Origin of the sequence: Alteribacter natronophilus (genome assembly GCF_006007885.1) — a bacterium.
GTDB lineage: Bacteria > Bacillota > Bacilli > Bacillales > Salisediminibacteriaceae > Alteribacter > Alteribacter natronophilus.
This window is the reverse complement of the sequence record NZ_VCRO01000001.1, coordinates 1,084,941-1,199,141: the sequence shown is the minus strand read 5'-3', so window position 1 is coordinate 1,199,141 and position 114,201 is coordinate 1,084,941. Positions and strand designations below refer to the sequence as shown.

Genomic DNA, 114,201 nt, shown 5'->3' with positions numbered 1-114,201 from the left:
GGAGCAGGGTAAAATGGAATACGTGAACGAGGTCAGAATCGAAAGCATCTACCCGGCATCGATTGAAAAGAGGGTCATTCGTGAAATGACCAAAGCCCATCCCTACGAGGAAGTGGCCTACGATGTATACGATATGGCTGTTCCAGGAGAAAAACTCGGTCTGGGAAGAATCGGTTATCTTAACCGTGAAATGACCCTCAAGGACTTTGCAGAGCAAGTAAAAGAGGCGTTCGGTGTATCCGGCGCAAGAGTGGTTGGCGACCTTGAGCGCCCGGTACGGAAAGTGGCGGTGCTTGGGGGCGACGGCAACAAATATGTAGGTACTGCCATGTTCAAAGGTGCCGATGTCTTCGTAACAGGCGACCTTTATTACCACGTTGCCCATGACGCTGCTCTTGAAGGACTCATGATGGTTGACCCCGGCCATAACGTCGAAAAAATCATGAAAGACGGCGTTGCGAAGTTTCTTGCTGCATTCTTTGAGGAGAAAAAATACAGTACGTCTGTGACCGCCTCAAAAGTAAATACCGACCCGTTTACGTTTGTGTAAATCAAACCATTCAGGGTGACTATATAACAGGTTACAAAAAAGCAGCTGAAGTTTATTCAGCTGCTTTTACCTGTTTCTTTTTCTTTACTTTCGGCAGGATTCTGGTGAGCTTAACCTGACTGATCGTGCTCCATGTTTCAGGATCCTCTTCATCAAACTGCTCAATAAACTTAATGACTTCTTTCGTAATGGGTGTAGGTGTGCTGGCTCCGGCTGTGACAGCTACTTTTTTAATGCCTTTAAGCCAGTTCAGATCGATTTCATTTACATTTGCGATCCGGTATGCCGGAGTACCTGCAATTTCCTTGGATACCTGGGCAAGGCGGTTGGAGTTGTTACTTTTCGGATCCCCCACCACAAGAAGGAGGTCCGCTTCACCGGCCTGTTTGGCGACGGCTTCCTGACGTACCTGGGTGGCCATGCAGATTTCGTTATGAACCTCTGCATGAGGGTATTTAGCAATGGATTTGTTAATGATGTTTGATACATCCCACTGGCTCATCGTGGTCTGGTTTGTAATGATGATTTTATCGGACTGTACATCGAGCGCCTCAACGTCCGCTTCAGATTCAACGAGATGAACGATATCCGGTGCCACACCCATGGCCCCTTCAGGCTCCGGATGCCCTTTTTTGCCTACATAGATCACGTGGTAGCCTTCTTCCCGCTTCTCACGGATCAGGTCGTGTGTACGGGTAACATCAGGACAGGTGGCATCCACGGTAGTGAGTCCTTTTTCCTTTGCCAGTTTCCGGACTTCCGGTGATACACCGTGGGCGGTGAAAATAACAGTTCCCTTATTCACCTGTTTAAGAATGTCGAGACGGTTCGGACCGTCAAGTGTTATGATGCCTTCTTCATCGAAAGCATCCGTAACATGTTTATTGTGTACAATCATGCCGAGGATATAGATCGGCCTTGGAAGATCGAGATTGTCCGCCGCCTGACGGGCAAGGACCATCGCATCCACCACGCCGTAACAGTAGCCCCGGGGAGAGATTTTAAGTACGTCCATTATCAGTTCCTCCTTCACACAGAGCTGTGTGTATAAGTACCAGCCTTCATTATAAAACACATAACTGAAAAGCGAAACCATCAGGGGCTGGCTGATTTTTTCATTCCGTGCCGTGAAGCTCCGATTTTTTTCATGGCGGCAGCGTGGCGCGGCAGGCGCGGGGGGTGTGATACGAAAAGAGCGAAATCGAATTAAAACCCGCAGAAGCCGCGGGGATTATAATACGAAAAGAGGGAAATCGAATTAAAACCCGCAGTAGCCGCAGTAGTTGTAATACAAAAAGAGGGAAATCGAATTAAAACTCGCAGCAGCCGCGGGGGTTATAATACGAAAAGAGGGAAATCGAATTAAAACCCGCAGCAGCCGAAGTAGTTGTAATACGAAAAGAGCGAAATCGAATTAAAACCCGCAGCAGCCGAAGTAGTTGTAATACGAAAAGAGGGAAATCGAATTAAAACCCGCAGCAGCCGCAGTAGTTGTAATAACAAAAGAGGGAAATCGAATTAAAATCCGCGGCAGCCGCGGGGGTTATAAGCAGACGGAAAGCACGATCTGCCCCGCGTTTTCTGTTTACAGCTTAAAAGAGCAGAACAGCAAAAATGTCCTCCGGAAAAGGAGGACATTGATTTCAAGGGGGCATCAGGCTCCCTGGGAATTTTTTGAAATAAAGTCGTAGGCTTCTTCTTCGGAAATGTTGTTTACAAGCATCAGCTCGCTTGCAATAAACTGCTTGGCGCGGTCCATATTTTTGCGGTCTTCCATATGTAGACCGTTTGTCCGCTCTCCTTCCTTGGAAGTAAGGTTGGCAATAACACTCGCGGCGTCCATAATGCATCCTGTTTTAAGAAGGGTTTCATTTTCCTTCGAATATGGACGGGCGGCTTCCTTTTTAGTAGCCGGTGCTTCGGCGGTTTTAAGGGCAGTTGCCAGCTCATCTACTTTAGTGGTTTCAATCACTTTTCTGAGTCCGGACTCCTCAACGCGGTTTTCCGGCAGCATAAGTGTAACGTGGTTAAGCGGGAAGAACACAATGAAGTAATTTATTTTTTCTCCCAGAATATCTTTTTCTTCGATATCCTGGATCGTTCCGGCACCATGATACGGGTAAACAACGTGATCGCCGACTTTGAACATATACATTCCTCCATTACTGTTATACCGGTATTTTACCACAAAAAAATGGAAAATAAAAATTTTACTACGGGACGGAAGTTTCGTCAATAACAATAAGTAAAGAAAGAAAAATCAGTCTTTAGTACAAAACTGATTTTTCATGAAACATAGGGTTTTCCAGGTTTACAGGTAAAGTTTTGGACCCGGTGTCCCGGCTGTTTTTTTCCCGGAGCTGCTGCTCCTGGTCTGTGAGCGCAGTACCGGAGCTTTGCGTTTTTTCTTTCCCGTGGATTCGGAGGAACTGCTCTGTTTTTTTACAGCCTTGTGATTCTCCTTTGCCACAGCAGACTGGTTTATTTCAACTTTATGATCCTCGTCTTCTTCACTGAGATCTTCCTCATCTTCGCTTCCGGTGTCATCGTCACTTGATTTCATGATCGACATGAGCTGGGGAAGAGAGCGGACAAGAGGGCCGTACTGCTGGACCATGGGACCGACAGACTGGGCGACCTGAACCGCTTTCTGTGCGTTCTGTACAAAACCGAGCATCGAGTTAATGCCGCCTCCGCCACTGCTGAAGGCATTTGTCAGGGAAGCAAGTGGACCTCCTCCTGCCCCTGATCCGGCAGAAGCTGCAGTACCGCCGAGGTTGCCCATCGTGCTTCCTGCCCCGGAGCCGCCGCCAAACAGGCGTGATAAAAGGCCGCCTCCGGATCTCACGCCGGCCTGCTGCATGCCCTGGCCGAACATGGAGCCGCCGCCACCGAACGGGGAGCCGCCCGCCCCGGCCATTGGCCCGCCGCTGCCGGGTCCGAACATGGAGCCTCCGCCCATAGGGGCCCTCATACCCTGGGCAGGGTTAAAGCCACCTCCGGGCATGGCGCGCCCGGGGAACATGGCAAATGGATTCTGATTAGAAGGAGGTAAAGGGCGTGGACCGAACATGCCACTCATCCTTTCGCATACAAAGTCTTCTCCTGTTAGTTATATGCACAGGGGAAGGAAGTGACTGGGCGCAAAGGTGCTTATAGCGCAACGGGCCTTGTCCATGTTAAAATGTATAATTAGTGTATGAAGCTCTAACTCTGTTAAGAACAGGTTATTATCCTCTGATCAGAGGAATCTGCTGATATACCTTTGCCGGGCGGCTCTTTATTTCTGCAGGGCAATTTTTATAAAAGAACGCTGTGCAGCTGATTTGCGGTACCCAGGCAAAAACAGGACAGCGCAAAAGAAAGAAGGAACACGACTATGAAACATAATTTTGAACGATTCAACCTCCAGCCGTTTCTTATTGAAGCACTTAAACAGCAGCAGATCGAACTGCCGATGGAAATTCAGGAACGTCTGATCCCGGCGATTCGCAACGGATCGGATGTTATCGGCCAGTCCCAGACCGGGACAGGCAAAACACTCGCTTTTCTGCTTCCTCTTGCGGATCGTATTGATCCAGAGAAAAACCACGTACAGGCCGTCATTACAGCTCCGACCCGTGAACTTGCAGGTCAGCTGTTTGAAGAGCTCGGGAAGCTTCTTCACCATACAGATGGAGAAATTACTGCAAAGCTTGTTACTGGTGGAACCGACCGCAGCAGGATGGTGGATAAACTGAAAAATCCACCGCACATCGCAGTGGGAACACCCGGACGTATTCACGACATGGTAAAAGAGCAGGCCCTGGATGTCCATCAGGCTTCCATGTACGTAGTGGACGAGGCAGACCAGATGCTCGATATGGGCTTCCTTGAAGATGTGGACCAGGTTGGTGCCAGAATGACGGAAGATCTACAAATGATGGTGTTCTCTGCTACCATCCCTGAAAAACTGCAGCCGTTTCTCCGTAAATATATGAAGCACCCGAAACATGTGAAAGTGGAGCCGAAGCAGGCTTCCCCGAGAAAAATCGAGCACTGGCTCATTCCCGACAGAGATCGTGACGTTAATCAGCTGGCACTGGAAGTGGCGACTGCATTTAATCCGTTTCTGGCCGTTATTTTTGCCAACTCGAAGGAAGAAGCGGACGAGCTGTTCGCCGTATTCGCTGCCGAGGGCCTTAACGCCGAAAAACTGCACGGCGGGATTTCCCCCCGTGAACGGAAAAAAGTAATGAAAAAGCTCCGTGACGCAGAGGTTCAGTACCTGATTGCTTCGGATCTTGTTGCAAGGGGCATCGATGTAAAAGGGATCAGCCACATCATTAACGTGGGGCTGCCGCGAGAGCTTGAATATTACGTCCATCGTGTCGGACGTACGGCACGTGCCGGATGGGACGGAATTGCCGCAACGATTGCAGGACGGCATGACCAGGCAGCCGTTGAGAAGCTTGAAAGCCAGGGAATCAAATTCCTCCATAAGGACCTGAAAAAAGGAGAATGGGTGGAACTTGAACAGAAAATGCGCCGCCGGAAAAAGCAGGGGAAAGCGGAATCCACTGAGGTTACCCTGAAAACCGGAAAGCCGAAAAAAGTAAAGCCCGGATATAAAAAGAAGTTCCAGCAGCAGAAAGAACAGGAACAGAAGCGCCAGCGGAGACTGGAGCAGAAGCGGAACAACCGGGCTAAAAGAAAGTAGAGAAGCACAAAGGGAGAGTGACGATTATGCTACTCGGATCACACGTATCCATGAGCGGGAAGAAAATGCTGCTTGCCTCAAGTGAGGAAGCGGCGTCCTACGGGGCTACCACTTTTATGATTTATACAGGTGCGCCGCAGAATACACGGCGTAAGCCGATTGAGGACCTTAACATCGAAGCCGGAACGGCACATATGAAAGAAAACGGTATCGACAATATCGTCGTTCACGCACCTTATATCATTAACATCGGCAACTCACAGAAACCCGAGACGTTTGAACTGGGCGTAAATTTCCTGAAAAGCGAAATCGACCGGACCGAAGCGATCGGTGCGAGACAGATTGTCCTGCATCCGGGTGCCCATGTTGGGGCGGGAGCTGACAAAGGGATCGAGAAGATCATAGAAGGACTCAACGAAGTCCTGGATCCCCAGCAGGATGTTCAGATTGCCCTTGAAACAATGGCAGGTAAAGGTTCCGAGTGCGGCCGGAGTTTTGATGAGCTGGCAAAAATCATTGACGGCGTAAACCATAATGAAAAACTGAGCGTCTGCTTTGATACGTGTCACGTTCACGACGCAGGGTACGACATTGTGGAAAACCTTGACGGCGTCATCGATGAATTTGACCGGATTGTCGGGCTTGACCGTCTGAAGGTTCTTCACGTGAACGACAGTAAAAATGAGCGCGGCGCCCGTAAGGACCGTCACGAAAACATTGGTTTCGGACATATCGGCTTTGACGCCCTAACCCGTATCATTAACCATGATGCATTCGTCCGGATTCCGAAAATCCTTGAAACCCCGTATGTTGGTACGGATAAAAAGAACAAAAAAGCACCGTACAGATTCGAAATTGAGATGATTAAAAACGGCAGCTTTGAAGAGGATCTTAAAGAAAGAATCATGAGTGTTTAATGAATACAGAGGCTGGGACAAAACCAGGCCGATAAGAAAGGCCCTCACTATCGGTGAGAGCCTTTTCTTGTTAAAGGTTGATTGTTCAAAAATACACTCGCTTGCCGCGGGCAAGGCTTCAGCTAGCCGGGATAGAGCGCCCCGGCGGATCTTCAGCCCTTGCTTTTCCCGCAGGCGTCTCGTGATTTTTGAACAATCAACGGATATTTAAACAAATAGGATCCCTTCTGGATAAGGAATGTTCGTACAGAGTGCTGCTATTAACGACATTAATTAGAAAGCGTCCGCCTGCAGCGGAATAAAACAACAATCTTTCCGAAAACAGCTTATGCGTTCAGAGAACCGGTTCCCGGAAAAGTCAGGGCCAGTCAATATAATCCTTATAGGGTTCGAGGATCTTCTCGGCTTTCTTGTAGAGAGAAGGATCGATTTTTTTCAGGTCGTTCTGCAGCCGCTGCAGCTGTTTTTTGTTTCCTACATCGATAGGCTCCTTTTTCAGAACTGTCATGATCTGCTTTGCCTGTTTTACTGTGAGGGGAATCTGATACTGTTTGCTGAGACGGATCAATTCCTTTATGTCCAGGGAATTGATTTTCTGATTAATCATCTGCCTGATTACGGGGTTCATCTCCGTTCAACTCCTTTGTTTCTGCTCTGTTATCCTATGCGGGGGGCACAAATGAGTTTCTGTGTACGCGTGGTCTTTTTACCCGGGCCGAAAGGATGCGTGTAAAAGTTTTTCGAAAAAAGGAAGAAAACATTCCCAATTTATAGTATACTTTTTACAAAGGAACGGATCGGTAATGGAAATAGAACCGGTATTCAGAGCCGAAATGGGGGAACGTTATGGACAGTCATACGCTTGCGGATAATGAAGAAATTATGGAAACGATCGCAGAAATCTCCTCTGAATGGCTGCTTGTTTTTGATCAGGATGAAACACTCGTATCTGTAACGCTGCCATCGGTTTACCGCAGCAGGGTGGATGCTGAGACGTTTTATCATCTTTTTGAGCCTGAAGAAGCGGACCGGTTTCAGACCTATCTTTATGAACTATCCAGAGGAAGAGAGAATCGTACAGAAAGTTTCCGGGTTTTTTACCAGGGCGAATTGAGACACATTCGCTGTGAGGGACTGCCTCTTTCGGACGGCATTATGGTCAAAGCACGGGAACTCCAGGAAGAGCCTGCTTTAAATCAGACCCTGCGTCAGCTTCCAATCCCCTATTTTGTTGTAGACCGCGATAAACGAATCAGGACATATAACACTCTTTTTGCCGACCTTCTTAAAAGAATTGAGGAGCCGCTGGAAAGTTCAGATGGAGAGCTCAGTGAAGGTTTTCCCTTTCATGAGACGGTTTCAAAACTTCATGATATCGTGGATCAGAACAACCGGAATGCCACGGTTGTCTTTGAGAAAGATGAGATTCGCCTTACTGTGCACGGCAGCCTCATGAATCCGGGGGAAATGTGCGTATTCATAAAAGATGAGACTGTGGAGCACCGGTTTGAGCAGCTGCTTACATATAAACAGCAGATGGAAAGTGTGTCCCAGATCGCCGCTGGGGTGGCCCATGAACTGAGGAATCCTCTTTCTGTTATTAAAGGTTTTATACAGCTTTCAAAGCTGTCAAACAGTCTTAATAAGTACTATTCAACTATTTCCTCAGAGATTGACAGAATGAATGTCATAATTGAGGATTTTCTCAGTATGTCACGTAAAAAGATCGATAAGAAAAAAGTGAATCCATCCGAGCTGATGGAATCAATGCTGATGATTTTCCGCTCGGAATCTCTTCTGCACGATATCGATTTTTCATTTGCCATTAAAGATTCACGCAGGTATCTGTTTGTAAACGACCAGATGATCCGCCAGGTTATGCTCAATGTTCTCCGTAATTCCATTGAGGCATATGAGGGGTGGGATGGTGAAAAACAGTTTACGATGATGACGGCAGCTGAAGAAACCCGGTATATTATCACACTGGAAGACTATGGGCCGGGGATGCCTCCTGAAGTGCTGGAAGAAATCGAAAAGCCCTTTTTTACTACCAAGGATAAAGGAACAGGGATCGGTATTCCGCTCTGCAAACGGATTATTGAGGAACATAAAGGTACTTTTACTGTGGAAAGTAAAGAAGGGGAAGGCACGAAGATTACAATATCACTTCCGCTTTACAGCAGAAATGAGCCAATGGTTTAGGTCAGATTGAATCGAATTGAAAGCTGTCTCACCGGGGAAGGGATTTCCCGGAGGAGGCGGCTTTTTTGCTGTGAAAAAAGACAGACCGCTGACTATGGGCCCGAAACCGGAACTGCAGAGAGGGAAAAAATAAACTTACCCGGTCCGGAAGGTTGTCTGACGATTGCCAAATATCCGTGCAGGGCTTATAATTGTAGTCGAAGCTAAAAAGTTTACTTCGTGCAACTTTTTGATGGGTGTACAACTTTTAGAGTGATATGGGAACCATTGCTGTTACAGGCACATATATTACGGATGATATAATTTGCATCCGAGTGAAATAAAGATTAAAAAAGGGGGATTCTCAATGGCACGACAGGATACCATTGATGTTCGTGAGCTGTCAGTGCATTATCACGGCCACCTTGCGTTAAAAAATATTAACTTCTCTGTAGATAAAGGACAGCTGATCGGGGTCATCGGTCCAAACGGTGCAGGGAAATCGACCCTGATAAAAGCGATTCTCGGCCTTGAGCGTTCCAAAGGGGAAGTGAGTCTGTTCGGCAGCAGCGTAAAGGCCTTCCGGAAGCAGATCTCCTATGTTCCCCAGAGGAATATGATCGACTGGGACTTCCCGGTTCGTGTAAAAGATGCCGTGCTGATGGGGCGTTATGCACACATCCCGTGGTACCGGCTCAGAAGCTCGAAAAAAGACCGCAGAAAAGCGGAAGAGGCCCTGGATAAAGTGGGTATGATCGAGTTTGCCGACCGGCAGATCGGGGAGCTTTCGGGCGGTCAGCAGCAGCGCGTTTTTATTGCCCGGGCCCTTGCCCAGGACGCAGACGTGTTTTTCCTTGACGAGCCGTTTGTAGGCATTGACATTAAATCAGAGGAAATCATCGTCCGTCTGCTTCATCAGCTCCGGGACAGCGGGAAAACGATTTTCGTTGTCCATCACGATCTGAGCAAGGTGGAGAAGTACTTTGATCACCTCATTCTTCTCAATCAGGAACTGATCGGGGCCGGGGCGGTAAAAGAGATCTATACACCGGAATTTCTGAAAAAAGCCTACCAGGGGAGTGCTGCTGTACTGGACGATAAAGACGGTATGGTGGTGGTCAGTCAATGATAGAACAGATTATCAGTTTCGCTGACCAGGTAGCCAGGTACCCTTATCTACAGAACGCGCTCATGGCTGCGATCGCCGTTGGTGTGATCTGCGGAGTGATCGGGTGTTACATCATTTTGAGGGGTATGGCTCTTATGGGGGATGCGATCTCCCATGCTGTACTGCCCGGCGTCGTTATTGCGTATATGCTCGGAATGAACTTTTTTATCGGTGCCGTAATTACGGGAGTGCTAACTGCTCTTGCCATCGGCTACATTTCACAGAACAGCCGGATAAAAGAGGATTCGGCCATAGGGATTGCCTTTACAGCCATGTTTGCTCTCGGTGTGGTGCTGATTACCACGATGAGAGGATCCAGCGTGGACCTCTGGCATATCCTGTTCGGTAATGTACTGGCTGTAGGGAGAACCGATTTTTACATTACTGCAGGAATCGGACTTTTCGTCCTGCTTGCAGTGTTTGTATTTTACCGTCCACTGCTCCTGAGCACGTTTGATGAAACGATGGCAAAAGCTACAGGGCTGCCGGTAAAATTCATTCACTACATGCTCATGCTGCTTCTTTCTCTTGTAACGGTGGCCTCGCTTCAGACGGTGGGGATTATCCTGGTTGTTGCCATGCTGATCACGCCGGGAGCAACGGCGTACCTGCTGACGGACCGTTTTCCGGTCATGCTTGGTCTGAGCGCTCTCTTCGGAGTGATTTCAGCGGTGGCTGGACTGTTTTTCTCCGTCGTGTATGATGTATCTTCTGGAGCGTCCATAGTCCTTGTCGCTTCGGCACTGTTTGCACTGGCATTTTTCTTCTCGCCAAAACAGGGACTCGTGTTTCGATTTTTCCGTTCAAGAACAGCTGACCAGTCAGTATAACAGTATTAAAGTAGACCACTGTGCCGTTTTAAGGTGCAGTGGTTTTTTTCAATTGAATAAGTGGACGGGAATGGTTACTGGAAACAATCTCCCAGCCAAAAAGCCTTGATAATAATCTGGTTATCGCGTAATATATGTTGCTGTGCCACTGGTGCGTACTGTTTTCACAGGAGGGAACAGACTATGAAGCGAAATCAACTTAAATATATTACAGGTGCTGCCCTGCTCACGTTAGCTGTTGTTTCAGTTACACTGACACTGCAGAATATGAAGTTAAAAGAGCAGACAGCCGAGCTGGAACAGGCAAAAAAAGAACAGAAACAGGAACAGCTTCTTGAAGAAAAATCCGAAAGTATGAAAGAATACATCGATCATCTCCCTGAAGGTTATGAAGTTGCGGGTTATGATGCATGGCAGGAGGCTGAAAAGGCTGCTGAGCACATGTATGAGGACAGTGACGGCCGTTTTGAAGAGGAATGGGCCATGTTTCTTGCCCTTGAGGCACAGAAAAAAGACATCGATCCGTTTCTTGTCTACGAGCTGATCCGTGTGGAAACCGGCGATACGTTCGACCCTGAAACAGTCGGTCCGGAAACGCAGTACGGACATGCTTACGGACTGGCCCAGTTTATGAAAAACACAGGGCCGTGGATTGCGGATATGGCCGATCTTTCCTATGAAGATGAACTGCTGTTTGATCCGTACTATTCCATTCAGCTGAGCGTCGTTTACCTTGATTTTCTCTACAGCCGCTACGGGGACTGGGATCAGGCGTTAACTGCCTATCACCGGGGAATCTACGGTATGGAAAACTATGTTGAGGAAAACGGGGATGCCCGCAGCTGGTATGCGGTTGAGATCCAGGAAAATGCAGAAAATACTGGTAATATGACTGCCTACAGATAAAAGACGGTACTGGAAGAGCTCCCGATCAGGGGGCTCTTTTGGTTTATTCGGATCTGGTAAACATAGCGAAAAAGACGTTGAACATAGCGAACACCCGGGTCAACACAGCGAAACAGCGAAAACAGTCCGGAAATATAAAAATGCCTCCCCATTTTCGGGGAGGCATTTTCTGCGTGCCGGTTCAGTCATCACCGCAGTCAGCAATCTCTGAAGACAGTTCGTGGAAGACAAGCTGGCTCTGGACCGGGGGCTCTTCAGTGTCCCGTCGGGGGACTGTATATTCTCCGGTCGCCAGCTGGATCCGTGCTTTACGGTTATCCTCAAGCGTGATCTCTAGTACTTCGCGAATACGTCTTTTAATGCTGCCCCTTTCAATCGGGAAGAGGATCTCGATCCGCTTTTCCATGTTGCGGGTCATCCAGTCAGCAGAAGAAAGGTAGGTGGCATCCTTGCCGTTCTGATGAAAATAAAAGATCCGGCTGTGTTCAAGAAAGCGGTCCACAATGGAACGGACTGTGATATTGTCACTCACCTCGGGAATTCCGGGCTTCAGGCAGCAGATTCCCCTGACGATCAGATCGATTTTTACTCCAGCACGGCTTGCTTCATACAGTTTCAGGATGATCGGTTTGTCTGTCAGAGAATTCATTTTTGCAATAATCCGGCCGTTCCCGTGCTTTTTCTGATAACGGATCTCACTGTCGATCAGGCGGATGAACTCGTCACGGATGCCGAACGGGGCGGTATGGATCTTTTTCCACTTTGGCTTCTTACTGAAGCCGCTCAGGTGATTGAAGAAATTCGTTGCATCGTACCCGAAAGCTTCATCCGATGTGATCATTCCCATATCCGTGTACAGTTTTGCAGTGGAGTCGTTATAGTTACCGGTGCCAAGATGCACAAAACGTTCGATTTTACCATGGTTGTGTCGGACGATCAGCGTGATTTTGCTGTGTGTCTTCAGGCCGGTGATCCCGTAAATGACGTGAACGCCGGACTTTTCAAGCTTTCTGGCCCACTGAATGTTGTTTTCTTCATCAAAGCGGGCCTTCAGCTCCACCAGAACCGTTACCTGCTTGCCCTGTTCCGCAGCTTCAGCCAGGGCATTGATAATGGGCGAATCCCCGCTGACCCGGTAGAGCGTCTGCTTGATGGCGAGGACTGCAGGATCTCTGGCCGCACGGGTGATCCAGTCCACGATCGGCTGGAATGACTCATATGGATGGTGGAAGAACAGATCCTGTTTCAGTGCCGCTTCAAAAATGTCCTCCTCTTCAACGAGGTCTGCAGGAGGATTAGGGATGAGGGTTTCGTTGACAAGGTGCTCGTGTTCAGGTGCGAGAAGGTTATAGAGTGAAAACAGGAACGATAAGTCGAGAGGACTGTCTGTCTCGTATACATCCCCATGGTGAATCTCAAGAACGTTGGTTAAAAAGGAGAGTACTTTGCTGTCCATTTTTCCTTTCTGCATTTCAAGTCGGACTGCAGCGCCCCATTTCCGCTTTTTAAGTTCTTTTTCGATCACACGAAGCAGATCCCTCGCTCCTTCTTCGTGTATAGTGAGGTCTGCGTTCCGCGTGATTCTGAATGGGGAGACCGATTTCACCTTGTAGCCTGCGAACAGCCGGCCGATAAAATGGCTTATAACGTCTTCGAGCAGGACAAATTCCGTCTTTTTCCCGTCTGACGGCGGTACCTGGATATAGCGTGTCAGTACAGCAGGGACCTGGACAATAGCCAGTTTCTCCCGCTCGCCGCGCAGAACGACAGCCAGGTTCAGACTTTTATTGAGAAGCATGGGGAAGGGGCGGTAGGCATCAATTGCCATTGGCGTGAGAACGGGCAGGATATACTGGTCAAATCGCTTTTCGATATAAGTCAGCTGCTCATCATTAAGATCATCTATGCCGGGAAAATGGATATTTTCGCTGTTCAGCTGCGGAATCAGTGTGCCCGTAAAAAGCTGATCCTGGCGGCTTGTGAGAAGGTGATTTTTTTCGCTGATTCTGGCAAGCTGCTGTTTCGGAGTGAGGCCGGCTTTGTTTTCCGGTTTATTAAAGCCTGCCTTAACCTGATCTTTGAGACCGGCAACCCTCACCATAAAAAATTCATCGAGGTTACTGCTGAAAATAGCTGCAAATTTCAGCCGTTCGAGGAGAGGGTTCCCGTCATCCTCGGCTTCCTCGAGAACACGCTGGTTAAAACCGAGCCAGCTCAGTTCCCTGTTGTTATAGAAAGAAGGGTTGTGAAGGTCCACGTTCACGTTCACCTCTTCCACTGCATTTTTTGTCATGGTTATCACCATCCTGAACGAATACTGTGTTCAGTGTAGCAGGTGAATATAAAGCTGATGTTAATTTCATGTCCTGAATGGAAATATTAGTGACGATTGCTCGAAATATCAATTTTTCTGCCGAAAGCGCGTTCTACATGTTTTTTGTATTTCTGTGCATGAAACTCTTCAAAGTAGGCTTCCTTATCTGTGTCCATCTGCAGTGTCAGCCTGCCTGGGTCTCCCGGGATGAGGCTGACATTAGATACAGCACGCAGCCTGGAACGGTCAAGGCCATAGGCAAGGCGAAGGACGGCTCCGAGCTGTTCATATCGGGAAAGCTCGCTTTTGGAGACCCAGTTTCTGTAGGGGGCGGCGTACTGTTTAAAAAGAGAACGGTTTCGAAAAGAAGCAATCAGGGCAACAGCAAGCCTCCGTGAATGGGATAGGCCGTCAATGGACTGGTTGGTGAGAAGATAGAAAGTATGCTGGGACCTGGCTTCAGGATGGACAGCCTCGCCGATATAAAACACTCTTGCTGCAAGGTGGAGGAGATGCAGATCCTCCCTGCACACCTCCTCCCGCGATGCTTTCATCATGCCGCGGTAAAGAGAGGCTGCGAGTATGGAAATGTGCCGGTGATGCCCTTCGTCCAGGCTGTAATCCTGGCTCAGCTGATAGAAGCTTTCCTCCGTTACATCCGGAAAAAGATCTGTTTCCATTTCCTTTAACAGGGACTCGAAAAAGACCCCTTCACGAAGACCTTTGCTGCTGACAATGTAACTCTCTGTTTCCGTATAGGAAAGAAGAGAGGAAATAACGTAAATGGCAGGAAGAATAATATCTGCACGGTCTTTTGACAATCCGTCGACCTGCTGCCGTTTTTTCAATGGGAGCTTTTTCAGTCTTGAAAAAACCCCGTCCACCTCTCCAGGGCTCATCTTAAACTGGTGAAGTCCGGCCAGGGGATAATTAATCTCGTTCTGATGCACAAGGGCAATGTTTCTGGCACTCCCCCCGATCCCGACAAGGGGGAGGGAAGCCTTCTTCAGCCACGGGAAAGAGCGGAAAGAGGAGGTTAGATATCGGTTCAGTTCCTTCAGTTCGCCTGAAGTTGGGCGATCTTCTTTTATAAAGCGCTTTTTCAGTGTCAGGGCACCGAAGGGAAAGCTGTGGAAATGTTTCATTTTCCGGTCTTGAAACACGGTGATTTCCGTGCTGCCCCCGCCGATATCGATCGTTATTCCGTCGTTGATATCAGTGGAGTTTGCGATGGCAAGGTAGCCGTAGAATGCCTCTTCCCGGTCGGAGAGGACCCTGAAGTCCATACCTTCCTGTTTTTCGAGCAGTTTTTCAATTTCTGAACGGTTTGCGGCGTTACGGACGGCAGCTGTGGCTACCCCGCGGACTTCTGTAACTTTATACTGCCTGAGTACTGCCCGGAAACGGTCGAGGGTTTTCTTTATAATGCCGATCCCTTCAGGAGAAAGGGCACCTTCACTGTCGATGTGAGAGCTGAGGCGGGCAACGACTTTAAGGTTCTGGATTTCACGGTAGCAGCCGTTTCTGCTGATCTCGAAGATGACAAGGCGGATTGAGTTGGATCCCAGGTCAATAATGGCTGTCTGCTGATTCATACCTATTCACATCCCTGCCGGGCAAGTTTTTCCGGCGTAGTCTTTACCCGTATTATACTCTCTTTGGGGGATGGAGAGAAATACCGTGTTCGGCACTGCTCAGTTTACAAACAAAGGGGCCTCATGTATACTCGGATAAGGTATAAATCGGAATGATTCCTGCCGCAGAAAACAGCAGGGAAACCCCGGTTAATGGGTGCCGGGAAACGCAGCTCAACAGGCGTTTCCACGGAGATCTTTTAAAGAAAGCAGCCGCCCGGGTAGTGTGAAACCCGCGGTTGTCAGAGGAACGTGATCTGTATGAATAAAAAGCCGGCAATTGAGATTAAAGATCTCAGTTTTGCCTATAATGGACAGAATGTGCTTGAGGATATTAACCTCACGATAAAGGAAGGCTCCTTTCTGGGGCTGGTCGGGCCCAATGGGTCGGGAAAGTCAACCCTGATCAAATGTCTTCTTTCACTCCTGAAACCGGATCAAGGAGAGATCCGGCTGTTCGGGGAAAAGCTGGCCAGGTTCGACAGCTGGAGCGATATCGGCTTTGTAAGCCAGAAAGCGAACAGCTTTAACAGCGGTTTTCCTGCAACGGTTTTCGAGGTTGTCTCCATGGGCCTGTACGGGAAGGTCGGGCTGTTCCGTTTTCTAAAGAAAAAACATAAGGAAGAAGTCCGTAACGCCATCAGGCAGGTGGAAATGGAAGACTATATGAACGCGAATATCGGTCAGCTCTCAGGCGGACAGCAGCAGCGGGTCTTTATTGCCCGTGCCCTCGTGAGTAAGCCGAAACTGCTCATTCTTGATGAACCAACGGTGGGTGTGGACGCCAAGAGTGTAAATCGTTTTTACGATATGCTCAAGGATCTGAATGTAAATCAGGGAATTACCCTCATCCTCGTAACCCATGATGTAGGGGCAATGACAGAGTATGTGACAGACGTGGCCTGTCTGAACAGGCATCTTCACTTCCACGGAGATACGAAGGAGTACGAGGAGCAGGAAGAAGACATGATGTCACGTATGTACGGACACGATGTTCAGGTGCTTACTCACAATCACGATCATCCTCACGATCACAGCCATGACCATGATCACGGAGGTAAGCATCGTGATTAGTGTTTTTTTTCAGTATGATTTTTTAACGTATGCACTATATACCGGCATCATGGTAGGGTTTCTTGCGCCTGTTCTCGGTGTTTTTCTTGTCGTGAGACGCCTGTCGCTCATAGCGGATGCACTGTCGCACATTACGTTATCGGGGATTGCCTTCAGTCTTCTTCTTGGTCGTCATTACACCATGTTTGCCGGACTCAACCCGGTATACATGGGGTCCGTTTTTGCGGTGGGCGGCGCGCTGATGATCGAGCGTCTCAGAACGGTGTACACGTATTATAAGGAACTCGCGATTCCGATCATCCTGTCTGCGGGTATCGGTATCGGAGTCGTCTTTATCAGTCTTGCCGACGGGTTTAATACGGACTTATTCAATTATCTTTTCGGCAGCGTCGTTGCGGTTCGAGAGTCTGATTTTCATCTGATAGGCGGAATCACTATTGTGGTAACGATCCTGCTGGTGCTGTTTTACAAGGAGCTGTTCTACCTCAGTTTTGATGAAGAGCAGGCAGTTGTAAGCGGCATACCGAGACGGTTTCTGCATTTTCTTTTTATTGTCATGGTGGCTCTCGTCATCGCCGCATCGATGCGGATCGTCGGGATTCTTCTCGTATCCTCGCTTATGACCCTGCCCGTTGCCGCTGCCATGAGGCTGGCAAAGGGATTTAAACAGATGTTTATCTACTCGGTTATTTTCGGTCAGTTTTCCGTGATCACCGGTCTGGTGAGTGCCTTTCACCTTAATTTGGCACCAGGCGGAACCATTGTCATGATCAATGTATTTATTTTACTTGCAGTCGTGCTGCTTACCCGAAAACGGGGCTGAATGAAGGTGTGAACATAAATGGAACTTTTACAGCAGCTGACCTTTCTGGAACGGGGCATCATCGCCGGGCTGATTATCGGCTTCATCTGCCCGCTGCTCGGGGCGTTCCTTCTGGTCAGGCGAATAACAATCATTTCCGAGGCGCTGTCCCATATCACTCTCACAGGTATTGCCGCGGGGGTGTTTCTCAGTCAGACCACCATTCTGATGGGTATGATCAATCCACTTTACACAGGACTGATCTTTTCCCTTGCCGGTTCGCTTCTGGTGGAGAAGCTTCGTCAGATTTACAAGCATTTTCAGGAGCTTGCAATTCCGATCATCCTGTCTTCAGGAGTGGGGCTCGGGGCCATTCTGATCAGTATGTCAGGCGGATCCTACAATGAATGGTATAATTATCTTTTCGGAAGTATTGTAACGGTAACCCTCGGTGATCTCGGTTTTATTGCTGGCACGGGAATTGTCGCTCTGATCATTCTTCTCGCTTTTTACAAAGAGCTGCTCTCGATTTCATTTGACCAGGAGTTTGCCAAAACGTCCGGCATGAAAGTTACCCGGATTAATTTTTTCTTTTCCCTTCTCATTGCCCTCGTGATCTCCATGAGCATGAAGGTTGTGGGGATCCTGCTTGTCGGCGCTATGGTGACGCTCCCTGTGGCAGCGAGTATCCAGCTGGCCAAAAGTTTCCGGCAGGTTGTTGTGCTCGGTATTCTGTTCGGTCAGATGGCGATGATCGGCGGCATTTATTTTTCCTATCATCTGAACGTGGCTACAGGCGGGATGATTGTCGTTACGGGAGTTGTTATTCTGATTCTGAGTGCCGGACTGAAACGTTTTAGAAAAGGACTGGCTTAACCTGATTGGAGGAATGTACGTATGAACCTGGAACAGGCATTACATGTAATGAAGGAGAAAGGGTACAAACATACTGACAAACGTGAGGATATGCTCAGTCTTTTCTCAAGGGAAAAGCGCTACATTGCAGCGAAGGATGTTCTTCAGGCGCTTCAGGGAACCTATTCAGGCCTCAGCTACGACACGATTTACCGTAACCTGAGTCTGTTTGCCGACCTCGGCATCCTTGAAGAAACCGAGCTTGAAGGGGAAAAGAAGTACCGGTTTGCATGCTCAACCGATCATCATCACCATCACCTGATCTGTGTGGACTGCGGGAAAACAAAGCACATCGATACGTGCCCGATGGATACGATCGGAGAAGAGGATGACTCGTTTACGATTACGGGCCATAAATTTGAAGTTTACGGATACTGCGGCGAGTGCGGCGGAAAGCGCAGCGGTGCTGAAGCGTAGCCGGATGTATTTTATAGGAGGACCGTTCTTCCCTTGGGGGAGGGCGGTTTTTTGTGTTTGGTGGGAATTATCAGGGTTGCGACTGAGCGTTCAGTCGTATTATAACGCTGAAAAAAGGAGGCGAAGTGATGTGATTGGGCGTTTATCGTATCAGAACGTGGAAAAGAGGAGGAAAAGTAATGCGATTGAGCGTTCAGTCGTATTATACCGCTTGAAAAAAGGAGGCGAAGTGATACGATTATGCGTTTATCGTATTAAAACGCGGAAAAGAGGAGGGGAAGTGATACGATTATGCGTTTATCGTATTATAACGCGGAAAGGAGAAGGGAATGTAATGCGATTGAGCGTTCAGTCATATTATACCGCTGAAAAAAGGGGGCGAGGTGATGTGATTGGGCGTTAATCGTATTACAACGTGGAAAAGAGGAGGAGAAGTGATACGATTATGCGTTTATCGTATTAGAACGCGGAAAAGAGAAGGGAAAGTGATGCGACTGAGCGTTCAGTCGCATTATTGCATTGAAAAAGAGCCGAAGTGATGCAACAGGCCTGCATACACCTCGGGGCCAGCGAAGAAAAAAACGCCGCAATCGCGGCGTTTCCAATGATTATCCAAAAAGGCGCCGTACAGTGTCGCGGGCCTGCTGCCAGCTGTCAACGCGGTGGACCAAATCAGGCACAGCGTCCTGGTTGTAAGGAGTGTTCATGAGAACAACGGGAATTTTGCATTCTTCAGCGATCCCGACGGCGTTATCGTGTTTGTCCTCAAAAAAGGCATCGACGTCGTGATTTTTCACTGCGTCGATTTTATTGTGCTGGCCGAGAAGCTCGATGTGGTGGTAAGGCAGGGCGTTCTGGTTGAACCAGTCCCTGGTCAAATCGGTAAAGCGGGTATGCCGTGCACTGATGTAAAACAGTTCGTGCTTGCGTTCCCATTCCATGAGTGTTCTCTTCGCTTCGGATGCAAGCTCGGCATTGGCGTAGAGATTGCCTTCGTGTTCCTGCATCCATTTCCAGAAGTCCTCCCCGCTGATGCCGAGCACCCGGCTGAGGTCGTACTGGGTTATATCGTCAAGAGTAAGGGTTTTGTTAAAGTGCTCATTGATTGCCGGAATAAACGTGGCCGGGTCGGTCACTGTTCCGTCGATATCGATGCCGAATCTGTACGTATTTTTCTTAGTCATACATACTTCACCTTCCGTTCTCTCCATTATTTACACACCTTTAAACCGGGTCAGACCCCAGCTGGTGTCGCATACTAAACCTACGTCCGATGAAAAAGAGGGGGATGATCATGGACGAACGCAAACCACGTAACGAGCGTACGGATTTGCGGCTTGTGGAAGAGGAGCGGGACCACGGTTACTACGACCGTGAAACCGACCAGGCCCATGAATACAAGGAAGAAACCTCTGCAGAGTACGTTCCGAATCCGGGCCTTGCCGACAGCTCTTTTAACAGAGAAGCTGACGATGGGGAAGCGGATTTCGAGGATACGGCTTCGCAGGATGACGGGAAAGGGATGGGTGCTATTGGTGTGGCACTTGCCCTTGTCAGTCTTTTCTTCCTGCCGGTAATCCTTGGTGCTGCGGCCATTGTGCTCGGCTTTATCACGCGGGCTAAAGGACATGCAGCGCTCGGGTATACGGCGATTGGTATCGGTGCCTTCTCCATTATTATCAGTCTGTTTATGTCACCGTTTTTCTAACCGCCTGAACTGAAGTTTCAGCGGCAGCCTCACATGGCTCCACAGGATAGCACCAAAAAAGAGTGCCCCCGAGGCTTCTGGCCTTGCGGGGGCACCCTTTACATAAAAAATCTGCTTCACGGACAGCCGAATAGGGAGGCTGCTCTTTACTTAAAGTTTCGCCTTTTCCGCTGCTGCTTCTGCTTCTTTTTTGCGCTGTTCCTCGTAGTGTGCCTCTGCCAGCTTGTCGATTTCCTTTTTCAGCTCGTCGACCATGATTTCCTCCGGTACTTTCCGGATAATTTCACCGTGACGGAAGAGAAGGCCTTCTCCGCGCGCACCGGCAATGCCGATGTCTGCTTCTTTTGCCTCTCCCGGCCCGTTAACGGCGCAGCCGAGAACACTTACTTTGATCGGTGCATGAATCTGCTGAATGTATTCCTCTACCTCATTGGCGATACTGATGAGATCAATCTCAATCCGTCCACATGTCGGGCATGAAATAAGTGTAGCTGCATTTGCTGCAAGACCGAAAGTCTTAAGGAGTTCCTTGGCTACTTTTACCTCTTCAACAGGGTCGGCACTGAGGCTGATTCGCATGGTATTTCCGATCCCTTTGTTCAGGATTACCCCGAGGCCGGCGGAACTTTTAACCGTTCCGGCAAAAAGTGTACCCGATTCGGTAATACCAAGATGAAGAGGGTAGTCGAACGCCTGAGCCGCTTTTTCGTAGGCTTCCACTGCAAGGTTCACGTCGGATGCCTTCATGCTGACAATAATGTCGTGGAAGTCCAGGTCCTCAAGGATTTTAATATGGTGAAGGGCACTTTCCACCATACCGTCAGCCGTCGGATAGCCGTACTTTTCGAGGATCCGTTTCTCGAGTGAGCCGGCGTTGACACCGATCCGGATCGGGATCTTCTTTTCCTTGGCTGCGTTGACGACAGCTTCCACCTTTTCACGGCGTCCGATGTTACCCGGGTTGATCCGGATCTTGTCGGCACCGCCTTCGATGGCCTTGAGCGCCAGCTTGTAGTCAAAATGAATGTCCACAACGAGTGGAATGCTGATCTGCTTTTTAATTTCCGGGATCGCTTCTGCAGCACGCATATCCGGACAGGCGACGCGGACAACCTGGCATCCTGCTTCCTCGAGCCGTTTGATTTCCGCTACGGTTGCTTCAACATCGTGGGTTTTGGACATGGTCATACTCTGGATAATGACTTCGTCGTTTCCGCCGATGGTAAGTGGTCCAACCTGTACCGGGCGCGTATTCTTGCGATGGGTAATCTGGGTCACTGAATCATCGCCCCTTTTATGATTATGGATAGAATTCGAAAAATAGTGTCCTCACACATTGTATCAACGCTTCAGGATACTGGCAAGGACTTCAATTCGAATCAGGGGGCCTGTCCCGATGCGTTGGATGCATCCGGGTAAAGAGGAAACCGGTACGTCTGTCCGGTCTGAATCGCGTGGGCATCGGTTTCAGGGTTCAACCGTTCAAAATCAGTGACGATTCTCTCGAAATTCGCTTCTATAACCTGACCCTGGTGAAGGGCCTGGACGATGGTATAAACGGTGTGACCGGACTGGACGATCACTTCCTGATAAGGTGGTTCTTCAGGTTCCTGAGGAGCTGGAACGGCCTCACCTGCAGGCTCGTCCTGCTGTTCGGCAGCAGGCGGGGCGCTTTGGTCGGGTAATGTCCCCTCTGTGAGATCATAATAAACACTGAAAGCCAGGACCACCACCAGGCTGAATAGGAAAAACTGCTTCATGCCATCCACCTCCTGAAATTCGGAATATATATCCAGGCTATGCTTGTCCACCCCGATCTAGAACCGGACGTTTCCGGAGAGGGGAGGGTGTGATCTTACCTGAACAAATACATAGTGCTGATGAAAGAAAAAAACGACTAACAGGAGAAAGGAGACCATCCCATGAACAGACGTGAAAAAATCATCGTATTTATGCTGGGGCTGCTTCCTTTTCTCATGGTGATCGGCAACTCCATGTTTATTCCCCTCCTGCCGACGATGGAAGTGGACTTAAATATCACAACAGTGCAGTCCGGGCTGATTCTGACAGTTTTTTCGGTGCCGGCTGCACTGGCGATTCCGTTCATGGGAATTATTTCGGACAGAGTAGGCAGGAAAAAGACCGTCCTCTGGTCGCTTGCCATCATCGCCTTCGGAAGTGCCGTATGCGCTATTGCAGTCCTTTTTTACGGCCCGGCTGCTTATGCGTGGCTGCTGGCGGGGCGGTTTATACAGGGAATCGGGGCAGGAGGGACCGCCTCTCTTGCCATGGCGTTTATCGGTGATCAGTTTACCGGCCAAAAAAGGAGTACGGCACTGGGGGCAATGGAGGTGTTTAACGGGCTTGGGAAAGCGCTCAGTCCCCTTCTCGGGGCAGCAGCGGCGCTCATACTGTGGACAGGCACCTTCTGGATTTACTTGGTTCTCGCCCTTCTTGCTCTTCTTGGAATCGGACGTTACATACCCGGCAGTGTTCTGCAGAAACCCCAGATGAGCATCCCTGTTTATCTCCGTACAGTCGGGGAGGCAGTCAGGCGTGAGGGAAGGTGGCTCATCCCCGTTATGGTGGCAGGAGGGACGGCACTTTTTGTGCTGTTCGGACTACTCGTTTACCTGAGCTACGAGATAGAGCGGGTTTACGGGTTCGGAGGGGCGGTGAAAGGAGTGATCATCGCGATTCCTCTCACTGTTTTTACGATTGCTTCCTATTACGCAGGGAAGAAGACCGGAAGCGACGCAGGGAGGATCCGGACTTTTCTGACCCTGGGGTTCCTCCTCATTCTCGCCCCACTTTCAGCAGCCCTCGTCTGGCATACGTTTTACCTGACTCTCATTTACATGATTACGCTGGCTGCGGGAATCGGCTTTCTGCTTCCCTGCTGTAACCTGCTCGTTACATTTGCCGTCTCATCTAGTGAAAGGGGGATGGTGGTCTCTTTTTATCATACAGTCCGCTTCCTTGGTGTGGCGTTTGGACCGGTTGTCTACAGCGCCTGGATGTTTGATGAGTGGGGAATGTATGCACGCTCGCTCGTTCTGGTGGCGGGGGCTGCGGTCTGGCTCCGTTTCACGATAACCGGAACAGATCCTGTTACAGAGGAAGCGTAGAAGGTTTTTTAAACAACAAGAAGTGAAAGGCGCTGTGAATGGAAAGCGTCGGCCTGCAGCAAAATTCTTTAAAGCAACTTAAAATCGCAGGCTGTAAAAAACCAAATTATATATAGTAAACTAAACACATAGAGAGAGGCCGTTCTTTTGGCCCGGAAGGAGAAATGGGAAAGATGAAATCATTTGTTGTTAAAAGCATGATGGTGATGTTCGCAGGCTGGTTTGCTTTTGCCGGAACCGGGTTTGCCGATGCCGCACCGGGGGATGTGATCGTCACACTCGGGGAAGACCTGAACAGTGACCAGCGCGCACAGCTGCTTGACGAAATGGATGTCAATGAAGATGACGTGCTGATGGTGGAAGTAACGAACGAAGAAGAGCACCATTACTTAGGTGAATACATCTCAGCGAGCCGGATCGGAAGCAACGCCCTTTCATCCACAAAAATCACCCTCCTTGAAGAAGGCGAAGGGGTAAACGTGGAAACGAACCGGATCGACTGGGTAACAGAAGCGATGTACGCGAATGCCCTCGTGACAGCAGGGGTGGAGGATGCGGATATTTACGTTACAGCCCCGTTTAACGTAAGCGGAACTGCGGCGCTTACGGGTCTGATCAAAGCGTACGAACTATCCACCGATGAAGTGATTCCAGAAGAGCAGAAGCAGGTAGCCAACGAAGAGATGGTTAAAACTGCGGAGCTCGGGGAAAATGTCGGCGTGGATAAAGCGGCCGAACTGATGACACGGATCAAGGAGGAAATTGCTGAAGGAAACGTGGAAACGGAGGAGGACCTCCGGGACCTTATTGACCGGGTTGCCCATGAACTCGGTATTGAGCTCACGGAAGAGGAAATGAACGGTCTCGTTTCCCTGTTCCAGCGGATGCAGAACCTTGATATCGACTGGAACCAGGTTCAGGACCAGATTGGAAAGATCCGTGATAACCTGAGCGAGTTTCTTGCCAGTGAAGAAGGGCAGGGTCTGATTGACTCGATCCTGAATTTCTTCAATTCACTCATCGATGCGATCCGCAGCTGGGCTACGAATATGGTGATGGCGTTCAGGCAGTAGTATAGTTTTAGAAGGAAAAATGGCTCCGCTGACGCGGGGCTTTTTTGATTGATTTATTTTGAGCAGAAGCTCCGCTGCACGCTGTCCGCTCGCTTTCCGCGGCGGTGGCGATGAGCCTCCTCGTGCCGGCGCACTGCGGGGTCTCATCTTGCCCCCCACTGCCGCAGGAGTCTCGCTGCCAGCGTTTCGCTCCGCATATAACCAAAAAATTCCTGCAGTGGAACTACACTGTGCGTTCTTACTAAGATCATTTAACCTCAAAGAATAAATTGGGAGTTACTTTTGTATTTTAATTATATGTGTGAAACCTTTCGCGGCAGTGCACCGTATATAAACTGTACTCAGTAATCTGTTATGATGGAAGTAATGAATATTTCAACTGCAGGGAGGAAAAACCGATGGATATACTCGAATCTGCAACGATAGGTTTTCTGGTTGTGTTCCTTGGAACGCTTTTTGTGTTCGGTGAAATTATGGTCCGGGCAAAAGGGCTTTTCGGAATTCTCGGAATTGCGATCATGAGCCTTTATTTCTCCTACCACCTGTCACCTGATCTCGGTATGTGGGTCGTACTGCTGTACGTGATCGGTTTGACGCTGATTATCTTTGATGGCAAAGTGACGACCGATGGCACGATCGCTGTCGTTGGTGTCCTGCTCATGATTTTAGGTCTGTCTCTGCCGACACCGGGAATCGTGTACGGAACACTGGTGGCCTTTGCCCTTATACTCGCTGTACCGACATCGTTTCTGTTCACTAAAGTGTTTCCATCCCGCAATTTGTGGGATAAGATGACACTTAAAGACAAGCTCGGAGATGAGGAAGGCTACAATTCCATGAACGAATCCTATAAGGACCTTGTCGGAAAAACCGGCGTAACGAAGACGCCTTTCCGTCCAACCGGTACGATTGAAGTCGAAGGAAAACTCTATAGTGCAACTTCCGACAACCAGTGGATCAAAGCTGACGAGAAAATCAAAGTCATCAGCGTGGACGGTACCCGGATCGTTGTTGTCCAGGAGAGCTGATTTTGAGGAAAAATAAGAAATACTCAGGGAGACGGCCATAGGGCTGTCTCTTTTCCACTTGTTAACGAGCTTTTACCAATTAAGTGAGTATGTTCGAATGGTTCTTTAGGCCTATTTTGATAATTGTGACAATTTTCTGCATAATTTTACTATTACTTTTGTATATAATCGGGGTATATCGAAACGTTCTGTAAGGTGTATCTATTTTACAAGTATCGCTAAAACATTATTACAGAATCTTTGTAATGGGGGATGAATGGGTGTGAAAGATTTGTTTGGTGTAAGATCCTCCCTCTAGTTAAAGGCAAACCATCCGAAAGGGCGGGACGCAAAGCTACGGGTCTAAGGCAGATGCTGCTAAGGCCGCCGGGTTGTCTAGTGGGGAATAACTTGAGGAGGGGATTGGCTTGAACGCTGGAGCTGAGCGGACGGAAAAGTGGGACGAAGAATGGGAACAGTTGATAAGACAGGCAAAGGAACTGGGTTTAAGTGCTGAAGAAGTAAGGGATTTCTTAAAGAAAAGTTTACATAGCGAGTACTGCCCTTAATTAGAGGCGCACTTCTGTTGTAGCAGAAGTGTTTTTTTTTGGAACAAATAAATTAAATAAAAGGACCCCAAAGAAATATGAAGTCCAAGGATTGAATGTATGTTTATTTTTTCATCTTCCACTTATTAAACTCCAGGAAATCACGGAACTCTTCTTTTGAAACCCCGGATTCCATCGCTTCGTGTACTAGTTTGCGCCACTCGTCGTCCATGGCGGCATCAGCCTCACTGGTACTGCCTTCGTTTGGGTTATCCTTCAGGAGGTGGTCCACAGATATATCGAGAACGGAGGAGACCTTTTCGAGAAACTGGATCGACGGGTTTGACTGAATGTCCCGCTCGATGGAGCTTAAATAGGATTTGGCTACACCGGCGCGCTGGGCGAGCTCGGTAAGTGAAATGCCTTTTTCTTTCCGGTATTTTTTTACGCGTTCTCCGATCATTGGACAAAACCCCTTTTAAAAAATTGGAGCGTTTCATTTCTATATATTTTCGTACGCTTAGTGTTCGCTATGTCGGTGAAAGTGTTCACTGCTGTTCGCTCTAAAATAAATATAGCACAACTTTTTACCTGTGACACATTTTGTCACAATTTTTTGTACGAATTTGTGTAAAATAGTTCTTTTCCATGCAGGAAAGAAAAAAACCGGAGCCACAGCCAGCTCCGGTTTTTACACTCTACTGTTCGGTTGTATCTCCATAGGAAGGTTCTTCCTTCTTCGGTTTCGGAATGTTTTTAAGCACCTGGAACAGAAGGACGATGGCAATTGTCCAGTAGATGGCAAACTGGAACGGAATGACCATCGGAAGTGCGTTAAGGAATGCGGTAATCATTGTCGGCAGTGTCACTGTAAAGGCTGACAGCACCCACAGGTGTTTGTATGTCAGGTTCGGCAGGCCGGCTGTTTTACGGAAAATGAGTCCAAGCAGCGCAAGGAAGGTGACTCCGATAAATTTACTTGCTGTGTAGAACAGGTACATAAGGACAACGATGAGGCTAATAATAAGCCATATCATCCCGGATACGGCTTCGACAAGGTCCTGGGCTTCATCTTTTGTCAGGTTCAGTCCGAAGTCTGCGTAATTAACTGTCTCGGGATCGCCCCCGGTAACGAGCACTGCATCTTCCTGTAGAAGGGCTAGAGCGTCACCGTACTGAAGAACATCGTCTACCGAAAGGTCACCGGTAGGATCAATGATGATGGTCTGGCCATCCTGCTCCTCTATGTATTCCTCATCCAGGTCGGGAGATGACAGGGTTCCATCCTGTATCTCGAAATAAGGAAGCTCATCACTCAGCTGTTCATCGAGGCCGGTTACAAGTGAATGCACCGTCATACTGAAAGAGACCGCAATCGGTGTAATGGCAATCAGCATGAGAAGAAAAATGTATCCGATCGCCCGGCCGATTTTCTGCTGGCGGAACTTTGCGATCGTTGATGGAGAATAAAGGCTGACCATAAACTGCTTGAAAATATTCATCTGCATACTCCTTTTGGTCTATAGATATGTATTCTCTTCCATTTTAATCGATCTCCCAGGTGAGTACAATCATTCCTTACATAAATAACTGTCTGGCGTCAGTGCAGGGGGCTGTGCCCTTATTTTACCGCCTGTTATTAATCTTAATAAAATCTTTACAATTCATTAATAGAACATTAATACTCCGGGAGTACAGTGGAGAGCGTTGGGAAAAGAAATCATTTTAACTTCATGAAATAGTAGACGACAAGGGGATGAGACATTTGTCAACGCAGGAAATCGTGTTTATGTTTATCGGCGGACTCGCCATCTTCCTTTTTGGAATCAAGTTTTTAGGTGACGGACTCCAGAAAGTGGCGGGGGACAAGCTCCGCGACATCCTGGAGAAGTTCACAAGCAATCCAATTATGGGTGTACTTACAGGGATCGTTGTTACCGTGCTCCTTCAGACGAGTACCGGTGCAACAGTACTTACAATCGGGCTTGTAAACGCCGGATTTCTCACGTTCCGCCAGGCGATCGGTGTTATTATGGGTGCCAACATCGGAACCACGGCTACGGCATTTATTATCGGACTTAACATTTCAGAATACGCACTTCCGGTACTCGCACTCGGAACGTTTCTCATCTTCTTTATTAAAAATAAAAAAGCAAACAACTTCGGCCAGGTATTTTTCGGATTCGGGGCTCTCTTTTACGGTCTGAGCCTCATGGGTGACGGCCTGCGTCCGCTTCGTGATCTGGAGATTTTCCGTGAGCTTACGATCAGCATGAGTGAGACGCCGATTCTCGGTGTACTGATCGGGATCATCTTTACGGTGAGTGTCCAGAGTTCCACGGCCTCAATCGGTCTCCTGCAGCAGCTTTATACGCAGGGCGCAATGGACCTGTCAGCAGCACTGCCGGTTCTTTTCGGGGATAACATCGGAACGACGATTACCGCAGTTCTCGCCGCGCTCGGTGCTTCACTTGCGGCAAAAAGAGCGGCAGCAGCCCACGTCATATTTAACTTGGTAGGAACAATTATCATATTAACCATAATCAGGCCTTATACTGCGTTTATCGCCAGCATGGGTGAAAGGTTCAACCTGAATCCTGCAATGGAAATCGCCTTTGCCCACGGGATCTTTAACGGTGCAAACGTGCTGCTTCAGCTTCCGTTCATCGGAGTGATTGCGTGGATCATTCTTAAGGTTATTCCGGGTAAAGAAACAGAAATTGAGTTTAAGGCCCAGCACCTGGATCCGGCCATTGTCGGACAGTCATCGTCCATCGCTCTTGGCCAGGCCAAAAAAGAAACGCTCCGCATGGCAGAGCTTGCCCAGCAGGGGCTCAGTGAAGCAGGTGCCTTTGTTGACACGAAAAAGACACGTCACGCAGAACTGACCTATCAGTTTGAAGATGCGATCAACAATCTGGACCGTAAGATTACCGATTATCTCGTCCAGGTGTCTACGAACTCACTCTCGGATGACGAGTCAAGAGTTCATTCCACACTTATGAACACCGTCCGTGACCTTGAACGGGTCGGGGATCATATGGAGAACATTGTGGAGCTTACGGAGTACCAGATTACAAACAAAGTCAAAATTTCCGAGCTTGCCATGCAGGATCTTAAGGAAATGCTTGAGCTTACGAACGAAACGCTTCAGCAGGCTGTTGAATCGCTTGAAAACGACGACCTGATGGCAGCCCGTTCAGTAGTGCTTAAAGAGGAAAAAATCGATAAAATGGAACGCCAGCTCCGGAAAAAGCACATTATCCGTCTCAACGAAGGCAAGTGCAGCGGTGCGGCAGGCATCATCTTTGTCGATATGATCAGCAACCTTGAGCGGATCGGTGACCACGCGGTGAACATCGCCGAAACGGTCATTGGAGAGGAAGACTAAAAGAAATTTTTTCCGGGAGGGGCCTTGGCGCTCCTCCTTTTTTTGTGTATAGTAAAAGAGCTGAACATATTCTTTTAGAGTTTTGATGATTCTGCAAAAAAACAATTGACTTCTTTTTGTAATACATGCTAAGATATTCAATGTCTTTGAAAGAAATACTTTTTGCGGCGGTGTAGCTCAGCTGGCTAGAGCGTACGGTTCATACCCGTGAGGTCGGGGGTTCGATTCCCTCCGCCGCTACCATCTAAAGGACCCTTAGCTCAGTTGGTTAGAGCAGACGGCTCATAACCGTCCGGTCGTAGGTTCGAGTCCTACAGGGTCCACCAAAATATCCGTTACATACATGCCTCGTTTTAACGGCGGCGCTTACGGAGGAATACCCAAGTCCGGCTGAAGGGATCGGTCTTGAAAACCGACAGGGGCTTCACGGCCCGCGGGGGTTCGAATCCCTCTTCCTCCGCCATACTTACAATCAACGATTTACGTGTTCTTTTAAAAGAGCATGTAGATCGTTTTTTATTGGTTTTTTTCGTATAGATTGCTTTTACCAAGTAATGTTATGAAGCGCAAGGCGGCCACTCCGAGGGGAAAGGGCGATCTTCCCGAGGAGGCTGAGGCCCTGCCCGCGGAAAGTGTCCGCCTGTGCAGCCTCACAGCAATCTTTCCGAAAAGAAAGTTCTTATTTTCATAAAACCTCCCTCGCACCAGGCGTTTAGCGTGAGTCGATCCGGGGGAGGGGGTATACTATACAGGAAACGAGGATGGTGACATCAATGAATTTACAGGTGAAAAAAGAAGCGCGGCAGGTCATTCTTGATAGTCTTGCCGTTACAGGTGAAGCAATTGTGGAAATAGAACACGATACAGACGGCTGCGGCTGTGTCGTAAGCGGCGTGGCACGGCTCGTACAGCTGGTGGAAAAGCCGGAAAAATATGAAACGCTCACGTCGGATCTTGAAGGCGTGACCTTCGTTATGGATCCGCAGGTAAGCGTCTTTTTTGATACGGATATCATCATCGATCACCAGAACGGCAGGCTCCAGCTGAAAAGTCCGAACGAGATGCTCAACCCGCGTCTGAAACTCGTGCCCCTCAGCGCATAAATGAATTAGTCACAGCGGTCGGCTCATTGCCGTAAAGCACCCAGACTGTGATCCCGAGAGTGATGCAGTAAACAGCAAACCAGGAAAGCCTGGTGCGCTGAACCATGCCGATGAGCCAGCGGATCCCTACAAGGGCAAACGCGAAAGCACTGATAAAAGCGACTGCCAGACTCAGTGGGCTGGTGGAAGCGAGCGTTTCCATGGAGGTCACTTTCAAGAGCGTCAGACCACTTATAATCGGAATCGAGAGTAGGAAGGAGTACCTGAGTGCTTCTTCCTTTTTCAGACCGAGCATCATTGCTCCGACGAGGGTGCTGCCGGCCCGGGAGATCCCCGGAATTACAGCGATTGCCTGAGCAACGCCGATCCAGCACGCATCCCTTATCGTAATATCCCCTTTCGCCTTTCGTTCCTTAAACCCTCCGTGTTCAATGAAAATAAGAAAGATTCCAGTAATGATGAGGGCGGCTGCGATCAGGGAAAAGTTCGTAATACCGCTTCCGAGCGAATTTTCCAGCATTTTTCCAATACCGAAAGTAACAGCAGTGGAGATGAGAAGGAGCATGACGAACCGGAAGTCGTTCTTATACGCCTGCTCTCTTTTAAAGAGGTAAATGCCTGTCTTTTTCATAAGGGAGAGAAGGTCTGACCGGAAATAAACGAGTACGGCGAGAAGCGAGGCGAAGTGAAGAAGGATTTCAAAAGTCAGGGTTGGATCGTAATAGGAAATGCCCAGCACCTTTTCGGCGATGAGAAGGTGGGCGGAGCTTGAAATAGGGAGGAATTCACTGATTCCCTGGACAAATCCGATGATCAGCGCTTCGTACCAAGTCATGGGACTAACCCCTTTCTATCATAACAGTCTCGTCCTATATATATGGCCTGTCCGGGGGGATATACCGGAAACGTAGTTCAGATTACTTTGTTCACTTGTATCTGGAGCGAAAGGCGGCGACTCCTGCTGGAAAAGCATCGACTGAAGACACCGGAGGGTGCTCTTCCCGAGGAGGCTGAAGTGATGCCCGCGGAAAGCGTCCGCCTGCAGCAAAATGTGACTTATACTTTGGACAAGATAAAATTAAGCATCACCATTGAAGAAACCTTGTTTTCATCGGGAGATAACTGACTATACTGCAAAGTGTTTAACGTTTGAATACCACGGGTATATCTGGTAATGTAAAACCGTAGAGCACAGTAAGGGCTCTGCGCTTTCAGGCTGTCTTCAGTCACGGTGAAAATGAGGTGGTCCCACCTCATTCACATAAAAGCTACATATTATAATAAGGAGGAGATTTACGATGGCATTTACACTTCCAGAACTACCTTACACACACGACGCTCTTACACCGCACATTGATGAAGAAACGATGAAGATTCACCACGGGAAGCACCATAACACGTACGTTACGAAGCTGAACAGTGCACTTGAAGGGCATTCCGACCTTCAGAACAAAAGCATTGAAGAACTTCTGAGCGACCTTGATGCACTTCCTGAAGACGTTCGCGGACCGGTCCGCAACAACGGCGGCGGTCATTACAACCACACGCTCTTCTGGCAGATCATGAGCCCGAATGGCGGCGGCGCACCGACTGGTGAACTTGCTGATGCAATCAACAGTGCCTTCGGAAGCTTCGACAAATTCAAGGAAGAATTCAAAAACGCTGCACTTGCACGTTTTGGTTCCGGCTGGTCCTGGCTCGTTGTTAATAACGGTCAGCTTGAAGTTACAAGCACGCTTAACCAGGACACTCCTCTTTCAGAAGGTAAAACACCAATCCTTGGTGTAGACGTATGGGAGCATGCGTACTACCTGAAGTATCAGAACAAGCGTCCTGACTATGTGGATGCATTCTTCAACGTAATCAACTGGGAAGAAGTCCAGAATCGTTACGCTGACGCTAAGTAATCATTTTACAGAGCCGTTTCGGGTACAACCCGGAGCGGCTTTTTACATAGGTGTAACGGGAGCGGCCGGTTTGACGACTGAAAAAGCAGGAACATTCTGAAAAAAAGGGGCGCGGGGGAATGCTTAAAACAGTCGTCTTCTTATGCACTCTGTTTCTGTTTACTGCCGGATGCGGGCAGGAAGCAGGGAATATAGACGGTGCCGTGGAAGAAGAATATGATCAGTCCGGGGAATATAATGGGGAAGACGGGCAAGTTGGCAGTGAAGACAAAGCAGAACCAGAAACACCGGAAGCGGACGAGGAGTACGGTGAAGAGGATGGGAATGCCGACCGCAGCGGAGCGGACGGTGAGAATGAACAAAACGAAAAAAACGAGGAGGCGGACATGACGGATTACACGGTATTGGATCACAAAAGCGCAGCAGCATACCCTGAAGTAAAAAGCTATCTATCCAGACTCGTACAGAATACGGATCTGAAAGGCTACAGAACGTTTGAAGTCTCAGACGGATGGGTGCTCGTCGTATCAACCGGCATGCGGCCGACAGGAGGCTTTTCGCTTCACGTTGACGACGTGGAACATACTGAATCAGGAGTAACCGTCCTGGTCCGTGAAAAAAAGCCGGAGCCCGGTGCGATGGTCACGCAGGCACTGACAAACCCGGCAGTGGCTCTGCACTTTCATAACCAGGAAGTGCCTGAATCCATAACAGTCAGGGAAACGATGAGCGGGGAAGCCTTTCCGCACTGGCAGGAGAGCGCTGGAACTGAAGAGATGTAGTCGTATGAAGGGCCCGACTGGGGCTCTTTTTTGTGTATACAGGAGGAGCCGTTATTACTCGTGCAGTATTATTGGTGTGAATTGTTTTTCAGCCGGTAATGCCCAAGCCTCCTGCTGCAGTTCACAAAATGAATTCCGCCTGCAGCGAAATAAAATAACCATTCAATATCCCCGAACTACGCATTACTCAAAACGGTCTTCACGGCGATTAATGTATTGTCGTTTGTATATTGAATTTTACTTCCTTCTCCGGAACCGGCACACGTCACCGAAAATAATCTTTCCTCCATTCTGACTGGTGAAAAAGCCGATTGAATCAGTATTTACAGGCCCCCAATCCTGTGTGAATACCGCTTTGAGCCGGAATAACCCAAACTTCTTTTGGCACACTAAGGGACGTGACGAGAGAAGGAGAGTTCGGCCATGAAACGATTTCTGCAGGTACTAGTCGGCGACATCGAACTGAATAGGGACCTGAGTCTGCTGCTTCTGATCGGCGGACTGTATTCTCTTGGTATTGCCCTTTCCAACACTTTTGTGAACGTGTATTTGTGGAAGCAGTCCGGTGAATACGTGGATATCGCCCTTTATAACCTGGCTGTTGTCGTGCTCCAGCCGCTTACGTTTATTCTTGCAGGCAGGTGGGCAAAAAAGATCGACCGGGTAGTTGTATTGAGGCTGGGTGTAATCTCACTCAGTGTTTTCTTTACAACTGTGCTTATAATGGGAGAAAATGCAGGGAAATACCTGCTTATCCTCGGGGGACTTCTCGGAATCGGTTACGGGTTTTACTGGCTGAGCTTTAACGTGCTTACCTTTGAAATTACCGAACCGGAAACCCGCGACTTTTTCAACGGATTTCTCGGGATCCTTACCTCTTTTGCCGGGATGATCGGGCCTATTGGTGCCGGTTTTATTATTACCCACATGGATAAGCTGACGGGGTACCGTGTCATCTTTGCCATATCGCTTGGTCTTTTTTTATTGGCTGTTGTGCTCAGCTTTTTCCTGAACAGGCGCTCGGCGGAAGGCGGGTACCACCTGAAGGATATCTGGCATCTCAGAAAGAAAGACAGGAACTGGAAGTCGATTCTTCACGCTCACTTTTTCCAGGGCTTGAGGGAAGGAACGTTTATCTTCCTGATTGTGGTTTGGATCTATGTAGCAACCGGAAGTGAACTGGCTCTCGGTACATACGGGCTTGTTGCCTCAGCGGTAGCGTTCGTGTGCTATTATCTTACCGGGCGTTTTATAAAACCCGGTCTAAGAAAACGTGCTATCCTTATTGGTGGACTGATCCTCTATGCTGCGATTTTCCTGATTATCTTCGAGTTGAACTTTACCCTGCTTCTCACCTACGGAGTAGTGGTGTCGATCGCCTATCCGCTTCTGCTCGTTCCCTACGTGTCACTCACATACGATGTGATCGGAAACGGCTGGAAAGCGGCGGAAATGAGAGTCGAATACATCGTTGTAAGAGAGCTGTTTACGAATTTCGGGCGGATTGTGTCAATCCTGATGTTTATCGGTGCTGTTCTTCTTCTCGGGGAAAAAACGGGCATTCCGATTGTGCTCCTCATTCTCGGGGCAGGGCACACGATTATCTACTGGATTGTAAAAGGGATCGATCTTCCAGGAGCGGCGAATAAGGAAACATTCACAGTATTAAAAAAGAGATAATCGGGACGTTGGAACGTGTTGAAAAAGAACACGAATATGCTATAATAAAGATGAAATTTAAGAGCGCCTGCGGTGTTGGTGAACTTCGAGCTAATTCGAACCGAACACCAATTCACATTGGGAGTTCCACATTGAAATGTCTACAGCATGCCTCGTAAGCTGAGGAAGCTGGAAACATTTCTGCGAACACCCACCTGCCTAGCGCGGGTTCGTGATGTCTTTGAAGATAACCGCATTCGCGGGCATACTTTTAAAAGGGCACCTTTTACAGGGTGTCTTCCATTTTTTATATATCAGGTTCCCGTGAGGAACTGTACATAAGTAGATCAGACCGGACCAGCGGGGGAGTTCCGCTCACGTAAACTTGGCGGTAAGCCAGGTTTTCTTTTGTGTATGCTGTTTTTAAAAAATTGTTTAAAGAGCGAAACGAAGGCGGTGCCCTCGGGAGAAGCAGGTGCAGAAGACCCCGGAGGGTGGTTTTCACGAGGAGGCTGAAGCCCTGCCTGCAGAAAGCGTCCGCCTGTAGTGGAGGAACAGCAGTACTCATTGTGTTTGTGAAAGGAAGTTTTGCAGGAGGGGTCTGCGCGCAGGATGCAAAATGTATGAACGAAAGGATACGAATATGGGGAAAACAAAAAGCAATCTAAAGGCTCACGTGCCGGTCAGGCTTAACGTTCTGTTTTTTGTCGTGTTTATTCTTTTTTCCGCACTGATTCTGAGACTTGGATTTGTCCAGATCGTGCAGGGGGAGCAGTATCAGGAACAGCTTGAACGTACCATTAACATCAGTTCGCCGGTTGAGGCACCGAGGGGGCTCATGTACGACCGCCACGGGAATGTTGTGGTGGACAATGAACTTCAGCTGACAGTGACCTACACAAACAGGCGTACCTCATCAAGGGAGATTCTTGAAACAGCGAGAAAGCTGAATGAATATATAACGGTGGAGCAGGATCGGATCAATCCGAGGGATGTTCAGGATTTCTTCCTTCTCCTCAATGATCTGAGCGATGAGGATAATGATGAATTTCTTGAGCTGCTGACCATTGACGAACCGTATGAAGTGCTTTCTTTTCAGGAACAGCGGGAACTCGGCATGAACGACCAGGAAGCTTATGAAGAGCGCCTTAACCGCGTCGGCGATGAAGAGATGGACATGATTACGGACGAAGGGTGGGAGGTTTTCGGAATCTGGCGTGAATTCATTGCCGGGTACAACTACCTGCCACATAAGGTACTGAGAGGGATTGAGTACGAAGAAGCGGCAAAAATCATGGAAAACATGGAAGACCTGCCGGGTGTGGATATTGCACGGGACAGTGCACGGGCCTATCCGTTCGGTGACAGCCTGAGAGGGGTATTCGGGAATCTCGGCCCGATCGAGCGGGACCGTGTGGAGGAATACCTGGCGAACGGGTACAACCGGAATGACGAAGTGGGCAGAAGCTATCTTGAAAATCAGTACGAACCCGTCCTGAAAGGCCGCAGCGGCAGCCTGAACAACCATATGGACCGTACCGGAGAGTTTCTGAGAAACCCGGAAGAAGTGGAAGGTAAAAGAGGAAACGATCTCGTTTTAAGTATTGATATGGAACTGCAGCAGCAGGTGGAGGAGATCGTGGAAAACGAACTGTCTTCTTCGGCCCGCCATTTCATTGAAGATGAACAGGCCTTTGTAGTAATGATGGACCCTCATACCGGAGATGTATTGTCAATGGTTGGAGAGGGTGGAGAGTTTGTGGATGACACCTCCGCCATCAACTACGCTACCGAAGCAGGTTCAACCATTAAGGGAGCAACGGTGCTGATCGGCTATGAAACCGGCGTGTTTCAGCATGGGGAGCAGATTATTGACCGTACAATCGATAATTTACCGGACTCTCCTTCGATCAGTTCACACCGTCCACTCGGAAGAATCAATGATATTCAGGCACTGGAGCGCTCATCAAACATCTACATGGCTGAAGTCGGTATGCGTCTCATTAATTACATCCCCGGTTATTCAGGAAGAAACTGGGGAGATTTCCGAGGAGCTTTTCACACATTGCGTTATTACTATTCCCAGTTCGGGCTTGGTGTTTCAACGGGAGTTGATCTTCCAAGTGAGGCAACCGGTGTATCGGGTGCAACGAATAATCCTGGTACAATGCTGTTCCTGACTTTTGGCCAGTTTGACACGTATACACCGATGCAGCTGGCACAGTATACATCCGTTATTGCAAACGGAGGCTACAGAATTGCACCAAGACTCGTAACTGAAATCCGTGAACCTGGAGAAAGTAAAAGCGAGCTCGGGGCCCTGAACAGGCAGATGGAACCAAAAGTGCTCAACCGGATCGATATGAGTGATCAGGATCTTGCCCGCGTTCAGCAGGGATTCTATCAGGTAGTGCATGGAAGCCAGGGAACTGCCAGAACATATTTCCGGGATGTCGATGTGGATGTGGCCGGTAAAACAGGAACCGCCCAGGTCCGGGTGAACGGCGAGGATGCGAATAATCAGTCGTTTGTCGGTTACGCTCCGTACAATGATCCGGAAGTGGCATTCGCAGTTGTTGTGCCTGGGGTATCCCGGGAGCAGGGTGCGGGTGGTATCGCCAACCGCATCAGTGAGGAAATTATGGAAGCCTACTTTGATCTGCAGGAAAACCGTTCTGCCTCCGATCTCGATCTGGAGGATGAAGAACTGGAAAATGAAGAGTAGGGAGCAGACAAAAGCCCACCGCCGGCAATGGCGGTGGGCTTTTGAATATGTACGGGGAAGGAGAGCTGGCACCAAACATCACTAATTGACGAGGTTTGTGTCAATCTTTTCCTGATTGTTCAAAAATCACGAGACGCCTGCGGGAAAAGCAAGGGCGGAAGATCCACCGGGGTGATCTTCCCCGGTTAGCTGACTCCTTGCCCGCGGCAAGCGAGTGCATACTTGAACAATCATCTATTAGAATACTAAATACAAAAAAAATGGCTCCTACCGACGGTAAGGGCCATTCTCATAAGCCGGGTTTGCCCAGCCTCTTATAAAATACGATCAGGATGTGAGTTCATCCACAATCTCAGCAATACTCATGCTGCTGTCAAACACAAACTCTCCCTGACGGAGACTCATTTCAAGACCGTTATCGCTCACGTAATCGTTAAACGCACCGCGGTCATCAATGACCTGGGCCCGCTCAAGAATACCTGCGATCGAGCCGAAAGTCATACCCGAGCCCACAACGAGGGTGGTCTGGTAGATGACTTCGGAATCTCCGTTCTCCTGTGCAAGTTCCTCTAATTCTGAAGTAAGCGAGTCTACTTCCGATCGTAGCGAATCGATTTCCGCTTCTTTTTCTGCGAGAGCTTCGGAATCTGTTTCCGCTGCTTCTTCATCTTCGGCATGGAGGATGCGGTAGTCTTCATTACCCTCCAGGACAGAAAGGGCTTCTTCGATCGTGACACTCCGATCAGCTGCACCTTCACCTTCACCTGCGCTTTCAGCCGTGCTGCCGGTATAGTGAAGAACTGCAAATACGGAGGTTGTCATGAAAATTCCTGCAGCCCCTGCCCGCAGACCTGTCTTTGTAACCATAATCTGTGATCCCCCTTACCTTTTAGCCAAAAGGTCGTCTATCTCCTGTTCTGTTCTGTATGTCTCTTCGGAGATTGCTTTTACGCTGTAACCCTCTTCGTATAAAGCCAGAACGTCGTCGCGTGTCAGCTGCCTGGAAGGCTGCTCACCGCTATGAGTCTGAGAAGACGCTGATTGTTTTTCCTCAAAACTGTAGTCTTCAAGAGAAGCTGCAGCCGCTTCCCGGGTACCGTTGGCAATCATGTGTTCCTCTTCAAGAACATTTACCTTTTTTTTCAGCTGATACATTTCCTTCATCAGACTGATGGAGAAGTTTTCGAGCTGTTTTTCCATTTCCTTTGAAGGATCTTTCCGGGCAAACGAAAGTAAAAACAGCAGCGCACTTACTCCGAACATCAGTGCAATTGTCCATCCCATGTTCAATGAAATCCTCCCTGTTCTCGTATGTACGGTTATGTTATATCACACTTATTTTGTGTCTGCCAGAGGCTGGAGGAACAAATATCCGCTTTTTGTCGAAGTGGCAGACATAACGTTTACAACATTCGCCAAGTATTTCGTTTTTCTAGGGGGAAAAAGGTAAATGTGCTGTATTTTTCCGGTGGACGGTATGTGCTGAAAAAAATGAACGGGTTTATTTACCCGCAGTAAAGGGGTCTGACAAACTGTGACAATTTAGCCTTCTTGTTGGGCGTAAGCGGTTTAAGTAAGATTAAGGTAGTACAGGCCGGAAGGAACATGAACCGGACAGGAGGGATAAGGGATGCGTGTGAATCATTTAACCGAACGAGTGTCGTCCTGGAAAAAACACAGTACATTTATTGCAGGCCGGAAACACCAGACAGCCATTTATAATCAGAGCGAATCCCCGCTCCGCTATAAAGAGGGACTCACAGGGGATATCCGATGGAAATGGATTCACCTGCCGATGAAAAGCCAGAACCGGACGATCAATAAACTTGTCGTTGCAAATGAAGGAAAAGAAGAGATCATTGTCCGTCTCAATATTCGCTATGAGATGGTGGCCAGGGGAGCGGAAGTCGTCTACTACTCTCCGAGCCAGGAATCACTGATTGTCCACGACAACAACCGTTACGCCTTATTTGGAGGAGTGACGAGTCAGGATACGCTGTGCAGATATTCCACTACGCTGGTGGACGAAGCGGGGCGTCACGAAACCGAGCACGCAGCGAGGCAGCCGATCGTTCAGTTCAGTCACGGCTGGGGCCTTGAGTACTATCTGAACCTGAAACCTGATGAAAGCGGCTATTTTTATGAGTGGGAAATGAAACATGAGGATCTGCTCTGGCTCGAGGATGCCCATGCGCAGTATCTGGGCCTTCTCAGTGGGGAATCCAATTCAATCCGATCGATCGTAAACGAGTAAAATAAGTGCGTGGCTCTTGATTGTCTCCTCTGTTTTTGCTATATTTTAAAAGTATGAGTAAAGATTAGAGTTTGGAGGGAGATATCATGCGCGTACAAGTAACTCTTGCCTGCACAGAGACTGGCGATCGTAACTATATTACGAAAAAAAATAAACGTAATAACCCGGACCGTATTGAACTTAAGAAATACAGCCCACGCCTTAAGCGTCACACGGTTCACAAAGAAACGAAGTAATGGGCAAAAAAGCGACTTTTTTATAAGGTCGCTTTTTTTAGTATACATGGAAGAATTACGATAGCAGGTAAAACAGGCTAAGAGCAGATAGTTCTCTGAAAGAGCTGAAACTTAAATGCTTCTTCTGGAAAGATTGTTGTTTTATTCCGCTGCAGGCGGACGCTTTCCGCGGGCATCGCTTCAGCCTCCTCGGGAAAAACGCCCTGCGGGGTCTTCACCTGATGCTATTCCCGCTGGAGTCGCCGCCCTCCGCTTTATAATTAATATTGCAAAAGAAATAGTATATCCGAAAAAACAGCTAACTTTAAAGATTGATAAATAGAATCAGGAGCTTTTGGAGCAGACAGCACGGGCAGCGGTTACGAGGAGTTTACTCTATTCTGCATATAAAAAGGGAGTGGCTGGCTTGGATGAAAAGAAATCGCTCAGGGCATCAGTCCTCAGCAGTCTGGAAAATAGTAACCATGATGATCTTAAAATTAAGGACAGACAGATCCGGAATAACCTTTTTTCACTGTCGGAATGGAAAAAGGCCGGGACGGTCGGTGTGACAATTTCCCGGGGTACGGAAGTGGATACGAAAGCAGTCATTGAAGAAGGCTGGCGCATGGGAAAGACAATGGCCGCTCCGAAATGTGAGCCCGGAACCCGCAGTCTTCATTTCTATGTAATAGAATCGTACGACGACCTTGAGGACAGTTACTACGGATTGAAGGAGCCCGATCCCGGCAGGTGCAGAAAACTGGAGCCCGGGGAGAGTGATCTCTGTATTGTACCGGGTGTGGTCTTCTCAAGGGAAGGGTACCGGGTTGGCTACGGCGGTGGTTACTACGACCGCTACCTTGCTGCGAATCCCGGTCTTTTCACGTGTTCCCTTCTCTATTCGGATCAGCTGAAAGAGAATATTCCTGTGGAAGAGCACGATCAGCCGGTGAAAATCATGATCACGGAAAACGGCGTTGTATGAGCATCATCACAGCTGCAGGCGTGATAATGCTCGCCGCTGCAGCTTACATAAAAGGTTCACTGAACAAAAGCGGTGCAGTAACGGCAGTACTGGTCGCCATGATGATCGGGGCTGCCTTTGATCTTTTCGGCCTGCTCGTTCTTGCTCTCTTCTTTATCACCTCGTCGGTACTGGGCAAATGGCTGGACAAAAAGTTACCTGCAGACGAGACTGGAGAAAAAGGAAACTGCCGTGACTGGGCACAGGTAATGGCGAATGGAGGGTGGCCTGCAGTGGCGGCCATCCTGTTCCTGCTTACCAGTGATCCCGCCTGGGTGATTGCTTTTTCAGCAGGGTTTGCGGCGGCTGCCAGCGATACGTGGGCATCGGAGTTCGGCAGGCTCAGCAGGCAAAAGCCGGTTGATCTGCTCCGCCTGAAGCGGGTTGAAAAGGGCCGCTCCGGGGCAGTCAGTCTTCCCGGAACAGCCGGTGCCGCAGGAGGTGCCGCAGCAGTGGCTGCAGGTGCCGTGCTTTTTTCCGGTTTCACTGGTAATCTGCTCACCTGGGAACAGGCAGTCCTGATCGGAGCTGCCGGATTCACCGGTCAGCTCATTGATACAATCGCCGGCGGGACCGTGCAGACGCTGTATCAGTGCCAAAGATGCGGGATAAAGACAGAGCGGAAGTCACACTGCGGTCTGGCCGTAAAAAAAATCAGAGGCGTCAGCTGGATCAGTAATGACGCAGTAAATCATCTCTGCACCCTGTCTGCTGTCCTGATCGGCTACAGTGCATCCAGGCTGTTCATGTAACGCATGAACCCCAATACTCGCCGTCACGCCGGCAGCAATGTAAAATGGAGACAAAACCCTGGAGGAGGCGCACATCATGAATGAAACATGGAATCGATATTCAAGGCAGATGCTGTTTGAACCGGTTGGGGAAAGTGGACAGCAGAGCCTTGCGGATAAAAAGGTGCTGATTGTCGGCATGGGTGCCCTTGGAACGGTAGTGGCCAATCATCTGGCACGGGCAGGAACGGGGCACCTTGTGTTTGCTGACCGGGATTATGTGGAGGAAAGCAACCTTCAGCGGCAGATGCTGTTCCTTGAATCAGATGCTGCTGAAATGAAGCCAAAGGCCGAAGCGGCTTTGGAGAGGCTTAAGCAGATCAACTCAGCAGTTAAGTACACTGCTCATGTAACTGACGTGACCCGGGAAAATATCCTTGAATTAATGGAAGGGTGCGATCTCGTCCTGGACGGAACTGATAATTTTGAAACTCGTTTCCTCATTAATGACGCGGCGTTTAAACTCGGGGTTCCGTATATTTACGGCGGTGCAGTAAGTGCAAGGGGAATGCAGGCATCATTTATTCCCGGTAAAACCCCTTGCCTGCGGTGCATGGTGGAACCGGGTGCTTCGGGAGGACAGACGTGCGATACTGCCGGTGTTCTCTCCATGGCAGTCGACCAGGCTGCAAGCTTTCAGGCAACCGAAGCACTCAAGCTGCTTACAGGGAACGAAGAGGCGGTAAGAAGCACACTGCTAACGTTCGATGTCTGGGGCAGCTCCCGTTTTGAAATGAAGCTGAAAAAACGCGACGGTTGTCCGACCTGCGTGGAAAAAGAGTTTCCGTTTTTAAACAGTTCTGAAGGAGACAACCGTGCTGTTACTCTGTGCGGACGGGAAACGGTACAGATTCAGGGCAGCGGGAAAAGGGATCTTAGCGAATGGAATGACCGGCTGGCTAAAGTCGGAACTGTGAAAAAAACACCATTTCTCCTGAGAGCCGATGTGGAAGAGGGGATCCGTCTTGTACTTTTTCCAGATGGCAGGACCCTTGTGCAGGGGACGGAGGACGTTACCCGGGCCAGGAGTGTTTATGCCAAGTACGTAGGCAGCTGATTGCAGACAGAAAGCAGGGACTTTTTAAGACCGACATGGAATTGTCAAAAAAGTCTCTGCTTTTTCACTCTGAGACTTTGTGAAATAGTGTACAATGTTATCAGGAACATGTTTTTCACTGCAAAAAAAGAGGTACACTAAAACGAAAGAGGCGAGGGAAAGGTGATGAAGGTGAGCGAAGAGTATGGAAACAAAATTACCCGTGTTGCCGTAATAGGAACAGGTTTTGTCGGTTCCAGCTATGCTTTTGCCATGATCAATCAGAATGTGGCAGATGAGATGGTGCTTATTGATCTGAACGAATCAAAAGCACAGGGGGACGCAATGGACTTAAACCACGGTCTTCCGTTCGGCTCTCCCATGAAAGTGTGGGCCGGTGATTATTCAGACTGTGCCGAGGCGGATATCGTGGTCATTACGGCCGGTGCAAATCAGAAACCCGGTGAAACACGCCTCGACCTTATTGAAAAAAACGCAAAGATCTTTAAATCCATCGTCAAAGACGTCATGAACAGCGGATTTAACGGTATTTTTATTGTCGCAACAAACCCGGTGGATATCCTGTCCTACGCCACGTGGAAGTTTTCCGGACTGCCGATGGAACGGGTCATCGGGTCGGGAACGATCCTTGACAGTGCCCGTTTCAGGTTTCTGCTCAGCGACTACCTGAACCTCGATGTACGTAATATCCATGCCTATATACTCGGGGAGCACGGGGATACGGAGCTGCCTGTTTGGAGTCAGGCCCGGGTCGGGCTTGAACCGCTCAGTCGTTACATCGAGAAATACATGCCGGACGCCACCCGGGAGGACCTGGACCGGATATTTGTAAACGTTCGTGATGCCGCTTATGACATTATAGAGAAGAAAGGCGCTACCCATTACGCCATTGCACTTGGGATGATCAGGCTGACAAAAGCGATCCTGCGTAATGAGAATTCCATTCTCACAGTATCCACGCTGCTCAGAGGCGAATACGGAGAAGAGGATCTCTATATCGGCGTGCCTGCTGTCGTAAACAAGTCAGGAGTGGAACGGGTAGTGGAAATTGATCTGAACGAGGAGGAAGCGGCTGCATTCAGGCATTCTGCAAAGACTCTGAAAACGGCTATGGAACCGGTCCGGCGCTTATCTGATTAATGGCGAATAATGGATAACACTGTAACTGGATAAGTTTGTACGCCTGTGCTCACCCTAAAGGTATAAAAGGAGGGATGGGCGTGGGAACCAGGATTCTGTGGATGGCAGCTTCAATTTGCGGAGCGTTTTTTCTTTACCGGACGCGATACCGGATCATCAATGCCTTTTTAAAACGTCCCTGGCTGCGGCGGCTTGCTGTCAGTTCAGTGATGCGCATTCCTGCTGTAAGGACTCGGATGCTCTCCCAGGTCATCAGGTAAATACAGCAGCAGAAGGCCCTGACACCAGTTCAGGGCCTTTTGATTTTACAGCCCGCTGTGAAGCTTATTGGACGGAAGTCCTCTCCGTCGCAGTGGACAGGCAGGTTTTGCTATACTTGCAAAAAGGGGGAAACGCCGTGCAGTGGAATAGTATCTGTTTTGATCTCGATAATACATTATTCAGTCACGAAGCCGCGTTCAAGCGGGCAATGGAAGACTGTTTTCATACATTGATCAAACCGGCTCCCGGCTGTGACCACGTCACTTTTAAAGATTTTTTTCCTGTTTTTAAAAGGAACAGTGACCGTTTCTGGGACCTGTTTGAAAAGAAAAAAGTAAGCGGTACGGAATACAGAAGAATGCGTTTTACGAAAACGATGGATGAACTCTCACTCCGGCTCGGGAATCGCGAGGCGGATCGGTTCCATGAACGCTACTATCGCATTGTGGACGAATTCACAGAGCCATTTCCTGGGATTGAAAGCCTTTTTGATATGCTTGGAAGAAAGGGAGTCCGGCTTGGAATCATAACAAACGGGACGACAGACACCCAGTATAGAAAGCTGGAAAAACTGAATATATCCCGATGGGTTACCCCTGAACAGATGATTGTAAGCGAGGAGGCGGGAGTTGCCAAGCCGCATCCGGAGATTTTCCGGCTCGCAGAGGAGACATTCTCTCTTAAGGAGCCCGTCCTGTTTGTAGGGGATTCCTGGAAGCACGACGTGGCGGGACCGATCGATGCAGGATGGGACAGTCTATTTCTGAATACAAGAAGAGAAGACCGTAAAACGGACCATAAACCGGCTGCCGAATGTTTCACGATCCAGGAAGTCCACGACTTTCTGCAGAGCCGGCTGTCAGGAGGAGGCTCATGAACCGGGTGACCCAGGAGCTCCGGTTCTGGGAGCTGTTATACCATTTGGTGAACAAAGAAGGAATGCGTCTCGTTCATCTTTCAAAAAACCGGGACGAAGCTTGGATTGAGGATGACAGGCAGGAGCCGTACCAGATTATCAGAGTCGTGCTCCGCGACCTTGACTGGGCCAGGGAGTTCAGGGAAGAGGTGGAAAAGGCAGAAAAGCGGGCAAAGGAAGTGCGCAGGCATCTCGGTCTCCGGCAGGCGAATGTAGTGAACCTCATCGTAAGCCTGTACGAACCGGTCGATTCATGGGAGTCCGAGGCAGACCGGCCGCTTCCTTTCACAGCAGGAGGAAAAAAACAGCTGCGAACGATCCTGATGACTGAAGGGAATAAAGAAGAGATCATGTTTCCGATGGCTACAGAGTGGGCGCTGAACGAGACGCCGTCTTTTGTGCCGCTTCATACAGCGGAGGAAAGTGAAGGCCTCCTCCGGACGCTCCGGAATGAAGTCCGGCGTGCTGCCGATAAAAGAACGGAGGATGAGCGGAATCTGTTTCTTTACGGAAAACCTGTTCTCACCTTTATACTTCTCTTTTCCATTGTGGGCATGTATATGCTTGTGGAGCAGGAGGGTTCGACGACGGATATACGCACCCTCATCGATTTTGGTGCCAAGTTTAATCCGTTAATTCTGGAGGGGGAATGGTGGCGGTTTTTCAGCGCCATGTTCCTTCATATCGGCTTTCTGCATCTGATTATGAACAGTCTCGCCCTTTTTTATCTGGGCGGGGCGGTGGAGCGGATCTATGGAACCGTTCGTTTCTTTCTGATTTACTTTATTGCAGGCCTGAGCGGTTCGGTGGCGAGTTTTGCATTTAACGAACAGGTTTCGGCCGGGGCGAGCGGGGCTATTTTCGGATGTTTCGGGGCTCTTCTCTATTTCGGTGTCCAGCACCGGAGGCTGTTTTTCCGCACAATGGGGATGAGTGTCCTCGTGATTCTCGGGATTAACCTGACGCTGGGGTTTGTTGTTCCGATGATCGACAACGGGGCTCATATCGGAGGACTGGTCGGCGGCTTTCTCGCTTCAGCGGCTGTCAATCTGCCGCGCACCCCGTTCCGGCCGGCAAGAAGACTGTTTGCTTTTGCGGTGACGGCAGCAGGAATTGCAGGGCTGCTCTTTTACGGCTATTCAAAGCCGCAGGACGGGACCGGGTATCTCGCCTACGCTCAGATCGGGCAGGAGTACTATCAGGAGGAAGATTATCAGGAAGCGAGGCGGTATCTGACCCTGGCAGCGGAAGGCGGTGCTGAAACTCCTGAAGTCTGGTTCCTTCTTGGGAATACGTATGCCATGGAAGGAGAGTATGAGGAAGCGGGGGATTACTACTATGCAGCTCTCGATCTGGATGAAGGGTTTGGACCTGCTCACTACAACCTTGCCCTCGTATATCTGGAAAAAGGAGATCTGGATACCGCCCGTGATTCAGCCGAACGTGCGATTGAGCTGGAACCGGACAATGACCAGTTCCGCGAGCTGACTGAGGAAATCGAAAGAAGAATGGATTGAAATCCGGCCCGTAAGGTGATGCTGCCTTACGGGTTTTTTTTATTAAAAATAATGTCTTCCTAAAGATTGTTGTAATCGACCAAATTATTTATGGAGCGAAAGGCTGCGATGCCCGCGGAAAACGTCCACCCGGAGCGTCATAAAACAGCAATCACTCCGAAAACAGTTAAAAGAATAATAATTCCTGTCTCATGCGAACTTTACGCCGATGCGGGAGTGGGAAGCCAGCTGGGAGTCCTCTGACGAAGTAGAGGAGGCTCCCCGGACCGGCGCGGAAAGGGAGCGGATGTCGTAAAGCGAAGCTCTTCCAAAATAGCCGCGTCAGTAATTTTTGTCTGTTCGCCGCCCTCCAGATTGCCGTCACGCCAAAAAAGCCTGTATCCACTGATGCATTAATTTCCCCCTCCCGGCAGAAAATGAGAGGAGTGGAGGTGGACCAGTGTGAAACAGAACCCCAAAAAACAGCCGGTTTCCCCAAGCCTGAAGAAGAATATAGATTACCTGAAGAAGGAACTTGCCGTAGATAAAAGCTTTGACCTCGTTTTTCTGGAGCTGAACTACGGCGGGATCGACATGGCGCTGTTCACCCTCGATGCCTTTGCCAAGGATGAAGCTCTCACTCAGATCCAGCGTGAGCTGAATCACATTGACGAAGCTGATAAGGACGATATTCTCGATCACCTCATGAAATCCCGCATTCCATATGTGGAGCTGGAGAAGGTTGATGATCTCGAGGATGCTGTAACCGAAATTCTCTCCGGTCCCGCTGTACTGCTGATCGACGGAGTTTCCGAGGGCATTGTGATCGATACACGGGAATATGAAATCCGGGGGCCGGAGGAACCGGAATCCGAACAGGTCATCCGCGGTTCCCGGGATGGATTCGTGGAAACGCTTGTGTTTAATGCGGGACTCGTCCGCAGGCGAGTGAGGGACCGTAACCTGCGCAATGAGTTTGTCCGGGTCGGCCGCCGCTCCCTTTCGGACTGCTGTGTCACCTATATTGCGGATATAGCAGACCCCAAACTTGTGGAACATATCAAAAAAGGGCTCGAGGAAATGGATACAGACGGCCTGCCGATGGGAGATAAAACGGTTGAGGAATTTCTTTTTGGTGATTATACAAACCCCTACCCGGTAATCAGGTACACGGAACGTCCGGATGTAGCCTCATCCCACCTCCTGGAAGGGCACGTGCTGATTATGGTTGACGGTTCCCCGAGTGTCATCATCACACCGGCAAGCTTCTGGCATCACCTTCAGCATGCGGAGGAGTACCGCCACAAACCGATTGTAGGAAGTACACTGCGGCTTGTGAGGTTTGCAGCAGTATGGACAAGTATTTTTCTTCTGCCTCTCTGGTTCGTGTTTGCTGAAAACCCGGGGCTTCTTCCGGATCAGCTTGCCTACATCGGAGTGGACGAGCCGGGGGAAGTACCGCTGATCGGGCAGTTTATAGCAGCTGAAATCGGCATAGAAATGCTGAGGATGGCTGCAATTCATACACCGACGGCACTTGGTACTGCTCTTGGACTTGTGGCAGCCATTCTGATCGGGGAAGTCGCAATTGAAGTGGGCCTGTTTACGCACGAGGTAGTGCTGTACCTTTCAATTGCAGCGATCGGATCGTTTGCAACACCGAGCTATGAAATGAGTCTGGCCAACCGGATGATGAGGATTGCGCTCCTCATTTTATGTGCATTTTTCCATGTGCCCGGCTACATGATCGGGGCCACGCTTCTTATACTGCTGCTCGCTTCCATGAAGGCCTTTCATGTGCCGTATCTGTGGCCGTTTCTGCCGTTCAACCGCCGCGGTGCCCGGGACGTCCTCTTCCGTGCACCGATGCCGCTGAAAAACCGCAGGCCGAGGGCACTGCATCCGATTGATCCGGACAGGTAACAGCCGGCATCGGTAAAACCCGCTTTTAAAAATACTCTTTTTGGAATTGTTGTTTATTACGCTATAGGCGGACGCTTTCCGCGGGCAACGCCTCAGCCTCCTCGGAAAAACCACCCTCCGGGGTCTTCGGCTGTTGCTTTTCCCGCAGGAGTCGCCGCCTTCCGCTCTATAATTTATCTTGTAATAGCAGCAAGCTATACGGGAACAGCCAAATGAAAAGGCCTGCCCTTAAGGGAAGAGTGTGTCCCTTACAGGCAGGCCTTTCTGCTGTCAGCTCATATCCCGGCTGTACAGTTCATCTTCAATAAATATTTCATCTTTTTCCACTGCAGTATCGGAAGCGAGCACCAGACCCACAGGAGAATCCTTGCCGTCATTAACGACAGTAAATGGAACTCCGCTCTTACCCGCTGCCTGCACATAATTCGAGTAAGCAGGATAGTTGAGAGCGCCGTTTATATACATTTTTAAACCACTTTTCTTCATCAGCTGTTCGGCTTCCCGGTACATGCCCTTTTCCCGGACCTGCTGTACGGTCAGAGCGAGGTGGACACGTTCTCTGAGTGTGGAAAGGAAAAGGCGACGTTCTTCGGGGCGGATTTCCGGTGTACCGTACATGCCTTGTTTAAGTACTTCTTTCAGTTTTTCTTCAGACATTACTGATTCCCCATTTCATTTTGGAGTGAGTATGCTCAGTATTTCTCAAACTTTCTGTAATCCCATTATACCAGTATCCGACGCAATTCTACAATACAAATTCTTGTCCTTATCCGACGGTTTCATTCATAGAAATGAACGAGGAGGGATGAGGGTTGCTTGATCTGTTTACCTTTGTATTTTTTATGTTTCTGACAGGACTTGCCGTCGGTTCACTGCTTACAGCAAAAATGATTTTTTCATGGCATGTTGTACTCACCGTAACCGGACTTGTTTATTTTTTCTTCGTCTGGACCGGAATGCTGGCAGGAAGCTGGCTCTGGTTTCCCGAACCGCTGCTGAAAGGGTTAATTTCACTTACTGCAGTGATTATGGCTGTGTTTTTTTTCCGGACATATCACCCCTCGACAGGATATATTCCTGTAAGAGGGCTTTATCACTGGGCCGCGTTTGCTGCGTTTTTCTTTGTTCTGGGATTTGAATCGGGTATTGCCAGTCTGTCAATGTGGTTTGTTATTCTGTTTACCCTCATTTTCGGTGCTGGCATCCTTGCTGCAGCATGGTTAATGTCGGTGATTAAAAGCAACACCGAGTTCCGTTTTCTTACTCAGTATGTACCGATTCTTCTCTTTGTCTTTATTGCGGTGCTGAAACTGGTATAATAGACAGGAACGTTACAGTAGCGGGGGAAGAGAGATGAACAGCTTTTACGATGTACAGCAGCTCCTCAGGCAGTTCGGAACAGTGATCTACACCGGAAAACGGTCCCAGGACGTGGAACTCATGGAGGCAGAAGTGAGCGAACTTCACGCTATGGGGATGATAGAAAGAGAAAACTTTCTCAAAGCCCGCACGATTCTGCTTGAGGAAAAGAGAAAGGCCCGCTCGTAACCGGTCGGGTCTTATACTATGGCTGTGTTCGTATAGATTGTTGCTATTGACAACTTTAATTATAGAGCGAAAGGCGGCGACTCCAGCGGGAATAGCATCAGGGGCGAGCGTTTACATCCTGTGATTGCTTCGAGCTGCTTCGACGTATACAGCTTCGAAGATTAACTTGCAGAGGAAGAAGCAGAAGTACTTCCCCGGCCTGCGGAAAGCGTCCGCCTGCAGCGTCATACAACAACAATCTTTCCGAAAACAGCATATACAATATAGTGAAAAGGGAGATACATATGAACAGACAGACGTGGCTCGCAGGCGTTGACGTTGGAGGTACGACGATCAAGCTTGCCATTCTAACAGAAGAAGGATCATTCATTGAAAAGTGGGAGATTCCCACTAATACCGCTGAAAACGGTCATTACATCCCAGGCGATATTGCTGCGGCTTTAAAGGACAGGCTTGCCTCGCATCAGGAGGAATTTTCTGTACTGAAAGGGATCGGTGTCGGAGCACCGGGCTTTATTGAAGCGGATACGGGATTTGTTTATCAGGCAGTAAATATCGGGTGGCAAAACTACCCGCTGTCAGAACGACTTGGCAGGGAGACAGGCGTTCCGGTCTATGCCAACAACGACGCCAACCTTGCAGCAGCAGGGGAAATGTGGAAAGGTGCCGGGAAGGGAGCGCCAAATATGCTTGCCGTTACACTCGGGACCGGTGTTGGCGGCGGATTGATCGCTGAAGGGCGCATTCTTCAGGGAGCGTACGGAATGGCAGGAGAAATCGGCCATATAACATCCATTCCCTCAGGCGGCTCTCCGTGTAACTGCGGAAAAACCGGCTGTCTTGAAACGGTCAGTTCAGCGACCGGAATTGTCCGCCTTGCCATGGAAAAAGTCCACCATGGCGAGAGCGAGGGACTCAAAGCGCTTTTTGACGACACGGGAACACTTTCTGCCAAGGATGTGTTCGATGAAGCTGAAAAGGGAGATGCAGGGGCGGAAGCTGTCGTGGAGGAAGCGATGTACCATCTCGGACTGGCCGTTGGTAACCTGGCTAACAGTCTTAATCCGAACGTCATCGTAATCGGCGGAGGTGTATCCCGCGCCGGTGAAAAACTGCTGCGTGTTCTTCGCCGTCATTTTGACCGGTTTGCACTTCCGAAAATTGCCGCAGAGACCACTTTTGAAATAGCCGAGCTCGGCAACGACGCAGGTGTGCTGGGAGCAGCCTGGCTCGCGAGGGAGAAAACCGGCAGGTATAGTTCATAAAAAGGAGAGGGGAGTCCCCCTCTCTTTTATTTGGCTCACTTTTGGCGAAACAGGTATACTAAAAAAGAATTGCAGTAAAAAGAAGGTGATAACGTGGGTGAACAGCCGATAATCGAAGTGAATTCTGTTTCTACAGACATACTCAAGGATATCAGCCTTGAAATACATAAAGGCGAAATTGTGACTCTGATCGGCTCGTCCGGTGCAGGGAAAAGCAGTCTCCTGATGCTTTTAAACCGACTTAATGATCCTCATACCGGAACGATAACGTACCGGGGAAGTAACATTCAGGACTACGATGTGACCACCCTGCGGAAATCCGTCGGGATGGTATTTCAGTCTTCCTCACTTTTTGATGGAACCGTACTTGATAATCTGAAATATGGTCCGAAGCTCTTTAATGAATGGGAGGAAGGTATGGGGAGCAGGCTGCTGGAAAATGTCCAGCTGCCCGATTCCTATCTCGACAGGGACGTGGAGGATCTCTCTGGAGGAGAAAAACAGCGGGTGGCGTTTGCCAGAACACTTGCCAACCGTCCCGACGTTCTGCTTCTGGACGAGGTCACCAGTGCGCTGGATCTTAAAAACGTGGAGCTGATTGAAGCTTTTATTCAGGAGCTTGTACCGGCAAAAGTTCACGCTGTTATAATGGTCACACATGATGTGGCCCAGGCAAAACGGCTTGGAAACCGGACGCTGTTTATGGACGAAGGGAGAATTGTCGAGCAGGGACCGACAGAAGAACTTTTTGAAAACCCCCGGACGGAAAAACTTCAGTACTTTTTAAAGGAGTAGGTTATGGCACCGGAAATTTCGAATCTCTCAATGTTTCTGCTGATCTTTTTTGTCCTTATTCCTGTTTCACTTTCATACATATATGCCCTTGGGCTGAGTAAATCGATTGCCTGGTCTTCATTTCGCGGTGTCGTGCAGCTTTTTTTAATCGGGTACATTCTTACTTACCTGTTCTCACTTCCACCGCTGGTCGGGATCTCGTTTATGCTGACAGTGATGGTGACTGTGGCGACGTTTCACGCAAGTAAAAAGGGGACGGGCATTCCATATGTGCGTCCTGTCGTTTTCCTTGTGATCGTCGGTGTTCAGCTTCTGATTCTGGCGATGTGGCTGGGTTTCAATATCATCGGCTTTGAGCCTGAACAGGTCATTCCAATGAGCGGAATGGTCATCGGAAACAGCATGGTCGCAATCGGTCTTGCCCTTGAACGTATGAAAAACGAATTCAGGGAAGCTAAAGGGAAAATTGTGGCGGCCCTTGCTCTGGGCGCCAAACCCGAGCATGCATCGACAATTCTTGTCCGGCGAATCGTGAAAGCGGCTATGATTCCAAACGTGGACGGTCTGAAAACAGTCGGACTGGTCCAGCTCCCGGGAATGATGACAGGGCTGATTCTGGGGGGCGTTGCCCCCATTGAAGCCATACGCTATCAGATTGTAATATCTCTGAGTATTTTTGCTTCCGTTTCAATGGCGGCCATGCTTGTGACGATTATTTTCTACAGATTTTTCTTTAATAAAAACTATCAGATGCTTACGATTGAAGAGTAACACACGCTGAAAACAGTTACAGTTGGAATTTAACACTCTCTATAAGACGGGGCAGGTGAGACTGTGAAGGGGAAACGGCTATCACTGCAGGCGGTGCTGATTATACTGGTCGTCGGCGTCGTCGGTGTCTCGCTGCTGATGACCGATGTGCTGATTAACCATGCAGTAGGAAGCAATATTTTACAGGAACAGGAAGAGAAAGGACAGACTTTTGCCAGGCTTGTTGCTGAAGCTGAGGAAATTCAGGAAGGACTGGAGGCAAATGATCCCGCAGCTGTACAGGAGTATGCTGAAAGAGTACGGGAAACATCCGGACTACTGTTTGTTGTCGTAATGGATATGGAGGCGATCCGCTATTCCCATCCTGATGAGGAGCTGATCGGGGAGCGCTTTGTTGGGGAGGATGAAGGGCCGGCTCTGAACGGTGAAACATACAGTTCCATGGCGGAAGGAACGCTTTCTCCTTCTCTGCGATCGTTTGCACCGGTCTTTAATTCAGGCGGGGAACAGATCGGAGCAGTAGCGGTAGGCGACTCAATAGAATCAATCGATCAGCTGATGGCGGAAAACCACGGTATCATCCTCACCAGTTCCCTCGTTGGCATAGCAGTAGGCATAACCGGCGCCGTTCTGATTGCTGCCTATGTGAGGAGAATCCTGCACGGACAGGAACCTCGGGATATTGCAAGAACGTTTGAGGAGCGGAATCGTATGCTTCAGTCTGTACGGGAGGGAGTTATGGCGGTGGATCAGGCAGGAGTGGTGACGCTTGTCAATGAGTCCGGGAGAAAGCTTTTTGAGGAGGCAGGACTTCCCGATAATCCGATCGGTATGAAAGTGATTGATTTCATGCCTGAAACAGGATTACACCGGGTGCTGAAAACCGGAGAAGCCGAACTCGATGAAGAACTGCGACTTAAAAGGATGACACTGCTGATTAACCGGGTTCCACTGACAGTCGGTGATGAAGTCGTCGGTGCCATATCAACCTTTCGGGACAAAACAGAAATCAATGCACTCGCTGAACAGCTGACCGGAGTAAAAATATACACGGAAACGCTCCGGGCGCAGTCTCATGAAATGAAAAATAACCTCCATGTGATCATGGGAATGCTCCATACAGAATCATATAAGGAGCTGCACGAATATATCCGTGAGCTCACCGAAATGAATGGCCAGGCTGCCCATGCCGCCTTAAAGCAGTTTGCTGATCCTGTCCTTGGTGGATTCATGCACGGAAAACTCAGCTATACACGAGAAAAGCAGGTGCAGATGGATATCGTCTGTCCTTCTGTCATTCCTGCCCCCGCTGATCCGAAGATGAATCATCACTTGATTACTATTGCCGGTAATCTCATTGACAATGCCGTGGAAGCCGTACAGGAGCAGGAAGTAAGGAAGATCAGGGTCAGTTTTCAATTTGAGGAAAAAGAACTGTTGATCGAGGTTCGGGATAACGGTCCGGGACTGACCGAGGAAGTCCAGAAGAAGATGTTTACGAAAGGATATTCCACAAAGGGCGATGACCGGGGATATGGTCTTTACCTTGTCTGGACGACGGTTCAGGACTGCTCGGGAACGGTTTTCATAGATACCCAAAGAGGGCGGGGGACGACTGTGACTGTTACTCTTCCATATGAAAGTCAGGAGGGAAATGATGATCCACGTACTTATTCTGGATGATGATCCGATGGTTGCAAAGCTGAACCACTCCTATGTTGGTAAGCTGGAAGGTTTTCATGCTGCCGGCACTGCCCATACGTTTACGGAAGCGAAAAAGCAGCTTAATGAAAAAAGGATAGACCTGCTTCTGCTTGATATCTACATAGGGGCTGACAACGGTCTGGAACTGCTTCAGGAGATTCGTTCCGAAGGCTCGTGGGAAGGGGACGTTATTCTCATAACCGCAGCGTCGGATACAGGATCTGTCAATAAAGCAATGCGCTACGGTGCCGTGGATTACATCATGAAGCCTTTTGATTTTGAACGTTTTCAGGGAGCGATGATGAAATACCGAAAAAGGTGGAAGCTTTTTGAGGAACATGCCGTTCTGGATCAGCAGAAGCTGGACGAGCAGTGGTTCCAGGAGACGGAAACAGCGGCGGAGGAACTTCCTAAGGGGCTTTCCGAAAAGACCATTCGTGCAGTGATTGAGGGGATTATAAAAATCGGGAAGCCCTCATTTTCCACAGAGGATGTTGCCGGTGAAACAGGCATTTCGCTTGTAACAGTCAGAAAATATCTGAAGTATATGGCGGAAACCGGGATGCTTGGTGAACGGTTGACCTACGGTACGGTTGGTCGGCCCCAGCATTTGTTTCTGCTTGATGATGAACAGCAGAAGAAGCTGCGGGCACGTATTTGAAAGGCTCTGTTAAAGGTCTGCTGCTGATTTTCGCTCACTGCGCTCCCTTTCCGCGGGCACCACTGCAGCCTCCTCGGGAAAACCACCCTGCTGGGTCTTCCGTCGGTGCTTTTCCCGCAGGAGTGCCGCACGTTAATCAACCTTATATAATCAACACTATTATTTAAAAGAAGCAATTGAATAATAAAACGGCTGGCCGATGAAACGGTCAGCTTTTTTTATTTACAAAATGCATTTTTAATTTACGTAAACTGTGATCCTCTCAGGAAATAGCTTAAGGTGAAACCACAACCATTTTGGAAGCGTTTTCTTTGGAGGGGTCTACAATGACAGTAAATATAAGCGAAGCAGTAAAGTTACATGAACGATTAAACGGAAAAATTGAAATGACGAACAGAGCGTCTGCACAGAGCATGGAAGACTTAAGCCTCGTCTATACACCGGGCGTAGCGGATGTTTGTCTTGAAATTGAAAATGAGCCGGAGAAGGTGAATACGCTGACTGCGCGGGGAAGTATGATCGGTGTAGTGACAGATGGTTCTGCTGTTCTCGGACTGGGGGATATTGGCCCGAAAGCTGCGATGCCGGTAATGGAAGGCAAGTGCATGCTTTTTAAGGAATTTGCAGGGTTGAATGCGTTTCCAATCTGTCTGGATGAAAAGGACCCCGAGAAGCTGATCGAGATCATCAAATCGCTGGCACCTACTTTTGCAGGTATTAACCTGGAGGACATTTCAGCGCCCCGCTGCTTTGAAATTGAAGAGCGGCTGAAAGAGGAACTCGACATCCCGGTTTTTCATGATGATCAGCATGGCACGGCAATTGTGGTGCTTGCAGGTCTGATTAATGCCCTGAAGTATACAGGAAGATCAAGAAAAGAGACGAAAATCGTCATAAACGGTGCCGGAGCTGCGGGTATCTCAATCGCAAAACTGCTCCTGAGTGCTGGTTTTGTAAACATCACTCTCGTAAGCCTTGAAGGGATTGTGGCAAGTGGAGAGCCATGGCTGAACAGCGGTCAGGAAGAAATATCCCACTGGACCAATCTTAAAAATAAGCGTGGCACGCTCGATAACGTTATTGAAGATACAGATGTATTTATAGGAGTTTCGGCCGCAGGTGCCCTTCGCCCGTTACAAGTGAAGCGTATGGCAGAGCGTGCAATTATCTTTGCCCTGGCAAATCCCGAGCCGGAAATTTACCCGAAAGATGCGTATGAGTCGGGAGCAGAGATTGTGGCGACTGGGAGATCGGACTTTCCAAATCAGGTTAACAACCTGCTTGCATTTCCGGGTATCTTCCGTGGGGCTTTAAACGCAGGGGTGTCGGATATTACGGAGAATATGAAACTGGCGGCAGCAGAAGCGATTGCAGGAATGATACCGGATGAGGAGCTGAAACCATCCTGTATTATTCCGGGACCGCTGAATAAAGGTGTGGCAGAGGTAGTGGCTGATGCAGTTGGACACGCAGCGGAAAAGGGGGCTGAGCAGAATGGAGGCACTTAAGCGAACTGAGAAAAACGAAAACCAGCCCCTTCATACAGTACCGGAGGATCCAAAGAAAAATAAGAATGTTTCTGTTTTTAATATTCCTTTACCTGTATTTGCAGTCGTACTCGCACTGACGATTGCTGCAGTCTTCACGGAGGCACTGCCTGCAGGGATGATTGGAAGTCTGCTTGTAATGATGGTAATCGGGGAAGCCCTGGGCTGGATTGGTGACCGTACCCCTATCGTGAAAGGATACCTTGGGGGCGGTGCAATCGTGGCGATCTTCGGTTCGGCCTACCTTGTATACAGCGGCATTCTGCCGGAAACCATTGTGACACAGGTTGATGGGTTTATGACAACAGGCGGGTTTCTGGACTTCTATATTGCTGCACTCATCACAGGAAGTATTCTCGGCATGAATTCGCAGATGCTCGTTAAGATCGGCGTTCGCTACTTTGCACCTATCTTCGGTGCAATAATCGGGGCAGCCCTGCTCGCAGCTCTTATAGGGCAGCTCGTCGGGTTTACAATTCAGGATGCCGTTCTTGTTATTACGCTGCCAATTATGGGAGGCGGTATGGGTGCCGGAGCTGTACCGATGGCTCAGGTTTACTCAGAATTTCTTGGACAGCCGGCAAGCTACTATATTTCAATTCTCGTCCCTGCACTGGCTCTCGGTAACGTATTTGCCATTGTGCTGGCAAGCATGCTCCATAAACTTGGCCAGCGTGTACCGTCTCTTACCGGCAACGGAAAGCTGATGGACGGTTTTGAAGAAACAAAAACCACTTCCACATTCGATCTGAAAAAGCTCGGTGTCGGTGTGCTGGCTGCACTGATGTTTTTTACAGCAGGTCACCTCCTTGGGGCTGTTCTGCCGGTTCACCCGTATGCAATTATGATCCTGCTGGTAGCCGCAGTGAAAATTCTGAACCTGCTTCCTTCTTCTATTGTTGAAGGGGCAAGCCAGTGGTATCAGTTTGTAGCCCAGACATTCACACTTGCCCTTCTTTTCGGAATTGGGGTTGCGTACACAGATCTTGAAGCTGTACTGAATGCCCTGACCCTCCAGTATGTGCTGATTGTCTTTGGGGTTGTTGGCGGAGCGATGCTTGGAGCAGGTATTATTGGGCGGCTTGTTGGCTTTTACCCGATTGAATCGAGTATTACTGCAGGACTCTGTATGGCCAATATGGGTGGAACAGGTGATGTTGCTGTACTTTCTGCAGCGAAGCGTATGCAGCTGATGCCGTTTGCACAGATTGCCTCCCGTCTTGGCGGGGCTGTCATTCTGCTCATGGCAGGATTGTTAATAACCCTCTTTTAATAAAATGAGTATACCTTTTAGTCAGTAAATCGATCTTTTGCGTAGCTGACGCCAGTAGCGAGACTCCTGTGGCAGTGGCGAGCATCCGCATCATGCTTTAACTTCGAGGTGCTTCGACGTATTCTGCTTCAGAGCTGCACCTGCAGTGGAAGAAGCAGGGAGTCTTTTCGCCAGGCGAGACCCCGCAGGGCGAAGCTCGCGGAGGCTCGCCGGCACCGCCGCGGAAAGCGAGCGGTTGGCGTTCAGCGGAGCTAATAAAAACTGATGGAAGGGAATACACATTATTAATAATCTGTTTCAGGATAGCCGTCCGACATCCGGTCAATTGACCTTCGGACTAGGCCGGCTTAACAGTTTGTACAGAAGAATGATAAAACAGGAAGGCAGAAGCGGCGGCGTTTCTGTCTTCTTTTTAATGTGAGGAAAAAATCAGATCTGTCAGTCTGAAAAAGGGAGCGGAAAAAAGGATGGCACTGCAGATCGCATCAAACAGGTGGAAAAGCAGTATAAAAAGACGTATGATAATGAAAGGCATCAGCTGAAAAAACACGGTCCTGATAACCTGAAATACTTCCTTTTCAGGCCGGATAACTTACTATGCGGGAGCCAGGGAGTACTGTCTGTGCCAAAAACAAATCCATTACTGAAGAAATAAAAAAGGAGTTTTACACGTGCGCAACAAAATGGTGATCTTTTTACCGTTGTCTGTAATGATCGGCCTGTTTGTGTTCGGCTGGCTGACGGTTATGCAGACAGAGGAAGTTACAAACGAACAGCTTGAAAGTCATACGGAACTGAGTATTGAGTACGACATGCCTGAAAACCAGGTTCACGGCTCATGGAACTGGGAGGCGATGCCTTCTGACGGTATAGCCGGCGATGATTACATAGAGGTTGTTCTGCTGGACGAAGAGGGGAATGTTCTGCCTGGGGCTGCACTCGATGGTGTTGTGGAACTTGGTCAGAGTGATGAAATTCTTCATACCGCTGAGGCTGTCGGGAGCACTGATGACGGCCTGCTGTTTGAGTTTCCGAACCGCTCGGAGGATAATCTCACCTACGGGAATCGTGGAACGGTCACAGTCGATGTTGACGAACAGGCTGATATCCATGAAGCAGAAATCCGCTATGCCCACACATGGGTGGAGCATGAAGGGTTTGACGGGGATGCCCTGACGGGTGATCGTGTCAGTTTTACACCGGACATCCCGCACTGGATTATCAGACGGACGACTCTTTCAGCTGAAGGGGAATAGAGGTGATCCGGGGGCTTTCTTTTAACAGGGGTGTGATCTTCATCGGCCGCCGTTATGCAGCCTGTGGTGTACGCGAAAACGGACGCATTCGATCGTGGGTAAAACCGCTGTCACTTCCCGTCATGCTGCGCATTTCCTGGATGGTATACCGGGCGATGCCGCTCTGGTATCACCTGACTCTCTGGCTCCTCATTGCACTGGCTGCTTTACCTTATCTGATGGCGCCTTTTGCACCTGTTCCCGTCCTGCTTCCTGCAGGCACACTGATTTTATTTGCTGCCGGGACTCACTTTTATTTTCCCGGCGAACTGAAAAAGTTTCACGGGGGCCGAACACAAGGTTTTCAGCTACAGGGGAAAGGTCAGCCTGGCAAAGCGGAAGGAAATTGCAGAGGCGGACATTACGAACAGGCACTGTTCAACGAATGCAATTGTGATGTTTTTTGCGGTCTTTTTCATCGTAATGACCGGACTTATTCTTTACGGTTTTTCCTTTACCTCCGCAGTCGATTACAGCGCTGCAGCAGCCCTTTTATGCATGCCTTTTGCTGCTCTGTGGATTAATAGAACCGGTAATACTTTTCTTCACCGTTTTTTCCTTGGAATCTCGCGTTTTCTCCAGCTGAAAGTGACAACTTCCGAGCCTGATGAGCAGCATCTCAGAACGGCAATCCGTTCATACAGAAGACTGGCGTTTAAAGAGTCTCCACACAAGGTAAAGGAAAAGAGAAATACCATTACCAGAAGAAAGGAGCGATCACACATGGTCACAGCAGATGTGTCGATCATTCCCGTAGGGAAAAACACGACGAGCGAGTCAGATCAGATTGCGGAAATTGAAAAAGTATTGAAAGAGTATGAAGGTAAACTGACCTACAAGGTGCATGCCATGAGTACAGTCATTGATGCTGAGCTTCCGGTTCTGTTTGAAGTACTTGAGAAAGTTCACGAACTGCCGTTTAAGCAGGGAGTTGACCGTGTCTCGACAAGTATCCGGATTGATGACAGAAGAGACCGCCAGCAGTCAATGGAGGATAAGGAAGAAAGCGTAAAAGAGAAGGTTAACCGGTAGGCGGTTAATACAGGGATGTTCCTGCGGGAGCATCCCTGTTTTATGTGGATCGGAAAATGCTGCATCCTCCGTGCAGAAAACAGCGGAGCAGGATCGTAAAAATGCAGATAAAAAAGATGCCTCAATGAGTTAACATTGAGACATCTTCTGTAGACTTACATAATAGCTGCGCCACCACCGCGGGTAATATAAGCAAATAGTGACATTACCGAGAACCAGCCGAATACAGCAACTGTTACGGCTGCGAATCCAACCGCGAAGAAATTCTTCTTTTTGAATTCACGAAAAAGTCCCCAGAGGGAAAAGATCGTGATGAGCAGGCAGATCGTCGCGAAAGTCATGTTGGTAATATGGGTAACCAGATTCTCCATCATTTTGCCTCCTTACATATGTAAATCTTTAAATACCTTATCTGATTATAGCATAACCTGAGTGCATTTATATTTTACTCGTTTTTTTTCTTTTTGTCGAGAAGTACCTGCAATCTTTGGAAAAGACAGTCTGTCCGTTGTACAATGATGAAAAGACTGATGAAGGAGGTAGTAATATGAAGGTTACAAGAATTCCTCTGGGACCGCTCCAGACCAATGGATTTCTTATACATAATGAAGAAAAGGAAGCTGTTTTCTTTGATCCGGGCAGTGACGGGGAAAAAGTGGTTTCACTGCTGAAAGAAGAGGAACTTACACTCAGGGCCGTGGTGCTCACTCACGCACATTTCGATCACATCGGAGGCGTTGAGGCTATTCAGAAGGAGCTTGGTGTACCGGTATATGTTCATGAGAAGGAAGCTGAATGGCTGAAGGACCCGGGCCGCAACGGATCGGCTCTGTTTCCCGGCATTCCCGAAATTTCAGTGAGCGGGGAGGTCAGTACGTTAAGCGGGGAAGGAAAGGTTACGTTTGGTCCGTTTGAATTCGACATGCTGGAGACCCCCGGCCACTCACCGGGAAGCCTGAGTTTTTATTCACCGGAAAACCGGGTTATTTTTTCGGGCGATGTGCTGTTCCAGGGTGGAATCGGCAGGACGGACCTCCCCGGCGGTGATCATGACACGCTCCTGAACTCCATTCACACTAAACTCCTTGATCTTCCTGACGAAACGGTGGTTGCTAACGGGCATGGGCCCGAAACGACGATTGGAACAGAAAAAGAGACGAACCCCTTTCTGAATGGATTTTAGGGATAATAGAGATGAAATAGCGGCGCTGCCTGCTCGTGCAGCGTCTTTTTTTTTATGTCTGAATAATTTACTGCAAAGGTAATCCCCTATGCCGCAGCGAATAAATATCCAGGGGGTGCTGAAGTTGGAGGCGATCCGTTCTCTTATCAGAAACAGCAGTGACAATGCAATCAGTTTTGCCAGGTTCATGGAAAAAGCTCTTTACGATGAAACGGGCGGATATTATACAAAACCCAGAGTGAAAGTCGGGAGCCGGGGGGATTTCTACACGAGTCCTCACGTACATCCGGTTTTCGCGTGGACGTTTGGCCGCTTTTTTGCAGGAGTGATTCGTACAGAATCTCTTCGCCCGGCTGTCTGCGAATGGGGTGCGGGCGATGGGGCATTTGCATCGGGTGTTCTGGATTACATGAAAAAGCATGAACCGGATCTCTATCGGGAAATGTCGTATACAGTTATTGAGCAGAGCCCTCACCATAGAGAGCTTCTGAACCGGAATTTATCAGGTCACATAAACAAAGTATATATTTTCAGTGATCCGGAGGAGTGCAGAAAGCAGTTTCCGGGTCTTGAAGGAATCGTATTCTCAAATGAGCTGCTCGATGCTTTCCCGGTTCATGTGGTGGAAAACATCGGCGGAGTGATTCACGAATCTTTTGTAACGGAAGGGTCTGAGGGGCAGTTTGAGGAAGTGAAAAAGCCGTGCGTAAACGGGGAGATTCTGGACTGGCTGAAAACATACGGACCCGAGCTGCCTGAAGGACACAGAACAGAAATTGCCCCTGAAGTCAAAGACTGGATTAGCAGCGTGTGTGACTGGCTTGCAAGAGGTGTAACTGTTACTGTCGATTACGGCTATACAGGAGAGGAACTCGTCTCCCCGGAGCTCCGGCACGGCTCGTTAAGGGGCTACAGGGAACACAGAATGGTAACCGATCCCCTTGCTTTTCCGGGGGGAATGGATCTTACCTCCCACGTGCACTGGGATACAGTCTGCCGTCTGTTTAAAGATAATGATATGAACCTCGAAATAAATGAAAAGCAGGGAAGATTTCTGACAAAGGCGGGCATTCTTTCCTTTGTGGAGCAGACGGACGGGGCTGGTAATCCTTTTTCAGGTGCAATCAGGCAGAACCGTGCTGTAGCGTCTCTCACGGCTCCTGCCGGTACGGCCCGGGCCTTTTCAGTGAATGTTCATTCGAAGAACCTCACGGGGCAGAAAAGCTGGCCGTATTTTAAAGAGGATCCATACTCCTTAAAAAAGGATAAAAGCATGACAGAATAACGAAAAAGACCCCGGCAGGAAAGCCGGGGTCCTTTTTGCATCGTAACCGCTGATCCTTAGTGCTCGCCAAGACCGGGCACCATGATGAACGTTGTGTAGTAGGTAAATCCGATGAAAAACACAGTTAAGTATGCTCCAAAGATATAGATGTACGTACGTTCCGACAGGTTCAGATAGCTGAGTGCAATAAATACACCCGTCTGTGCAAAGAACAGCATCGCCATTTCGTACATAGAACCTACGAAAAACAAAACGGCAAAGATTCCTGTCCAGAAACCGAGTACACGATACATGCGTTCCACGATGCATCCCTCCTTTTATGTAGCTGGCAGCTGCTGATGTTAGTATGCATAATTGAATACACTTTATTATAGACCGAATAGAAAGCTTTGTAAATTAAAACTGCAGGAATTGTTTCTATATGGCGGTAATTCTCGGGCAGGGACTGCAGGACTTGTGCCAATAGAGCAGCAGGAAAAGAAACCGGCATTGCCGGGACCCGGTTTTATTCAGCCTTTTCAGTATAGCCGGAGGCCGATTTTTAGTGGACCGTTCTATTATGACAATTTTGTGACATAAACCGGCACAGGATGCGTTCGGGCACTGAGTGCGATGTCAAAGAACCGTCAACTGTGCCGAAACAGGAGGAAAAACTTTTTGGACTATGCCGTATATCAGGAAGGAAATATGTTTAACAGGGTAGAATTTAAGGTAAAGGAATCTTAAATGACTTTTTTAAATGTGAATGTAACTACAAAGAAATGGGAGGATGTTAGTTATGAGCAAAATGGATACCAAGGATTTCATTATCGGAGCAGTAGTAGGAAGCATTATCGGGGCGTCGGCAGCAATGCTGTCAGCACCGAAATCAGGCAGGGAACTTCGTGCCGACATTAACAAGCAGGCGACCAATGCGAAAGACAGGACAATCGAATTTACCAATACGGCGAAGGAAAAAGGAAATGAGTACTCGCAGCTTGCAAAGGAGAAATCCGGTGAGTGGACTGAAGCTGCCCGTGAGCAGTGGGGCCGTGTTGCAGACAGAGCAAACCGTCTTGGTGATAAGGCATCCGACCTCGGGGACGAGCTTTCCACTGATGTGAAGGATCTCGTTGAGGAAGAAAAAGGTGAAGGGGAAAAGCTGGCCAAGCAGGTGATCCAGGAAATCGAGGAAACTCGGGATAAACTGAAGGAAGAAGCTTCTGAAGCGAAAAGCAAATAATACTTAACGCACCGGCCTTTCATGGGCCGGTGTTTTAAATTGCTGTTTTCGAATACAGGGAGCAAACCGATTTCCGCAGAGAGCGTCTGCCTGCAGCGCATAATAAATGAGAGCTTTGATTAAGGGGATAATATGTACAGCGAAGCACATACTTATTTTCCGGGCAATTCTGTAATCTTTATTTATGGCTTTGTTCGTATAGATTGTTGCTATTGACCAAATTAATTATGGAGCGAAGGGCGGCGACTCCAGCGACGAGCGTTTACTCCGTGATTAATCTTCGAGTTGCTTCGACGTACCCGACTGCGAAGCTTAACTGGCAGAGGAAGAAGCAGGAATTTCTCCCGGCTGAAGCGATGCCCGCGGAAAGCGTCGGCCTGCAGCATCATAAATAAACAATTTTTTCGAAAACAGCTTTATTTATACAGCAGCAAAAAAAGCCGATGATCGAATCATCGGCTTTTTATGTATGGCTGAGGAGGCAGGGATCGAACCTGCGATCACGGAGTCAAAGTCCGTTGCCTTACCACTTGGCTACACCCCATTGCGGCTACAGAAAATAGGATGTGCGAACCGGAAAAAAATATGCAGAAAAAAGAAGGGTTTTTCGGGTTTTTGTCGAATGTATAACTGGTGTAAAGAAGAATGAAAACAAATGGCCGTAAGAACTAATCCAGAAAGGACGGTGAAAGCCTTGGAAGTTGAACGGCTGACCCGCTCGGTCCTTCACAGCGCTGCCGGGCTCAGGGCATCGGATATTCACATACTGCCCAGACGCGACGGCGGAATCATCCGCTGCAGAATCAGCGGCGAGCTTGAAGACATGCAGCACATCTCCTCGGAATTTCTCCAGAAAATGATTGCCCACCTGAAATTTCTCTCCGGTATGGATATTGGCGAGCGAAGGCGCCCCCAGAACAGCTCTTTTGAAATATACCTGAAAGATACTCTTTATGCCTTAAGGCTTTCCACATTCCCCATGACATTTTCAGAAACGATGGTCGTCAGAATGCATCGCCAGGCGACGCCTGAACCGCTGAAATCACTTACCCTTTTTCCTTCACAGGCAGTCAGGCTGAAAGGATTCACAACACTGCCCCACGGACTGATCCTCCTGTGTGGTCCCACAGGATCAGGAAAAACCACCACCCTTTATTCCTTAATGCACGAAATGACGAACGGTGAAAAACGAAACATTATCACTCTTGAAGATCCCGTTGAACAGCAGCACGATCAGTTTCTGCAGATGGAGGTCAACGAGAAAGCCGGAGTCACATATGCCCATGGCCTGAAAAATGTTTTGAGGCACGACCCGGACGTCATCATGCTGGGTGAAATACGGGACGATGAGTCAGCCCGGATGGCGGTCAGGGCAGCCATGACAGGGCATCTGGTTCTGAGTACTCTCCACGCTTCGTCTCCATCTGCTGCTGTCCGTCGCCTGGAAGAGTTCGGGATCAGTCAGTCTGATATCTCCGAAACGCTTACAGCCGTCTGTGTACAGACCCTTGTCAGGCTCGCCTGTCCCTACTGCAGCAGTACATGTGACGCTTACTGCCGAAAAGGAAGGAAGCGCGCTGCACTGTTTGATATATTAAGCGGGGATGAACTCCAGCGAACAATTGCCGGATGCGGTCCCGTGCCTCCAAAAATCGGCCTTCTGATGAAAAAGGCGTATGCACTCGGATACTTAAGCGGATCTGAAATTGAAAAGTGGGTGAAGCGGATCGATGTTATTGGGAAAAAGACGACCATTTAAAGACGACCGGGAAAGGGGAGAATGGCTTCAGCAGACAGCTTCCCTGGTGGGAGAAGGGTATCCGCTGAAAGAAGCCCTTGAAATTGTCGGCGGTTATTACAGCGGCCCGGCAGGTGATGCTATAAAAACGATGGTCCAGGCACTCAGGCAGGGGGAACCTTTTTCTCTCTCGCTGGACGATTTCGGTTATCCGAAGGAAGTCAGCAACTACCTTCTGATGATGGAAAGACACGGTGATTTTCAGGAAGGGCTGAAAACGGCAGCAGAGCTCTGCCTGATCCGCCACGATCTGAAAGAAGAAGCGCGAAAAGTGCTTCAGTATCCGCTCTTCATGTTTTTTGGATTAATCATTCTCGTTACGTTTGTCCTTCGCACAGTTATTCCTCAGTTTGAGCAGTTCTTCAGTCAGACAGGAGCGGAACTGCCCTTCATCTCCGGCTTCCTGTTTTCCTTCCTTCGCATGATAGACCTTCCTTTAATCATCGTGTTCCTTTTACTTTTAGCTGCAGCCGGGAAAGTTGTCGGCTTGACTCCCGTCAAAGTTAAAATCCGGCTGCTCAGTTCGCTTCCGTTTGTAAGGAACTACATCAGACTCCTTTTTACCTACCTGTTTGTTTCCCAGATTTCTCCCGTCCTGAACAACGGGCTTTCCCTGAATGAATGTCTTCTGCTGATCAGAAAGGACAGTCTTTTTCCTGTGTTCAGGCACGAAGCCGGTCTTATACATGCCGGGCTTCAGAACGGCACCTCCTTTTCGGATCTTCTTCGCTCCAGGGCTCTGTTTGAACCGCAGCTTGCTTCTGTTGCTGCACTTGGCGAAAAGAGAGGCAGAACCGGGGATGAGCTTGAAAGGTACAGCCGATTTCTTAAAGTAAGGCTTACTTACAGCTTCAGCCGTCTCTTTCAAAAACTTCAGCCCCTGCTGTACGGCGTGATCGGACTTGTCATGCTATTGATGTTTGTATCGCTTATGATGCCGGTTTTTCAGCTTACTGAACTCTGGTGAAGAGAGTCGGAAAGGAGGTGAACATATGAAAACACCGCAAAAGCACAGCAGAAGCCGGGAAGCCGGTTTTACACTCATCGAGATGGTAATCGTTCTGATGATTATCAGTGTGCTTCTTCTTATCGCTGTACCGTCCCTGTCAAAAAATACACAAGTTGCCCAGGACAGAGGTTGTGATGCCACGGTCGAGCTGCTTCAGGGGCAGGTAGGGGCGTATAAAGTCAATGAGGAGAAGGAACTGAACAATCTTAATGAACTGGTTAGTGAGAATTACGTGGAAACCATCTCCTGTCCTGATGGAACGGAATTAAGCCTGGTAAATGGAAAGGTGGTAAGACCGTCAGGTGCGGAATGATGAAAAAGGCTACACACTGACTGAAATGCTGATCGTGCTTGCCGTCCTGTCTGTGCTTGTGCTGATAGCTGCCCCGGCCTATAAACTGCCGGAAAAAAGCGAAGAAGCCGCGTTTATCTCTGTTTTTGAAAGTGATTTGTATGAAGCACAGATTCGTGCCTTAGCGGACGGGAAACCGGTGCATTTTCTTTTTGACAACAGCAGCAGCCGGTACACGATCCGTCAGGATCTGGAGGTAGTAAACGTAAGGTCCTTTCCGGAGGGACTCGTTTTTCAGGAGCGTACACTCGGCCCGCGGGATCTCAGGTATACTGCGAACGGTGACATTTACAAAGCGGGTTCCTTTATTTTCAGGTCGGAGGACGGCAGCGGTTACCGCTTTGTTTTTCCGTTTCTGAGAGGGAGGTTTTACCATGAGAGACTGTAACGGATTTACACTGACCGAGGTTCTTGCCGCTCTCGTACTTTTTGCGGTGATCGGGGGAACGCTGGTGCCGGTCTACTGGCATTTTCAGCTGGAGCAGGAACGTCTGCGACAGGAACGGTTTATCGCCGGTAAACTGTACGATTTTGCACAGATTTACAGGCACGAAGGGACAAAAAGCAGTTCATTTACGGCAGGTGGATTTTACTATCCTGTCAGCTGGGTCAGAGAGGGGAGCGAATGGAGAATGTGTGTGGAGTGGGAATATGAGGGATTTGAGGTGTGCCTTCATGTTCCGGTTCAGGAATGAAGGCGGCTTTACTTTAACTGAAGTCATTCTCGGTCTGTTGATTACCAGTGTGATGGTTACCGTGCTTATGGGCACATTTGCTGCTTTATTGAAAGGGGAAGAGCTGGGGCAAAGAGACTACAGCCGTGCTGCAGAGCTGTTTTTCATGCAGTTTAAACCCTACCTGCTCCAGAGCAGCGGGTATTCTGTCAGTCCCGACCAGCGATCACTTGAACTGGTGACGATCCGAAGCGGCAGTCCCGAACAGTCGTCTTTTATTCACCATAACCAGAGAATTGTAAGGCAGGTAAACGGCCAGGGTTACGATATTTTCCTGGAGCAGGTAATTTCGGCGTATTTTGAAGAGGTGCAGGGCGGCATCAGGCTGACAGTGGAGCTTTCTGATGGCCGTGATTACTCGAGGCAGTTCAGAAGGCCGGAACACGGAGGGATCGGCAGTGAACCGGAATGATAGAGGGTTTATCCTGTTTCTTACTGCGGGCATGCTCGTTCTCCTCAGTGCAGGGATTCTCCAGCTGGCAGCTTCAGCAGCGGCAGAAAGGGAGTTTAATTATTATCACCGTGAGATGATCATAGCCGATCACCTGCTGATGACTGGAGCCTGGCATGTAACCGGATTGCTTCTTTCCGGAGAAGGTGATACGTTAGCCTCAGGTAAGGTGAAGACCGGAGACGGATCAGTCAGTTACACGATCGAGCGTATCAGTGACACCATACACTGCATACGCCTGGAAGGTACCACTCATAAAGGGTCTACCCGATCGGCTGTCTTTAAGTGGGATCCGGTTACGGGAGCAGTGGAAGACTGGAGAGAAGGAAGTGCAGTGCGATGACACAGAGCGGAAATATCTACTTAACGGGATTTATGGGTGCCGGAAAAACGACAGCGGGGAAGCTGCTGGCTAAAAAAACCGGACTCGGGTTTGTGGACCTCGATGAGTTTATCGTCAGACAGACAGGGCAGGCAATTCCGGAGATTTTTAAACAAACAGGCGAAAAAGGTTTCCGGGAGCTGGAGACGGAGACTCTTAAAAGTCTTAAAGGAAAGCAGGCGGTTGTTTCAACAGGCGGAGGTGCGGTGGAAACACCGGATAATCTGATTTTTATGAAAGAAAGCGGATATACGGTTTTTCTTGATGCTCCGTTTGAGGTGCTTTACGAAAGAATCAGACTGGATCCGAACCGGCCGCTTGTCAGTCTGGATCAGGCTGAGCTGGAAAAAAGGTATGAAAAACGCCGGGAGGCTTATGAAACTGCGGATCTGACGATACAGACGAAGGGCCTGTCCCCGAGGGAAATAGTCAGGATTGCTGCGGATGGGTATTACAGCAGGTAAAGAGAGCTGGCTTCTCCTTAAGAAAAGAATATTCCCGATCTGAATAATTCCGTTCGAATCGGGTTAAACTGAAGAGGAAATTTTCAGGCAGGTGAGGTTCATGAAAACCAACGATTATGTAAAATTTGTAACACAGCAGTTTGTAACATATGCCGAGCAGCCAAAGAGCGAACGTGTGAAACGGCGGCAGGAAAAAAAAGAAGCGAGACCGCCCCTTCTTCATCACTGGTTCGGTCTGCTGCCGTTTGCCCTGTTTCTGTTTTACTCCAAAAACAAACAGCGTCTCGCCAGGCGTTCATAAAATGAAATTTTGACCTGAAAGGCGGCGGACCGTCTCTCAGGTCTTTTTTCAGTGTCTGCTGCTGTGCAGGGAAAGCTGTTCCCCGCTTTATTACCAGTGCTGTCTGAACCTTTTAACATTCAGTGGATGCTGATGAAGGTAAAAGAGGCCACCGTTTATAACGGAGATCGTTACCACGGGGCTGTACTGGCGTTCGATGGCTTCCTTTTCGCTGTGGTAACTGTCCGGCAGTTCCTCTGAATCACTGTAAAATCCTCTCAGAAGTTCAATATCCTCACGCATTTTTGCAAAAGCTTCCTCCGCCCACGTATGGTTCTCCTGCCTGATAAGCCGTTCGGTCTGCTCCCGGATTCTTTCCACTCCGGAAACGGGGCGGATCAGGGGACTCACTGTAAAACAGTAGTCCGGAATTTCAGGTTCAAGAGGGTAAAACTTCAGGTGATTGTAAAACCCTTCTATCATTTCCCCGTTTGTCAGACAGAGGCCCACCGAAAACAGACGGTCCCGTTTTTTTTCCGCTTCGTAGGAGATTTTCATATTCATATTGAGCCACGGCTGAAGCGGGAGTGACTGGACGGAGAGATTGTTCCGTGCCACTTTTTCATACATCCGCACGTGGGATCCGAGCTCTTTTGTAAGATTAAACACCTGATGAAGGCGGGGAGAGCCGAAGTGAATCGCCTCGGCTTTTCTCTCGTAACGTTTGTTTATGTCTTCGGGTGCTGCATTTTCGTCGGTGACGACTGTCATTTTCCACGGGTTGGGGACACCGCCGATTTTTTCGAGATACTGCCAGTAAAACGGCCGGTTCATGAGTGCTTTGTCCATATCCACACTGAGCTGTATGTGGAGGTGACCGGGGCTTTCCTCGAGCACCGGGCTGTCGTTTTCGTCAAAGAATGTTTTCAGGTATTTATGCACGTCCTCCTGCAGCACGGCTTTCCACCTCCTCGTTTCCTGACTCGATACAGGCAGTCAGGTTCTCAAGCTTGATGCGGACCTCTCCATCTGACTCCGAATGGTTCAGGATATTTGAAATATGTGTCTCAAGCTCTTCCTCACGCATTTTTTCAAGTATATCGTCCAGTTTTCCGATGACTTCCTCAAACAGGCCGATCTTCTGGTACAGCGTTCGCAGAATGTGATCCTCAACTGTGTTCTGAACGGAAAAGTTGTAAATATTAACGTCCTGTTCCTGTCCGAGCCTGTGAATCCGTCCGATCCGCTGCTCAATCCGCATCGGGTTCCATGGAAGGTCATAATTGATCATGTGATGGCAGAACTGGAGGTTGATCCCTTCACCCCCGGCCTCTGTGGCAATCAGTACCTGGGCACGGTCTTTGAACAGCTGCTTCATCCAGTCTTTTTTGCTCCGCTTAAATCCGCCGCGGAACGGGACAGCTTTAATGCCGTGCTGGGCAAAGTACCATTGCAGGTAGAGCTGGGTGGCACGGTACTCGGTAAATATAATGACTTTATCATCAATTTTCTGCACCATCTCGAGGGCCTTTTCCGCTTTGGCATGGCGTGTGACATTCTGCACCATTTCCATTATGCCTTCGAGCTCTGTTTTTAAAGCAGGTGCCATTTCCTCCTGTTCAAGGAGACCTTTCAGCGTCATATAGACAGCTTCACGGCTGGAACAGCACTCGCGCTGAAGGGTCAGGACGGTAAAAGGGAAGATGCTCCATTCGTGTGTTTTGTTCCACCTTCTCTTTAAAGCGGTTACCGCATTGTACAGTTCCATCTCTTCGTCCGAAAATTCAATTTCAACGGTTTTAACGATACGCTTCGGCCAGTCCATTGCAGAATCAGACCGGCGGTTGCGGATCATCACCTTCTGCACGAGCTGCCTGAGTTCCTCATGCTGATCCGCGTCTTTGAATTCTTTAGTAAAACCTTCCTCGTTTCCGAGGTGACCGGGTTTTAGAATACTGATGAGGTGGAAAACCTCACTCAGTTTATTCTGTACCGGTGTGGCTGTCAGAAGAAGACAGAATTTCTTTTTAAGTCCGCGTACAAACTGATAGTTTTTAGTGTTCTTATTCTTCAGCTTGTGAGCCTCGTCGATGATGATCATATCGTAATCCTGTTCGTAGATCACCGAACGGTGGGGCTCCCGTTTGGCTGTATCAATGGAACTTACGATCACATCGCAGCTTTCCCAGACGTACGATTTCCGCTGTTCCACAGCAGGGATGAAGAATTTACTGTTCAGCTCACTGCACCACTGGGTAACAAGAGACGCCGGAACGAGGATGAGCACTTTTTTTACGAGGCCGCGAATCATATATTCTTTGAGAATCAGACCTGCCTCGATTGTTTTTCCAAGCCCCACTTCATCCGCAAGAATCGCTTTTCCGTTCATTTCCGTCAGCACACGCTCCGCAGCTTCCAACTGGTGCGGGAAGATGGAAAGGTGGGGAAGATGCTTGGGTGCTTCAAGTCCATCAAAATCATTGATTACAAGATGCTGTTCAGCCTGAAGAGCAAGCCTGAACAGATTCCAGTTCGACCAGGGGCCGTTCTGGGAAAGACGGGACGAAAAACTGTCGCTCCATGTCCGGTCAAAAGACAACTCAGGCATATTCACGGCGTTAACCCCTTTCTGCTTTTGTACTCTGCAAATGAAATGGTGTTTCAATTTAAAATTGTCCCGCGATTATATTGCCAACTAAAAATAAAAAATGATACGATAGAGGCGCAGGATCAGTCAGTATGGATCTTTAGACTATCTTTTCCTGAAAGCCCGTTTTCTATGACGTGGAATTACATATGTGCGAATGAAAGCAAGGGGAGAGATCGGCCGCAGCAGCGGCCGGCGCCGAAGGAGCAAGCAGAGGGGATCTGTGAATCTCTCAGGCAAAAAGACTCTTGCCAGACGCAACTCTGGAAAGCTTCCTTCCCTTTGGGGAAGGACACCCATGGGGACAGTTTCGGACCCTCTTTAAATGGTCCGGAAGAAAACTCTCAGGTACGAAAGACAGAGCCCTCACCTTTAAGGGGGTTCTGTCTTTTTTTGTGCAGAATTAAACCCACTGTGAAAGCGGATTCACGTTCAGGCGGAGAGCGGTACCATATTGGGTGGCTCTCGTAAAATTACGGAGGTGCATACCATTGGGGAACAGAACACCACTTTATGACGTGTACAAGGATCAGGCAAAAACGATCGATTTCGGGGGCTGGGATCTTCCTGTCCAGTTTTCGGGTATTAAGGACGAGCACGAAGCAGTGCGTACGAAAGCCGGCCTGTTTGATGTTTCACATATGGGTGAGGTGGAAGTCAAAGGGAGCGGCGCTGTCCCGTTTCTTCAGTATGTTCTCACAAACGATGTCGAGAAGCTGAAAACAAACGGTGCACAGTATACGGCAATGTGCTACCACGAAGGCGGTACCGTCGATGACCTCGTCTACTATAAGCGCGGTGAAAACGACTATCTTCTTGTGGTGAATGCATCGAATGTGGAAAAGGACTTCGACTGGCTGCGCTCCCATGCGGAGAACTTTGAGGATGTGGAAGTTGTAAATGTAAGCGATCAGTTTGCCCAGGTGGCGATCCAGGGACCGGCTGCAGAAAAAGTTCTTCAGACAGTAACTGATACTGACCTGGCGGAGATTACGTTCTTTAAATTCCGCGACAACGTTGATCTTGGAGGCATGCCCGCACTCGTTTCCCGGACAGGCTACACCGGTGAGGACGGCTTTGAAATCTACTGCCGTCCGGAAGATGCGGCGGCGCTCTGGAATCTTCTTCTTGAAAAAGGGGAAGCAGATGGTCTTCAGCCGTGCGGCCTTGGTGCCCGCGATACTCTTCGTTTTGAGGCGAAACTTGCCCTTTACGGCCAGGAGCTCACTAAGGACATTACTCCGGTGGAAGCCGGAATCGGTTTTGCCGTTAAAGCAGACAAGGAACCTGACTTTATCGGTAAGAGCGTACTAAGGGACCAGAAAGAGAACGGTGCTTCCCGCAAGCTCGTCGGTCTGGAAATGATCGATAAAGGCATTCCGCGTACAGGGTATGAGGTATTTGCAGAAGGTGAGGAAATCGGGTTTGTTACGACCGGTACCCAGTCACCTACACTGAAGAAGAATGTAGGACTGGCAATTCTCGGAAAAGAGCATACGTCACTTGGAACAGAAGTGGAAGTGCAGGTGCGAAAACGCCGCCTGAAAGCGAAAGTAGTGGCGACACCTTTTTATAAACGCTCGAACTAGCAGGCATTTTTAAAACAGCCAGCATGAATGAAAGCCGGAAGGGGAGAAACGAGATGACACACCGCTATTTGCCAATGACGGAAAAAGACCTTCAGGAGATGATGGAGGTAATCGGAATTGATTCGGTGGAGGAACTGTTCAGCGATATTCCGAAAAACGTACGTTTCCAGGGAGATATGAACGTGGAAAAAGCGCTTGACGAAACAGCGCTTGTAAAAGAAATGCAGCGTCTTGCAGGGCGCAATAAAAATACAAAAGATTATCCGAGCTTTCTCGGTGCAGGGGTTTATGAACACTATATTCCCTCCATCGTGAACCACGTGATCGGCCGTTCCGAATTTTACACAGCCTACACGCCTTATCAGCCTGAAATTTCACAGGGTGAGCTCCAGGCCATCTTCGAATTTCAGACGATGATCGCCGAGCTTACAGGTATGGATCTCGCCAACTCTTCAATGTATGACGGCCCGACGGCACTTGCCGAAGCAGGGATGATGAGTGCAGGACATACGAAAAAGAAAAAGATTCTTGTTTCGGAAACGGTGCACCCGGAATCCCGGGAAGTTCTCGTTTCAAATGCAAAAGGACAGAATCTTGAAGTTGTTGAAGTCCGTGAGAAGGACGGCGTAACGGATCTTGATCACCTGGAGGAGCTGTACAGTAAAGACGTCGCCTCTGTTATTGTGCAGTACCCGAACTTCCTTGGTAATGTGGAAGATCTGGCAGCGATTGAAAAGATTGCGCATCAGGAGAAAGCGCTGCTTGTTGTGTCATCCAACCCGGTAAGCCTCGGAGTGCTTCAGCCGCCGGGGGCGTTTGGTGCCGATGTCGTTGTCGGGGATGCCCAGCCGTTCGGAATTCCGACACAGCTTGGCGGACCGCACTGCGGTTACTTTGCCACAACGAAAAAACTTATGCGTAAAGTACCGGGGCGCCTCGTCGGTCAGACAACCGATGACAAAGGGGAGCGCGGATTCGTTCTTACTCTCCAGGCCCGTGAACAGCATATCCGCCGTGATAAAGCGACAAGCAACATCTGTTCCAACCAGGCACTGAATGCTCTTGCTGCTTCGGTTGCCATGAGTGCCATCGGAAAAGAAGGTCTTAAGAACATGGCAGCGCAGAACCTGCAGAAAGCCCACTATGCAAAGGATAAACTGAAGGAAGCCGGTGTCGAGGTAATTAACGGCACCCCGTTCTTTAATGAATTTGCAGTGCGGCTGCCTAAATCTGTCAGGGAAGTGAACAAGGAACTTCTCGAGGCAGGCATGATCGGCGGGTACGACCTTTCCATCCACTATCCGCAAAAGGAAAATCAGATGCTCCTGGCCTTTACGGAGCTCCGCACAAAAGAGGAAATCGATCATCTGGCGAACGTATTGGGGGGAGTAAAATGAGTACAGAAAACCAGGCATTAATTTTTGAACTCAGTCAGGAAGGCAGAGCCGGACACAGTCTCCCGGAGCTTGACATTCCGGAACAGGACATCAGTGACCTGCTGCCGGAGTCGTTCCAGCGCACTGAAGACGCCGAACTGCCTGAAGTTTCCGAGCTTCAGATCATGCGTCACTATACAGCACTTTCAAAGCGTAATCACGGTGTGGATTCCGGGTTTTATCCTCTCGGTTCCTGTACGATGAAATACAACCCTAAAATTAACGAGGATGTGGCCAAGTATCCGGGATTTGCCCACATCCACCCGTATCAGGATGAAAGCACAATCCAGGGTGCTCTTGAGCTTATGTACCGGCTTCAGACAAACCTTGAGGAAATTACAGGGATGGATCAGGTCACGCTGCAGCCTGCTGCAGGTGCCCACGGAGAGTGGACCGGCCTGATGCTGATCCGCGCATTTCATGAGGCAAACGGTGATATGAATCGTACGAAGGTGATTGTACCTGACTCCGCTCACGGTACAAATCCTGCTTCTGCTACAGTGGCCGGCTTTGAAGCTGTAACCGTACGTTCAAACGAGCGTGGACTGGTTGATCTCGACCACCTCCGTGAAGTGGTTGGAGAAGACACCGCTGCACTCATGCTTACAAATCCGAACACACTTGGCCTGTTTGAAGAGGAAATCGAAGAGATGGCCACCATCGTTCACGAAGCCGGCGGAAAACTTTATTATGACGGTGCCAATTCCAACGCCATCCTCGGTATTACACGTCCGGGAGATATGGGCTTTGATGTTGTGCACCTTAATCTGCATAAGACATTTACGACCCCGCACGGCGGCGGCGGTCCGGGATCGGGGCCTGTCGGGGTGAAGAGCGATCTTGTCCCTTACCTGCCGACCCCGCTTGTTGTGAAAGACGGAGAAGAGTACCGTTTTGACTATAATGTGCCGGAATCCATCGGCCGGGTTAAGCCGTATTACGGAAACTTCGGCATCAACGTACGTGCATATACGTACATCCGCACAATGGGGCCGGTCGGTCTGCGTAACGTATCCGAATACGCCGTACTGAATGCGAACTATATGTTCCGCAGGCTGGAGCCGTACTTTGATGCCCCTTATACCCAGCACTGTAAGCACGAGTTCGTTCTTTCCGGACGCAGGCAGAAGAAGCTTGGAGTAAGAACCCTCGATATGGCAAAACGCCTTCTTGACTTCGGCTATCATCCGCCGACCATCTACTTCCCGCTCAACGTGGAAGAGTGCCTCATGGTGGAGCCTACCGAAACGGAGTCCAGGGAAACGCTCGATGAGTTTATCGATGCCATGATCCAGATTGCCAAAGAGGCGGAAGAGTCTCCTGAAACTGTTCAGGAAGCCCCACACAATACGGTGATCGGCAGAATGGACGAAACAACAGCAGCCCGTAAACCTGTGCTGCGCTATACAAAGGAAGCATAATCCTGTTTTTAAGTGAATCCCGTCCCCCGGATCAGTTCCGGGGGGCGTTTTTTTGTGGGGAGTGTGTGGAGGGAGGATCGTATCAAAGCCCCTGCAATTTACGGAGTTGTGATACGAAAAGGTGCGAATCGTATTAAAACGCCAGCAGTTTACGGAGTTGTGATATGAAAAGGTGCGAATCGTATTAAAACGCCAGCAGTTTACGGAGTTGTGATATGAAAAGGTGCGAATCGTATTAAAACGCCAGCAATTTACGGAGTTGTGATATGAAAAGGTGCGAATCGTATTAAAACGCCAGCAATTTACGGAGTTGTGATATGAAAAGGTGCGAATCGTATTAAAACGCCAGCAATTTACGGAGTTGTGATATGAAAAGGTGCGAATCGTATTAAAACGCCAGCAATTTACGGAGTTGTGATATGAAAAGGTGCGAATCGTATTAAAACGCCAGCAGTTTACGGAGTTGTGATATGAAAAAGTGCGAATCGTATCAAATCTCCCATCAACATATGGAGTTGTAATACGACTGGAAGCAAACTGCTCCCTGCAGTATACTTTCATCCCAGCCGTCGGCCTGCGCAAAGGTCCCTCTCGAATAGAAAAAAACCGTCCGGGACAAATCCGGACGGTCTTTCTGCATCGCGCATTATTACTTTTTAATTTTCCCTGTCCATTTACGGAAGCCGCCTTTCAGGTGGGCAATTTCCTCAACGTCACGCTTCTTTTTCAGAAGCTTGGCAGCCTGGGAACAGCGGGCGCCTGACTGGCAGTACAGGTAAACCGGCTTGTCCGGACGGATTTCCGCCTGGCGCTGACGAAGCTGGGATAGAGGGATGTTTCTGGCACCGAGAATATGGCCGGTCTTAAATTCCTTCTCCTCGCGTATATCAATAAGCTGGGCTTTGCGGTAGTCCTGCTTGAACTCATCTGTTGTAAGTGATTTCAGGTACTTCGGTTTTTTCGCCCGGATCACGATAAAGGCAATGAGTGCAGCGAGCATAATAATCAGAATCCAAGTCGTCGTTGTCATGATGCGGTGTTCACTCCTTTTCCAGTCAATAAAATCTCCACTCATTATGATATATGTAAATGGGCATTTACGCAATCGCTGAACCTTTCCTTTTGTCTTCCGTATGTAATTCCGGTAAGATGGAACCGGACAATTAACAGGGAAAAGAGGTACTATTTTATGGAAACATGGTATTACATCGATTCGGGCGATCGAAGTCCCTATTATAATATGGCACTGGATGAAAAACTGATGGACTGGCACCGGGAAGGGAGGATTCCTCCTGTGGTGCGTTTTTACGGATGGGACCCGGCAACCCTCTCCATCGGTTATTTCCAGAAAGCCGAAAAGGATATTAACATGGATGCTGTAAAAGAGTACGGGCTCGGGTTTGTCCGCCGTCCTACCGGCGGGCGCGGTGTCCTTCACGATGATGAACTCACCTACAGTGTGATCGTCAGCGAGGCCCACCCGGCTATGCCGGAAACGGTAACAGAAGCCTACAGAGTCATTTCCGAGGGCCTTCTCGAAGGGTTTATCGACCTCGGCCTGGACGCAGCTTTTTCAGTCCCCCGTACCGAAGAGGAACGTAACAACCTGAAAAATCCGAGATCGGCTGTTTGCTTTGATGCTTCGTCCTGGTATGAACTGGTCGTTGAAGGCCGTAAAATTGCCGGCAGCGCACAGACGCGTCAAAAAGGGGTTATTCTTCAGCACGGATCCATTATCCTCTCCATGGACGAGGATAAACTCTTTGATCTGTTTAACTACCCGAGCGAGCGGGTCAGGGAGAGAATGCAGAGAAACTTTAAGAATAAGGCTGTTGCCATTGATGAACTGCTCGGTCAACGGGTTGAAGTTGAGACTGCGAAACGCGCTTTCCGGACCGGTTTCGAAAAAGGTCTCGGCGTAACCCTTGAGACCTGGACACTTTCAGCTGAGGAAGAACAGGAAGTGGAACAACTCGCACAGGAAAAATACGGAACTGATAAATGGAATTATAAGTCGTAGCGGTTACCGGCCCTCTCAAAAGGAGGGCTTTTCCTTTTGTATGATGGGATAAGGGAATTGGCCTGAATATTTTGTCGACACAGTGATTTGCGGGAGGGGAAAAAATAGTACTTTTCAGCTTATTTTACTGCGGCAGAAAGTATGATAGAATGCCATTCTACCAGTGTTCGCGATTTACGGAGAAGGCGGGCACCATTCTTTTGTGCAACGGTTGAAATTTGTCAAAATCAGCAGTTTTTCCTGCTGCATCCCCTTCTATCTTTCTCCTGCTCCTGTTTTTACCCGTTTCTGCAGTTGACAAATCAGGTCTTCTTTGACCAAAACCCAATATATTGTGTATTAATAAAGTTGTTTAATACTATATATTGATGGGTAGAGAAAACTATGGTAAGCTGAAGCAAGTAAGAAACAACCAGAGTTTACCAGAAAAACTCGTACTTCTACAACACGACAAAAACCATACAAAAAGATGAAACAAAGGGGAGAGTGCATGTGACAACGTTTATGTCTGCCAAAACGGTCAACACCGGGGAGCTCAATCGTGATATCGAACAGTTTCCGCAGGTGTTTCCGATCACACCTGAGATGAACAAAACGCTCAGCGGGGTGTCGAGACTGGTCATGCTGGACCGCTATACGTTCAAGGATACGGAGAAGAAAACCCTCAAAGCAGGTGACTTTGTTGTCCTGACGGTTAAGGCGGATCCGAAATTTCCTGCCAGGGGATTCGGTTATGTTCTCGAGATTGACTGGAACGAAAAGAAAGCAAGAATTGCCGTCGATGAAGAATTTCACAGTGTACTCGACGATCCTGAGGAAAAGGAAACCGGCACTGTCACGCGTTCTCTTGATACGATCGACAAGCCTCTTGAAATCTACTACGAACAAATTGCCAAGCGGAATGCCAGAGGACTGGCAGAAGTGGAGACGGACCCGAAGAAACGTGAGGAAAGTTTTGAGAAGTTTTACCATGAGCTCGTTAACATGAATTTCGTACCGGCAGGGCGGGTCCTTTACGGAGCAGGTGCAGAAACGGACGTTACATACTTTAACTGTTATGTAATGCCGTTTGTAGCCGACTCACGGGAGGGTATTTCCGAACACCGCAAACAGGTCATGGAGATCATGAGCCGAGGCGGCGGGGTCGGTACAAACGGCTCGACACTTCGTCCGCGAAACACCCTTGCCAGAGGCGTAAACGGAAAATCATCCGGTTCCGTATCCTGGCTGGATGATATCGCCAAACTTACACACCTTGTGGAACAGGGAGGCTCAAGACGCGGTGCCCAGATGATTATGCTGGCAGACTGGCACCCTGATATTCTGGAGTTTATTATTTCGAAGATGCAGAATCCGAGAATCCTCAGATATCTTCTGGAAAACACAGAGGACGTCCAGATCCGCCAGCTCGTAAAAGACAAGCTGAACTTCACACCGCTCACGGAAGTGGAGGAAGCCATGTACCAGGGGATCGTCAACTATAAGGCGATCAGCGGTCAGGGTGGATTTGACAGCAAGGTGATTAAGGAAGCGGAGGAAAAGCTTCGCACAGGCGGCACCTATACAGTTAACAATCCGGATTTTCTGACCGGAGCAAACATCAGCGTCTGTCTGACGGACGAATTTATGAAAGCAGTGGAAAATGACGAGGACTACGCCCTCCGTTTTCCCGATGTGGAGAACTACTCGCCGGAGGAAATGGATGCGTATAACCGCGAATGGCAGGAATACGGCGATGTGAGAGAGTGGGAAAAGATCGGATTCGGGATCCGCACGTACCGTAAAATAAAAGCGAAGGAACTGTGGAATCTCATTAACGTCTGCGCGACGTACTCGGCAGAGCCGGGAATCTTCTTTATCGATAACGCCAACGATAAAACGAACGCCAGTGCGTACGGACAGAAAGTGGTCGCAACGAACCCGTGCGGAGAGCAGCCTCTCGCCCCGTACTCTGTCTGTAACCTTGCAGCCGTGAACCTGGCGGAAATGGCGGATAAGGAAACAAAAACAGTAAACTTTGACAAGCTGAAGCAGACTGTGGCAACCGGCGTACGCATGCAGGACAACGTCATTGATGCCACGCCTTACTTCCTGGAAGAAAACACGAAGCAGGCCAAAGGAGAGCGTCGTGTCGGTCTGGGTGTCATGGGACTTCACGATCTGCTTATTCATACCGAAACCGTTTATGGATCTGAAGATGGCAATGCCCTTGTGGATAAAATCTTCGAAACGATTGCTGTAACGGCATACCGGACGAGTGTGGAAATTGCCGAGGAAAAAGGCAGCTTTCCGTTCCTGACCGGGGAATCGGACGAGGCTACACAGCTTCTCCGTGATAAGTTTACCCGGACCGGCTACATGGAAAAAATGCCGGAGGATATTAAGGAGTCGATCCGGAAGCACGGGATCAGAAACTCCCACCTCCTGACTGTTGCGCCGACCGGTTCCACCGGGACGATGGTCGGTGTATCCACCGGACTGGAGCCGTACTTCTCCTTCTCCTACTTCCGCAGCGGCCGACTAGGGAAGTTTATTGAAGTGAAAGCGGCTATTCTTCAGAACTACATGGATGCCAATCCGGATGTGGATCCGGCTAATCTTCCGGACTGGTTTGTATCAAGTATGGAACTGTCCCCGGAAGCCCACGCGGACGTACAGTGTGTCATTCAGCGCTGGGTGGACAGCTCCCTGAGCAAGACGGTAAATGCCCCCCGCGGCTACACTGTCGAGCAGGTAAAAGGTGTTTATGAACGCCTGTATAACGGCGGCGCAAAAGGCGGCACGGTTTACGTAGACGGTAGCCGTGACAGCCAGGTGCTTACTCTCAAGGCTGAGGAAAACGATCTGAATGAAAAAGAAGAGACACTTGAAGAGCACGCAGACAGCAGTGGTAAAGTCGTCCTTCTGGACACCATTTCGGATCTTCGCTCCACATCCGTCAAATACGGAAACGAAGTGGGCGACAAATGTCCTGTATGCCGAAAGGGAACAGTGGAGGACATAGGCGGGTGCAACACGTGCACCAACTGTAATGCCCAGCTGAAATGCGGACTTTAATTCAACTATACCGGGGAACTGATTGGGCCGTCCGGCCATTCAGTTCCTCCTTTTAATGCCTGTCAATTATTCCGCAGGTAGTCCATACCCGGAATTTATAGTATACTTGACAAAGACTTAAAACTGCTGACGGCCATTGGGTGGAAAGCGCATACAATATTACTGCGACTGATGTTTTGACGGGGATGTCTGGAGGGGACACGATGCCAACACCGAGTATGGAAGATTACCTTGAACGCATATACTTACTTATAGAAGAAAAGGGGTACGCCCGGGTTTCCGACATAGCGGAAACACTTGATGTGCACCCGTCTTCCGTTACAAAAATGGTTCAGAAACTGGATAAAAAAGAGTACCTTATTTATGAAAAGTACAGAGGGCTTGTCCTTACACCAAAAGGGAAGAAGATTGGAAAACGCCTCGTTTACAGGCATGATCTGCTTGAGGAATTCATGCGGATTATCGGAGTGGACGGTGAAACCATTTACGAGGATGTAGAGGGCATCGAACACCACCTGAGCTGGGATGCCATCGACCGGATTGGCGATCTCGTTCAGTATTTTGATGAAGAGCCGAAGAGAGTGGAGGAACTCCGCCTCGTTCAGAAAAAAAGTGAGGAAATGGAGCAGTCATAACCGACAGGTTACGGCTGCTTTTTTAATACGTTGTTTTCGGATGGATTGCTGCTTTTTAAAAATTCGGAGCGAAAGGCTGCGACTCCAGCGGGAACAGTATTAGCTGAAGACCCCGCAGGGACGAGCGTTTACATCGTGAGTTCGCTTTGAGCTGCTTCGACGCAGATGCTTCAGAGCGTTTCGTGCAGAGGAAGAAGCATGATAACTACTCTGCCGGCTGAAGCAATGCCCGCGGAAAGCATCCGCCTGCAGCGCAATAAAACAACAATCTATCCGAAAACAGCTTTCTATAAAAACACTTCCGTTCCAGCCTCGTTCCATCATTATTTACGCCCTTTGCAGCCGTCTCCAATACAGTACGAGCTGTTTTCACAAAAAGCGATCATTTTTTTGCTCCTGCGCCGTTACAATGAAGTAAGGAGGGGTGCGTGTGAAGGTGGACGGGGTGTTTGCAGGGGGCGGTGTACGGGCACTGGCGTTTGTAGGTGCGCTGAATACACTGGAAAAAAGGGGAATTGAATTTGAACGGGTAGCCGGTACAAGTGCCGGGGCAATTACTGCAGCCTTTATAACCTCGGGTTTTACAAGCGGGGAAATTTTTGATCTGTTTGAAGAGATCGACCTGAAACAGCTGCTCGATCCACGGCGCTCCATGTTTCCGTTCCCGTTCCTGAGGTGGCTGACCATGTATCGGAAGATTGGGCTCTACAAAGGAACCGAATTTGAGAAATGGCTTGTTGAGGTTCTGAAAAGGAAAGGGGTCTCCACATTCGGGGATCTGCCGGAGGGCTCCCTGAAAATGGTGGCTTCGGATATTACAAACGGCCGTTTCGTTGTACTGCCGGACGATCTTCCGAAGTACGGCCGTATACCCGAAAAATTTTCTGTTGCCAGGGCAATCCGGATGAGCTGCAGCATTCCGTTTTTCTTTGAACCGGTAAAAATCTATGACGGACAGGTCAAGGCGAGCTATATCGTGGATGGCGGCGTACTCAGCAATTTTCCGATGTGGGTGTTCAAAAAAAGAAATCAGAAACGGCTGACCAGGCCTGTCCTTGGCTTCCGGCTGAGTCCGGAGCTCGAGGAGACCCAGCCGAGGAAGATCAAAAATGCCATGCAGTTTACCTATGCCATGGTTGAAACGATGCGTACAGCGCACGATCAGCGCTATATTTCAAGAGACCTGGCTAAGGATATCGTGTTTATCCCTGTACAGGGTGTGAAGACGACTGATTTTGCCCTTACCGATGATCAGAAAAACAGTCTGATTGAACTCGGTGAGAACTATACGGAAACTTTCCTTAAAAAGTGGTCCAATTAACGGGGCTCCACGATTTCCGCCCTGCCATCCTGATCGTAGATCCCTGTGAGAACCAGGAGGAGAGGGAAAATCAGGGTGATCCATAAACCCAGTGCGATTCCCTGTGCGAGTGCAGGAAGAGGAAAAGGTGAAAACAGTACAGGCGAAAATATATGTGCTGCTGAAATACCCGCGAGTCCTGCGGCAGCAGCAGCCAGACGCTGGAGAAATCCGGCTTTTTTTATGCTCGTACGGACTTTTACAAACTCCAGGGAGACCCCGATCCCCGCTCCCAGGAGGTAGCCTGTGTGGAGAAGATAGGAAGTGTACGGATATATAACTGCGGTAAGAAAAGCCGGAAATACTATGGCGAAAGCCATGACGTATCTGTCGGGCATACCGCCGATCCATTCAAAACTTCTGTAAAATCCGTAAACGATAAAGCCGCCGATACCGATGGCGCCGATCAGTGAAAAAACAGGGACGTCTGTAAACAGTAAGAAAGTAATGGAAATAGCAAAGACGGGTGCCAGTGTGGCAGCCAGTTCAACACGGTTTCTGGCCAGAGGAATAAAGAAAGCGGAAAACGTCATTACCGCCTGAACCGGTGTATGTGTAATAGGAAGCTGTTCCTGCCCTACAAAAATGCCTGGAAGAAAGAGAAGGATGATGTGGGCGAGGGAAACCGAGAGAGAAAGAAGAAAGAATAGCTGAAAGCCTTTTGTTTTGTCATAAGTCCAGAAAATAAGGGCGATTAATACAAGGAAAATGAGATCAAGCTGATCGAGTGTTATTAAATCGGCTGTGAAATAATAGAGCGGTTCATCAAGTGTAGTCACTGGCATCCCCTCCTCCGCAGAAGTTTTCTTTAAATCCGGAACTGCTGAAACAGCAGAACTGCCGGCGGCTATGAAAAAGAACCAAGCGTTTAAAACAATGCCCGGTTCTTTTTCCTGCTTTTATTTTTCTTTCCCTCAATTACCCGAAGCTGAACGTCGGATTGTCTTTTTATCAGTGGCCGGGAGGAACGTTTTTTCAGAGACTGTTTCCCTTTCTTCTGGTTAGGCTGGGTACGGGCCGGCTGTTTCCGGGCAGCCTGCGCATAGGCGGACTGACGGGAATGCATGCCCTGCCCCTGGGCCTGGAATCTGGAGCCGTAGCCGGAATTCATCATGCGCGGCATAATGAAGTGGCGGAACAGAAGAAACAGAAGGGCTGCCACCCCGACCATTACAAGGATACTGACAAAGAAGCCGGCGGGATCCGAGAAAAGCTGCGACCCGATACCGAAGATGGCAAGTGCAAAAAGGACGAGCAGAAGCGGATGAAATGAACGCAGCATTTAAACACCTCCATTTTAATTGTCATGCAAAGGAAAAACCCGAATCCGGAAGTAACCTGGTTTCTACTATCATACGATACGGTTTACCGGATTATCCTCAGCTGGAGCCGCATCTCTTTTCCGCATTTCCTCAAACGAGGCAATGGCGACTTCCACCTGTGCGTCTTTCGGTTCTTTCGTAGTCAGAAGCTGAAGCCACAGGCCTGGATATCCGAGCCATCTGAGCGAAGGAACGTTGCGTACTCTGTTGGTCAGCTGGAGTACTTCGTATGATGCTCCAAGCACAACAGGTATGAGGGCAATTCTGTATGTCAGGCGTTCCCATAATGGTTCTGACGGAACAGCGAGATAAATGAATACGCCGACAATAACCGTAAACAGGATAAAACTGCTGCCGCAGCGGTAATGCAGCCTTGACTGGTCCTGAACGTTCTGGACGTTAAGCTCTTTGCCGTTCTCAAATGCATTTATGACTTTGTGCTCTGCTCCGTGGTACTGAAACACGCGTTTAATAAGGGGAGTCAGGCTGATGATATAGATATAGCTCAGAAGGAATATAAGTTTAATGAAACCTTCTATCAGATTCTGGGCTACGTGTCCCGGAAAAACCGGGCGGAAGAGTTCTGCGAGCGCAGCCGGCAGAGCAGTGAAAATCAGTTTTCCGAAGATGAAGGTAAGAACACCGACTGCAGCCACCCCAAGAATCATAGTCAGTTTGGATGTCTGTTCGGTGGACTCGATCTGATCATCATCTTCCGGATTAACATCATAGCGTTCGGTGGAAAAGTTCAGATGTTTTGTCCCGTTTGCACTCGCTTCAACTATTGCCGCAACACCGCGGAGAAACGGAATTTTTTTCAGTTTTTCGACCCAGGGACGTTTTTTCTTTTTTACTTCGAAAAAATCAAGACTATTGTCATTTCGTCTAATGGCGGTTACAGTTGTGTTTTTTCCGCCGAACATGACTCCCTCCATAACGGCCTGTCCGCCGTAGGCAGGAGTCTCTGTCTGTTTACTCATTGATGTCACCAGCCTGTCTGATCTTTTTCGGCTTTTCCGTGTTAACGGGCCGTAACAGCCAACTGCTGTTTTTACCTATTCTACATCAATATAGGAAATACCTCCAATCACACACAGGAGAGGCAATTGTCCTGTCATACTATTCCCTTCTCCGGCGTCTTCTACACTCCTCTGGATAGAATTGTATGTCCGGGTAAAAAAACAGCCGGGATCATGAATGAAGCGTTAAAAAAGAAGAACCCGGGCATAATACGGGGCGAGGTGATGACAGACATGAGCAGTAAAGAAAAAGAACAGAACCAGACCGAAGAGCCCCTGTCCTACAATGCCATAGTGGCGATTACCGGATTTTTCGGCGGGCTTTTCTGGAGCGCATTGGGCTATGCCGCTTATGTGTTTAATTTTGCAAAAGCAGGTCCGAATATGATTCTGCTGCCCTGGGCTCTTCCAGACTGGAAAAACGGATGGCTGGGCCAGCTGATCGGGATTCTCGCGATCGGGGTTGTTTCCATTGGAGTGGCATTCATCTACCGGCTGCTTCTGGCAAAAGTAAATAAACTCTGGCCCGGGATCATCTTCGGTTTTGTGCTCTGGGCGATCGTATTCGGCGCATTTAATCCTATGTTTCCCGGTGTTGATCCGCTTACGGAGCTGGATGTGAATACAATTGTGACAACGCTCTGTTTATATGTGCTGTACGGTGCATTTATCGGCTACTCTGTTGCCTATGAATACGGGGAACGACTTGAGGCTGCGAAGGGTGAATCTATTCAAAGCTGAAGAGCTGTGGTAGAATGTTCCGTGGAACATTCTATTTTTTTTACCAATTCCGACGGGTGTGAGATCGAATGAACATTTATCTGTTAAACGGGCCAAATCTGAATCGCCTTGGCATGCGTGAGCCTGACGTATACGGCAGGACCACACTAGGGACCCTGGAAAAGGGACTTATTTCTTTTGCCGGCAGCCTGGGGATCCAACTGACAGCTAAACAGTCGAATCATGAAGGCGATATCATTGACTGGATCCATGAAGCCGGGGAAAAGGCCGACGGAATCATCATTAACCCTGCGGCATTTACCCACTACAGCTACGCGATTCGGGATGCCATAGCCTCGGTGGACATTCCGGCTGTGGAAGTTCATATTTCAAATGTTCATAAGAGAGAATCGTTCAGGCATGTGTCGGTAACAGCAGCTGTATGTGAGGGTCAGATTACCGGTTTCGGCACTGACGGGTACAGACTGGCGCTTCATTATTTTAAAGGAGGAGATACGGATGTCCAGACTTGAAAAACTGAGAGCGTTGTTTTCGGAAAAAGAGATTGACGGCATACTCATTATGAGTCCGACAAACCGCAGATATGTGACGGGATTCACAGGATCGGCAGGTGCGGCTCTGATTTCGGATTCGGAAGCTGTTTTTATTACTGACTTCCGCTATACGGAACAGGCGGCCGAACAGGCGGAAGGCTACCGGATCGTGCAGCATACCAGACCGATTCACGAGGAAGTGGCAGCTCAGGCGGAAGCGCTGGGTATTAAACGGCTCGGCTTTGAAAAAGACCATATGACGTACGGCACATTTGATACATATAAAAACGTCATAAATGGAGAACTCATTCCGGTTGCCGGTATGGTTGAAAAGCTCAGAATGATTAAGGATGAAAATGAGCTTCAGACAATCCGTGAAGCCGTGGAAATTGCAGACGCAGCCTTTTCGCACATCCAGAGTTACATACGTCCTGGAGTCAGGGAAATTGATGTCTCCAATGAACTTGAGTTCTTTATGAGAAAGCGGGGCGCTGTCTCCTCTTCCTTTGATATCATCGTGGCGTCAGGTTACCGCTCCGCACTTCCCCACGGTGTAGCGAGCGAAAAGAAAATTGAGCGGGGCGAACTGGTAACGCTTGATTTCGGTGCCTATTACAAAGGCTACTGCTCGGACATCACCCGTACCGTTGCTGTCGGAGAAGTAAGTGACGAGCTCAAAAAGATATACGATACAGTGCTTCAGGCACAGCTCAAGGGGATGGAAGGCCTTAAAGCGGGCATTACCGGCATTCAGGCTGATGCTCTGACGCGGGATTACATTAAGGAACAGGGCTATGGGGAATATTTCGGCCACTCCACCGGTCACGGTCTGGGGATGGAAGTGCATGAAGGTCCTGGACTCTCCTTCAAGTCCGATACGGTGCTCGAACCTGGCATGGTTGTCACAGTGGAACCGGGTATCTATGTTGCCGGTACGGGCGGAACGAGAATTGAAGACGATGCAGTAGTGACTGAAAACGGAAACGAATGTCTGTCCAAGTCCACAAAGGAACTGCTCGTTCTTGGAGAATAAATATTTGGCCGTCTGAATTACCGACGGCTTAATCGGGAGGAAATGAACATGATTTCAGTAAACGATTTTAAGACAGGCCTCACTATTGAAGTGGACAACGGCATCTGGCAGGTAATGGATTTCCAGCACGTAAAACCGGGAAAAGGTGCTGCATTTGTACGTTCAAAGCTTAAAAATCTGCGAAACGGCAGCATTCAGGAGAAGACGTTCCGTGCAGGTGAGAAGGTTGCCAAAGCACATATGGAAAACCGCAAAATGCAGTATCTCTATGCCAGCGGATCCACTCATACGTTCATGGATACACAGTCCTATGAACAGCTGGAGCTTCCCGAGGAACAGATTAAGACCCAGCTTAACTACCTGAAGGAAAACATGGAAGTTCAGATCCTCATTTACGAGGGAGAGACAATCGGTGTGGATGTTCCTCTCAACGTGCAGCTTGAAGTTACCGAAACCGAGCCGGGTATAAAAGGTGATACAGCATCAGGCGGAACGAAGCCGGCTACCCTGGAGACCGGCCTTACGGTACAGGTGCCGTTCTTCATTAACCAGGGAGACGTGCTTATCATTGACACTCGTGACGGTAAATACGTTTCACGGGCGTAACAGACAATACCATCTACTCATCGAGAAAGGCTGCTTTACAGGTTCCCGAATACGGGCCTGTGAAGCAGCCTTTTTTGTGCAGTGAAGGTTTCTGTTTCCTGCTTAACCGGTGCTATTCCACCCCTCTGACATTCCGGTACGATCCTCCATACCCTCCCTTACCCGGACAGAAAAGCAGTGCGTCCTTCAAATCCTCCCATAGGCTTCTGTTGCCGGGTCTTTTTCGGAGACAGGCTTCATAGGTATGAACAAAGGCATGTCTAACACCGGGGTGATGGGATGAAAGATTGGATGGAAGGACTGCAGACGGCGGTTGTCGTCATGGTTCTGCTCCGGGTATTTTCCGGACTGGCCGAACTGACTGTTGCAGGTCTGATACTGAAGTTCAACAACGTCGAAAAAGCCCTCGTACTGAATGCCATCCTGGCAGTTACCGGTCCGGCCGTGCTGATCCTCAGCGTGACGATCGGCGTCTACGTGCTGGCAGACAGCCTGTCTTTCTGGAAGATTGCCTTGATTTTTACCGGCGTACTTTTGATTCTTATTGGCGTAAAAAGTTAATCCATTTCCGCATAACCGCCAAAAGCAAACATAAATCTTGAGTGAGGACAACCATGTTCTCTCCATTGCGGGGTGAATTTATGAAGGAAGTGTTTGACGTATTGCCTGACACGCTTAAGCGTCTGCTGGCAGGAGTGCCGGAGCAGGTCAGGGACAAAGTGGAGGAAATCAGAATCCGGATTGGCCGCCCCCTGGAGATTATGACAGCTCAAAAGGCATTCCTTCTTCCTTATGGAGCAGAAAAACCTTATACAGTTACAGCCGAAGATGGTGCCTTTGTGCTCAGTTATCTTAGCGGCCATTCGGTCTACAGGCTTGAGGAGGAGCTGAAGCGGGGGTACATTACGATTCCCGGAGGCCACAGAGTCGGACTGGCAGGAAGAGTGGTGACGGAAAAAGGCTCGGTGAAAGGAATCAGGGATATCGGATCATTTAATATCCGGATTGCCCGCCAGTCTGTAGGAGCGGCAGAGCCTTATCTCGACCGGCTTACAGGACTGGGCGGGTGGAAGCATACTCTGATTGCAGGACCGCCCAAGACAGGGAAAACAACACTGCTCCGGGATATTGCAAGAATAGCAAGCCAGGGCTGTTATGAGAGAAAACTCCCTCCCTGCACCGTGGGAATCGTGGATGAGCGCTCCGAACTCGCAGGATGTGTGGAGGGGGTCCCGCAGCATGAGTTCGGCTACAGGGTCGATGTTCTCGACAGGTGCCCGAAGGCAGAGGGGATGATGATGCTTATCCGTTCCATGAGCCCGGATATTATCGTAGTGGATGAGCTGGGCAGGCCGGAAGATGCCGAAGCGGTTATGGAAGCTGTCCATGCAGGTGTTACTGTCATTGCCTCTGTTCACGGCAGCGGAATAAATGATGTCAGAGGCCGTCCAACCCTCCGGCAGCTTTTCGAACAGGAGGCGTTCGTTCAATACATTGAACTGACCGGGCAGAGCAGATTCCGGGAAGGTTCCCGGACGGGAGCTGGGAAGGATGCTCGTTCAGGGGGACTGAAGGTGAGAGTGAAATGAAACTGATCGGAATCGTACTTGTCATCCTGGCAGCAACAGCCATCGGCTGGGAATGGGCCCGGAGGCTGCAGTTCAGAACGAAACAGCTGAGGGATATCCGTTCCGGTCTTGAAGCCCTGGAGACAGAGATGGTGTACGGGCTTACTCCGCTTCAGGAAGCCTGCAGCAGGGTGGCAGGCCAGCTCAGGGAACCTGCGGCTTTTCTGTTCAGGGATTTCTCCCTGTCACTGGGCAGGGAAGAAAAGCTCGCTCCGGACGTCTGGGAGAGTACGCTCAAAAAAATGAAGCGGGTTCTGGAGCTGAAGCAGGGTGAATGGGACGTGCTTTCCCAATTCGGAAGAACTCTCGGGAGGCAGGATCTTGAAAATCAGAGGAAACACCTGCGTCTGGCTCTTACGTACCTTGAACAGCAGGAAAAGGAAGCACGGGAAAATCAGAAGAAACATGAATCCATGTATAAAAGCCTGGGGTTTCTGTGCGGAATCCTGCTCGCACTTATTATGCTTTAGCTCTGTGAGAGAGGAGATTGACAATGAGTTATGATATCAGCCTGATTTTTCAAATAGCAGGAGTCGGGATTGTCGTGGCGATGATGCACACCGTTTTAAAGCAGATGGGTAAGGAGGACATGGCGCAATGGGTCACACTGATTGCCTTTGTGGTCGTCCTGTTTCTCGTTGCCTCCGTTGTGGATGATCTGTTCCAGACAATCCGCAGCGTATTCCTCTTCCAGGGTTAGGGGGCGTTTGCGATTGAAATTATTCAGATTGTAGGTCTGGGGCTGATTGCCACCTTTCTCGCACTGGTTGTAAAGGAGCATAAACCGGTCTTTGCATTTTTGCTGACGATATTTGCAGGCATTATTATTTTCATCTTTCTGGCCGGGAAAATCAGTACAATTATCGCCATGCTTCAGGATCTTGCCGATAATGCAGGAATTAATATGGTTTATGTCCAGACGATCCTTAAAATTATCGGTATTGCCTACATCGCGGAGTTTGGGGCACAGATTGCCAAGGACGCCGGCCAGGGAGCAATGGCGTCGAAAATTGAACTTGCAGGGAAAGTGCTTATTATGATTATGGCTATTCCGATTATCACAATAATCATCGAGACAGTGATCGGCCTGCTGCCGGCATAAAAGGGGGAGAGGGAGGATGGGCAGGAAGACAGGAAACGTTCTTGCGGTTCTTATATTAACAGTAATCACAGCCTCATTCCTTTTTCCCGCTGCTGCCGTGGCGGAAGGAGAGGATGGGGGCCCGGCTGAAGGCGGCCCTGTCATGGAACAGGAAGAATTCATGGAGCAGCAGCTTGAACAGCTCGGCATAGAAGATATCAGGGAATACTGGGATGATGTTCTCCATAATTACGGGGGCTTTCTGCCGGAAAGCTACAAAGGGTCCCTGCTTGAATTTATACAGTCAGACAAGCCCTTCTCCCTAAAGGAATGGCTGTTCGGTTTTCTGAAATTCCTTTTCCACGAAATTATCGTTAACGGCAAGCTGCTGGGCACCCTGATTCTCCTAGCCATCTTCAGCATGATTCTTTCCCATCTCCAGCAGGCATTCGAGAAGCATTCCATCAGTAAAGTCGCCTATGCCATAACCTATATGGTGCTTCTGATCATTGCCCTGAACAGTTTCCACGTCGCCATACAGTTTACCCAGCAGACGATCGAGGCGATGTCCAACTTCATGATTTCCCTGCTGCCGCTGCTCCTCGTACTCATGGCAAGTACAGGGAGTATCACCTCTGTCGCACTTTTTCATCCGATGATTGTGTTTCTCGTTCACACGAGCGGGCTGTTTGTTCAGTATTTTGTACTCCCTCTCCTTTTTATGAGTGCTCTTCTGAGCATTGTGAGTACGATGACCGACCATTATAAAGTTACAAAGCTTGCGGATTTACTGAGAAATATCGCTGCAGGAGGTCTCGGGATTTTTCTTACTGTTTTTCTTGGTGTAATCAGTGTGCAGGGGGCAACCGCAGCTGTAGCTGACGGCATAGCCATAAAAACGGCAAAGTTTGTAACAGGCAACTTTGTTCCCGTCGTGGGCCGCATGTTTACTGATGCTGCGGATACAGTAATGGGCGCATCCGTTCTTGTGAAGAATACGGTCGGTGTGGCAGGTCTGATTCTGCTGCTGCTGATCTGTATTTTTCCGGCACTGAAAGTTCTTTCACTTGCCCTGATCTACTCGTTTGCCTCTGCTGTTCTGCAGCCTCTGGGCGGGGGCCCGATCATAGCTTCACTTTCCATTATCGGCAAGTCGGTTCTCTATGTTTTTGCTGCACTGTCGGCAGTGTGTCTGATGTTCTTTCTGTCGATTACGATCATGATTATTTCAGGAAACCTATCCCTTATGATGAGATAACGGCAGCTGTCAACAGCAGTCGGGAAGGAGGGCTTCATGGCATTTATAACGGAATGGGTAGCCAATATCATTTTACTTGTCCTTTTTGCAGCAATTCTGGAGCTTCTTCTTCCCAACTCCAGTCTGCAGCGCTATGTAAAGCTTGTGGTGGGACTTATGGTGCTGATGGTTATGATTCAGCCGGTACTCAGCATTTTTCATTCCGATCCCGAGGAATGGTTCCAGTCCATGGCGGAATGGGTGGATGAAGGGTACGGCGGTCAGGAAACTTCCATAAATCAGAAGAAAATGGATATAGAGGATGGGACACGTGCATATATTTCTGAATACATGGCTGTCCTATTAAAAAGACAAGTTTCAGATGATCTGAACAACAGGTTTGGAGTGGTGCCTGCATCGATTGAAGTGGAAATGGATCACTACACTGAAGGAGAAGAAGTTCTTGAAGGGGTTGGAGCAGTAAGGATCACACTGACAGAACGCCTCGAGGAAGTGGAAGGCGACAGTGAAGTGACGGACAACCTGATCGTTCCGGTGGAAACCGTTGCCATTCTTCCTGCTGACGAAATCACCGGACCGGATGAGGGTCAGGGAGATGCTGAAACATCAGATTCAGGATGGCTGGGGGAGATTCGAAATTATCTGGCCGGAGCCTGGAGCATCCCGGAGGAACTCATTGAGGTAGAGATGAAAGGAGGGGGATCCCGTGACTGATGATAAGAAGAAACGTTCATGGCTTGATCAGTACAAGGATACTGGGAAGTGGAAAAAAGTGAATGTCAAATATCTTCTTGTTCTCCTGTTTCTTGGTCTGTTCTTTATGATAGTAAGCAGCGCATTTACTTCGGACAGTGAGGATGAGGCAATGATTCCGGCTTCCGGGCTGGAGGAAAATAATTTCAGTGAGCAGGATGAGGAAGCCGAACCGGTGTTTAAATCCAAAAGTACAGATGGGCCTATGACGATGGGCGAGTATGAATCACTGTACGAGTCCCAGCTGAAAAAAGCACTCGAGCAGATGGTCGGTGTGTCTGATGTCATGGTCGTAGTTAATCTTGCAGAAACAGAAAAGCAGATCTATCAGACCAACGTTAATTCAAAGGAGCAGCTCACTGATGAAACGGACCGGGAAGGCGGAAAACGCCAGGTCCAGGATACAACCAAGGATGAGCAGGTTGTAATCATCAGAAGCGGCGATAAGGAAGAACCACTCATTCAGAAGGTTGAAAAACCTGACGTCCGGGGTGTCCTTGTTGTTGCGAGAGGCGTTGATAATATACAGATCAAAACTTCAGTAGTAGAAGCTGTAAGCAGAGTGCTCGATGTTCCGTCACACAGAGTGTCAGTTATGCCCAAAAAAAATGAGGGGGAATCGTAATGGTACTGAAACGTCAAACGGTATGGCTTTTAACAATGCTGAGTCTGATTATCGTTCTATCTGTGTACTACATTAACATTAACAATCAGGATTTTGCCGGTGTACCGCAGGATCAAACCGGAGAAAACCAGGCTGCTGAAGGGGAAGACCTGGAAGCCCAGCTGCAGAACGATGAAAGTGTCACATTCGTTGAAATCGAAGATACTACAGCTGCATCAGGGCAGTCACAGTACAGCACCATGAGTGCCGACGAAATGTTTGAAATGATCCGTCTCCAGCGACAGGATGCCCGGGGCAAGGCCAATGAGGAATACGCCGATGTAATTGCCTCTGCCGAAGCCTCGGCAGACGTTCAGAGTCAGGCATTTGACGGACGTGAAGCACTTCAGGCCATGGCACAGAAAGAGGAACTGCTTGAAACGCTGATAAAGGCCAGAGGCTACGAGGATGCTCTTGTAATTACAGAGGACGGACAGGTCAGAATCTATGTAAAAGCAGACGGACTCTCAAAAGAGGAAGCCGTTCAGATCAAACGGCTCGCTTATGAGGAGCTGGGAGCAGACAATATTATGGTGGGCTATCAGTCGAATTAACGGAAGCACAGCAGAGCAGGGGATTCGTTCCTCTGCTTTTTTCTGTGTTCCCTGCGGTGATTTCCTGCACCAAACACGGATAGTTAATGATTTTATCGTTAACAGATGGTATAATTACCTCCTGTAAATGCTAACATGAAAAAGAGACTTGCCGAGAGTCAGGCAGTGGACAGGCCCGGCTGGAATCCCATCCGGGGTGAAGAAGAGGGATGATTGGACACATTATCAAAGATCATCTGAATTTGAAAGTAAAGGAGAGATCCGGCAAATGGAATGGTCTGATTTAACGGAAGGTGCCAAAGCGGTACTGGAACAGACGCGCAATATAAAGAATGATAAAATTCAAATAGTTGAATTTGACGTGGGTTTTAATCAGGAAGAGGATGCTGAAGAGGGTACGGAGCCGATCTCCATTCAGGAAGAAGACTACCAGAGTCTTAAAAAGTATACTCAGGAAAATGAGTACGGAGAAAAGTACCACATGGCGAGAAACAAGAATACGGTTAAAATCATTCTTCTTGAAAAAGGGAAGATTCCCGACAACCTGTCTGAAATCCCCGTCTTCAGAGAATACAAAATTGAGAAAGCTGTTAAAACAGAAGAGCCTGCCGAAGAGCAGTAAGCCGATGAAGCGGTGCCGTCCCGCCGGAAGCCTCCTCGCGGGGGCAGGTGGAGGCACCGCTGTTTGATAGGTGTTTCTGCGTGGAGGGATTTGACAGCGCTTTCCCGGAGCTGTGAACCCCATTCAAAACAGAAGGCCGTTTTCGAATGAATAAATTGCTGCTTTTTTAGATTGAAGCGAAAGGCGGCAACTCTGGAGGGAAAAGCAGGATCTGAAGTCCCCGAAGGGTGATTTTCCCGAGGAGGCTGAGGTCCTGCCCGCGGAAAGCGTCCGCATGCAGTGGAAATAAAACAGGAGTGTTTACGAAACAGAAAAATACTTTTCAATTACAGAAAAGTACGGTAGCATGAAAATTAGGACTTGCTCATAATACATACCGTTAACGCCCTGGTTATTACCGGGACAGGCAAACATACGGAAGATTTGTACAAGGAGTGAATGAAATGTTAAAAATCCAGGAAATCCGTGAACTGATCAAATTAATTGACCAGTCAAGCATCGATGAATTTAAATACGAACAGAATGGTGAAAAAATCACCATGCGTAAACAGGTTAAAGGAGCAGAAGGAGCCGGCCAGACTGTCGTCAGGGAAGTACCCCAGGCTGCAGCACCACAGCCGGCACCTGCAGCACCTCAGCAGGCCGAAGCTCCTGCACCACAACAGGAAGCAAAACCCGAAGCAAAGTCCGAAAGCGGCGAAAAGGACAGTTCTGACAGGGAAGGTCTTCATGCGATCACCTCTCCTATGGTAGGAACCTTTTACGAAGCACCATCACCTGATTCGCCTACATACGTGAACCAGGGTGATAAAGTGAAGCCTGATTCAGTGGTCTGCATTGTTGAAGCCATGAAGCTGATGAACGAAATCGAAGCTGAAGTTAAAGGTGAAGTTGTGGAAGTGCTCGTTGAAAACGGCCAGCTCGTGGAATACGGCCAGGAACTGTTTCTGGTTAAACCGGAGTAGGGGATGACGCGTATGATAAAGAAACTGCTTATAGCCAACAGAGGAGAAATTGCTGTCCGGATCATCCGGGCCTGTCAGGAGCTTGGGGTTGAGACGGTAGCTGTCTATTCACAGGCGGATAAGGAAGCCCTTCATGTACGGATGGCTGATGAAGCCTATTGTATTGGTCCCACCTCGTCAGCGGAAAGTTATTTGAATTTCACAAACATCATGAGTGTAGCCACGCTGACTGAAGTGGACGCGATCCATCCAGGCTACGGATTCCTTGCTGAGAATGCCGATTTTGCAGAGATCTGTTCTGCTTGTAATATTACTTTTGTCGGTCCGTCACCTGAAGCAATCAGTCAGATGGGGACAAAGGATGTTGCAAGAAAGACGATGGACAAAGCAGGCGTGCCGGTCGTACCGGGTTCTGACGGTATTATTAAAGATGTTGAAGACGGGGTCAGGATTGCCGAGGGAATTGGTTACCCTGTCATTATAAAAGCAACTGCAGGGGGCGGCGGTAAAGGGATCCGTGTCGCCAAAGATGAAAAAGAGCTTCGAAAAGGCATTTCGGTTACACAGAATGAAGCAAGAGCAAACTTCGGAAACCCTGGTGTTTACCTGGAGAAGTTTATTGAAGACTTCCGTCACGTGGAAATTCAGGTACTGGCCGATACCCATGGAAATACGATTCACCTCGGTGAACGTGACTGCTCCATTCAGCGACGCCTCCAGAAACTTGTGGAAGAGACGCCGAGTCCGGCCCTCACTAAGGAGAAACGTGCGGAAATGGGAGGAGCTGCCGTTCGGGCAGCGGAAGCTGTGGATTATGTGGGAGCAGGGACAGTTGAGTTCATTTATGACCACAATACCGGTGACTTTTACTTTATGGAAATGAATACAAGAATTCAGGTTGAGCACCCTGTAACTGAAATGGTAACGGGAATCGATCTGATTAAAGAACAGATTCTTGTGGCTTCAGGACAGAAACTTGCCCACTCCCAGGAAGATGTTACTTTTAACGGCTGGTCGATGGAATGCCGTATTAATGCTGAGAACCCGGACAAAAATTTCATGCCTTCCCCGGGGAAAGTGGAAATGTATCTCCCGCCGGGCGGTCTTGGTGTCCGTGTCGACAGCGCCGTTTATCCGGGCTATACGATCACACCGTTTTATGATTCAATGGTTGCAAAAGTCATCACTTATGGTGAAACACGGGATGAAGCCATTGCAAGAATGAAGCGTGCCCTTGGAGAATTCGTTATTGAAGGTGTGGACACGACCATTCCGTTCCACCTGCGCCTGCTTGATCATGAGGTTTTCGTGAGCGGTGATTTTAATACGAAGTTTTTGGAAAACTATCCGTTAAAGCCGAAAAGTGACGACGAGTAAGGGAGGTAATGTAATGAAGGACAATCAGCTGATTGATATGACCGATGGTCATCATGATCTCGGAAAAGTAGAGATATCCCCTGAAGTCATTGAGGTCATTGCGGGACTGGCAGCTTCCGAAATCGACGGTGTCGCTACGATGCGTGGAAATTTTGCCTCGGGTGTTGCCGAACGCCTCGGTCGCAAAAGTACGCACGGCAAAGGGGTAAAAGTTGATCTTCAGGACGAGGGAATCAACGTCGATGTTTTTGTCATTACGAACTACGGCGTTTCCATTCCCGATGTCTGCAAAAAGGTCCAGGAAAATATTTTTCAGACACTGAAAAATATGACGGCTATTGAACTGAAAGGTGTCAATGTTCATGTCGTAGGCGTCCAGTTTGAAGAAACGAAAAAAGAAGATCCTGAGGGCGACGGAAAATAGCACAGAAAAACCTGAAGGGTACCAATTCCTTCGGGTTTTTTATCTGGCAGAGCAGAAGAGGTCGCTCCTCCAGGGCGGGGGACCGCCCCTTCTGAAGCTGTGCGGGTCTCGTGCCGTCTGCTGCATGCACACCCGTCAGAGTTGAAAGAGTGTTCGGATTATACGGTCAGACTGTATTGGCACCGCCGGATGTGCTATATTTTAAAGTAGTATGGATTTTTGTAAGCTATAAAAGGAGACGTAACAATCATGAACCGAAGAGTGGCGCGAATCAAAGCAGTCCAGTCCCTGTATCAGATCGATATGACGGGCGTTGAAAATGAAGAAGCAATCGATGCTGTACTTGAAGAAGATGAAGAGGTAACACCTTTTCTTCAGTCTCTTGTAAAAGGTACAGTTGAGCATACCGCCGAGATTGATGAAGCACTGAACGGTGCAATGGAGCACTGGACAATCGGCCGTGTGGCAAACGTTAACCGTGCCATTATGCGCATGGCTGTCTATGAAATGAAATGGGAAGATGATATTCCGGTAAATGTAAGCCTTAATGAAGCGATTGAACTCGCCAAAGGGTTCAGTGCTGACGAAGAGTCGGGCCGCTTTGTAAATGGTGTGCTTTCAAAAATTGCTGAAGGTCTTCCGAAAGAATAATTACTGAGAACCCGGTAAGACTTTCCCACAAAAAGCCGACCCGGGTTTTTTCCGTACCTGCGGATGCTTTTTTATCAAGGCTGTTTTTTTCTCTTTTCGGAAAGATTGTTTTTTACATAAGTTAACGCGAAAGGCACCGACTCCAGCGACGAACGCTTAATCCTTGATTAAGCGTCCACCTGCAGCGTGAAAAACAGCAATCTGTACGAAAAGAGCGTTAATAAAATATCAAATATATATAACAAAAGGGGAGAACCAGGATGACCGCTGAAATTATTTCAGGCAAGGAACTTTCCGCGCAGAAGCGCGAAGAAATGAAGTACCGTACACAGGAACTGAAGGAACAAGGCATTATACCGGGGCTCGCCGTTATACTTGTTGGGGAGGACCCTGCTTCACAGTCTTACGTCAGAGGAAAACAGAGGGCCTGTGAGGAGACGGGCATTCACTCGGAACTCTACGAACTTCCGGAAAGTACGACAGAGGAAGAACTGCTGGGCCGGATCAGGGAATTGAACGACGCACAGCACATCGATGGAATACTCGTACAGCTTCCACTCCCGTCCCATATTTCGGAAGATGCCGTCATTGACGCCATTGTTCCAGAGAAGGATGTTGACGGTTTTCATCCTGTAAATATTGGCAGAATGATGATCGGCAGGGAAGCTTTTCTGCCCTGTACACCCGCAGGAATCGTTGAAATGGTGAAATCAAGGGAAATTTCAATCGAGGGACGCCACGTTGTGGTCATCGGGAGAAGTAATATTGTCGGAAAGCCTGCCGGCCAGCTGTTTCTCAACGAAAACGCAACCGTTACATACTGTCATTCCCGTACTGAAAACATGAAGGAAATTGCAGCCCAGGCGGATATTCTTGTGGTAGCTGTGGGGAAAGAGGAATTTGTCGGCAGGGAATACATCAAGCCGGGAGCGGTGGTCATCGATGTAGGTGTTAACCGCAACAGTGAAGGTAATCTTACGGGTGATGTAAAGTTTGAAGAGGTGAAGGAAGTGGCTTCCTATCTTACTCCGGTTCCTGGCGGCGTAGGTCCAATGACCATTACCATGCTACTTAACAACACAATAGAATCAGCACAAAAACGCAGGAGATAGCAGGAGGAACGTTATGCAGCAGAATTATCTCACCGTTTCCAGTCTCACAAGGCAGATAAAACGCCTGATTGATGATGAACCTGTGCTTCAGAACGTCTGGATCCGGGCGGAAATTTCAAATTTTAAAAAACACAGCCGGGGTCACATGTATTTTACGCTCAAAGATGAAAATTCCCGAATCCAGAGTGTAATGTTTGCAGGGAGTAACCGTTTCCTGAAATTCCTGCCGGAAAACGGGATGAATGTTCTGGTAAGAGGTGACGTGAGCGTTTATGAACCTCATGGGCAGTATCAGTTTTACGTAAAGGAAATGCAGCCTGACGGAATCGGAAACCTGTATCTGGCTTATGAGGAATTAAAGAAAAAACTCGAAATCAAAGGGTATTTCAGTGAGGAACGAAAAAAGCCGATTCCGGCTGTTCCTTCATCAATTGCGGTAATTACATCGCGGACCGGGGCTGCTGTACGCGATATACTTACGACATTAAAAAGGCGCTATCCGGCGGTTAAGATTACGCTTCTCCCTGTACTTGTTCAGGGACCCGGTGCAGCTCCCTCCGTGGCTAGGGCAATCCGCCAGGCAGGGGAAGCAGGAATGTTCGATGTCATAATTGCAGGCCGGGGCGGCGGTTCAATCGAGGAACTCTGGGCCTTCAATGAGGAAATCGTGGCAGATGCGATTTTCGATAGTCCTGTCCCGGTCATTTCAGCCGTAGGGCATGAGACAGATGTGACAATCAGTGATTTTACTGCAGATCTGCGCGCCCCGACACCCACAGCTGCAGCAGAGTTGGCAGTTCCGGATGTAAAGGAGCTGGAGGAGAGAATCAGAGGTCTGAAAATGCGTGCTGTAAGGGCAGCCGGTGAACAAACCGCCCGGTTAAGAGAACGGTTATCGCGTCTTGATCAGTCCTACGCCTTCCGTTACCCTGGAAAGCTGATCAGCCAGAAGGAACAGGAGCTCGACAGACTGATGGATTCTCTGCAGAAGGGAACCACCCGCCTGGTCCAGTCAAAACGGGAGTCGCTCAAATTCGCACAGCGTTCCCTGCGGCAGGCACATCCCCGTCACCGAATCCACCGGGAGGCCGACTCCTTAAAGAGGATGCATGAGCGATTTAAAGCTGCAGCTTCCGATTTCCAAAAGTCAAAAGAGGAAACACTTCAGCGCCAGCTGTTTAAGCTGGATGTTCTCAGTCCACTTAAAATGATGGAGAGGGGCTACAGCCTTGCCTACGACAGCAGCGGAAGTCTCCTTAAAAGCACGGAACAGGCACAGGAGGATGACCCGGTAACGATCCGGCTGGAAGATGGGCTGCTTTACGGAAAAATAACCGGAAAAAAAGAAGATAAAATCCAATTTTCCAAGAGAGGTGAAGAGAATGAGTGAACAGAACGAACAGGTAACTTTTGAAGAAGCGATGGAACGTCTTGAAGAGGTAGTTGAAAAACTGGAGGAAGGGGATGTACCGCTCGAAGAAGCGATTCAGATGTTTCAGCGGGGAATGGACCTTTCAAAATACTGTCATGAGAGGCTGAAGAAAGTGGAAGCCCAGATGGATCAGATTCTGAATGAAGACGGGGAAATTGAAATACTGACGATTGAAGAGGAACAGACAAGTGAGTGAGCAGCAGACGCTGTCGCGGTTTCTTGAGGATCAGAAGGAAGAGGTGGAACGGCGTCTCCCTGGCTACGTTGCACACCTTGATTCCCCGGAAGTGCTCGTTTCCGCCATGAGATATTCCCTTGAAGCAGGAGGGAAAAGGCTCAGGCCGATCCTCCTTCTTGCCACTCTTGAAGGCTATGGAGTCAGCCTGGAAAAAGGATATGACACGGCGTGTGCAATAGAAATGGTTCATACGTATTCCCTGATTCACGATGACCTTCCTGCAATGGACAACGATGATATGAGGAGAGGAAAGCCTACAAATCATATTATTTACGGGGAGGCAATGGCCATTCTGGCAGGTGATGCCCTTCTTACCCAGAGCTTTGAAATCATCAGTAAATCAGCCTACCTGAACGATTCGGAAAAGGCAAAACTTATCCTCCACCTTGCTCAGGCAGCGGGGCCTAAAGGAATGGTTGGCGGACAGGTTGCTGATATGGAGGCGGAAAAAAAGAGCGGTCTTGAAGTATCTGATCTTGAATACATTCATCATCACAAAACCGGAGATCTGCTTGCTTTTGCCATTGAAGCAGGCGCCATTATTGCTTCGGCCGATGAAGAAGAATGCCTTCTGCTGAGGCGGTTTGCCAAAAACCTCGGTCTTGCCTTCCAGATCAAGGATGATATTCTTGATGTTGAAGGAGATGCAGAGGAAATGGGGAAACCTGCGGGCAGCGATGAAACCAACGGAAAAACCACCTATCCCAAACTGCTGGGGATGGAAGGTGCAAAAGAAAAGCTGGACATGCATATTCAGAATGCGAAGGAATATTTATTACAAATAAAAAAAGACCACAAACTGCTTCATGAACTGACCCGCTACGTTGCGGAGAGAACAAGATAGCATAAAATTCCACTGGTGGAAAGGCCTGTTTTTTCTGTCACGGGTTGCTCATTGTCTCTGAAAATCGTATCATGTTATACTATAGATAGCCGGGTGGTGCAGTATTCTAGTCGGTTCTCCATTCTCGAAAGCGGGCCTAAAAATCCGCTAAAGGGCACATCGATGAAGTTCCTGGTTTTGGCTTGAGGCGCCCAGCTTTGGGTCAATTCCGGGAGTAAAGGCTGTAGGGCGATCCACAAAGGCATGTGGGCGATGACCCTGCAGCCGCGGAGGCCTTGCGTTGTGGCTGCTCTTCCCGGAGAAAGCTATGACGTGAGGTATGAACCTGCCGCGCGAGTAGGGAACTCGTGGGCAGCGTAGCCTGCCTTGAGTGGACAGCGAGGGGATTGTGAATACTAAGATTGTATACTGGTATGATCATATGAAATCGCGTCTGCAAAAGAGGATAGAGGATGGTTAGGAACTGCCGGGGAAAACCCCTAGACTGTTCCATCGGACATTTAAAGGGGATTATAGTGCGTACTAAGTGGCAATCCAGTCTGGCGCCTGGCGACAGCGCCAAGACGGGTTTAAAGGGAAACCGCCACGGCGGCGACGCCGAGGTATCCGTCTGGGAAAACCTACTGGACCTAAGACGCAGTCTTTACTCTTTAAATGACCACTCGGATACATATGACGCAGGTTACCGGCTCCTATTCACAGAGCCCGGACTTGACTGTCCCGTGAGGAGCCGTATCAAAGGCGGCGGTATAGAGCACCGCCTGTATACTTTTAAATACAGCAGGCTCTCGGTGAAGAGCTATACTTAATGATAAGGACCGATGTTCTGCCTATGAAGGAATCTGTAAGACAATCACTTAACTGGAGCTGGATGATTGCCGTTATCACTTTGGTGTTAGCGGCAATTTTTGCAATTATCTCAACCTCCGTCCTGAGCGGGGTCGCATGGGGCATCGGGATGCTCATTGTGTTTATTATTGTCCTGACAGGGGTAATATTTGATACGATAGGGGTAGCTGCGACTGCGGCTAATGAAAAGCCCTTTCACGCCATGGCTGCCGAACGGCTGCCAGGCGCAAAGCAGTCTGTACATATTACCCGGAACGCGGACAAGTTTGCTAACTTCTGTAACGATGTCATTGGAGATATCGCCGGTGTCATCAGTGGTACGGCATCGGCCTACGTGGTTCTTCAGCTTGCTGTCCAGATGGGCCACGGCGAAGGATCGACCGTGCAGTTTATCATCAGCGTGATTTTTACGAGTGTCGTGGCTGCGCTCACTGTAGGCGGGAAATCCGTGGGCAAGACTCTTGCCATAGAGTACTCGACTCCCATTATCTATCAGGTGGGTAGATTATTTTATTTATTAGAGGTAAAATTAAAGATAACCATTTTCAGCGGGAATAAGGGAAAAAAGAAGGGCAAGAAGAAAAACAAACGAAAGTGAGGGTTTTTCTTGGATTTAACAACGATCAAAGACCCTGGATTTCTGAAAAATTACAGCAACGAACAATTAGAGGATACGGCACAGCATATCAGGGATTTCCTGATTAACAAGCTGTCTGTCACCGGCGGCCACCTTGGCCCTAATCTCGGTGTAGTAGAGCTGACCCTTACACTTCATCAGCTTTTCGACAGCCCGAAGGATAAATTCCTCTGGGATGTCGGTCATCAGGCCTATGTGCACAAAATTCTCACAGGACGTGCAGGCCAGTTCGATTCACTCAGGCAGTATCAGGGGCTGTGCGGATTTCCGAAACGGTCCGAAAGTGTCCATGATGTCTGGGAAACGGGCCACAGTTCCACCTCGCTCTCCGCAGCGATGGGTATGGCACTGGCACGCGATCTGAAAGGTACGGACGAAAGCGTGGTAGCTGTCATCGGTGACGGTGCCCTGACAGGCGGTATGGCACTTGAGGCTATGAACCACATAGGCCACGAGCAGACCGACCTGATTGTGGTGCTTAACGACAATGAAATGTCCATTGCTCCAAACGTAGGTGCGCTTCACAGCGTACTCGGCCGTATGAGGACAGCCGGGAAGTACCAGAAAGCCAAGGAAGAGCTGGAAATGCTCATTAAAAAGATTCCTGCATTCGGCGGACGGCTGGCTTCCACAGCCGAACGTGTGAAAGACAGCCTTAAATACCTGCTTGTTTCCGGAATGTTTTTTGAGGAACTGGGCTTTACCTACCTTGGTCCTGTAGATGGGCATGATCTTGAGGATCTGCAGTCAAATATGAAATACGCCAAGAAAACAAAAGGGCCGGTACTTGTCCATGTGATTACGAAAAAAGGAAAAGGCTACAAACCTGCCGAGCTCGATGCAAAAGGAACCTGGCACGGTCTTGGTCCATATAAAATTGAGTCCGGTGAAGTAGTGAAGAAACCGGGACCTCCAGGCTACAGCGCAGTTTTTGCCAACACCCTCAAAAAGGTTGCAAGGCAGGACGACCGTGTAGTTGCCATTACGGCAGCGATGCCGGGAGGAACAAAACTCGATGAATTTGCCAAGGAGTTCCCGGACAGGATGTACGATGTGGGGATTGCCGAACAGCACGCTACAACGATGAGTGCCGGTCTTGCAACCCAGGGTTTAAAGCCTGTGTTTGCCGTGTACTCCACATTTCTCCAGCGCGGTTACGACCAGCTCGTGCATGATGTATGCCGGCAGAACCTGAACGTCTTTTTTGCCATTGACCGTTCCGGGCTTGTTGGTGCCGATGGTGAAACACATCAGGGGGTCTTTGACATCTCCTATCTGCGTCACCTTCCGAACATGAAAATTCTTATGCCCAAGGATGAAAATGAACTCCAGCATATGATCTTTACAGCTGTCAATATTGATGACGGTCCTGTAGCTGTCAGATATCCCCGGGGCAACGGTTACGGGGTTCATATGGATGAAGACCTCAAGCAGATCCCTGTGGGACAATGGGAGGTACTGAAGGATGGAAATGACCTGACCATCCTTACATTTGGAACAATGATTCCCGTAGCGATGGATGCAGCGGAACGCCTGGAAGCAGAAGGCGTACACGTGGAGGTTGTTAACGCCCGTTCCATTAAGCCTCTGGATGAAGACATGCTCAAACAGATTGCGATGAAAAATAAACCGGTCCTCACGCTTGAAGAACATGCTCTGCTTGGCGGCTTTGGAAGTGCCGTTCTGGAATTTTTCCATGAAAATCACTTTCATTCCGTTACTGTCGAACGGATGGGAATTCCGGACAGATACATTGAACACGGGGGAGTTCCCCAGCTGTGGGAGGAAATTGGCCTGACACCTGCCAATGTTGCCGACCGTGTGATGGATATCATCCCACGCAGACAGCAGCGTGCATGACTGACAAAGGATAAACTGGAGAGACCTTAATATATGGAAAAGAAACAGCGCCTCGACCTGCTTCTGGTGGAAAGAGGCCTTATTGAAACGAGAGAAAAAGCGAAACGGACGATCATGGCCGGCCTTGTTTTTGCAGATGGTGAAAGAGTCGATAAACCCGGAACAAAAGTGAAGGAAACGTCAGACCTTGAACTTAAAGGCAAAACCATGCCTTATGTAAGCCGGGGAGGACTTAAACTTGAAGGTGCGATCCGGGAATTTGATCTGGACCTGGAAGGCCGGACGATGCTTGATATCGGTTCTTCCACCGGCGGATTTACGGATTGTGCCCTTCAGAACGGAGCGGCCGCTGTATATGCACTGGATGTAGGGTACAACCAGCTCGCCTGGAAACTCCGTCAGGATGAACGTGTGATCGTTATGGAACGAACCAATTTCCGTTACTGCGGACCGGAGAACTTCACTGCCGGCGTTCCTGATTTTGCTACAATTGATGTGTCTTTTATCTCCCTGAGACTGATTCTGCCCCCACTCATGAGGATACTGAAAGAAGGCGGTGAAGTATCCGCCCTGGTCAAACCGCAGTTTGAGGCAGGTCGTGAAGAAGTTGGGAAAAAAGGCATAGTACGGGATCGTATAGTTCATGAGCGGGTTCTCGAAGACACTGCTTCTTTTGCAGAGGAGCTGGGCTTTACAGTAAAAGGTGCAGCTCCTTCCCCGATTCGTGGCGGGGAGGGGAACATTGAATTCCTCCTTTACATGAAGAAGGAGGAAGCTGAACAGCCTCCGGGTGATGAGAAGATTGATTTTGCAGCAGTAGTTGCAAAAGCGCATGAGCTTAAAGGACAGACATGAGCGGTACCCGTAAAAACAGGGGAGACAAGAGGCATTGTCTCCCTTTTGTGCGCAGTAAACATTTGAATATAAGGAAGTTTTCGGCTAATATACATAAGAGACGGTATAACTATTTACATACCAGCATAAACATTCAGGCCCGGAAGCCGGCGGAATGACGGAGGAGAACGATATGAACAAAGGGCAGCGTCATATTAAAATTCGTGAAATTATAACAAACAATGAGGTTGAGACACAGGATGATCTCGTGTCATTTCTGCGTAACGCAGGCTTTAACGTAACACAGGCCACGGTGAGCAGGGATATTAAAGAGCTTCATCTCGTAAAGGTTCCGATGATCGACGGCAGGTATAAATACAGTCTGCCTGCCGACCAGCGATTTAACCCGCTTCAGAAACTTAAACGTGCACTGATGGACAGCTTTGTCTCCATAGAACATACAAATAACATGATTGTAATGAAAACCCTGCCCGGAAACGCAAATGCAGTCGGTGCACTGATCGACAACCTTGACTGGAATGAAGTACTCGGGACAATCTGCGGGGATGACACTATTCTCATCATCTGCAGGGCTGAAAGTGATACAGAACCCGTCAGTGAACGGTTTCTCGAGATGCTCTGATTATTTGCCGTTAAAGGACGTGATTGCAGTTGCTAGTTGAACTTTCCATTCGTAACTTTGCTATTATCGATCATGTTACGGTTCCATTTGAAGAGGGGCTTACTGTACTGACCGGGGAAACCGGTGCAGGGAAGTCCATCATAATCGATGCAATTGGTCTGCTGATCGGTGGAAGAGGTTCAGTGGAATTCGTGAGGCACGGGAGTAAGCGTGCAGAGATTGAAGGACTTTTTTCCATCGATGACCACCGTGAAGTGGATAATCTGCTTCGGGATCTTGGTATTGAAATTTCCGAAGACGGCATGGTCGTCATTCGCAGGGAAATAACAAAGCAGGGGAAAAGTATCTGCAGAATTAACGGGAAGCTTGTAACACTTGCGACTCTGAGGCAGGCAGGACAGCTCCTGGTTGATATCCACGGCCAGCACGAGCATCAGCAGCTGCTGCAGGTGGACAGACACCTGTTTTTGCTGGACAGGTATGCAGAGGATGAGCTTAAAGATCCCAAGGAAGAATACAGCAGTCTATATAATCGTTATGTGAAAACAAAGAAGCAGTACAGACAGCTTTCGGAAAATGAACAGCAGACTGCTCAGCGCCTGGATCTGATCCGGTACCAGCTGAATGAAATAGAGAGTGCCAGCCTGAAACCCGATGAAGACGAAGAACTCGGTGCAGAAAAGCAGAAGCTCGGCAACAGTGAAGCGCTTTATCAGCGTGTTCACGACAGTTATCAGGCCATGTACGGAGAGAATAAGGGACTTGAGTGGATTATGGTTGCCGTCAACCAGATGGAAGAGGCAGCGGAACTTGATCCGGCTTTAAAAGACGTTCAGGAAACGATCACAAACTGTTATTACCTGCTTGAGGAATCATCATTTACATTAAGTGACTACGTGGAAAATATTGAGTTTAATCCTGAGCGTCTGAATGATATTGAATCCAGGCTCAATGAAATAAATACTCTCCGCAGGAAGTACGGAGAAAATGTAAATGCCATTCTTGAATATGCTTCAAGGATTGAAGAAGAAGTGGAAACACTGGAAAACAAAGATGAACATCTGCAGAAGTGGGCATCTGATCTTGAGGCGATTCAAAAGGATCTGATGGTGGAAGCAAAACACCTGTCGGAAATCCGTAAACAGCAGGCGAAGAAACTGACTGCCGATATCCAGGGAGAACTGAAAGCTCTTTACATGGAAAAGGCAAAATTTGAAGTGGCCTTTCATGACGGATCCGACAGTCATTTTACGAAAGACGGCACCGACGACGTGGAATTTATGGTTTCCACAAACCAGGGCGAACCACTTAAGCCCCTTGTAAAGGTTGCTTCCGGGGGTGAAATTTCACGTATTATCCTGGCTTTAAAGTCGATTCTGGCCAGTCATGAAGGCGTGACTTCGCTCATTTTTGACGAAGTGGATACGGGCGTAAGTGGCAGGGTCGCACAGGCGATAGCCCGAAAAATCCACCATATTTCAGAAGGATCACAGGTTCTCTGTATTACCCACCTGCCCCAGGTGGCAGCCATGGCAGATACACATCTGTTCATTGCAAAAGGTGAAAGGGAAGGCCGGGTTACAACTGAGGTAACTCCTCTAACCGAACGTGAGAAAGTGGAAGAGATCGGCCGGATGATTTCGGGAGCTGAAATGACGGAGCTCACACGAAGACATGCCGAGGAACTGATCGAGCAGGCTGAGGAAACGAAAATAGCGAAGTAGACAAAGCGTCAGGGGAATTTCCCTGACGCTTATTTTGCGTTTTCCAAAGCAGATACAGGGCTCAGGCCCTGCCAGTGGCAAGCGCCACCTATAGCGTCATAAACCAGCAATGTTCTAAAAAAGAGCCTTTTAGTACAATATCTGCCTTTACTGCTGAAATAACTGTCATAACGGAATTTCGCCGTTCATTTTCTATATCTTCCTGTTATAAAGGGCCATTTTCAAGGCTACTCTATAGATACAGCCATGATGGGGGTGCAGGTCGGGAGCGAGGAGAGTGAAAAGCGATTGAAAAAAGGACTAATAAAAAAAGCCATTGGGGCAATTCTCCTTGTCGTGCTGTTCAGCGCTGCGTTTTATCCTCCTCTTCAGCAGTATGTTGACACACCGGCTGATATCTTATTCTTTGAAGGGCAGGAGTTTGCCGTACCGGCAGCACTGGATGTCATTCATTCAGATGAGACAGTGGAGGTATTTTCGCAGGACAGCCGCACAACATTGGAAGGGGCAAGACCTGGCAGTTCAAAAGTACAGCTGGGGGTGGCCGGTTTCCCGTTAAAAACAATGAATGTTACTGTGCTGCCTGAGAAAAAAATAATACCCGGTGGTCAGTCGATCGGAGTGCGGGTACATACCCAAGGTGTGCTCGTGGTCGGTCATCACTTAATTGATACGGAAGAGGGTACGAAGTCTCCGGGAGAAAAAGCCGGAGTGGAAGTCGGCGATATGATTACAAAAATGAACGGTATGCAAATTAAGGATATGAGTGAAATTTCGGCTGTTGTGCAAAAAGCCGGGGAAGAGAATTCACCACTAAAGCTTGAGGTTAAACGGGGAGACAGGATGTTTAATACCGAACTGACACCCGAGAAAGCCAAAGGTGAATTCTCCTACCGGCTTGGACTGTATATCCGTGATTCAGCAGCCGGGGTCGGTACACTCACCTTTTACGACCCGGATTCAAAAAAGTATGGTGCACTTGGACATGTGATCTCAGATATGGACACGAAAGAACCGCTGCAGGTTAATGATGGAGAAATTTTGTCTTCGAGGGTCACTTCAATTGAAAAAGGGCTTAATGGTGAGCCCGGTGAAAAACTGGCACGTTTTTCAAGTGAACGGAAAGTACTCGGGGATATAAATAAAAACAGCGCGTTTGGTATTTTCGGTAAACTCAACGACGATGTGAGTAACGGGTCATGGGATGAACCGATGGAAATCGGTCTTTCCCACCAGGTGGAAGAAGGCCCTGCAGAAATTCTCACTGTCGTAAACGGGGAAGAGGTCCGGAAATTCTCGATTGAAATTGTCAGCAGCACAATTCAGAAGTTCCCTGCCACCAAAGGAATGGTGATTAAAGTGACTGATCCGGAACTCCTTGAAGCAACAGGTGGAATTGTTCAGGGAATGAGCGGTAGTCCGATTATCCAGAATAACCGGGTTGTCGGTGCAGTCACCCATGTGTTTGTGAATGACCCGACCTCCGGGTACGGGTGTCATATCGAATGGATGCTCCAGGAAGCAGGGGTGGATCTCGGAAAAGAAACAAAAGAAGCGAGAGCAAGCTGAAACAGTCAGCCGGTATTACCGGCAGGCTGTTTTTCTTTTTCGGTGACTGTGATATGATCGGTAAAGATAATTCGACAAACAGTGGGTTATGCTGACTGTTAAAATCGATTGAGGTCGAAAATCGGAGAATACGTTTAAAAACAAAAGAAAAGATAAGTTTTTTTAGAAAAAATAAGAATTTGAAGAGGATATGATTTCTGCTTGTCGAATCTATATCATCAAGAAGTGAAATTGGCATGGGGAGGAAATTAAATTGCAAACAGTTAAAGTATGTGTGGCGGATGACAACCGTGAACTTGTTATGCTGCTTGAGGAATACATTGAATCACAGGAAGATATGGAAGTAACCGGGAAAGCCTACAACGGTCAGGAGTGTCTGGATCTTGTTGCCGAGGAACAGCCGGATGTCCTTATTTTAGATATTATTATGCCTCATCTTGATGGTCTTGCCGTACTTGAGAAAATTAATGATCTCGATCTTCAGAAGCGTCCGAACATTATTATGCTGACAGCGTTCGGTCAGGAAGACGTGACGAAAAAAGCTGTGGAGCTGGGGGCTTCCTACTACATCCTTAAACCTTTTGATATGGATACACTCATCAGCAAAGTCCGTGACGTCAGCGGCAATGGTTCAGCCTACGTGAAAAAATCGTCCGGCGGAAGCAGTTCGCTGCGTAAGGAAAACAAACCGATGAACCTTGATGCAAGCATTACAAGCATTATTCATGAAATTGGAGTGCCTGCACACATCAAGGGCTATATGTACCTGCGTGAAGCCATTACCATGGTTTATAATGACATTGAGCTTCTCGGGTCCATTACCAAGGTCCTTTATCCTGACATTGCAAAAAAATATAACACCACCGCGAGCCGGGTGGAACGGGCTATCCGTCACGCAATTGAAGTGGCGTGGAGCCGCGGGAATATTGAATCCATTTCCAAAATGTTCGGTTACACTGTGAGTGTAAGCAAGGCAAAACCAACAAACTCCGAGTTTATTGCGATGGTGGCGGATAAACTCCGCATTGAACACAAAGTCAGCTGAAAAGACGGCAGATCATGAGGCTGTACATCGTGGGGACGAGCGTCCCCATGGTGTACAGTCTTTTTAATGCTGTTTGAAAAAATAAACCCGGTAACAATCAGGGCAGGCTCAGTGAACAAAACTGACTTGTCAGGGTTTTGTAATTCCAGTGGAGTGGAGTCTAATAAATTCGCTTTCCATACTGGTTGAAACTCCCTCCTCCTGGTCATACTATCCGTAATCATTTTTTTACAGGAGGACGAGGGTGTGGGCAGAACTGCAATAACCGGAACAGGCTATTTCAACCGGATAACAAAAAAACTGGCTCAGGAAATCCCGGCAGGCTCCATTGCCTTTTTGTCCCACAGGGATCTGGATCAGACCGCTGCAGAATCACTCGTCTACAGAGGTGTAAAGGCCGTGGTAAATCTGGACTGTTCAATGACCGGACGTTTTAATCATGAGGGCGTGGCAGTCTTCTTAAATAAACAGATACCTCTCTTTGATGTAGTGGAAGGAAGCAGCTTTTGTCCGACTGAAGGCCCCATGGCAATCGCAATTGCAGGCAGTGCCCTATATACAGGAGAAAAAGGGATTTGGACTCAGGCTACTGAGGTGTACAGATGGGATGAACCCGCCTTTAAACGCTGCAGGGAGAAAGCCGCTTTCCGGGAAGCTGAGGTATTTACTTCCTTTATGGAAAACTCCCTCTCCCACGCAGCAGAAGGGCTGAGGGAATTTATTGCGGGTGTGCATGCACTGGAACCACTGGAGGGACTTGAAGGAAAACGAGTATTTGTTATTGCCCGTGGAGCAGGGTACAGGGAGGAAATTCGCTGCTGGAAATCCGCTTTTAAGGAAGCGGGAACCGTTGTGATTGCTGTTGACGGGGCAGCAGAGGGACTGATCGAAGAAGGGATTGTACCGGATGTTATTACCGGGGATATGGATTCCCTTCCGGCAGGGGCTTCCGGGTTAAACTGCCGTTTTATAGCACACGCCTATCCTGATGGTACGAGTCCGGGAAAAGAAAGGCTGAAAGCATGCGGGATCAGCTGTGAGGTGAGGGCGTTTCCGGGGATGAGTGAGGATCTGGCCATCATGATTGCAGGAGTATCCGGAGCAGCCGGCATATTTACCATCGGATGTCGTTCCGGGTATCAGGAAATGCTTGAGAAAAACCGGGAAGGTATGGGGTCCACGATACTCACCAGAGCGTACCTGGGTACCAGGATCAGTGATTTGAAGTCCGGCAGTGAACTGCCGTTCCTGAGCCGGCAGAGCAGGCGGGCAGCAAGGATGGAAGTTCTGGAGCATTCCCGTCTGGAAAGCGGCCGGAAACAGGGAGGTCGGGAGCAGTGAAGGTGGATCTTATCATTCCCGCTTATAACGAAGGTGAAAGAATTACGACGACGCTTAAATCTGTTCGGGAGGCTGACTGGATCGAAAGAATTATTGTAATTGACGATGGAAGCACTGACGACACATATACCCGGGCTGCCCGTTATGCAGATGAAATGTACCGTTTTCACGTGAATCAGGGCAAGGCAGCTGCAGCTGTTACGGGGCTCACCCAGTCAAAGGGTGATTACGTAATGCTTCTGGATGCAGATCTTGGTCATACAGCCCCTGAAGCAGAAAAACTCCTCACGCCCCTGATGGAAGGCATTGCGGACGTTACAGTCGGTGCTTTTCCTCAGTCTCAGAAGGGCGGAGGGTTCGGTTTTATGAAACGGCGTGCGTGCAAGGTCATACGGGACCGGTTTGGTGTCAGTCTTACCAGCCCCCTTTCAGGCCAGCGTGCTTTTCACAGAAAGTGGAAAAATGTCCTTTCCGAAGACGTCAGGCACTGCCGGTATGGTTTTGAAATGGCGTGTAATTTTGATCTGCTTGCGAACGGGGCGGTTTTACAGGAAGTAAAAACGAATATGTCCCATAATGGATATGGCCGGACTGTGACTGGTATGCTGCACCGCTCACGGCAGTGGTATGAAATGGAGAGGCTTTTATGGCAACGAACCTCTGGATCCCTGTTGTAATCGTCGTATTTTACGCAGGAACTTCCTTCTTATTCAGAAATAAAGGGCTCACAGTTCTGAACTACAAAGGGAGTCAGGTACCCTATAATTTCGGGACTGTGATTTTACTGTGGGCAGGTCTTGACTTCCTGTTTGCAGGCACTATGGGACTGACCGGTTCCTCTTTCTGGTATGTGTTTACCGTATGGGCGCTCGGTTGGGTGGACGATCGTTACGGTTTATCATATCCAAAAGGCGTAAAAGGGCACTGTATGTACTTATTCCGATACAGACGGGTCACTACAGGGCTGTTTAAAGCAGCCGGAGGAACTCTGGCAGGCCTGATTTTTGCCGGGATCCTTGTCAGGGAGGGGCAAATCAGTATCCTGGAGTCTGTAATAATCGTGCCTTTTCTGGTCCTGCTTCCCCATGTGTTCAATCTTCTTGATACA

At 48.9% G+C, this 114,201-nt stretch carries 117 protein-coding genes, 4 tRNA genes, 1 other RNA gene, 1 pseudogene and 2 riboswitches (2 of these 125 running past the window's edge); of the genes and pseudogenes, 99 read left to right on the top strand and 24 right to left on the bottom strand.

Translation table 11 applies throughout. The features are described 5' to 3' along the window. Positions 1–550 carry the final stretch of a Nif3-like dinuclear metal center hexameric protein gene (locus FGB90_RS06050; RefSeq protein ID WP_138809623.1) on the top strand. It extends 572 nt beyond the left edge of the window, so only the last 550 of its 1,122 coding nucleotides appear in the window; its start codon lies beyond the left edge, outside the window; it ends in the stop codon at positions 548–550. Between the two features lie 52 nt (positions 551–602). Here the strand turns inward: FGB90_RS06050 and FGB90_RS06045 are convergent, their stop codons facing one another. The 3 genes from FGB90_RS06045 to vrrA form a co-directional block, all read right to left on the bottom strand. Next, entirely contained in the window at positions 603–1,565 is a 963-nt protein-coding gene (locus FGB90_RS06045; protein ID WP_138809622.1) for a 4-hydroxy-3-methylbut-2-enyl diphosphate reductase, read from the bottom strand. Positions 1,566–2,204: 639 nt separating this feature from the next. Next, positions 2,205–2,699, bottom strand: coding sequence for a CarD family transcriptional regulator (locus FGB90_RS06040; protein ID WP_138809621.1), 495 nt, complete (start codon positions 2,697–2,699; stop codon positions 2,205–2,207). 162 nt (positions 2,700–2,861) lie between these two features. Then, complete coding sequence (vrrA, locus tag FGB90_RS06035; protein WP_138809620.1) at positions 2,862–3,623, bottom strand: VrrA/YqfQ family protein; 762 nt, start codon at positions 3,621–3,623, stop codon at positions 2,862–2,864. A gap of 306 nt (positions 3,624–3,929) precedes the next feature. Here vrrA and FGB90_RS06030 point away from each other — a divergent pair, with 306 nt between their 5' ends. Beyond that, the gene (locus FGB90_RS06030; RefSeq protein ID WP_138809619.1) at positions 3,930–5,249 is read left to right on the top strand and encodes a DEAD/DEAH box helicase; all 1,320 of its coding nucleotides are present in this window, start codon (positions 3,930–3,932) and stop codon (positions 5,247–5,249) included. A 23-nt stretch (positions 5,250–5,272) separates the two neighbouring features. Continuing rightward, positions 5,273–6,166, top strand: a complete 894-nt coding sequence (locus FGB90_RS06025) for a deoxyribonuclease IV (RefSeq protein ID WP_138810056.1) — start codon at positions 5,273–5,275, stop codon at positions 6,164–6,166. A 358-nt stretch (positions 6,167–6,524) separates the two neighbouring features. On the opposite strand, the gene FGB90_RS06020 is transcribed toward FGB90_RS06025, so the two are convergent. After that, entirely contained in the window at positions 6,525–6,794 is a 270-nt protein-coding gene (locus FGB90_RS06020; RefSeq protein WP_138809618.1) for a DUF2624 family protein, read from the bottom strand. Between the two features lie 218 nt (positions 6,795–7,012). On the opposite strand from FGB90_RS06020, the gene FGB90_RS06015 reads away from it, so the two are divergent. The 4 genes from FGB90_RS06015 to FGB90_RS06000 all read left to right on the top strand — a co-directional run bounded on the left by FGB90_RS06015 (position 7,013) and on the right by FGB90_RS06000 (position 11,251). Continuing rightward, a complete protein-coding gene (locus tag FGB90_RS06015; RefSeq protein ID WP_138809617.1) occupies positions 7,013–8,368 on the top strand; it encodes an ATP-binding protein in 1,356 nt (451 codons plus the stop codon). Between the two features lie 346 nt (positions 8,369–8,714). Continuing rightward, positions 8,715–9,476 (top strand): metal ABC transporter ATP-binding protein, encoded by a 762-nt coding sequence (locus tag FGB90_RS06010; RefSeq protein ID WP_138809616.1) that lies wholly within the window; start codon positions 8,715–8,717, stop codon positions 9,474–9,476. Continuing rightward, a complete protein-coding gene (locus tag FGB90_RS06005; protein WP_138809615.1) occupies positions 9,473–10,345 on the top strand; it encodes a metal ABC transporter permease in 873 nt (290 codons plus the stop codon). Before FGB90_RS06010 ends, FGB90_RS06005 begins: the two co-directional genes overlap by 4 nt. A gap of 183 nt (positions 10,346–10,528) precedes the next feature. Next, complete coding sequence (locus FGB90_RS06000; RefSeq protein ID WP_138809614.1) at positions 10,529–11,251, top strand: lytic transglycosylase domain-containing protein; 723 nt, start codon at positions 10,529–10,531, stop codon at positions 11,249–11,251. A 181-nt stretch (positions 11,252–11,432) separates the two neighbouring features. Here the strand turns inward: FGB90_RS06000 and FGB90_RS05995 are convergent, their stop codons facing one another. Together FGB90_RS05995 and FGB90_RS05990 are read right to left on the bottom strand one after the other, a co-directional pair. Then, positions 11,433–13,544, bottom strand: a complete 2,112-nt coding sequence (locus FGB90_RS05995) for an RNA degradosome polyphosphate kinase (RefSeq protein ID WP_138809613.1) — start codon at positions 13,542–13,544, stop codon at positions 11,433–11,435. Between the two features lie 86 nt (positions 13,545–13,630). Beyond that, positions 13,631–15,160 (bottom strand): Ppx/GppA phosphatase family protein, encoded by a 1,530-nt coding sequence (locus FGB90_RS05990; protein WP_138809612.1) that lies wholly within the window; start codon positions 15,158–15,160, stop codon positions 13,631–13,633. A 300-nt stretch (positions 15,161–15,460) separates the two neighbouring features. Between FGB90_RS05990 and FGB90_RS05985 the strand changes: the two genes are divergently transcribed. The 4 genes from FGB90_RS05985 to FGB90_RS05970 are packed head-to-tail and all read left to right on the top strand — an operon-like array spanning position 15,461 to position 18,407. Further along, the gene (locus FGB90_RS05985) at positions 15,461–16,273 is read left to right on the top strand and encodes a metal ABC transporter ATP-binding protein (RefSeq protein ID WP_138809611.1); all 813 of its coding nucleotides are present in this window, start codon (positions 15,461–15,463) and stop codon (positions 16,271–16,273) included. Next, positions 16,266–17,096: a metal ABC transporter permease gene (locus FGB90_RS05980; protein WP_138809610.1), complete on the top strand. Its 831-nt coding sequence runs from the start codon at positions 16,266–16,268 to the stop codon at positions 17,094–17,096. The genes FGB90_RS05985 and FGB90_RS05980 overlap by 8 nt, the downstream gene beginning before the upstream one ends. Positions 17,097–17,114: 18 nt before the next feature. Beyond that, positions 17,115–17,951 (top strand): metal ABC transporter permease, encoded by an 837-nt coding sequence (locus tag FGB90_RS05975; protein WP_138809609.1) that lies wholly within the window; start codon positions 17,115–17,117, stop codon positions 17,949–17,951. Positions 17,952–17,972: 21 nt separating this feature from the next. After that, positions 17,973–18,407 carry a Fur family transcriptional regulator gene (locus FGB90_RS05970; RefSeq protein ID WP_138809608.1) on the top strand — a complete coding sequence of 145 codons (435 nt, stop codon included), beginning with the start codon at positions 17,973–17,975 and terminating at the stop codon, positions 18,405–18,407. Between the two features lie 608 nt (positions 18,408–19,015). Here the strand turns inward: FGB90_RS05970 and FGB90_RS05965 are convergent. Next, positions 19,016–19,591 carry a 5' nucleotidase, NT5C type gene (locus FGB90_RS05965; protein WP_138809607.1) on the bottom strand — a complete coding sequence of 192 codons (576 nt, stop codon included), beginning with the start codon at positions 19,589–19,591 and terminating at the stop codon, positions 19,016–19,018. Positions 19,592–19,701: 110 nt separating this feature from the next. Here FGB90_RS05965 and FGB90_RS05960 point away from each other — a divergent pair, with 110 nt between their 5' ends. After that, positions 19,702–20,115, top strand: coding sequence for an MFS transporter (locus tag FGB90_RS05960; RefSeq protein WP_138809606.1), 414 nt, complete (start codon positions 19,702–19,704; stop codon positions 20,113–20,115). A 150-nt stretch (positions 20,116–20,265) separates the two neighbouring features. On the opposite strand, the gene ispG is transcribed toward FGB90_RS05960, so the two are convergent. Both ispG and yqfZ read right to left on the bottom strand, forming a co-directional pair. Beyond that, a complete protein-coding gene (gene ispG, locus FGB90_RS05955; protein WP_138809605.1) occupies positions 20,266–21,393 on the bottom strand; it encodes a flavodoxin-dependent (E)-4-hydroxy-3-methylbut-2-enyl-diphosphate synthase in 1,128 nt (375 codons plus the stop codon). Between the two features lie 101 nt (positions 21,394–21,494). Beyond that, a complete protein-coding gene (yqfZ, locus tag FGB90_RS05950) occupies positions 21,495–21,875 on the bottom strand; it encodes a protein YqfZ (RefSeq protein WP_138809604.1) in 381 nt (126 codons plus the stop codon). A 162-nt stretch (positions 21,876–22,037) separates the two neighbouring features. Between yqfZ and FGB90_RS05945 the strand changes: the two genes are divergently transcribed. The 4 genes from FGB90_RS05945 to FGB90_RS05930 all read left to right on the top strand — a co-directional run bounded on the left by FGB90_RS05945 (position 22,038) and on the right by FGB90_RS05930 (position 25,892). Further along, positions 22,038–23,243, top strand: coding sequence for an MFS transporter (locus FGB90_RS05945; RefSeq protein ID WP_138809603.1), 1,206 nt, complete (start codon positions 22,038–22,040; stop codon positions 23,241–23,243). A 173-nt stretch (positions 23,244–23,416) separates the two neighbouring features. Next, positions 23,417–24,316, top strand: coding sequence for a DUF1002 domain-containing protein (locus FGB90_RS05940; RefSeq protein ID WP_138809602.1), 900 nt, complete (start codon positions 23,417–23,419; stop codon positions 24,314–24,316). Positions 24,317–24,714: 398 nt separating this feature from the next. Further along, positions 24,715–25,344 carry an NfeD family protein gene (locus FGB90_RS05935; protein WP_138809601.1) on the top strand — a complete coding sequence of 210 codons (630 nt, stop codon included), beginning with the start codon at positions 24,715–24,717 and terminating at the stop codon, positions 25,342–25,344. Between the two features lie 293 nt (positions 25,345–25,637). Further along, positions 25,638–25,723: riboswitch (cyclic di-GMP riboswitch) on the top strand. A gap of 28 nt (positions 25,724–25,751) precedes the next feature. Next, positions 25,752–25,892 carry an anti-repressor SinI family protein gene (locus FGB90_RS05930; RefSeq protein ID WP_138809600.1) on the top strand — a complete coding sequence of 47 codons (141 nt, stop codon included), beginning with the start codon at positions 25,752–25,754 and terminating at the stop codon, positions 25,890–25,892. Between the two features lie 103 nt (positions 25,893–25,995). Here FGB90_RS05930 and FGB90_RS05925 read toward each other — a convergent pair whose 3' ends face one another. Both FGB90_RS05925 and FGB90_RS05920 read right to left on the bottom strand, forming a co-directional pair. Then, a complete protein-coding gene (locus FGB90_RS05925) occupies positions 25,996–26,334 on the bottom strand; it encodes a helix-turn-helix domain-containing protein (RefSeq protein WP_138809599.1) in 339 nt (112 codons plus the stop codon). Positions 26,335–26,569: 235 nt separating this feature from the next. Further along, positions 26,570–27,373 (bottom strand): DUF1189 domain-containing protein, encoded by an 804-nt coding sequence (locus FGB90_RS05920; RefSeq protein ID WP_171051717.1) that lies wholly within the window; start codon positions 27,371–27,373, stop codon positions 26,570–26,572. Positions 27,374–27,627: 254 nt separating this feature from the next. On the opposite strand from FGB90_RS05920, the gene FGB90_RS05915 reads away from it, so the two are divergent. The 5 genes from FGB90_RS05915 (at position 27,628) to FGB90_RS05895 (ending at position 30,365) form a co-directional block, all read left to right on the top strand. Further along, entirely contained in the window at positions 27,628–29,262 is a 1,635-nt protein-coding gene (locus FGB90_RS05915; protein ID WP_138809597.1) for a Na/Pi cotransporter family protein, read from the top strand. A gap of 166 nt (positions 29,263–29,428) precedes the next feature. Beyond that, a tRNA-Met gene (locus FGB90_RS05910) sits at positions 29,429–29,505 on the top strand. 6 nt (positions 29,506–29,511) lie between these two features. Further along, a tRNA-Ile gene (locus FGB90_RS05905) sits at positions 29,512–29,588 on the top strand. Positions 29,589–29,632: 44 nt separating this feature from the next. After that, positions 29,633–29,725: transfer RNA gene (locus tag FGB90_RS05900), tRNA-Ser, on the top strand. Between the two features lie 310 nt (positions 29,726–30,035). Then, positions 30,036–30,365, top strand: coding sequence for an iron-sulfur cluster biosynthesis family protein (locus FGB90_RS05895; RefSeq protein WP_171051716.1), 330 nt, complete (start codon positions 30,036–30,038; stop codon positions 30,363–30,365). On the opposite strand, the gene FGB90_RS05890 is transcribed toward FGB90_RS05895, so the two are convergent. Beyond that, a complete protein-coding gene (locus tag FGB90_RS05890) occupies positions 30,355–31,200 on the bottom strand; it encodes an undecaprenyl-diphosphate phosphatase (protein ID WP_138809595.1) in 846 nt (281 codons plus the stop codon). The two genes, FGB90_RS05895 and FGB90_RS05890, sit on opposite strands and share 11 nt — an antisense overlap. A gap of 463 nt (positions 31,201–31,663) precedes the next feature. Between FGB90_RS05890 and FGB90_RS05885 the strand changes: the two genes are divergently transcribed. The 5 genes from FGB90_RS05885 (at position 31,664) to FGB90_RS05865 (ending at position 37,438) form a co-directional block, all read left to right on the top strand. Further along, positions 31,664–32,272, top strand: coding sequence for a superoxide dismutase (locus FGB90_RS05885; protein ID WP_138809594.1), 609 nt, complete (start codon positions 31,664–31,666; stop codon positions 32,270–32,272). Positions 32,273–32,391: 119 nt separating this feature from the next. Beyond that, entirely contained in the window at positions 32,392–33,054 is a 663-nt protein-coding gene (locus FGB90_RS05880; RefSeq protein WP_138809593.1) for a protease complex subunit PrcB family protein, read from the top strand. 423 nt (positions 33,055–33,477) lie between these two features. Beyond that, the gene (locus FGB90_RS05875) at positions 33,478–34,734 is read left to right on the top strand and encodes an MFS transporter (RefSeq protein ID WP_138809592.1); all 1,257 of its coding nucleotides are present in this window, start codon (positions 33,478–33,480) and stop codon (positions 34,732–34,734) included. A gap of 61 nt (positions 34,735–34,795) precedes the next feature. Beyond that, positions 34,796–34,983: non-coding RNA, 6S RNA (gene ssrS, locus FGB90_RS05870), on the top strand. 349 nt (positions 34,984–35,332) lie between these two features. Continuing rightward, positions 35,333–37,438: a peptidoglycan D,D-transpeptidase FtsI family protein gene (locus FGB90_RS05865; protein ID WP_246056063.1), complete on the top strand. Its 2,106-nt coding sequence runs from the start codon at positions 35,333–35,335 to the stop codon at positions 37,436–37,438. A gap of 327 nt (positions 37,439–37,765) precedes the next feature. Here the strand turns inward: FGB90_RS05865 and FGB90_RS05860 are convergent, their stop codons facing one another. Beyond that, the gene (locus FGB90_RS05860) at positions 37,766–38,305 is read right to left on the bottom strand and encodes an endolytic transglycosylase MltG (protein WP_138809591.1); all 540 of its coding nucleotides are present in this window, start codon (positions 38,303–38,305) and stop codon (positions 37,766–37,768) included. Positions 38,306–38,320: 15 nt separating this feature from the next. Further along, positions 38,321–38,722 carry a response regulator transcription factor gene (locus tag FGB90_RS05855; protein WP_138810052.1) on the bottom strand — a complete coding sequence of 134 codons (402 nt, stop codon included), beginning with the start codon at positions 38,720–38,722 and terminating at the stop codon, positions 38,321–38,323. A 346-nt stretch (positions 38,723–39,068) separates the two neighbouring features. Here FGB90_RS05855 and FGB90_RS05850 point away from each other — a divergent pair, with 346 nt between their 5' ends. From FGB90_RS05850 to FGB90_RS05810, 10 genes are all read left to right on the top strand, one after another. Beyond that, positions 39,069–39,692 (top strand): hypothetical protein, encoded by a 624-nt coding sequence (locus FGB90_RS05850; RefSeq protein ID WP_138809590.1) that lies wholly within the window; start codon positions 39,069–39,071, stop codon positions 39,690–39,692. A gap of 86 nt (positions 39,693–39,778) precedes the next feature. After that, a complete protein-coding gene (gene rpmG, locus FGB90_RS05845) occupies positions 39,779–39,928 on the top strand; it encodes a 50S ribosomal protein L33 (RefSeq protein ID WP_138809589.1) in 150 nt (49 codons plus the stop codon). Positions 39,929–40,334: 406 nt separating this feature from the next. Beyond that, on the top strand, positions 40,335–40,895 hold the full coding sequence (locus tag FGB90_RS05840; protein ID WP_171051715.1) for a 5-formyltetrahydrofolate cyclo-ligase: 561 nt from the start codon (positions 40,335–40,337) through the stop codon (positions 40,893–40,895). After that, positions 40,892–41,686 (top strand): DUF92 domain-containing protein, encoded by a 795-nt coding sequence (locus FGB90_RS05835; protein WP_138809587.1) that lies wholly within the window; start codon positions 40,892–40,894, stop codon positions 41,684–41,686. The genes FGB90_RS05840 and FGB90_RS05835 overlap by 4 nt, the downstream gene beginning before the upstream one ends. A 76-nt stretch (positions 41,687–41,762) precedes the next feature. After that, positions 41,763–42,782, top strand: coding sequence for a ThiF family adenylyltransferase (locus FGB90_RS05830; RefSeq protein ID WP_138809586.1), 1,020 nt, complete (start codon positions 41,763–41,765; stop codon positions 42,780–42,782). Positions 42,783–42,947: 165 nt separating this feature from the next. Next, a complete protein-coding gene (locus tag FGB90_RS05825; RefSeq protein WP_138810050.1) occupies positions 42,948–43,922 on the top strand; it encodes an L-lactate dehydrogenase in 975 nt (324 codons plus the stop codon). 80 nt (positions 43,923–44,002) lie between these two features. Beyond that, positions 44,003–44,182, top strand: a complete 180-nt coding sequence (gene yqgO / locus FGB90_RS19610; protein ID WP_246056062.1) for a protein YqgO — start codon at positions 44,003–44,005, stop codon at positions 44,180–44,182. A gap of 137 nt (positions 44,183–44,319) precedes the next feature. Further along, positions 44,320–45,060 carry an HAD family hydrolase gene (locus FGB90_RS05820; protein ID WP_171051714.1) on the top strand — a complete coding sequence of 247 codons (741 nt, stop codon included), beginning with the start codon at positions 44,320–44,322 and terminating at the stop codon, positions 45,058–45,060. Then, positions 45,057–46,616 (top strand): rhomboid family intramembrane serine protease, encoded by a 1,560-nt coding sequence (locus FGB90_RS05815; protein ID WP_171051713.1) that lies wholly within the window; start codon positions 45,057–45,059, stop codon positions 46,614–46,616. Before FGB90_RS05820 ends, FGB90_RS05815 begins: the two co-directional genes overlap by 4 nt. 441 nt (positions 46,617–47,057) lie before the next feature. After that, positions 47,058–48,518: a spore germination protein gene (locus FGB90_RS05810; protein ID WP_138809583.1), complete on the top strand. Its 1,461-nt coding sequence runs from the start codon at positions 47,058–47,060 to the stop codon at positions 48,516–48,518. A gap of 270 nt (positions 48,519–48,788) precedes the next feature. Here FGB90_RS05810 and FGB90_RS05805 read toward each other — a convergent pair whose 3' ends face one another. After that, complete coding sequence (locus FGB90_RS05805; protein ID WP_138809582.1) at positions 48,789–49,175, bottom strand: YueI family protein; 387 nt, start codon at positions 49,173–49,175, stop codon at positions 48,789–48,791. 155 nt (positions 49,176–49,330) lie between these two features. Here FGB90_RS05805 and FGB90_RS05800 point away from each other — a divergent pair, with 155 nt between their 5' ends. The 12 genes and pseudogenes from FGB90_RS05800 to FGB90_RS20085 all read left to right on the top strand — a co-directional run bounded on the left by FGB90_RS05800 (position 49,331) and on the right by FGB90_RS20085 (position 60,409). Further along, a complete protein-coding gene (locus FGB90_RS05800; protein WP_138809581.1) occupies positions 49,331–49,837 on the top strand; it encodes a hypothetical protein in 507 nt (168 codons plus the stop codon). A gap of 34 nt (positions 49,838–49,871) precedes the next feature. After that, positions 49,872–50,066, top strand: coding sequence for a YqgQ family protein (locus FGB90_RS05795; protein ID WP_138809580.1), 195 nt, complete (start codon positions 49,872–49,874; stop codon positions 50,064–50,066). A 284-nt stretch (positions 50,067–50,350) separates the two neighbouring features. Then, complete coding sequence (locus tag FGB90_RS05790) at positions 50,351–51,331, top strand: ROK family glucokinase (RefSeq protein ID WP_138809579.1); 981 nt, start codon at positions 50,351–50,353, stop codon at positions 51,329–51,331. A 93-nt stretch (positions 51,332–51,424) separates the two neighbouring features. Further along, positions 51,425–52,126 (top strand): ABC transporter ATP-binding protein, encoded by a 702-nt coding sequence (locus tag FGB90_RS05785; protein WP_246056061.1) that lies wholly within the window; start codon positions 51,425–51,427, stop codon positions 52,124–52,126. 3 nt (positions 52,127–52,129) lie between these two features. Continuing rightward, the gene (locus tag FGB90_RS05780; RefSeq protein WP_138809578.1) at positions 52,130–52,897 is read left to right on the top strand and encodes an ABC transporter permease; all 768 of its coding nucleotides are present in this window, start codon (positions 52,130–52,132) and stop codon (positions 52,895–52,897) included. Positions 52,898–52,960: 63 nt separating this feature from the next. Next, positions 52,961–54,580: a DcuS/MalK family sensor histidine kinase gene (gene dcuS, locus FGB90_RS05775; protein ID WP_138809577.1), complete on the top strand. Its 1,620-nt coding sequence runs from the start codon at positions 52,961–52,963 to the stop codon at positions 54,578–54,580. Then, positions 54,552–55,262: a response regulator gene (locus FGB90_RS05770; RefSeq protein ID WP_210237225.1), complete on the top strand. Its 711-nt coding sequence runs from the start codon at positions 54,552–54,554 to the stop codon at positions 55,260–55,262. Before dcuS ends, FGB90_RS05770 begins: the two co-directional genes overlap by 29 nt. Before the next feature lie 326 nt (positions 55,263–55,588). Next, on the top strand, positions 55,589–56,770 hold the full coding sequence (locus FGB90_RS05765; RefSeq protein ID WP_138809575.1) for an NAD(P)-dependent malic enzyme: 1,182 nt from the start codon (positions 55,589–55,591) through the stop codon (positions 56,768–56,770). Then, positions 56,757–58,082 carry a 2-hydroxycarboxylate transporter family protein gene (locus FGB90_RS05760; protein WP_138809574.1) on the top strand — a complete coding sequence of 442 codons (1,326 nt, stop codon included), beginning with the start codon at positions 56,757–56,759 and terminating at the stop codon, positions 58,080–58,082. The genes FGB90_RS05765 and FGB90_RS05760 overlap by 14 nt, the downstream gene beginning before the upstream one ends. A 671-nt stretch (positions 58,083–58,753) precedes the next feature. Next, entirely contained in the window at positions 58,754–59,338 is a 585-nt protein-coding gene (locus tag FGB90_RS05755; RefSeq protein ID WP_138809573.1) for a hypothetical protein, read from the top strand. Positions 59,339–59,668: 330 nt separating this feature from the next. Beyond that, positions 59,669–60,016, top strand: a pseudogene (locus FGB90_RS20090) (DUF1385 domain-containing protein); the annotation flags it as partial. Between the two features lie 84 nt (positions 60,017–60,100). Continuing rightward, positions 60,101–60,409, top strand: a complete 309-nt coding sequence (locus FGB90_RS20085) for an MTH1187 family thiamine-binding protein (RefSeq protein ID WP_171051745.1) — start codon at positions 60,101–60,103, stop codon at positions 60,407–60,409. Between the two features lie 155 nt (positions 60,410–60,564). Here FGB90_RS20085 and FGB90_RS05745 read toward each other — a convergent pair whose 3' ends face one another. After that, positions 60,565–60,783, bottom strand: a complete 219-nt coding sequence (locus FGB90_RS05745; RefSeq protein WP_306419220.1) for a DUF2759 domain-containing protein — start codon at positions 60,781–60,783, stop codon at positions 60,565–60,567. Positions 60,784–60,956: 173 nt separating this feature from the next. Between FGB90_RS05745 and FGB90_RS05740 the strand changes: the two genes are divergently transcribed. Both FGB90_RS05740 and FGB90_RS05735 read left to right on the top strand, forming a co-directional pair. Continuing rightward, the gene (locus tag FGB90_RS05740) at positions 60,957–61,592 is read left to right on the top strand and encodes an MBL fold metallo-hydrolase (protein WP_138809571.1); all 636 of its coding nucleotides are present in this window, start codon (positions 60,957–60,959) and stop codon (positions 61,590–61,592) included. 124 nt (positions 61,593–61,716) lie between these two features. After that, positions 61,717–62,877, top strand: a complete 1,161-nt coding sequence (locus FGB90_RS05735; RefSeq protein WP_171051711.1) for a class I SAM-dependent methyltransferase — start codon at positions 61,717–61,719, stop codon at positions 62,875–62,877. A 56-nt stretch (positions 62,878–62,933) separates the two neighbouring features. On the opposite strand, the gene FGB90_RS05730 is transcribed toward FGB90_RS05735, so the two are convergent. After that, positions 62,934–63,179 (bottom strand): DUF2626 domain-containing protein, encoded by a 246-nt coding sequence (locus tag FGB90_RS05730; RefSeq protein WP_138809569.1) that lies wholly within the window; start codon positions 63,177–63,179, stop codon positions 62,934–62,936. A gap of 476 nt (positions 63,180–63,655) precedes the next feature. Between FGB90_RS05730 and FGB90_RS05725 the strand changes: the two genes are divergently transcribed. Continuing rightward, positions 63,656–64,099: a YtxH domain-containing protein gene (locus FGB90_RS05725; RefSeq protein ID WP_138809568.1), complete on the top strand. Its 444-nt coding sequence runs from the start codon at positions 63,656–63,658 to the stop codon at positions 64,097–64,099. Positions 64,100–64,569: 470 nt separating this feature from the next. Here FGB90_RS05725 and FGB90_RS05720 read toward each other — a convergent pair. Further along, positions 64,570–64,643: transfer RNA gene (locus FGB90_RS05720), tRNA-Gln, on the bottom strand. A 150-nt stretch (positions 64,644–64,793) separates the two neighbouring features. On the opposite strand from FGB90_RS05720, the gene comGA reads away from it, so the two are divergent. From comGA to FGB90_RS05675, 9 genes are all read left to right on the top strand, one after another. Then, positions 64,794–65,858 carry a competence type IV pilus ATPase ComGA gene (gene comGA, locus FGB90_RS05715; RefSeq protein ID WP_246056060.1) on the top strand — a complete coding sequence of 355 codons (1,065 nt, stop codon included), beginning with the start codon at positions 64,794–64,796 and terminating at the stop codon, positions 65,856–65,858. Beyond that, positions 65,830–66,864, top strand: a complete 1,035-nt coding sequence (locus FGB90_RS05710; RefSeq protein ID WP_138809566.1) for a type II secretion system F family protein — start codon at positions 65,830–65,832, stop codon at positions 66,862–66,864. The genes comGA and FGB90_RS05710 overlap by 29 nt, the downstream gene beginning before the upstream one ends. Before the next feature lie 25 nt (positions 66,865–66,889). After that, positions 66,890–67,219 carry a competence type IV pilus major pilin ComGC gene (comGC, locus tag FGB90_RS05705; protein ID WP_138809565.1) on the top strand — a complete coding sequence of 110 codons (330 nt, stop codon included), beginning with the start codon at positions 66,890–66,892 and terminating at the stop codon, positions 67,217–67,219. Continuing rightward, the gene (comGD, locus tag FGB90_RS05700; protein WP_138809564.1) at positions 67,209–67,646 is read left to right on the top strand and encodes a competence type IV pilus minor pilin ComGD; all 438 of its coding nucleotides are present in this window, start codon (positions 67,209–67,211) and stop codon (positions 67,644–67,646) included. The genes comGC and comGD overlap by 11 nt, the downstream gene beginning before the upstream one ends. Further along, complete coding sequence (locus tag FGB90_RS05695; RefSeq protein ID WP_138809563.1) at positions 67,633–67,953, top strand: type II secretion system protein; 321 nt, start codon at positions 67,633–67,635, stop codon at positions 67,951–67,953. The genes comGD and FGB90_RS05695 overlap by 14 nt, the downstream gene beginning before the upstream one ends. Then, on the top strand, positions 67,934–68,404 hold the full coding sequence (locus tag FGB90_RS05690; RefSeq protein ID WP_138809562.1) for a competence type IV pilus minor pilin ComGF: 471 nt from the start codon (positions 67,934–67,936) through the stop codon (positions 68,402–68,404). Before FGB90_RS05695 ends, FGB90_RS05690 begins: the two co-directional genes overlap by 20 nt. After that, positions 68,391–68,786 carry a competence type IV pilus minor pilin ComGG gene (gene comGG, locus FGB90_RS05685; RefSeq protein ID WP_171051710.1) on the top strand — a complete coding sequence of 132 codons (396 nt, stop codon included), beginning with the start codon at positions 68,391–68,393 and terminating at the stop codon, positions 68,784–68,786. The genes FGB90_RS05690 and comGG overlap by 14 nt, the downstream gene beginning before the upstream one ends. Continuing rightward, the gene (locus FGB90_RS05680; RefSeq protein WP_138809560.1) at positions 68,783–69,289 is read left to right on the top strand and encodes a shikimate kinase; all 507 of its coding nucleotides are present in this window, start codon (positions 68,783–68,785) and stop codon (positions 69,287–69,289) included. Before comGG ends, FGB90_RS05680 begins: the two co-directional genes overlap by 4 nt. Before the next feature lie 100 nt (positions 69,290–69,389). Then, entirely contained in the window at positions 69,390–69,590 is a 201-nt protein-coding gene (locus FGB90_RS05675) for a YqzE family protein (RefSeq protein ID WP_138809559.1), read from the top strand. A 90-nt stretch (positions 69,591–69,680) separates the two neighbouring features. On the opposite strand, the gene FGB90_RS05670 is transcribed toward FGB90_RS05675, so the two are convergent. Then, on the bottom strand, positions 69,681–70,526 hold the full coding sequence (locus FGB90_RS05670) for a YqhG family protein (protein ID WP_138809558.1): 846 nt from the start codon (positions 70,524–70,526) through the stop codon (positions 69,681–69,683). Continuing rightward, the gene (locus tag FGB90_RS05665; protein ID WP_138810045.1) at positions 70,504–72,177 is read right to left on the bottom strand and encodes a DEAD/DEAH box helicase; all 1,674 of its coding nucleotides are present in this window, start codon (positions 72,175–72,177) and stop codon (positions 70,504–70,506) included. Before FGB90_RS05665 ends, FGB90_RS05670 begins: the two co-directional genes overlap by 23 nt. 196 nt (positions 72,178–72,373) lie before the next feature. Next, positions 72,374–72,474: riboswitch (glycine riboswitch) on the top strand. Positions 72,475–72,707: 233 nt separating this feature from the next. On the opposite strand from FGB90_RS05665, the gene gcvT reads away from it, so the two are divergent. From gcvT to gcvPB, 3 genes are read left to right on the top strand one after another with little or no spacing between them, the layout of a single operon-like run. Continuing rightward, positions 72,708–73,805: a glycine cleavage system aminomethyltransferase GcvT gene (gene gcvT, locus FGB90_RS05660; protein WP_138809557.1), complete on the top strand. Its 1,098-nt coding sequence runs from the start codon at positions 72,708–72,710 to the stop codon at positions 73,803–73,805. A gap of 53 nt (positions 73,806–73,858) precedes the next feature. Next, positions 73,859–75,202, top strand: a complete 1,344-nt coding sequence (gene gcvPA / locus FGB90_RS05655) for an aminomethyl-transferring glycine dehydrogenase subunit GcvPA (protein WP_138809556.1) — start codon at positions 73,859–73,861, stop codon at positions 75,200–75,202. After that, positions 75,199–76,662, top strand: a complete 1,464-nt coding sequence (gcvPB, locus tag FGB90_RS05650; protein WP_138809555.1) for an aminomethyl-transferring glycine dehydrogenase subunit GcvPB — start codon at positions 75,199–75,201, stop codon at positions 76,660–76,662. Before gcvPA ends, gcvPB begins: the two co-directional genes overlap by 4 nt. A gap of 649 nt (positions 76,663–77,311) precedes the next feature. Here gcvPB and FGB90_RS05645 read toward each other — a convergent pair. Then, positions 77,312–77,692, bottom strand: a complete 381-nt coding sequence (locus tag FGB90_RS05645) for a rhodanese-like domain-containing protein (RefSeq protein ID WP_138809554.1) — start codon at positions 77,690–77,692, stop codon at positions 77,312–77,314. 159 nt (positions 77,693–77,851) lie between these two features. Here FGB90_RS05645 and FGB90_RS05640 point away from each other — a divergent pair, with 159 nt between their 5' ends. From FGB90_RS05640 to FGB90_RS05625, 4 genes are all read left to right on the top strand, one after another. After that, a complete protein-coding gene (locus FGB90_RS05640) occupies positions 77,852–78,682 on the top strand; it encodes a lipoate--protein ligase family protein (protein ID WP_138809553.1) in 831 nt (276 codons plus the stop codon). A 504-nt stretch (positions 78,683–79,186) separates the two neighbouring features. Beyond that, positions 79,187–81,739: a vitamin B12-dependent ribonucleotide reductase gene (locus FGB90_RS05635; RefSeq protein ID WP_138810043.1), complete on the top strand. Its 2,553-nt coding sequence runs from the start codon at positions 79,187–79,189 to the stop codon at positions 81,737–81,739. 203 nt (positions 81,740–81,942) lie between these two features. Beyond that, complete coding sequence (mntR, locus tag FGB90_RS05630) at positions 81,943–82,374, top strand: transcriptional regulator MntR (RefSeq protein ID WP_110518621.1); 432 nt, start codon at positions 81,943–81,945, stop codon at positions 82,372–82,374. A 430-nt stretch (positions 82,375–82,804) separates the two neighbouring features. Continuing rightward, a complete protein-coding gene (locus FGB90_RS05625; RefSeq protein ID WP_138809552.1) occupies positions 82,805–83,695 on the top strand; it encodes a patatin-like phospholipase family protein in 891 nt (296 codons plus the stop codon). Here FGB90_RS05625 and FGB90_RS05620 read toward each other — a convergent pair. From FGB90_RS05620 to FGB90_RS05610, 3 genes are all read right to left on the bottom strand, one after another. Next, a complete protein-coding gene (locus tag FGB90_RS05620) occupies positions 83,692–84,513 on the bottom strand; it encodes a hypothetical protein (protein WP_138809551.1) in 822 nt (273 codons plus the stop codon). The two genes, FGB90_RS05625 and FGB90_RS05620, sit on opposite strands and share 4 nt — an antisense overlap. 89 nt (positions 84,514–84,602) lie before the next feature. After that, on the bottom strand, positions 84,603–85,016 hold the full coding sequence (locus tag FGB90_RS05615) for an SA1362 family protein (protein ID WP_138809550.1): 414 nt from the start codon (positions 85,014–85,016) through the stop codon (positions 84,603–84,605). 69 nt (positions 85,017–85,085) lie between these two features. Beyond that, entirely contained in the window at positions 85,086–86,036 is a 951-nt protein-coding gene (locus tag FGB90_RS05610; protein ID WP_138809549.1) for a DUF1385 domain-containing protein, read from the bottom strand. Between the two features lie 273 nt (positions 86,037–86,309). Here FGB90_RS05610 and FGB90_RS05605 point away from each other — a divergent pair, with 273 nt between their 5' ends. The 32 genes from FGB90_RS05605 to FGB90_RS05450 form a co-directional block, all read left to right on the top strand. Continuing rightward, positions 86,310–86,816, top strand: a complete 507-nt coding sequence (locus FGB90_RS05605) for a YqhR family membrane protein (RefSeq protein WP_138809548.1) — start codon at positions 86,310–86,312, stop codon at positions 86,814–86,816. Positions 86,817–86,884: 68 nt separating this feature from the next. Continuing rightward, the gene (gene aroQ / locus FGB90_RS05600) at positions 86,885–87,328 is read left to right on the top strand and encodes a type II 3-dehydroquinate dehydratase (protein ID WP_138809547.1); all 444 of its coding nucleotides are present in this window, start codon (positions 86,885–86,887) and stop codon (positions 87,326–87,328) included. Further along, positions 87,315–88,382: a M24 family metallopeptidase gene (locus FGB90_RS05595; protein ID WP_138809546.1), complete on the top strand. Its 1,068-nt coding sequence runs from the start codon at positions 87,315–87,317 to the stop codon at positions 88,380–88,382. Before aroQ ends, FGB90_RS05595 begins: the two co-directional genes overlap by 14 nt. 48 nt (positions 88,383–88,430) lie before the next feature. After that, positions 88,431–88,988: an elongation factor P gene (gene efp / locus FGB90_RS05590; protein WP_138809545.1), complete on the top strand. Its 558-nt coding sequence runs from the start codon at positions 88,431–88,433 to the stop codon at positions 88,986–88,988. 279 nt (positions 88,989–89,267) lie between these two features. Next, a complete protein-coding gene (locus FGB90_RS05585; protein ID WP_138809544.1) occupies positions 89,268–89,549 on the top strand; it encodes a YqhV family protein in 282 nt (93 codons plus the stop codon). Positions 89,550–89,629: 80 nt separating this feature from the next. After that, complete coding sequence (gene spoIIIAA, locus FGB90_RS05580; RefSeq protein WP_138809543.1) at positions 89,630–90,577, top strand: stage III sporulation protein AA; 948 nt, start codon at positions 89,630–89,632, stop codon at positions 90,575–90,577. Further along, a complete protein-coding gene (spoIIIAB, locus tag FGB90_RS05575; protein ID WP_138809542.1) occupies positions 90,574–91,086 on the top strand; it encodes a stage III sporulation protein SpoIIIAB in 513 nt (170 codons plus the stop codon). Before spoIIIAA ends, spoIIIAB begins: the two co-directional genes overlap by 4 nt. Positions 91,087–91,109: 23 nt before the next feature. Further along, entirely contained in the window at positions 91,110–91,316 is a 207-nt protein-coding gene (gene spoIIIAC, locus FGB90_RS05570; protein ID WP_110518601.1) for a stage III sporulation protein AC, read from the top strand. 12 nt (positions 91,317–91,328) lie between these two features. Beyond that, the gene (spoIIIAD, locus tag FGB90_RS05565; RefSeq protein WP_138809541.1) at positions 91,329–91,718 is read left to right on the top strand and encodes a stage III sporulation protein AD; all 390 of its coding nucleotides are present in this window, start codon (positions 91,329–91,331) and stop codon (positions 91,716–91,718) included. A 16-nt stretch (positions 91,719–91,734) separates the two neighbouring features. After that, positions 91,735–92,955, top strand: a complete 1,221-nt coding sequence (spoIIIAE, locus tag FGB90_RS05560) for a stage III sporulation protein AE (protein WP_138809540.1) — start codon at positions 91,735–91,737, stop codon at positions 92,953–92,955. A gap of 36 nt (positions 92,956–92,991) precedes the next feature. After that, positions 92,992–93,669 (top strand): stage III sporulation protein AF, encoded by a 678-nt coding sequence (spoIIIAF, locus tag FGB90_RS05555; RefSeq protein WP_138809539.1) that lies wholly within the window; start codon positions 92,992–92,994, stop codon positions 93,667–93,669. Further along, positions 93,662–94,333, top strand: coding sequence for a stage III sporulation protein AG (gene spoIIIAG, locus FGB90_RS05550; RefSeq protein WP_138809538.1), 672 nt, complete (start codon positions 93,662–93,664; stop codon positions 94,331–94,333). Before spoIIIAF ends, spoIIIAG begins: the two co-directional genes overlap by 8 nt. Continuing rightward, positions 94,333–94,926 carry a SpoIIIAH-like family protein gene (locus FGB90_RS05545; protein ID WP_138809537.1) on the top strand — a complete coding sequence of 198 codons (594 nt, stop codon included), beginning with the start codon at positions 94,333–94,335 and terminating at the stop codon, positions 94,924–94,926. The genes spoIIIAG and FGB90_RS05545 overlap by 1 nt, the downstream gene beginning before the upstream one ends. Positions 94,927–95,194: 268 nt before the next feature. Continuing rightward, positions 95,195–95,548: a hypothetical protein gene (locus FGB90_RS05540; RefSeq protein ID WP_138809536.1), complete on the top strand. Its 354-nt coding sequence runs from the start codon at positions 95,195–95,197 to the stop codon at positions 95,546–95,548. A 443-nt stretch (positions 95,549–95,991) separates the two neighbouring features. Continuing rightward, positions 95,992–96,513: an acetyl-CoA carboxylase biotin carboxyl carrier protein gene (gene accB / locus FGB90_RS05535; RefSeq protein WP_138809535.1), complete on the top strand. Its 522-nt coding sequence runs from the start codon at positions 95,992–95,994 to the stop codon at positions 96,511–96,513. Positions 96,514–96,525: 12 nt separating this feature from the next. Continuing rightward, positions 96,526–97,890, top strand: a complete 1,365-nt coding sequence (gene accC, locus FGB90_RS05530) for an acetyl-CoA carboxylase biotin carboxylase subunit (RefSeq protein ID WP_138809534.1) — start codon at positions 96,526–96,528, stop codon at positions 97,888–97,890. A gap of 13 nt (positions 97,891–97,903) precedes the next feature. Beyond that, on the top strand, positions 97,904–98,314 hold the full coding sequence (locus FGB90_RS05525) for an Asp23/Gls24 family envelope stress response protein (RefSeq protein WP_138809533.1): 411 nt from the start codon (positions 97,904–97,906) through the stop codon (positions 98,312–98,314). A gap of 249 nt (positions 98,315–98,563) precedes the next feature. Further along, complete coding sequence (gene nusB, locus FGB90_RS05520; RefSeq protein ID WP_138809532.1) at positions 98,564–98,965, top strand: transcription antitermination factor NusB; 402 nt, start codon at positions 98,564–98,566, stop codon at positions 98,963–98,965. Positions 98,966–99,225: 260 nt separating this feature from the next. Beyond that, complete coding sequence (gene folD / locus FGB90_RS05515; protein ID WP_138809531.1) at positions 99,226–100,077, top strand: bifunctional methylenetetrahydrofolate dehydrogenase/methenyltetrahydrofolate cyclohydrolase FolD; 852 nt, start codon at positions 99,226–99,228, stop codon at positions 100,075–100,077. Positions 100,078–100,090: 13 nt separating this feature from the next. Next, positions 100,091–101,467 carry an exodeoxyribonuclease VII large subunit gene (xseA, locus tag FGB90_RS05510; protein WP_138809530.1) on the top strand — a complete coding sequence of 459 codons (1,377 nt, stop codon included), beginning with the start codon at positions 100,091–100,093 and terminating at the stop codon, positions 101,465–101,467. Then, complete coding sequence (locus FGB90_RS05505; protein WP_138809529.1) at positions 101,460–101,705, top strand: exodeoxyribonuclease VII small subunit; 246 nt, start codon at positions 101,460–101,462, stop codon at positions 101,703–101,705. Before xseA ends, FGB90_RS05505 begins: the two co-directional genes overlap by 8 nt. After that, positions 101,698–102,591: a polyprenyl synthetase family protein gene (locus FGB90_RS05500; RefSeq protein ID WP_246056059.1), complete on the top strand. Its 894-nt coding sequence runs from the start codon at positions 101,698–101,700 to the stop codon at positions 102,589–102,591. Before FGB90_RS05505 ends, FGB90_RS05500 begins: the two co-directional genes overlap by 8 nt. An 832-nt stretch (positions 102,592–103,423) precedes the next feature. Beyond that, positions 103,424–104,038: a hypothetical protein gene (locus FGB90_RS05495; protein ID WP_138810040.1), complete on the top strand. Its 615-nt coding sequence runs from the start codon at positions 103,424–103,426 to the stop codon at positions 104,036–104,038. Between the two features lie 9 nt (positions 104,039–104,047). After that, positions 104,048–105,937 (top strand): 1-deoxy-D-xylulose-5-phosphate synthase, encoded by a 1,890-nt coding sequence (dxs, locus tag FGB90_RS05490; RefSeq protein ID WP_138809528.1) that lies wholly within the window; start codon positions 104,048–104,050, stop codon positions 105,935–105,937. A 33-nt stretch (positions 105,938–105,970) separates the two neighbouring features. Beyond that, on the top strand, positions 105,971–106,792 hold the full coding sequence (locus FGB90_RS05485) for a TlyA family RNA methyltransferase (RefSeq protein WP_138809527.1): 822 nt from the start codon (positions 105,971–105,973) through the stop codon (positions 106,790–106,792). Between the two features lie 172 nt (positions 106,793–106,964). Next, the gene (ahrC, locus tag FGB90_RS05480; protein ID WP_138809526.1) at positions 106,965–107,414 is read left to right on the top strand and encodes a transcriptional regulator AhrC/ArgR; all 450 of its coding nucleotides are present in this window, start codon (positions 106,965–106,967) and stop codon (positions 107,412–107,414) included. A gap of 29 nt (positions 107,415–107,443) precedes the next feature. Continuing rightward, on the top strand, positions 107,444–109,138 hold the full coding sequence (recN, locus tag FGB90_RS05475; RefSeq protein WP_138809525.1) for a DNA repair protein RecN: 1,695 nt from the start codon (positions 107,444–107,446) through the stop codon (positions 109,136–109,138). Positions 109,139–109,426: 288 nt separating this feature from the next. Further along, a complete protein-coding gene (spoIVB, locus tag FGB90_RS05470) occupies positions 109,427–110,707 on the top strand; it encodes a SpoIVB peptidase (protein ID WP_246056058.1) in 1,281 nt (426 codons plus the stop codon). A 253-nt stretch (positions 110,708–110,960) separates the two neighbouring features. Continuing rightward, positions 110,961–111,752 carry a sporulation transcription factor Spo0A gene (gene spo0A, locus FGB90_RS05465; RefSeq protein ID WP_138809524.1) on the top strand — a complete coding sequence of 264 codons (792 nt, stop codon included), beginning with the start codon at positions 110,961–110,963 and terminating at the stop codon, positions 111,750–111,752. Positions 111,753–111,998: 246 nt separating this feature from the next. Next, positions 111,999–113,093: a putative cytokinetic ring protein SteA gene (gene steA / locus FGB90_RS05460; protein WP_138809523.1), complete on the top strand. Its 1,095-nt coding sequence runs from the start codon at positions 111,999–112,001 to the stop codon at positions 113,091–113,093. Beyond that, positions 113,090–113,770: a glycosyltransferase family 2 protein gene (locus tag FGB90_RS05455; protein WP_138809522.1), complete on the top strand. Its 681-nt coding sequence runs from the start codon at positions 113,090–113,092 to the stop codon at positions 113,768–113,770. Before steA ends, FGB90_RS05455 begins: the two co-directional genes overlap by 4 nt. After that, on the top strand, positions 113,740–114,201 hold the 5' portion of the coding sequence (locus tag FGB90_RS05450) for a hypothetical protein (RefSeq protein WP_138809521.1). The gene runs 345 nt beyond the window's last position; 462 of the gene's 807 nt are visible here — the first part of the coding sequence; its start codon is at positions 113,740–113,742; its stop codon lies beyond the right edge, outside the window. Before FGB90_RS05455 ends, FGB90_RS05450 begins: the two co-directional genes overlap by 31 nt.

What these genes read in the sequence shown, in the direction of transcription:
- FGB90_RS05525 (WP_138809533.1), top strand. Translation starts at nt 97,904, where the DNA reads ATGAAGGACAATCAGCTGATTGATATGACCGATGGTCATCATGATCTC.
- FGB90_RS05935 (WP_138809601.1), top strand. Translation starts at nt 24,715, where the DNA reads ATGGATATACTCGAATCTGCAACGATAGGTTTTCTGGTTGTGTTCCTT.
- FGB90_RS05695 (WP_138809563.1), top strand. Translation starts at nt 67,633, where the DNA reads ATGAGAGACTGTAACGGATTTACACTGACCGAGGTTCTTGCCGCTCTC.
- FGB90_RS05495 (WP_138810040.1), top strand. Translation starts at nt 103,424, where the DNA reads ATGAAGGAATCTGTAAGACAATCACTTAACTGGAGCTGGATGATTGCC.
- FGB90_RS05925 (WP_138809599.1), bottom strand. Translation starts at nt 26,334, where the DNA reads ATGATCGGAGAACGCGTAAAAAAATACCGGAAAGAAAAAGGCATTTCA.
- FGB90_RS05835 (WP_138809587.1), top strand. Translation starts at nt 40,892, where the DNA reads ATGAGCATCATCACAGCTGCAGGCGTGATAATGCTCGCCGCTGCAGCT.
- FGB90_RS05675 (WP_138809559.1), top strand. Translation starts at nt 69,390, where the DNA reads ATGAAAACCAACGATTATGTAAAATTTGTAACACAGCAGTTTGTAACA.
- spoIIIAB (WP_138809542.1), top strand. Translation starts at nt 90,574, where the DNA reads ATGAAACTGATCGGAATCGTACTTGTCATCCTGGCAGCAACAGCCATC.
- folD (WP_138809531.1), top strand. Translation starts at nt 99,226, where the DNA reads ATGACCGCTGAAATTATTTCAGGCAAGGAACTTTCCGCGCAGAAGCGC.
- FGB90_RS05860 (WP_138809591.1), bottom strand. Translation starts at nt 38,305, where the DNA reads ATGGTTACAAAGACAGGTCTGCGGGCAGGGGCTGCAGGAATTTTCATG.
- FGB90_RS06040 (WP_138809621.1), bottom strand. Translation starts at nt 2,699, where the DNA reads ATGTTCAAAGTCGGCGATCACGTTGTTTACCCGTATCATGGTGCCGGA.
- FGB90_RS05765 (WP_138809575.1), top strand. Translation starts at nt 55,589, where the DNA reads ATGACAGTAAATATAAGCGAAGCAGTAAAGTTACATGAACGATTAAAC.
- FGB90_RS05830 (WP_138809586.1), top strand. Translation starts at nt 41,763, where the DNA reads ATGAATGAAACATGGAATCGATATTCAAGGCAGATGCTGTTTGAACCG.
- accB (WP_138809535.1), top strand. Translation starts at nt 95,992, where the DNA reads ATGTTAAAAATCCAGGAAATCCGTGAACTGATCAAATTAATTGACCAG.
- spoIIIAE (WP_138809540.1), top strand. Translation starts at nt 91,735, where the DNA reads ATGGGCAGGAAGACAGGAAACGTTCTTGCGGTTCTTATATTAACAGTA.
- FGB90_RS05485 (WP_138809527.1), top strand. Translation starts at nt 105,971, where the DNA reads ATGGAAAAGAAACAGCGCCTCGACCTGCTTCTGGTGGAAAGAGGCCTT.
- FGB90_RS05970 (WP_138809608.1), top strand. Translation starts at nt 17,973, where the DNA reads ATGAACCTGGAACAGGCATTACATGTAATGAAGGAGAAAGGGTACAAA.
- spoIIIAF (WP_138809539.1), top strand. Translation starts at nt 92,992, where the DNA reads ATGGCATTTATAACGGAATGGGTAGCCAATATCATTTTACTTGTCCTT.
- spoIIIAA (WP_138809543.1), top strand. Translation starts at nt 89,630, where the DNA reads ATGAAGGAAGTGTTTGACGTATTGCCTGACACGCTTAAGCGTCTGCTG.
- comGC (WP_138809565.1), top strand. Translation starts at nt 66,890, where the DNA reads ATGAAAACACCGCAAAAGCACAGCAGAAGCCGGGAAGCCGGTTTTACA.
- FGB90_RS06005 (WP_138809615.1), top strand. Translation starts at nt 9,473, where the DNA reads ATGATAGAACAGATTATCAGTTTCGCTGACCAGGTAGCCAGGTACCCT.
- FGB90_RS05595 (WP_138809546.1), top strand. Translation starts at nt 87,315, where the DNA reads ATGTCCAGACTTGAAAAACTGAGAGCGTTGTTTTCGGAAAAAGAGATT.
- FGB90_RS06000 (WP_138809614.1), top strand. Translation starts at nt 10,529, where the DNA reads ATGAAGCGAAATCAACTTAAATATATTACAGGTGCTGCCCTGCTCACG.
- FGB90_RS06020 (WP_138809618.1), bottom strand. Translation starts at nt 6,794, where the DNA reads ATGAACCCCGTAATCAGGCAGATGATTAATCAGAAAATCAATTCCCTG.
- FGB90_RS05540 (WP_138809536.1), top strand. Translation starts at nt 95,195, where the DNA reads ATGGAATGGTCTGATTTAACGGAAGGTGCCAAAGCGGTACTGGAACAG.
- FGB90_RS05505 (WP_138809529.1), top strand. Translation starts at nt 101,460, where the DNA reads ATGAGTGAACAGAACGAACAGGTAACTTTTGAAGAAGCGATGGAACGT.
- FGB90_RS05760 (WP_138809574.1), top strand. Translation starts at nt 56,757, where the DNA reads ATGGAGGCACTTAAGCGAACTGAGAAAAACGAAAACCAGCCCCTTCAT.
- FGB90_RS05790 (WP_138809579.1), top strand. Translation starts at nt 50,351, where the DNA reads ATGAACAGACAGACGTGGCTCGCAGGCGTTGACGTTGGAGGTACGACG.
- rpmG (WP_138809589.1), top strand. Translation starts at nt 39,779, where the DNA reads ATGCGCGTACAAGTAACTCTTGCCTGCACAGAGACTGGCGATCGTAAC.
- mntR (WP_110518621.1), top strand. Translation starts at nt 81,943, where the DNA reads ATGCCAACACCGAGTATGGAAGATTACCTTGAACGCATATACTTACTT.
- FGB90_RS05665 (WP_138810045.1), bottom strand. Translation starts at nt 72,177, where the DNA reads ATGCCTGAGTTGTCTTTTGACCGGACATGGAGCGACAGTTTTTCGTCC.
- FGB90_RS05985 (WP_138809611.1), top strand. Translation starts at nt 15,461, where the DNA reads ATGAATAAAAAGCCGGCAATTGAGATTAAAGATCTCAGTTTTGCCTAT.
- FGB90_RS06045 (WP_138809622.1), bottom strand. Translation starts at nt 1,565, where the DNA reads ATGGACGTACTTAAAATCTCTCCCCGGGGCTACTGTTACGGCGTGGTG.
- FGB90_RS05585 (WP_138809544.1), top strand. Translation starts at nt 89,268, where the DNA reads ATGAAAGATTGGATGGAAGGACTGCAGACGGCGGTTGTCGTCATGGTT.
- FGB90_RS05640 (WP_138809553.1), top strand. Translation starts at nt 77,852, where the DNA reads ATGGAAACATGGTATTACATCGATTCGGGCGATCGAAGTCCCTATTAT.
- FGB90_RS06015 (WP_138809617.1), top strand. Translation starts at nt 7,013, where the DNA reads ATGGACAGTCATACGCTTGCGGATAATGAAGAAATTATGGAAACGATC.
- FGB90_RS05740 (WP_138809571.1), top strand. Translation starts at nt 60,957, where the DNA reads ATGAAGGTTACAAGAATTCCTCTGGGACCGCTCCAGACCAATGGATTT.
- FGB90_RS05990 (WP_138809612.1), bottom strand. Translation starts at nt 15,160, where the DNA reads ATGAATCAGCAGACAGCCATTATTGACCTGGGATCCAACTCAATCCGC.
- FGB90_RS05610 (WP_138809549.1), bottom strand. Translation starts at nt 86,036, where the DNA reads ATGAGTAAACAGACAGAGACTCCTGCCTACGGCGGACAGGCCGTTATG.
- FGB90_RS05895 (WP_171051716.1), top strand. Translation starts at nt 30,036, where the DNA reads ATGAATTTACAGGTGAAAAAAGAAGCGCGGCAGGTCATTCTTGATAGT.
- FGB90_RS05795 (WP_138809580.1), top strand. Translation starts at nt 49,872, where the DNA reads ATGAACAGCTTTTACGATGTACAGCAGCTCCTCAGGCAGTTCGGAACA.
- aroQ (WP_138809547.1), top strand. Translation starts at nt 86,885, where the DNA reads ATGAACATTTATCTGTTAAACGGGCCAAATCTGAATCGCCTTGGCATG.
- FGB90_RS05855 (WP_138810052.1), bottom strand. Translation starts at nt 38,722, where the DNA reads ATGGGATGGACAATTGCACTGATGTTCGGAGTAAGTGCGCTGCTGTTT.
- FGB90_RS05605 (WP_138809548.1), top strand. Translation starts at nt 86,310, where the DNA reads ATGAGCAGTAAAGAAAAAGAACAGAACCAGACCGAAGAGCCCCTGTCC.
- FGB90_RS05995 (WP_138809613.1), bottom strand. Translation starts at nt 13,544, where the DNA reads ATGACAAAAAATGCAGTGGAAGAGGTGAACGTGAACGTGGACCTTCAC.
- FGB90_RS05945 (WP_138809603.1), top strand. Translation starts at nt 22,038, where the DNA reads ATGAACAGACGTGAAAAAATCATCGTATTTATGCTGGGGCTGCTTCCT.
- FGB90_RS20085 (WP_171051745.1), top strand. Translation starts at nt 60,101, where the DNA reads ATGGTCACAGCAGATGTGTCGATCATTCCCGTAGGGAAAAACACGACG.
- FGB90_RS05680 (WP_138809560.1), top strand. Translation starts at nt 68,783, where the DNA reads ATGACACAGAGCGGAAATATCTACTTAACGGGATTTATGGGTGCCGGA.
- accC (WP_138809534.1), top strand. Translation starts at nt 96,526, where the DNA reads ATGATAAAGAAACTGCTTATAGCCAACAGAGGAGAAATTGCTGTCCGG.
- gcvPA (WP_138809556.1), top strand. Translation starts at nt 73,859, where the DNA reads ATGACACACCGCTATTTGCCAATGACGGAAAAAGACCTTCAGGAGATG.
- FGB90_RS05725 (WP_138809568.1), top strand. Translation starts at nt 63,656, where the DNA reads ATGAGCAAAATGGATACCAAGGATTTCATTATCGGAGCAGTAGTAGGA.
- FGB90_RS05815 (WP_171051713.1), top strand. Translation starts at nt 45,057, where the DNA reads ATGAACCGGGTGACCCAGGAGCTCCGGTTCTGGGAGCTGTTATACCAT.
- FGB90_RS05960 (WP_138809606.1), top strand. Translation starts at nt 19,702, where the DNA reads ATGGACGAACGCAAACCACGTAACGAGCGTACGGATTTGCGGCTTGTG.
- FGB90_RS05915 (WP_138809597.1), top strand. Translation starts at nt 27,628, where the DNA reads ATGAGACATTTGTCAACGCAGGAAATCGTGTTTATGTTTATCGGCGGA.
- FGB90_RS05850 (WP_138809590.1), top strand. Translation starts at nt 39,069, where the DNA reads ATGCGTGTGAATCATTTAACCGAACGAGTGTCGTCCTGGAAAAAACAC.
- FGB90_RS06010 (WP_138809616.1), top strand. Translation starts at nt 8,715, where the DNA reads ATGGCACGACAGGATACCATTGATGTTCGTGAGCTGTCAGTGCATTAT.
- FGB90_RS05635 (WP_138810043.1), top strand. Translation starts at nt 79,187, where the DNA reads ATGTCTGCCAAAACGGTCAACACCGGGGAGCTCAATCGTGATATCGAA.
- FGB90_RS05780 (WP_138809578.1), top strand. Translation starts at nt 52,130, where the DNA reads ATGGCACCGGAAATTTCGAATCTCTCAATGTTTCTGCTGATCTTTTTT.
- FGB90_RS05710 (WP_138809566.1), top strand. Translation starts at nt 65,830, where the DNA reads ATGTTATTGGGAAAAAGACGACCATTTAAAGACGACCGGGAAAGGGGA.
- FGB90_RS05965 (WP_138809607.1), bottom strand. Translation starts at nt 19,591, where the DNA reads ATGACTAAGAAAAATACGTACAGATTCGGCATCGATATCGACGGAACA.
- xseA (WP_138809530.1), top strand. Translation starts at nt 100,091, where the DNA reads ATGCAGCAGAATTATCTCACCGTTTCCAGTCTCACAAGGCAGATAAAA.
- yqfZ (WP_138809604.1), bottom strand. Translation starts at nt 21,875, where the DNA reads ATGAAGCAGTTTTTCCTATTCAGCCTGGTGGTGGTCCTGGCTTTCAGT.
- vrrA (WP_138809620.1), bottom strand. Translation starts at nt 3,623, where the DNA reads ATGTTCGGTCCACGCCCTTTACCTCCTTCTAATCAGAATCCATTTGCC.
- FGB90_RS05825 (WP_138810050.1), top strand. Translation starts at nt 42,948, where the DNA reads ATGAAGGTGAGCGAAGAGTATGGAAACAAAATTACCCGTGTTGCCGTA.
- FGB90_RS05940 (WP_138809602.1), top strand. Translation starts at nt 23,417, where the DNA reads ATGAAATCATTTGTTGTTAAAAGCATGATGGTGATGTTCGCAGGCTGG.
- FGB90_RS05615 (WP_138809550.1), bottom strand. Translation starts at nt 85,016, where the DNA reads ATGCTGCGTTCATTTCATCCGCTTCTGCTCGTCCTTTTTGCACTTGCC.
- FGB90_RS05865 (WP_246056063.1), top strand. Translation starts at nt 35,333, where the DNA reads ATGTATGAACGAAAGGATACGAATATGGGGAAAACAAAAAGCAATCTA.
- FGB90_RS05880 (WP_138809593.1), top strand. Translation starts at nt 32,392, where the DNA reads ATGCTTAAAACAGTCGTCTTCTTATGCACTCTGTTTCTGTTTACTGCC.
- ahrC (WP_138809526.1), top strand. Translation starts at nt 106,965, where the DNA reads ATGAACAAAGGGCAGCGTCATATTAAAATTCGTGAAATTATAACAAAC.
- efp (WP_138809545.1), top strand. Translation starts at nt 88,431, where the DNA reads ATGATTTCAGTAAACGATTTTAAGACAGGCCTCACTATTGAAGTGGAC.
- FGB90_RS05885 (WP_138809594.1), top strand. Translation starts at nt 31,664, where the DNA reads ATGGCATTTACACTTCCAGAACTACCTTACACACACGACGCTCTTACA.
- FGB90_RS05805 (WP_138809582.1), bottom strand. Translation starts at nt 49,175, where the DNA reads ATGTCTGAAGAAAAACTGAAAGAAGTACTTAAACAAGGCATGTACGGT.
- FGB90_RS05920 (WP_171051717.1), bottom strand. Translation starts at nt 27,373, where the DNA reads ATGAATATTTTCAAGCAGTTTATGGTCAGCCTTTATTCTCCATCAACG.
- FGB90_RS05890 (WP_138809595.1), bottom strand. Translation starts at nt 31,200, where the DNA reads ATGACTTGGTACGAAGCGCTGATCATCGGATTTGTCCAGGGAATCAGT.
- gcvPB (WP_138809555.1), top strand. Translation starts at nt 75,199, where the DNA reads ATGAGTACAGAAAACCAGGCATTAATTTTTGAACTCAGTCAGGAAGGC.
- FGB90_RS05690 (WP_138809562.1), top strand. Translation starts at nt 67,934, where the DNA reads ATGTTCCGGTTCAGGAATGAAGGCGGCTTTACTTTAACTGAAGTCATT.
- spoIIIAC (WP_110518601.1), top strand. Translation starts at nt 91,110, where the DNA reads ATGAGTTATGATATCAGCCTGATTTTTCAAATAGCAGGAGTCGGGATT.
- FGB90_RS05770 (WP_210237225.1), top strand. Translation starts at nt 54,552, where the DNA reads ATGATGATCCACGTACTTATTCTGGATGATGATCCGATGGTTGCAAAG.
- FGB90_RS05875 (WP_138809592.1), top strand. Translation starts at nt 33,478, where the DNA reads ATGAAACGATTTCTGCAGGTACTAGTCGGCGACATCGAACTGAATAGG.
- FGB90_RS05645 (WP_138809554.1), bottom strand. Translation starts at nt 77,692, where the DNA reads ATGACAACGACGACTTGGATTCTGATTATTATGCTCGCTGCACTCATT.
- FGB90_RS05745 (WP_306419220.1), bottom strand. Translation starts at nt 60,783, where the DNA reads ATGATGGAGAATCTGGTTACCCATATTACCAACATGACTTTCGCGACG.
- FGB90_RS05545 (WP_138809537.1), top strand. Translation starts at nt 94,333, where the DNA reads ATGGTACTGAAACGTCAAACGGTATGGCTTTTAACAATGCTGAGTCTG.
- FGB90_RS06030 (WP_138809619.1), top strand. Translation starts at nt 3,930, where the DNA reads ATGAAACATAATTTTGAACGATTCAACCTCCAGCCGTTTCTTATTGAA.
- nusB (WP_138809532.1), top strand. Translation starts at nt 98,564, where the DNA reads ATGAACCGAAGAGTGGCGCGAATCAAAGCAGTCCAGTCCCTGTATCAG.
- FGB90_RS05975 (WP_138809609.1), top strand. Translation starts at nt 17,115, where the DNA reads ATGGAACTTTTACAGCAGCTGACCTTTCTGGAACGGGGCATCATCGCC.